This is a genomic window from Collinsella aerofaciens (genome assembly GCF_019131995.1).
Classification (GTDB): Bacteria; Actinomycetota; Coriobacteriia; order Coriobacteriales; family Coriobacteriaceae; genus Collinsella; species Collinsella aerofaciens_S.
In genome coordinates this window covers 1-87,823 of record NZ_JAHONA010000008.1, presented here as the reverse complement: position 1 = coordinate 87,823, position 87,823 = coordinate 1, and the positions used below count along the sequence as shown (strand labels likewise).

Below are 87,823 nucleotides of genomic sequence, written 5' to 3'. Positions count from 1 at the left end.
AAACGGAATAGACGGACCGGCCGTCCGGCTGAGTCTGGGAAGAGGTGCCGGGCGGCGGGCGGAGCATGGCCACCGGACCCATCGAAACACATCTCCACCGTTCCATCAACTGGGAAAACGGCGCCCCCGGACCCCAGGAGGGGCCGCGGGGGCGTTCGGCTAGCTGCGGGAATGGCCTATTTGCTCAATGTGTTCGGCTGAGATCGGAAATCAACCTGTTTACGCAGGTAAAGTGCGTGGATGTCTCCTGGGCACGGCGGAGGGTCGGAGAAATATATTAAGGTCCCTGCTCTACAGTCCTGCGCAAGACGGAGAGCACATTAAGTGCTCTCCTTTGCGTGCGGAACTCGCGATGACCTTAATATATTTCTCCGACCCTCCGCCGTGCTCGGGAGACGACACGTTGATGTCTGCTTAACTCTGCTCGCTCAGGCTAAAGACTTTGTTGGGGATCCACTATTTGTTGGAGGGTGAATTTGCTTTGAAGCGGTTTGCCTTCCGCTTGTGGCTTTTTTGAATTGGCGGCTGACGCTGCCGCGACTTATTGCCAAGAGGACTTCAACACCATCGGCGCTCATGAGACGAGCGGGACACGGCGACCTCCTCAAGGCAGAAGAGGAAGGCCCGCGCTCCAGCTCCATTATCGCGGCATCCCGTTTCGGGGCGAAGAACTAGAGCACCGAGAACCGGATGAAATTGTACGTGCAGATCACGATGATGAGCACGAGGGCGAACACGTAGAGCTTATCGACCGCCGCCGAGTCCATCCGGCGCAGCAGGCGGCGCCCCACGACCGACCCAAGCACCGCCATCGCCGCCATGCCCAGCAGGACCACGGAGAGGAACGCGGGCACGCTGCCCGTGGCCAGCGTGTAGATGAGGCTCGCCGTCTGCGAGAACGCGATGATGAACAGCGACGCCTGCGCGGCGGGCTTGCTCTCCATGGCGAAGAAGAAGACGAGGATGGCCAGGTTGAAGGGGCCGCCGCCGATGCCGAGGAAGGACCAGCACGCCCCGGCGCAGAACCCTATGAGCGCCTGCGCCCACGCATTCTCGAGCTTGAGGCCCTTGATGCGCGCCTTGTTGAGCGTGTAGGCCAGCACGAGGACGGCGAGCACGATGAGCACGGCGGCCTGGACCGCGCCGACGAGCTCGGCGTCGGGGAACACGGACCCCAGCCGGTTGAACAACATCTTGCCGATCACGCCGCCCACCGCGGAGCTGACGGCGATGGGCGACATCGCCCGCGCGTCGATATCAGACTGCCCGCTCGCCGCGTTCTGCGCGAGCGTGGAGAGCGACATGATGAGCACCGACATGCTCGAGAGGAAGCTCACCGTGCTCACGCTCATGACGTTCATCGCGTCGACCACGGGCTTGATGATCACGCCGCCGCCGATGCCACAGAGCGGCCCCAGAAGCGACGCCAGGAAGCATACCGCGAAGACCAAGATGTATTGAGGACCCATCCGAACAAGCTCCTATCGATCGAGCAACACCCTATGCAACGAATTGCAAGCGTTCGTATCATTCAAAACCGCAGCGTATGGTTGTGGACTTTTACATATCTCGAACGCTGCTGCGCGATATGTCCCTATTTACGCCGCTCATGCGGAGCACCGTTGCGCCAAGGGCTAGGCGTCCCCGCCAATCTGCCTGCCGAGTCCCTCAATGGCCCGCGCACCGTCTCGACACGCCGCTAGTAGTTAGCGAAGTAATCCTGGTTGAAGATGCACGCGTAGACGACGTCGAGCAGCAGCGCGGTGGAAACGCTCATGGCGAAGTGCCCGATGTTGTCCTCGCGGTGCATCCGGACAGGAAGTTGATGGTCGCCACGTCGGCGACACCCACGGCGTCCATCACGGGCTTAATGATGATGCCCCGCCGACACCGCAGATGGCACTGATGGTAGAGGCGAAAAACGCAATGGCGAATACGATTGCTAGCATATGAAGCGCCTAGACTCTTCCCTACTTGTCAGGCATGGCTGCTGCGAGCGTCCGCTCAGCGCGCTCGCAATAGGACGCGGCGCGCCCCTCGTCACCCTTGTTCTCGTACTGAACCGAGAGCATCTGGCAGAGCAGGGCCTCTTCCATGCCAGCCGCCTCCGACAACGCGCGCTCCATCTCGTCGATATAGGCATACGAGCCCTTGAGGAAGACGTCATAGGTGCGACGGTCGGCACGCGCAGCCTCGCGATCACCGTGCTCCTCGAGGTAGGAGAGCACCTCGCGTGCGTGGGGGTCATCCCCGATCTCCACGTAGAAGGAGAACGCCTTTGCCGCCAGCGCGAGTGTCTGCTCCTCGCTCATCTTGAGCGAACCCATCTCGCGGATGATGCGCTCGGATGCCTCGACGTCATCCATGGCAAGAGCTGCGTTCAAGCGCATGAAAAGCACGTTGTACTTGGGGTACAGCACGCTAGTGAGCGGGCGGTTCAGGACCTTGAGGTAGTTGTTGAGGTCGCCCTCGCGCAGGTACGCCTCGAGCTTGGCGAAGGTTGTGCGCTTTTGGACCTCCATGTAAATGGTGAACCCGACCGCAACCACTACGACCACAATGCCGATCGTCTTCATATCCATGGATAGGCCTTTCTCTTAACGTTGGAGGCGCGAGGGCCGGGGGCGCTCAAGCATAACGGCGGGCGCACGTCCCGCCACCAACTCGCCGTCACGAACATATCCCTCTTCGCGACCAGCGAGCTCCTCAATCAGGCAGGCACGGAGCACGGCGATGCGCGCGGCGCGCTCCGGAGCGTCGATGAGGTCGTGCTCCTCACGCGGATCGGCGTCCAGGTCGAAATACTGCTCCACCCCGGTCCGTGTGAACCAGATGTACTTGTCATGCGGGGTCACGATCCACTGGTTGGACTGCTCGCGGCTGCCGCTGTGCTCGCCGTGCAGGTATGCACGGTTCAGCGGCGCGGCGCCGGTAAGCTCGCCCATGAGCGAGGCGCCCTCCACGCCCTCGGGCACGGGCAGGTCGCACGCCTCGAGGATGGTGGGCATAAGGTCCATGAGTTCCACCGTGCTCTCGCTCACGCCGCGAACGCGCTCGCCGCCCGGCACATCGACGTTTTTGCCCACGTGCACGATGAAGGGGATGCGCGCGGAGCCCTCGTAGGGCAACACCTTGCGAAAGAGACTGTGGTCAAAGAGCATCTCGCCGTGGTCGGAGCAGAACACGATCACGGTGTCGTGGTAGGTCTCGTCGTTCTCGAGCGCCGTGATGAGCCGGCCGATCTGGTGGTCCATATGTGTGATGCAGGCATAATAGCCCGCCATGGCCTCGCGGCGCAGCTCGGCGTCGCGGCAGCCGTGCACGCTGTCCAAGATCATGCCATCGCGCTCGGTGGCATCGGCGTCATCCCAATCGCCAGCGGCAGGCGCGCGCAGCTCCATGTCGCGGTACAGATCGAAGTAGGTCTGCGGCGCGTCGAAGGGCGGGTGGGGCCGCACGAAGCTCGTCATGAGGAAGAACGGGCGCGTGCGATCGCGGGTCTCCAAAAAGCGGATGGACTCGTCCACCACCCAGTTGGTGGGGTGCAGGCGCTCCTCGTAGGCCCAGGGATGGGTGATCCAGGAGTTGTTCTCAACGCCCGAACCGTTCACGTCGGCGAATTCGCCCAGTTCATTTTTGAGGAAGCGCATGTAGTCGTCGGAGACGTTCTGGTGCATCCAGTACGGCAGGTTCGCCTTGCGGTAGTGGCCGATGTAGCCGTCATGCAGGCGCATGTGCTCGAAGCCGCAGCCCAAACGCGGCGGATGCACGTGCATCTTGCCTACCACGGCGGTCTGGTAGCCGCCGTCGCGCATCTCCTGCGCGAGCATATGGTCGTACTCCCACGCGATACCGTCCTGGTAACCCACGCGGCCCGTGCCCGCGGGCGTCTTGCCGCAAAAGAGGGCGGCGCGCGCCGGGATGCAACTCGGGCAGGCGGAGTAGGCGTTCTCGAACAGCATGCCGTCGGCGGCGAGCGTGTCCAAGTAGGGCGTCTGCACGTCCGGATGACCGTCGATACCCAGGCAGTCGCCGCGCATCTGGTCGCACATGATAAGGAGAACGTTGGTTTGCTGGGGCATAGGGAACTCCAAACTCACGGGAACGGGATGAAGATTGAGTGGTCAAGGCGGGAGGGGCGCAGAGCCCCACACAACTACGACGAGGCAAAACCCGGGCAGGATCAGCGCCGCGTGAACATGCGAGCCACGCGCTGCAGGCCGGGATAGGCGTACTCCAAAAACTCACGCAGCCCGCAGTAGCCCGCATCGTAATAGGCGATGTTCAGGCGCTTGCAGTTGCGATGGCAAATGCCCTCAAAGGGGCAATCGGCGCACCGCGCGCAATCGCGACGCGGCTCGTTCAAAAACATGCGCATGGTCTCACAGGTCGCCATTGCCTCAAGGGAATCGACGCGAATATCGCCCACGCGGTACTCATCCAGCGCATAGAAGTCGCACGGATACACCGAACCGTCGCTTTCCACCACGAACTGCGGAGCGCAGCGGCCGAGCATACCGCACTGCGACGGAAACTGCCCGAGCGCCATCTGCATGACGTTCTCGAACAGCCAGATGCTCACATAGCGCCCAGCACCGAGCTCGCGCCACCACAAGTCGAACAAGCGGCGGTAGAACGAGGAGAAGGCACGCGGGTCGAGCGAGAACGTGTCCCGCTCATCGTCGAGGCCCGGCAGGCACGGGATGAACTGGATATGGGTGATCTTCTCCTGCTTGATGAAGGAGAAGACGCGCTGTGGATGCGCCGCCATCTGCGAGGTGAGGACCGAGAGTATGTTGACGTCCACGCCGCGCTCGCGCAGCAGGCGAACGCCGCTCATGACGCGCGCGTACGTGGCGGCACCGTGCGCATCGGGACGCATCGAATCGTGCAGGTCGCGATAAGCGTCAACCGAGACTCCGATGAGGAACCCGTGCTCGCGGAAGAACTCGGCCCATTCCTCTTCGATCAGGTAGCCGTTGGTCTGCAACGCCCAGCTCACCCGCTGGTTCTCACGGCGCTCCTCCACCCGCGCGACGAACGAATGGAAGAAGTCAAGGCCGGCCAGGGTGGGCTCGCCGCCCTGGAAGGCGAAAGAAATGTGCGCATCACTCGCCACGGCGAATGCACGGTCGATGATGGCACTTGCCACGTCTTCGCCCATGACGCGGGCGCTCCGCTCCTCGCGATGAGCAGCGACATCGCAGTAAAAGCAGTACCTGCACCGCATGTTGCAAGCACTCGATGCCGGTTTTATCAAAAAGCCAATATGCTTCGCGCACATGGCACATACCCCCTTCGCACAGGCTAGCCCTCACTCATCGGGCCGGAAACCACCTCCTTACCCGAGGCGGCGCATCCGGCCCGCACAATCACCGCATGAATCTTAGGCCAAGCCCAGGCGCTCCTTTTGCTCGGCCGGGGACTCATGCTCCTCCAGGCCGCGCAGCAGCAGGTCAATCATGCGCTGTTCGGCGTGGTCGTCCTTGCCGGCGAGATTATTAACCTGGCCGTAGTCACTCTCAAGGTCGAACAGCATCGTCTGCTCGACCTCGGCGAGCGGCGTGGCTCCCTCGATCTGGGCCGGCTTCTTACAGGGGATCTTGAACAGCGGGTACTTGGTGCGTTTGAAGTAGCGGCCACACTCAATCTCCTCCGGGCAGTCCGAACCCATCTTTTTGCGGATGGTGTGCGGCAGTGCGGTGTACTCGAAGCACGGCTGGTTGCCGGCGACCGGCGCGCGGAAGTAGGTGTAGCGGCCGTCGGTGACGTTGACGGTCATGGCGTGCACGCCGTACAGGGCGTAGCCACGCGTGGGCGCGTCAGCATCCGTCATGAGCGGCACGAGGGAGGTGCCGCACACATCTGCGGGAATCTCGCAGCCGTGGGCCTCAAGCACCGTGGGCATGATGTCGATGGCCTGAGTGAGCTGGCGGGCATGCTCGCCGGCGCGGGCGTTACCCGGGAAGTGCACAATGAACGGCAGATGCGCGAGCTCGTTATACAGGTGCATGTAGTTTTTGCCCATGTAGTCGCGCTCGCCCAGGAAATAGCCGTGGTCGGTGGTGACCATGACCATGGTATCGTCCAGCATCCCGCGCTCCTCGAGCTTGTCGATGAGCCTACCAAACCAGCGGTCGGTCATGGTGACGAGGGCCTTGTAGCGGCGCTGCAGGTAGTCCTCCGCGCCCTTGTTGACGTCGGTGGCGGAGACGCGCTTGTACTCAGGAATCTCGAAGTAGTCGCGGTCGAGCTCGCCAGTGCCGCCGTACATCTCCATGTACTTGTCGGGCACATCGAAGGGCTCGTGCGGGTCGAAGGCCTCAACCATAAGGAAGAAGTCGTCGGCCCCAGCATTGCCGTCGATCCAGTCGCAGGCGGACTGGAAGGTCTTGGGGCTCGGCATGTCCTCTTCGTTGGGCCAGAGCTGACGGTTCTTCTGGTACTGCTCGCGCACGCGCCCGTAGAAGGTCTCGGGCATGTTATTCGGCTCATCGATGCGGCTGACCCACGGGTCGCCCTCCTGGCCGCGGTAGTAATCCCAGGTGTTGAACTCCTGGAGGTAGCCCTCGCCACCGGTGCGTAGGTAGTGGCAGTGGTCGGTGGTGATGTGGCAGAAGTTGCCGTTCGCGCGCAGGCAGGCCGGCAGCGTCACATCGAAGGGCTCGATGGGGCCCCAGGGGCGCTCGAGGAAGTTGTAGCGACCGGTGAGGATGTCGCGGCGGGCAGGCATGCAGGGAGCCGAGCCGATCCAGTGGTTGTCGAACACGCAGGAACGCTCGGCAAAGGCATCGAGATTGGGGGTCTGGACGTCGGTTGCGGGGTTGTAGCACGACAGGACGTCGCGACGCAGAGTATCCATGAGCACGAGGACGGTTCTCATTGGCATCCTTTCGATAGTTGGAATTGCCAGATGGCGATACGCCAAAGGCACATGGGCATAATGGAGCGCACCCCGATCGCGCACGATGGAGAGCACATGAGACAACGAGGCCCGCGCCCGGCATGCGGGGCGCGGGCATCAAACGATTTGCCTTTTGATAAGCTCGCGATTAGGCGAAGATCTTGAACGCCGGGAAGTAGAAACCGATAGCGGCGAACACAAGGGAGAACACAATCAGACCGATGATGATTTGGGCGGAGTTCTTGCCCTGGCCCTTCTTGAGCAGGCGATAGCAGATGAAAGTCAGAACGACAGGCAGCAGGAAGGGCAACACCTTGTCGAGCTGGTCCTGGAGCACCAGCGGGTCACCCTCACCGAAGGCGAACTGCACGGCAAGCTTGAGCTTAACGGTCGTGGCGATCAGGCCGCCGGTGACCATGACGCCCAGCACGTTGGCGAGGTTGCCCAGACGGTCGAAGACCTGGACGCCCGCCTTCTCGACGAGCTCCATGCCCATCTCGTAACCCTTGTGCAGGCCGAAGTACTTCAGCGGCCAGTACAGCAGGTTGATGAGCAAGAACATCACGAGCGGACCCACAATGGAGCCGTTGTCGACGCACATAGATGCGCCGATGGAGCCGGCGATCGGGAACCAGGTGAGGTTCAGCAGGGAGTCACCAAGGCCGGCGAAGGGACCCATGAGGGAGGTCTTGATGCCGACGACGGTGTCCTTCTGATCCTCATCCGTGGTCTCCTCCAGGGCGGCGGTGATGCCAAGGATGAAGGGGATCGCGAGCGGGTGGGTGTTGAAGTACTCGAGGTGGCGCTTCATGGCGTTAACGCGCTCCTCCTTGGGGGCGTCCTTGTAGAGCTCCTCGAGGACAGGGGCAAAGCAGTAGGTCAGGGACAGCGACTGCATGCGCTCGTAGTTGTGCGCGAATTGGCAACCCTGGGTGCGCAGCAGGACCTTGTTCAGGGTGGAGTTGGAGATCTTACCCATTAGAGATCGTACTCCTCGTCATCATCGGAGCCGGCGGCAGAGGCGGCGGCAGGGGCGGGTTGATTCTTCTGGCCCTCGGTAATGACGTCCCACACGCCGGCGGCGGCGCAAGCGGCGAGCGCGATGCCCACGGTCGGGACGTTGAGGAAGGCGGCCATGATAAAGCCGAGCAGCAGGAAGATCCACATGTTCTTCTTCATCATCATGGTGAGGAGCATGGCCAGGCCGACGGCGGGCATCATGCCACCGGCAGTGGAGAAGCCGGTGAGAACCCACGGAACCTGGTTCTGTAGGAAGGCCATGATGTCCTCGATCACGAAGGAGCCGATACCCGTGGCGATGAAGACGGGGACGGCGCGGGTCAGGAAGAAGCACAGAGCACCGGTCCAGAAGAACTTGTTGACAGCGTTGAACTTACCGGACTCGATGGCCTTGTCGGCACCGTGAACAAGCGAGACGTTGGTGGTCATGACCAGGATGTTCAGCTGCTGAACCAAGGTGGCGGTGGGGATGCCGATGGCGACTGCCAGGGCGATGGCGCTGGCGGTGTCGGTGGAACCCATAATGCCCAAGGCGGCACCGACGATGGTGCCGGAGATGACATCGGGCGGAACGTAGGCACCGATGTTATTGACGCCGAGCCACATGAGCTCCATGGTCGCGCCGATCATGATGGCGGTCGTCATGTCACCGAGGATGATGCCGACGCCGACGGATGCCAGCAGGGGCTTGCGGAAGCCCAGGTGGGGACCGAACTGGTCCCAAGTGCACAGACCCGCCCAGATGGCGAGCAGAAGTGCCTGAAGCATAAGCCTCTCCTTCCCTATTCGCCCATCGTTCCCTCCGATGGGCACGCCCCGGGCTCACATGCCCGGAGATGGTTACCTACTTAGTAGTTCTTGAGGAGCTCGGACACGGGCTCCTTGGAATCGCGCGTGGTGGTCTGCATCCAGCAGTCGACGCCGAGGCCAATGAGCTCCTCGAAGGCGGCCTTTTCCTCGGCGGTGACGGACATGTTCTTGTGCAGGCGATGACGCTGCTCGTTGAAGCGCATGCCGGAAACGTTCAGGTAGTCGAACGGCAAGCCGTTCTCGTGCAGCTTGAGGGCGTCGATGGGGTTGGTGAAGAGCACCATCGTGGCTTTCTTGAGCTCGGTCTTCTTGAGGACCTCGATAAACTTCTCGACGCCGAAGACGGAGACCTTGATGTCGGGGGCGGCGAGGCCGGCGACGGACTTCTGGACGGGGTCGTTGGCGACCTTATCCGAGACAATGATTGCCGATTCGATGCCGAAGTCGGGAATCCAGGTGGTGGCGACCTGACCGTGAATCAGGCGGTCATCGATGTCGACGAGTTTGAGTGCCATGTTGTTCTCCTTTTCGTTTGCACGTTCCTTCAGTACCGTTTACGAATGCTCTACTCGATCGAGACGCCCACTCGGGGGGATACGGGTGAGCGCCACTCGAATCGACGGGCTAACGAGCCTAGAGGTCCAAATCGTCCTCGTCTGCCTCCACGGCCGGAGCGGGAGCCTTGATCTCCTGCTGGGCCCCGGCGTGAGCGGCGGTGAGCTGGGCACGGACCGCGTCGGCGGAATCGAGGCCATCGCGGGTGAGCAGGAGCTCGACCGCAACGGGCATAGACAGGCCGGTGTAGGCGACCATGTTCATGCCGTTGAGCAGGCAGCGGGTGGTCACGTTGAATGGGGTGCCGCCGTAGATGTCGCATAGGGTGACGACGAGTTCGCACTCGGCGCTGAGGGTCTCGTAGGCCTCGCGCATCTCGGACTCGAAAGACTCCAGGCTCTTCTCGGCGGTGAGACCAAGAGCGATGACATCAGGCTGCTTGCCCGCAATCATCTCGACGGCGCCGAGGGCGGCCTGAGCGAACTCTCCGTGACTTGCAAGGATGACACCGATACGCATCTTCTGTCCTTTCATACTTATTAATTCTCTTCGTTCTGTTCGTTCTGTTCGTTCTGTTCGTTCTGTTCGTTCTGTTCGTTTATGTTCGTTCTGTTCGTTCTGTTCGTTTATGTTCGTCTATATTTGTTTATTGGTCAAGAGATGATTTTTGGAATGAGCTTTATTTACCTCCTATTTGATGGTTTTTTCCGTGAGCGTTATGTTTTGACCGGTGAAAGGTAATGTGCCTTCGTGAACGATTTGCGTTTATTAATGTTGTTCGTTTACATTGAAATAAGAACAAACGCTCGATGAGGGAGTCGGCACTCATGAAATCCGAACGCCAGCAGGCCATTCTCGACTTGCTCGACCAACATCATTCGGTATCGGTAAACGAGATATCTAATACCCTATCTGTTTCGGATATGACCATCAGGCGTGACCTGGCCGAGCTTGCCGACAAGGGCCTTCTTGTGCGCGTACACGGAGGGGCTCAGCTTCCACACTCCGCCCACGGAACAGCCCTTTCACGTTTGACCCCGCATGAGGAGAAACGTCGTTTTCAAGTTGATCAGAAACGTGCCGCCGCTATGGCCGCCGCCCAAACCGTCTCAGCCGGCGATACGATCTTTCTCGGTGGAGGCTCCACTCTCGAGCTCATGTGTTCGTATTTGCCCCAGGAGGACATACGCGTCGTCACCAACAGTCTTCCCGTGCTGAACCTGCTAGCCGACAATCCACATATAGATCTATTCTTTGTTGGTGGCATGATGCGTCACGACACGCGAGTTTTCACCATGCCATACAACGGCCGCGGCCCCTACGGTCTATCCGCTCCCAAGGCCTACGTCTCGGCAACCGGTATTTTTGGAAACGAGGTCTTTGGCTCTCGTCCCGATGCAGCCATGGTCCTCTCAGACGCTCTTTCTCGAGCTCAGGAGCGTTATCTTGTTGTAGATGCTGAAAAAGTCGGAAGGCGCGACTTCTGCCTTTTCACCACACTGGAGGATATGACCGCGGCATTCATTAACGAGGACGCAGACCCCCGGACCATCGAGGCCCTCCGCGCCTATACCTCCGTCATTACCGCATAATCCAATTGGCAAGCCATGCTTAAACCCGAACGTCACGAACAATTACTTGAGCTGTGCGCTCAGCGCGGAATGGTCACTGTTGCCCAAGCCGCAACAATCTTTGGTATATCTGAAATGACCGCTCGAAGAGACTTCGATGAGCTCTCGCGACGCGCTGGCGTCATCCGCGAGTACGGTGGCATCCGACTTTCAAGCGGCTCCCCCACTGCCGAAGAGGTCCCGTTTTTTGAAAAGCTCTCAATCCGCTCCCCTGAAAAAGAGCATATCGCACGCACCGCTGTCAACCTCATCAGAGAGCGCGACACCATCTTCCTCGGACCCGGTTCGACTTGCGCTCTCATCGCCCGTGCGCTGCCGCGCATGCGGCTGCGCGTCATCACAAACAGCATCATCGTGCTGAACATGCTCCAGACGCGAAACGATGTGGAGATCTGGGCCCTGGGAGGACAGTATCGCAAACGATCGGGTTCTTTCGTCGGGCCCATCGCCGAAGATGCTCTCGCCCCGCTCGGTATCGACACTTGCTTTATCGGCACCAACGGCGTACTTGCCCAATCCATCTCCTGTTCTAACCTTGAGGAAGGACGCTTACAGGCGCTCGCTTGCGATCGCGCCGCCAAGCGTTACCTTGTCTGCGATTCAAGCAAGATCGGACAGATGGACTTCTTCGGCTTCTACAATCTCGATCAAATGGACGCACTCATCACCGATGCAAATGTCAACGACAAACAGCGTTCCATGGTTCTCGAATCAACTCGCATCATCGTCGCAGAATAGGCCTGTTTTGATTTAGCTGGACACCACAGCAAAGACCCCGATTCGATAAAGCCGAATCGGGGTCTCATTATTCGCATCAAATCGCAAATAGGTCAGCAGCTACTTCTCAGTGTAGACGCTCCCGCCACCGAGATAGGTCTCGACGAGGGATAGGTCGGGGTTGAGGACGACAACCTCACCCACGTAATCGGAGGTGCCGGCACCGGTGAGCACCGCATTGAGGCGACCGTCGCCCATGGCGCGGGCGTCGGCCAGGAACGCCTCGACGGCCTCAAGGTTATTCTTGTAGATGTTCAGCGTGTCAAGCCAAAGCTCGGGAGACGACACGTTGATGTCTGCTTAACTTTGCTCGCTCAGGCTATAGACTTTGCTGGGGATCGATGATTTGCTGCAAGGTGAACTTACCTTGGGACGCGTCGCATTCTTCTTGCGAATCCTCAAAACCGAAGATCATGATGGCGCAGTTGGGGAGTTTTGCTGGGAGCTCAAAGCCCTCTGGAGTGGTGGCTTTGATGAATTGGCGGCTGGCGCTGCCGTGGCTTACTGCAAGAAGGGTTTTGACGCTATCAATGCCCATGAGATTGGTAAGGGTGCTTACCATGCGAGCTTGTAGAGCTTGGCTTCCCTCCCCTCCAAAGGGGACTAAATCCTCGCCGGGGTCCCAGACGTCGGTGGGTAGCGCGTCGTGGGGGCCTTCTTCGAAGGTGCCGTAGCAGCGCTCGATGATGCCTTCGCAGGGCTCGACTGCTGCGTCCGGGCCAAGGAGTTCGGTTGCGACGAGCTGAGCTGTGTCCATGGCTCGGCCTAAGGGCGAAGAGACCACTTTGTCGGGGACAACGTCGTGGCTCTTGAGCCATGCGGCAGCCATTCCCGCTTGTTTGCGGCCCAGGTCGGTGAGCGGTGAATCGCAGCGGCCCTGGACCAGCTTTTTGACGTTGAACTCCGTCTGACCGTGGCGGAGTAGATACAGCTTCTTCATGCTCTCCCCTTCTGCATAACCTGCTTTGCCGGCACAGCCTTACTCGTGGGTATGCCCTACGTAGTCTTCGTCGATCGTAATCTTGGCAATCGACTTGGGATATTCCGATTCGACCCGTTGTGCCAGCGCGTGCTTTACGTCTTCGGCACTCATCTGCAGATCCGAGGGACGCACGCAGTCAAAGATCACGTTGGTGTGCGTAGGACCCGGCACACAGCGTAGATCATGAATCGAGAGGCGGTTATCGATCTCCTGAGCCATTGCGTTGATACGCAGGCGCATGCTCGCCAGCTTGGGGTCATCGGTCACGATGGGGTCGTAGTGAAGTGTGACAATCATGCCGTCTTCGTTCCTAAACGACTGCTCGATGTTATCGAGCGTGTCGTGACTTTCCAGCGGGCTGGCCTCGGCCGCCATCTCGGCGTGCGCACTTGCAAACTTCCTGCCCGGGCCGTAGTCGTGAACCATCAAATCGTGAACGCCCAAAACGCCGGGATAGCTCATGATCTTGTCTCGAATGTGCTTGACCAGCTTAGGATCGGGTGACTGGCCCAAAAGCGGGCTTACCGTATCTTGAATAAGTTCAAGGCCGCTCCAGCCAATATAGGCGCCAACGGCAAGGCCAACCCATGCGTCAAGATTGATGTGCGTCACCTGCGAAACAATCGCACATGCCAGCACGGCGCCTGTGGCAAGGACATCGTTCTTGGAATCCTGCGCGGTCGCATGCAGCGTCTCGGACTCAATGCGATCGCCGAGCTTTTGGTTGAGGGCCGCCATCCACAGCTTTACAACCATCGAAAGTGCCAGGACTGCCACCAGGGCAAGCGAGAACTCGACAGGCTCCGGGTTGACAATACGCTCCACCGAGGACTTCACCAGTTCGATGCCAATAAGCAGCACGAGCGCCGCCACGACCAAACCCGAGAGATACTCGTAGCGACCGTGGCCGTAAGGATGCTCGGGGTCGGCCGGCTTGCTCGCCAGCTTAAAGCCCAGCACGCTCACGATATTCGAGCTGGCATCGGACAGGTTGTTCATGGCATCCGCCACAATCGAAACCGATCCCGACAGCACACCAATTGCGCCCTTCGCAGCACAAAGCGCAACATTAGCGAGAATACACACCATGCCCGTCAACGTGCCCACGCGCGCACGGTCGCCCTGCGCACGACGAACGATCCACTCGACCATCTTCATCAGCCCCCACGGTACTGCCTATATATATCTATTGCTCAAACGGATTGTAGTGTAGCCACTTTGTCCTTCAGATACAAAAAAGGCCACAACCCACACGGGCCACGGCCTTGGAATATGGCAAAGGAATCGTCCTTGTGTCGCACAGGTTTACGCGCTTACTTCGGCCACGCTCTTCGAGGTTTCGGGTGAATCGGCTCCGTCCCCCGTCGTCTGTCCCTTCGCCGGCACCACGCCAAAGCAGTAGCTCAGCGCCGCAGACACCGCAAATGCCACACCGCCGGCAGCGCAGCACCACAGCAGGTTCGAGATGCCGCCCGTGGCAAAGCCAATGACCATAAGGACATTCGTCATGCCGATGGTATAGGCCGTAACGTGGCCCACGGCCGCAACAAGGCCTCCGACGGCGCCGCCAATGGCCATGCACGTCAGGCACCTGCCATATTTAAAGCCGCAACCGTACAGCGCCGGCTCGCTTACGCCGCCAAGAACACCCGAGATTGAATAGCCCAGCATGAGCGCCTTCTCGTCCTTATCCGCAACGCGAAGCGACGCGCCAAAGGGCATGCCCCAAACGGCGAACGTTGCCATCGTCGCGGCGATCAGGATGCACGAATCCGTTCCCACACTCATAAACTGCGCATAGGCGAGCGATAGGACAACGTTGCTGACGCCGGCGATCTTTAGGAACTCCCAGCCCGCAGCAAGCCCCATGAGCGTGAGCAGCGACACGATGCCACCGGAATTGCCAAGCATAAACATAAGCTGGCCCAACAGCATGCCCAGATAGCTGCCCGCCGGTGCCGTAATACACAGCGAAACCGGAACCATGACAAGCATGGTCGCAAACGGAACAAACGAAAACGCCACGGCCTTAGGGATAACGCGCTGAAAGAAACACTCCACTCGCCATAGCACGGGCACCGAGATGAGAACTGGAATAACAGTCGTCGTGTAATCGTTGACCGGCGCGGGAAGCAGACCATACACGGAAGTCATCGATGCCCCCGTCGTCGATGCGGCATCGACGAGCTTGAGCAGATCGGGCGCAATCAATACGCCGCCCAGCATCATACCCAGCTGCTCCGAGCAACCGAGCTGGCGGGCGGCCGCCCAACCAAGATAGATGGGCAAAAAGTAGTAGCCGGCGTTATAGAGCCAACTGTAGAACAGGCGATAGATTTCGGAATCGGCAGACCACAGGCCCAGCATGCCTTCGCCCATAATGACGGCGACGGTGCGGAACAACGCCGCGCAGACAATAAACGGCAGCGCCGACATCATGCTTTTGGACAGATAATCGACCACGGCCATGGCGTTTGATGAAACCGACGTTGTAAACGAGGTGTTAGAAACTTGTAGCATGGAACGCCTTTCCCAATATGACATGCGGGCTGTCCCTTTGTCACATCGTGCGGTACTGACCGATTGCGCGGTACTTTTCGTAGCGGAGGTTTGTGAGGGTCGCGTCGTCGAGCTGCCCAAGCGCATCGAAGGCATCAAATGCCGAGGACATGACGGCACCGGCGATCTCCTCATGCGACAGGCCCTTATCGTCAACAATGCCGTCAATGATGCCGAGCGCCAGCAGATCGGGGGCCGTGAGCTTAAGCGCCTCGGCGGCCTCATTCGCGCGCTCGGTATCCTTCCACAGGATCGACGCACAGGCCTCGGGGCTCACGACCGAATAGGCCGAGCTCGAGAGCATCAGGATGCGGTCGGCCACGGACAGCGCCAGCGCGCCACCAGAGCCGCCCTCGCCTGTCACCACCGAGACAATCGGCGTCTTAAGGCCGCTCATCTCCATGAGGTTCTGGGCAATCGCCTCACCCTGGCCGCGTTCCTCGGCACCGATGCCGCAAAACGCGCCCGAAGTATCGACCAGGCACAGAACCGGTCGACCAAACTTTTCGGCCTGGCGCATCAGGCGACGCGCTTTGCGGTAGCCCTCGGGATGTGCCATACCAAAGTTGCGACGCATGCGCTCTTTGGTCGTGGTGCCGCGCTCGATGGCGATGACCGTTACGGGGCGTCCGTCTTTCCAGCCAATGCCAGCCACCACAGCAGCGTCGTCGCCAAAGTAGCGGTCGCCGTGCAGCTCCACAAATCCATCCAGGCCCAGCGAGATCATCTCGCCTGCCGTGGCGCGATCTGCCGAGCGGGTCTGCTTGACAATCTCGAGCGCGGTTTTTGGTGCGGCCGAGCGCTTGAACAAGTGTCCCAGCTTTTTGCCGCGGCGACCCGTATGCACGATCTCATGCGGTGCCCCCAGGCCGGGCGCGTGCCCTTCGTGCAGCGCCAGCAGCTCGCCTACCGTGAGCGCAATCTCGCCACGCGGAACAACGGCATCGCAAAAGCCGTGCTCCAGCAAAAACTCGGAGCGCTGGAATCCCTTGGGCAGGCGCTTGTGCATGTTCTGCTCGATCACGCGCGGGCCGGCAAATGCCGTCAGGGCATCGGGCTCGGCCAGGATAATATCGCCCTCCATGGCAAAGCTCGCGGTCACGCCACCGGTCGTAGGGTCGGTGAGCACCGTGATGTACAGACCGCCCGCCTCGCTGTGGCGCCTAACGGCTGCAGAGATCTTGGCCATCTGCATGAGCGAGGTCACGCCCTCCTGCATGCGGGCGCCGCCCGACACGGTAAAGCCAACGACCGGCAGTCCCAGCTCGATCGCGCGCTCAAACGTGCGGCAAATCTTCTCGCCCACCACGGAGCCCATCGAGCCCATCATAAAGTTGGCGTCCATAAAGAAGAGCGCGGTATCGCAACCGCAGATTTTGCCCCTGCCGCACACAACGGCATCGCGCTCGCCCGAACGCTCGCTCACGCTCTTGAGCTTGTCGGCATAGCCGGGAAACGAGAGGAAGTCTTCCGACGCCAGATTGGCATCCCATTCCTCAAACGTGCCCTCGTCGACCGTCATGCGCATGCGCGCGCGACCGCTCACGCGAAAATGTTTGCCGCAACGAGGGCAGACCTCGAGGTTGTCGTGCAGGCGCGCCTCATCGATCACACGGCGACACTCCGGGCACTTGATAAACACGTGGCGCGCGGGAAACTCGGCGCACGACTCGGTCATCGGCCCCTCGAGAACGTTGACCGTCTTCGCTTTTCTATTCATCAGCATAGAGATGCCCCATCAGATCGGTGTGATACATGCCCGACAAGAACTCGTCGTTTGCCAGCACGTCGAGCTGAAGCTCGCTGTTTTCGCTCACGCCCTCGATCACGAGCTCGCCCAGGGCCGAGCGCATCTTGCGAATGGCGCCGTCACGCGTGGGCGCACACACGATGAGCTTGCCGAGCATAGAGTCGTAGTACGGCGGAACTTTCGCACCGGTAAACATGGCGGAATCCCAGCGTACGCGCGGACCACCCGGCACACGCAACGCGGTGACCGTTCCGCATGACGGCAGAAAGTCCGGCGTTTCGGCATTAATGCGGCACTCCATGGCGTGGTTGCGGACCGGCATGTCCTCCCGCTCAAAAGGCAGAGGCTGGCCGGCAGCCACGCGCAGCTGCCACTTAACCAGGTCGGTATCGGTCACAAACTCCGTAACCGGATGCTCCACCTGCAAGCGCGTGTTCATTTCCATAAAGTAAAAATTGCCGTCATCTGAGTACAAAAACTCGATGGTACCGGCCCCTTCGTAGCCGACGGCACGAGCCAAGTCACGCGCTGCCTTGTGCATGCGAGCACGAATGTCGTCGTGTCCGTCGAGGCACGGCGCAGGGCTCTCCTCGATCAGCTTTTGATTGCGACGCTGCACCGAGCACTCGCGCTCGCCGAGCGAAAACACATGGCCCTGCTTATCGGCCATAATCTGCACCTCAACGTGGTGCGCCGGCGCGACGAACTTCTCCATGTAGCACTCGCCGTCGCCAAAGACGGCCTCGCCCTCGGCACGCGCCTCGATGAACGCCTTTGCCGCATCTTCCACGCGCTCGACCTTGCGAATACCGCGACCGCCGCCACCTGCACGCGCCTTGATGAGCACGGGGCAGCCAATGCGCTCGGCCTCGGCCGTCGCCTCCTCGGGACTTTTGAGCAAATCGCAGCCCGGCACGATGGGCACGCCCGCCGCGGCAGCCGTTCGACGTGCGGCGTCCTTGTCGCCCATGCTGTCGATCACCTCGGCCGAAGGACCGACAAACGCCAGGCCATACTTGTCGCAGTCGCGCACGAAGCTCGCCTTCTCGGAAAAGAAGCCATAGCCGGGATGAATTGCCTTAGCTCCCGACTTTACGGCACAGGTGAGCACGGCATCGTCGTTGAGGTAGCTCTCGGCAAGACGCGGGCCGCCGATGCAATACGCCTCGTCGGCAAGCTGCACGTGCAGCGCGTCCGCATCGGCCGTGGAATAAACGGCGACGGTCTTGATGCCCATATCGCGGCACGCGCGGATAACACGGACCGCAACTTCGCCGCGGTTGGCGATGAGCACTTTGTCGAACATGGAGCCTTCCTTAACTTTCGTGCATGAGTGCAAAAGACATATCAGCGCGGCAGCAAACCTCACCGTTGACGCTCGCGGTACCCGTCGCAAAGCGGAACGGCCCGCGCGCACGCGTGATGGAGCACACCAGATCCACCGTGTCGCCCGGGCGCACCGGACGCTTAAAGCGCACCTTGTCCAGACTCGTGTAGAACGGCGTCGCGCCGCGCGCCTCCTCATCGCCCATCAGCAGCACGCAGCAGTTTTGGGCGAGCATCTCGCACTGGATCACGCCGGGGACCACCGGGTTTTCCGGAAAATGCCCCTGCAAAAAGTATTCGTCGCCCGTAATCGTGATCTTGCCGTGGGCCTCGTCGCCCACCAGCTCGGCTTCGTCGAGCAAAAGCATCGGCTCGCGATGCGGCAACAGTTCTTTAAGCTCTTCTTTGTTCATGGATATCACCTATCCGATCCTCATGAGGCAGCTGCCGAACTCCACGAGGTCGCCGTCGGCCACGCAGATCTCGAGCACCTCGCCATCCGCCTCTGCCGTCACCTCGTTGAGAACCTTCATGGCCTCGATGATGCAAAGGGTCTCGCCAGCCTTGACCTTGGAGCCCACGTGCACAAATGGCTCGTCGCCCGGCGCCGGGGCAGCATAGAAAACGCCGACCATGGGAGCGGTCACCTCGGTGCCCTTGGGCTCCGGTGCGGCGGCAGGTGTCTGCGCGGCGGGCTCCGGTGCGGCAGGCGCGACTGTGGGGGCTGCAACTGGAGCGGCCATAGCGCTCGGCATGGGCATGGGCACGGCAACCGGCTGTGCGGCGCTCGCGCGCTCGAGTTCGACCGCGGTGCCATCGGGCTCCTCAACGCGCACGCGCGTGAGGCCGCGGTCCTCCATCACATCGGCTATCTCGGCAAGTCTTTTGGAATCCATGCTCTAGCTCCTCGTATATCTACGCAGCGCAATGGCGGCGTTGTGCCCGCCAAAGCCTAGGTTGGTCGAAAGCGCCCAGGTAAGGTCGGCGCGAACTGCGCGATTGGGCGTGTAGTCAAGATCGCAGGCGGGATCGGGCGTGCGGTAGTTAATGGTCGGCGGCACCACGCCCTGCTCGAGCGCCATGGCGCAGGCCATGACCTCGATGGCGCCCGTGGCACCGATCATGTGGCCGGTCATCGACTTAGTCGACGAGACGTGCGCGGCGCGCGCCGCGTCCTCGCCGAGCGCACGCTTAATGCCCGCCGTCTCGGACGAATCGTTGAGCTTGGTCGATGTGCCGTGGGCATTGATGTAGAGACCCTCGGATGGCTTGACGTCGCCCTCGGTCACCGCCAGCGATATCGCGCGGGCAATGCCGGCAGCCTCGGGATCAGGGCTCGTGATGTGATAGGCATCATCGGTGTTGCCGTAGCCCACGACCTCGGCATAAATGTGCGCGCCGCGCGTCTGCGCATGTTCCATGCTCTCGAGCACGAGCACGCAGGCGCCCTCGCCCATCACAAAGCCGTCGCGGTCTGCATCGAACGGGCGGCAGGCCGTCGCGGGATCGGGGTTGGTGGTCAATGCGCGGCAGGACGTAAAGCCCGCAACGGCATCGGGGATAATTGCAGCCTCGGCGCCGCCCGCGAGGATCGCGTCGGCATAGCCGTGCTTGATGGCGCGGAACGCCTCGCCCACCGCATGGGCCGAGGTGGCGCACGCGGTCACCACGGGCAGGGTCGGCCCCTTTGCTTTGTGACGGATTGCGATGTTGCCCGATGCCATGTTGGGGATCATCATCGCGATCATGTAAGGCGATGCGCGGCGGGGCCCACGGTCGGCAATCGTATGGACGTTATCGACGAGCGTCGTCATGCCGCCCACGCCCGAGCCCACGTAGACGCCCAGGCGCTCGCGATCGATGGCGCCTTCGACATCAAAGCCCGCATCGTGCATTGCCTCGTCCGAAGCCGCCATCGCAAACTGAACGCAGGGGTCCAGATGCTTGGCGTCACGCTTGCCAAAGTACTCGTTGCCGTCAAAGCCCTTGACCTCGGCCGCCACCTTGACGGCAAATGCATCGGTATCGAAGTGCGTAATCGGGCCGATGCCGCACGTGCCAGCGCACATTGCCGCCCAGGTGGCAAGCGCGGTGTTGCCGAGCGGCGACACGGCACCGATACCGGTGATTGCAACTCTCTGTTCCATCATGGTCTCCTCATCCAAGCCGTTCTTCGGCCCTGATTTCTACATCGCCATTCCGCCGTCAACGCGTACAACCTCGCCCGTAATGTAGGAAGCCGCATCGCTCGCCAAAAAGCGCACCACGCCGGCCACTTCCTCGGGGCGCGCCATGCGCTTAAGGGGAATCTGCTCCTCGGTTACCGTACGCATCTTCTCCGAGAGCTTTGCCGTCATATCTGTCTCGACAAACCCGGGGGCGACCGCGTTCACTCGTACACCGCGGGGCGCAAGCTCGCGCGCCACCGCCTTGGTCAGGCCGATCACGCCCGCCTTGGAGGCAGCGTAGTTGGCCTGCCCGGCATTGCCCATCAGGCCCACAACCGAGCTCATGTTGACGACGCAGCCGCCGCGCTGGCGCATAAAGGTCTTGGTGAGCGCGCGCGTCGTGTTAAACGTTCCTTTAAGGTTGACATCGAGCACGCGATCGAAGGCGTCATCGCCCATGCGCATGAGCAGGCCATCGCGGGTGATGCCAGCGTTGTTGACGAGCGCCCAAATGGAGTCAAAGTCGTTGAGGACCGCTTCCACGCACGCGTTGACGGCAGCGGGGTCGGCCACGTCGCATTGATATGAGCGCGCCGTGGCGCCAGCCGCCTCGCAGGCGTCGCACGTCTCGCGCGCCGCATCGACGCTGCCGGCATAGACGACGGCGATATCGTAGCCATCCTCCGCCAGACCGATAGCGCAGGCGCGGCCGATACCCCGCGAGCCGCCCGTGACCAGTGCCACGCGACGTGAGTCGTTGCGCTCGAGCGCGCCATTGTTCAAGTTGCCCATGTCATTCCTTTCGGGTTACAGCCCTGTGGACTATGCGAGCTCGTCGGCAATAGCTGCGACCTGCTCGGCCGTCTCGCACGAATACACGCGAACGTCGCTCAGCGTACGCTTGACCAGGCCGGACAGCGTTTTGCCGGGGCCGACCTCAATAAATGTGTCGATGCCTTGATCCTGCAGAGCATGCAGCGTATCGACCCAGCGTACGGCATGGCTCACCTGATTGGCCAAGACATCCGATGCCGTCTGGGGATCCGCCGGATAGGGCGCCGCTGTCATATTTGCCAAAACAGGAATGAGCAACGGGGACGGCGCGTGACCGGCCTCAATATATGCGGCAAGGCCACAGGTCGCCTCGGCCATATAGGGGCTATGAAATGCACCCGACACCGCGACCTTCATGGCGCGGCCGCCAGCCTCTTTTACTAGGACGTCGAGCTCCTGCAGCGCCTCGGGCGCTCCGGCCACAACCGTCTGCTGTGGGCTGTTGTAGTTGACTGACCAGCAGTCCTCGCCGGCCTGTTTTGCCAGGCCCTCGACTTGCGCCGCATCGAGCTTGATGACGGCGCGCATGCCGCCCGGATGGCGCTCGGCAGCCGCGGCCATCAGCGCCGCGCGCTCGCACACGAGCTCAAAGCCCGCTCGCGTATCGAACGCCCCCGCAAAGGTGAGCGCGGCGACCTCGCCCAGCGAGAATCCCGCACAGGCGGCAGGTACCACGCCGCGCTCACGCAGGGCGGCAGCCGCTGCCAGGTCGTGCACGAACACGCAAGGCTGCGTGTTCTCGGTCTGCGAGAGCTCCTCCTTGGAGGCGCTCCGGCACTGCTCGCTCGTCCCCGGGCGCACCTCATCGGCAATGGCGAACACCTCGGCAGCCGCCGGCGATGTCTCGATCAAGTCGACGCCCATCGCGGGGTGCTGGGCACCCTGGCCGGCAAACAAAAACGCTACGCCACCCATGCGCACGCACCCTTCAGGACGTGCTCGGCGCCATCGACCAGGTCGTCAACGATTTCGCGTGCGCTCTGGCGCTCGTTGACCATGCCGGCAATCTGTCCACACAAAAACGAACCCTCTTCGTAGTTGCCGTCCTTGGCGGCCTTACGCAGCGCACCGGTTCCCATAGCACCGAGCTCCTCGGCACTCGCGCCGGAACCCTCGCTCTTGGCATAGGCGTTGGTGAAGGGGCTCTTGAGGGCGCGCACTGGATGTCCCGTCGAGCGACCGGTCGCACGCGTCGAAGTGTCGTTGGCCTTCAGGACCATCTCCTTGTACTGCTCCGAGACGGTGCACTCGTCTGCGACCAGAAAGCGCGTACCCACTTGCACGCCTTCGGCGCCCAGCATAAAGGCGGCCGCCACGCCGCGGCCGTCGGCAATACCGCCGGCGGCCACAACGGGAATGTCGACCGCATCGACGACCTGCGGCACCAGTGCCATCGTCGAGGTCTCGCCAATATGGCCGCCCGATTCGGTACCCTCGGCAACAACCGCCGTGGCCCCGCGACGCGCCACGAGACGCGCCAGCGCCACCGAGGCAACGACCGGGATGACCTTGATGCCCGCCTCGTTCCACGCCTTCATGTACTTGGCGGGATTGCCGGCGCCCGTCACGACGACCGGCACTCGCTCGTCAATCACGACCTGCGCGACCTCGTCGGCAAACGGGCTCATGAGCATGACGTTGACGCCAAAGGGCTTATCCGTCTTGGCGCGCAGCTCATGAATCTGGTCGCGAAGCCAGTTGGCGTCGGCGTTCATGGCCGCGATGATGCCTAAGCCACCCGCCTCGGACACTGCGGACGCCAGCGAGGCATCGGCAATCCAGGCCATACCGCCCTGGAACACGGGCTTTTCGATGCCGAGCAGATCGCAGAGAGGAGTCTTGAGCATCTCTACTTCTCCAATGCCGCCTCGACCGTATCGGCGAACTCGCCGACCGTCTTGGGGTTCTCCTCGGTATCGAGCTGGATGCCAAACTCGTCCTCGACGGCGACGAGGATCTCGACGGTGCCCAGGCTGTCGAGACCAATCTCCTCGAGCGTGGACTCGGGCTTCATCTCGACATCGTCAAGACCGGCGGTCTCGCGGATAACGTCGCAAACGCGCTCGAAGGTCTTCTGATCTGCCATGGTAGTTCTCCTTTGTTTGTGCCCTAGGGGCGTTTTTTCCTATGTGCAACTACTTCCAACGAAGCAGATAGCCACCTATATCCAGGCCGGCGCCAAATCCAACGAGGGCGATGGTGTCGCCCGCATTCAGTGCGTCGGTGCGTGCCAGACGGTCAAGCGCAAAGGGAATGCAGGCGCTCGAAATGTTGCCGGTCTCGCGCAGCGTTCGAACCACGCGCTCATCTGGCACGCCGAGGCGCTTGACCGCCTGACTCAGGATTCGTTCGTTAGCCTGATGGAATACAAAATGGTCGATGTCTTCGACCGAAATGCCCGCATCGCCCGCAAGCTTATGGACCGTGTCGCAGATGGCGTTGACGCCGAACTTGAACACGCGGCGGCCATTCATGGACAGCACGCTCTTGCTATCTGCGGAAGCCTTAAACGGCGAGGTGCCGACCAGACCGGGAACGTGTAACGTCTCGACGTCGGGCGCCGTCGAAAGCTCAACGGCAAGGGGGCTGTCTCCCCCAGCCCCAATCACTGCGGCGCCTGCCCCATCGCCAAAGAGCACGCAGGTGGCGCGGTCGGTCCAGTCGAGCGCGCGCGTCATCTGCTCAGCAGCAACGATAAGCACGCGCTCGGCACGACCGCGCTCGATATAGCCCTCGGCGACATCGAGCGCAAACACGAAGCCGGCACAGGCCGCCGAGACATCGAAGGCAGGGCACGCCGCTCCTAGTCGCTCAGCAACGGCACACGCCTCAGCGGGAACAAGGTGGTCACCCGTCGTCGTCGAGCAGACGATCAGATCCAGCTGGCTCGCGTCGATTCCGGACACCTGGAGTGCCCGCTCGCTCGCCGCTACGGCAAGGTCGTCAAGTGACTCGGTGGTACAGACGTGGCGGCTCTTGATACCTGTGCGGGTAAAAATCCACTCATCCGAGGTATCGAGGAACTCAGACAGCTCGTCATTGGAAACACTGCGCTCAGGAACCGCCGAGCCTGTTCCAAGAATCGTGAAACCCATCACTAACCTCCTTTGAGTTGTTGACGTGTTTACATCGACCAAGAGAGGATAACGCATTTCAGTCGTTGTTGACGTGTTAACATTAAATTGTCCAAATGCGACAAAGGCTTCACATTGTGTCTATCTCTCGACACCATTGCGTCATTCACTTATTCAATAAGGAGGTAGCAGCCGCTATGGATGCCCAATTAACGATTGTCGACGTAACCGGATCGACCAACGATGACCTGCTCGAGGCAGGAAAACAGGGTGCGCCGCACGGCACAGGACTTGCCGCCCGCGCGCAAACGGCAGGACGCGGCCGGCGCGGCCACAAGTGGGATTCAACCGCCGGCAACCTATTGCTTTCGATTGTCCTGCGTCCATGCGTTAATCCCGCAAAGTACTCTGGTCTTGCCGCCGTCAGCGGCCTAGCGATGCTCGAAGCACTCGAAAAGCAGGGTCTTGCAAACGAGATTGGCCTCAAATGGCCCAACGACCTGGTCGCGCGAGGACGCAAGCTCGGCGGCATTCTGGTAGAGGCCGCACGCGATAACGAAGGCAACCCCTTTGCGGTCTGTGGCATCGGCGTTAACGTGAACTATGTGCCCGCGGAGGTTCCCGATGGCGGCCTGCCAGCAATCGGCCTGTCAGACCTCAACAAGAACGTTCCCGCCGTCGACATGCTCCTCGATGAGGTCTATCACGCAGTTATAGACGCTGTAGATGCCTGGGCAGAGCGCCTCAACGCCAAGGAAGAAGACGCCGGTCCGCTCGCGCCCGTCCACGACGAATATATCGCTCACCTCAATTGGATCGGGGAGCACGTTATCGCCCGCTCCCCCGCTGAGGACGAGCTGGCGCGTGGCATCTTTAAAACGGTCGATGGCTTTGGTCGCGCGTGCATCGAAACGGAAGACGGCTTTCGATCCTTCCATTTTGAGGAGGCATCGCTGCGTCCCTTGAGCGAATAAGGCGCCGCAACCACCTACTCGGCAGCATTACCCCGCAGTCCAAACCATCATTCAAAACAAAAGGACCCCGCTACCGTAACGGCAGCGGGGCCCTTTAAGCTATGAGCGATATCGCTTAGAGCTTGATGTCGATGTCGACGCCAGCGGGGAGGTCGAGACGCATGAGCGAATCAACGGTGCCCGAGGTGGGGTCGAGGATGTCGATGAGACGCTTGTGGGTGCGCATCTCGAACTGCTCACGGGAGTCCTTGTTCACGTGCGGCGAGCGGATAACCGTGTACAGGTTGCGCTCGGTGGGCAGGGGGACAGGACCGGAAACGCGAGCGCCGGTCTTCTGAGCGGTCTCGACGATGAGCTTCGCGGACTGATCGACGACCTCGTGATCATAGCCCTTGAGGCGAATGCGGATCTTCTGGGTAGCCAACTTAAACCTCCAAAGAGTGCGAGAGATGTTCTCGCGGATTACGTAACAGGGAGCTCGAACTTAGGCGTTCTTGCTCATGACCTCGTCCACGATGGACTTGGGCGCGGGCTCATAAGAGTCGAACTGCATCGTGTAGGATGCACGGCCCTGGGTCTGGGAGCGAAGGTCGGTAGCGTAACCGAACATCTCGCCCAGCGGCACCTTGGCACGGATGAGCTTGCTGTTCTTGCGATCCTCCATGCCCTCGATCTTGCCGCGACGACCGGAGAGGTTGCCCATAACGTCGCCCATGTACTGCTCGGGGGTCTCGACCTCGACAGCCATGATCGGCTCGAGCAGCTGCGGGTCGGACTTCTTGAGGGCGTCCTTGATAGCCATGGAACCGGCGATCTTGAAGGCGGCCTCGGAGGAGTCGACCTCGTGGTAAGAACCGTCGAACAGGGTGACCTTGACGTCGAGGACCGGGAAGCCGGCGATAACACCGGTGTTCAGGGCCTCCTGGATGCCCTTGTCGATGGACGGGATGTACTCCTTGGGCACGACGCCGCCGACGATAGCGTTGACGAACTCGTAGCCGAAGCCCTCCTCCATCTTCTCGAGCTTGATGACGGCATGGCCGTACTGACCGCGACCACCGGACTGACGAACGAACTTGCCCTCAGCCTTCTCAACGTCGTGACCAGCGGTCTCGCGGTAGGCAACCTGGGGCTTACCAACGTTAGCGTCAACCTTGAACTCACGGAGCAGACGGTCGACGATGATCTCGAGGTGCAGCTCACCCATGCCGGCGATGATGGTCTGGCCGGTCTCGTGGTTGGTGGACACCTGGAAGGTCGGGTCCTCCTCGGCGAGCTTGGTCAGAGCCAGGGACATCTTGTCCTGCTCGGCCTTGGTCTTGGGCTCGATGGCAACGTCGATAACGGGCTTAGCGAACTCGATCTTCTCGAGGACGATCTCCTTGCCCTCGGCGCACAGGGTGTCACCGGTGGTGGAGTTCTTGAAGCCGACGCAAGCGACGATGTCGCCGGCAGCGGCGTCGTCACGGTCGATACGCTCGGCAGCGTTCATCTCGAGGATGCGGCCGAGGCGCTCGCGCTGACCGTTGGAAGCATTGACAACGTAGGAGCCGGACTCGGCGCGGCCGGAGTAAACGCGGACGTAGGTGAGCTTACCGACGAACGGGTCGGTCATGATCTTGAAGACCAGGCCGGAGAAGGGCTCGTCGAAGGAAGGATGACGCTCGATCTCCTCGCCGGTGTCCGGATCGGTACCGGTAACGGCCTCGACGTCGAGCGGGCTGGGCAGGTAGTCGACGACAGCGTCGAGCAGCTCCTGGACGCCCTTGTTCTTGTAGGCGGAGCCCACGAAGACGAGGTTAAGCTCGTTGGCCAGAACGCCCTTGCGCAGAGCAGCCTTGAGCTCCTCGACGGTGAAGTCCTCCTCCATGAGGATCTTCTCCATGAGCTCGTCGTCAAAGCTGGCAGCAGCGTCGAGGAGCTCCTCGCGCTTGGTGGCAGCGATGTCGGCGAACTCAGCCGGGATCTCGTCCATCGGCTCGGGGTAGGTCATGCCCTTGTCGTCGGCCTTGAAGTCCCATGCGGTCATGGTGACGAGGTCGATGACGCCCCAGAAGTTGTCCTCGGCGCCCATCGGGACCTGAGCGGCCACGGCGTTAGCGTCGAGACGATCTTTCATGGTCTCGATAGCGTTGAAGAAGTCAGCGCCCACGCGGTCATATTTGTTGATGAAGGCGATACGGGGGACGTTGAAGGTAGAAGCCTGACGCCAAACGGTCTCAGACTGGGGCTGAACGCCGGCAACGGCGTCGAAGACGGCGACAGCGCCATCGAGGACGCGCAGGCAGCGCTCGACCTCAGCGGTGAAGTCAACGTGGCCCGGGGTGTCGATGATCTGGATGCGGTAGTCCTTACCGTCCTTGTTCCAGAAGCACGTGGTAGCAGCGGAGGTAATGGTTACGCCGCGCTCCTGCTCCTGAACCATCCAGTCCATGGTGGCAGCGCCCTCATGAACCTCACCGATCTTGTGGGTCTTACCGGTGTAGTAAAGAATACGCTCGGTCGTGGTGGTCTTACCGGCATCGATGTGAGCCATGATGCCGATGTTACGGGTATCGGAAAGCTTGTACTTAGGCTTAGCCATGTTAGTTCCTTACCTTAACTTACCAACGATAGTGAGAGAACGCGCGGTTGGCCTCGGCCATCTTGAAGACGTCCTCACGCTTCTTGACGGAAGCGCCCAGGCCGTTGGAGGCGTCGAGAATCTCGTTGGCGAGACGCTCGGCCATGGTCTTCTCCTTGCGAGCGCGGGAGAAGTTGACGATCCAGCGGATACCCAGAGCGGTGGAACGACGGGAGTTGACCTCCATCGGGACCTGATAGGTAGCGCCACCGACACGCTTGGGCTTAACCTCGAGCGTGGGCTTGACGTTGTCCATAGCCTTCTTGAAGGTGGCGAGAGCATCGCCGCCCTCGGACTTCTCGGCAACGATCTCGAAAGCGGTGTAAACGATGCGCTCAGCGGTGGCCTTCTTGCCGTCAAGAAGGACCTTGTTGATGAGCTGAGTCACCAGGCGGTTGTTGTAAACGGCGTCAGGCTGAACCTCACGACGATTAGCTGCTGCACGACGCGGCATGTGAAATCTCCTTAAGTGTCTACCGTGCGGCGCTTAGGCGGCACACGGCGAAAGTATCAAAACGTTATCTGGCTTATTTAGCCTTGGGGCGCTTAGCACCGTACTTGGAACGGGCCTGCATACGGTTCTGGACCGGAGCAGCGTCGTAGGCGCCACGGATGACGTGATAACGGACACCAGGGAGGTCACGGACACGACCGCCGCGGACGAGCACGATGGAGTGCTCCTGCAGGTTGTGGCCCTCACCCGGGATGTAAGCAGTAACTTCGATGCCGTTGACAAGGCGAACACGGGCAACCTTACGAAGAGCCGAGTTCGGCTTCTTGGGGCTCGTGGTGAAGACGCGGGTGCACACGCCGCGCTTCTGGGAGTTGTGCTGCAGAGCAGCGTTCTTGGACTTCTTGGGCACGGAACGACGGCCCTGGCGAACCAGCTGGTTAATAGTAGGCAAAGCGTACTCCTTCTCGAATGATTCCAGCTTTCTGTAAAGTGCAACGGCTTGAATCGAGGGGTCAGCATCCCCCTACGAAACACGCAGTTCGATAGGATACGTGGCGTTAGCTGTGCCGTCAACAGACCACGCCGCCGGGCGTATCCCAAAATGAGCATATTTCCGCAAAGCCTACACAAAAGGAATCCCCTTCTGTGCGCGGGGGCGGATTCCCGGTCCGGGCGGCCCGCTGTTTAAGTTTGCTGCTCTACAGTCCTGCGCAAGACGGAAAGCACATTAAGTGCTTTCCTTTGCGTGCGGAACTCGCGACAAACTTAAACAGCGGGCCGCCCGGACCGGGAATCCGATATGCTCGTCGGGGCAACGTTACCTGCCAAAAAGGGACAGGTTTATTTTGATCGGTTTTATCTGGGGAAACGTCGCGCTCCAGCGGTAATCTGCTCTCATCTGTCGCATGGAAATCGGCGGCGTTTCCATTTAACGCAAAAGAGGCCGCTTCCCCTAGTAGAAAGCGGCCTCAGACCTTACGAATAGACGATAGTAAAGGACTCTTCCGTTTCGGTCTCTCCTGTTGACGTGCACCTCGTGCCCTCAAGCGTTACTGAGACCACTTGGTCGACATCAATCAACTTCGTTGGCACCCAGATGTTCTCTCCGCTATTGCGCGTATAAGAAAAATATAAGTTGAACGCCCCTGCGTCGTCATCTTCGATAATCTGCTCCGATCCATCCTTGTAGGTAACGGTCAACTTTTTCGTGACTGCGTCAATGCCCAGATCGTCGATGTGCGTCTGGATGGAAAACGGGCTGATCTCGAGAGGCGAGTCATCGGAGCGGAGTTCCTTTGTATCGACGTACGCTCCAACGCTAAACTCGGGCGTCGATGCCTCGAACAGCTTCGCGTCCTCGCCTTCGCCCTCGGTCCACGAGATATTCCAGGTGACCGCATGTTGAAAACCTCGCTCGCGATCCATAGAAGCAAAGTACATCGTGCCATTAATGACAGTATCGCTTGATGTGTCCTTATCAATGGTGCAGCGTGTGTCAGCCCATTCCTCGCCGAAGTTCATGCCGGGCGTGCCGATGCCTTGTTCTTCTTCACCATAGAGAACAAGTTCGCCTGTCTCTGCTGCCGGCTTGTAGTAGTTAACACCATTTGGATTGGACAACGTAAACGTCACGGCACCGCAACCGTTTTTATCGATAGCCATATCATGAATGTCGAGTGTATAGCCGTTGCCCTCGACGGACAGATTGACCTTCTGGACTGTGCCCTCCAGGCTTTGGGGAGCGATGCCGTCACCAAACTCTCTGGTGTAGGTGTATTTAGTCCCCGATGAGCCACCGTTGGTCCAGGTAATGGAATCCCCATTGCCGTGATTTCCCCAGGCTAAGGCAAAATAGCTGGAATTGATAACGGCGTAGGCGACCCCTCCGGTCGCCAACACTCCGACAAGACATCCGATTACGGCAACATACAGAGGCTTCGCGTGGCCCTTTCGATGAAGCGGCTCACCCGCAGCGCTATTTAGGACGCGATCTGCAAGATCGCTATCGGCTTGGACGGACTCGAAGGCCTGCTTGATTTGGTTGGATTTCACGGTCGCCCTCCTCTAGGATGAACTTGAGTTTCGATCTGCCGCGAGCTAAACGCGTTCGAACTGTCGCGGCTGGTACGTGCAGCAACTCGGCAATCTCTGAAGTCGAGAAGCCCAGATAGTAAAAGAGCACGATGGGGATACGGAATCGTTCCGGAAGCCGCATGACATCTGACAGGACGGCCTTGGTCTCATCCTGCGCCGCCGAAAGCGAATCGGCCAGGTTCTCAATATCCTCCACACGCCTCCATGGCTTTCGAAAGAGCGATTTGCATTCATTGATCGTGACCCGGATAAGCCAGCGACGAAGATGTTCCCAGCTTTCAAATTGGGCATCGCTTTTGAGTAACTTCAGAAAGACGTCTTGAGCGACATCGTCGGCATCGGCACGATCGCGCAGGTACGTCAATGCGATCCGAAACACGACATCCCGGTGATCTTCGACCGCCTGTCTAAATGCTTGTTCTTCCATAATCACCTCCCGGTGACGTTAATGATTCTTTCTGAGGCCCTCACCATAGATACGCTCTGGCCGGACAAAATGTTTCAAATTCAAGCAGTAAAAACCTACCAAAATAAACCTGTCCCTTATTGACAGGTTTTCTTCAACAAAAAAGACCCGCTTCCCTGTTGGGAAGCGGGTCTTTGGAAGGGCGGTTAACGTACTAGGAAATTACTCCTCGTCGTTGTCCTTGGCCTCTTCGGCGTCGTCGGTGTCCACGAGCTGATTGAGCAGCTCGTCGAGGGAAGCCATGTCCTCGTTGATGGCACCGTTGGCGGGAGCCTTCTTGTCGTCGATCGGGGCGCCCAGGAGCTCCTCGTCGGCGTCAGCGTGATGCGTCGGCGCGGCGGAGGTGCCCAGTAGGATGTCGTCTGGACCGTCGGGGCTAAAGACCATCTGCAGCAGCTGCGAGAGGTCTTCCTCGTCGGCAACGTCATCGTTGTTCTCGAGGATGTAGAGCAGGTCGTGGGCCTCCAGGCCGTCACGGAGCTCCTCGATCGCCTTGGCACCAATACCATCGATGCGCAGCAGATCCTCCTCGGACTTGCCGACCAGGTCGCCGACCGTCTCGATGCCGACCTCGCTGAACTTGTTGGTCCAGCGCTGCGACACGCCCAGGTCGTCGAACAGGTACAGGCGAGCCTTCTCGGCGGAGATGGTGTGGCCGTTGCGGGTGAACGAACCGTCAGCACCACCAAACTCGTCGTAGCCGGCCCAGTCGAGCTGCTGCGGGAGCTGCTCGTCCAGGTCCTTGAGCTCCACCGGAGCCCACTCGGGCAGCGACTTGGCGTTGGGCGAAGCCGGACCGTCGATGTCAACATAGCCGTCGGCCGTACGATACGTCAGCTTGGCGTTGGCGTACGGCTTGAGGCCGGTACCGGCCGGGATCTTCTTACCGACGATGACGTTGGACTTAAGGTCGAGCAGGTGGTCGACCTTGCCCTCGATGGCAGCCTCGGTAAGGACGCCGGCGGTACGGATGAACGAAGCGCTCGACAGCCAGGAGTCGATGTTGGACGCGACCTTGAGCGTACCCAGGATGACGGGCTCGGCCACGGGAGCCTGACCGCCCAAACGGGCAACGCGCTCGACCTCGTCGGCGAACTCGTAGCGGTCGACGTACTGACCAAGCAGGTACTTGGAATCACCGGGGTTGGTGATCTGAACGCGACGCAGCATCTGACGTGCGAGCACCTCGATGTGCTTGTCGTTCAGGTCAACGCCCTGGCTGGTGTAGACGTCCTTGACGCTCTCGACGAAGGTGTGCATCGTCGACTCGATGTCGGTCAGCTTGCGCAGGTTGCGGAAGTTGACGAAGCCCTTGGTGATCTGGTCGCCGGCGCGAACCTCGCAGCCGTCCTCGATCTCGGGCATAAAGCGCACCGATGCGGGAACGCGACGCTCGTCGAGGACACGTGTGTGGTCCTCGGAGTCGGTGAGCGTCAGCACGTACTCGGACTTCTCGGGCTTAATCGAGAGGTGACCGGAGTACGGAGCCAGCTCGGCCTCGCGACCCAGAATCTTCTCGTTGACGTTGCCGACGATATCGAACATACGGCTGACCGTAGGCAGACCCTGCGTAATATCGTCGACGCCAGCGACGCCGCCGGAGTGAATGGTACGCATCGTAAGCTGCGTACCGGGCTCGCCGATGGACTGGGCGGCAATAATGCCGACCGCGGTACCGATGGCGACCGGACGACGGGTGGAAAGATCCCAGCCGTAGCACTTCTGGCACACGCCGTACTTGGAGCGGCAGGTGAGCAGCGCGCGAAGCTTGACCTTCTTAAGGCCCGCATCGACCATCTTCTGGATGTCGGCGACCTTCTCGATGTAGCCATCCTGCTCAAAGAGCACGGTGCCATCGGGAGCCACGACGTCCTCGATGAAGCAACGGCCGACGAGGTCGGTGTTGAGGTCGGTGGTGCCGGGGATGATGAGGTTGTAGGTGACGCCCTCGTGCGTACCGCAGTCCTCCTCGCGGACGATGACGTCCTGGGCCACGTCGACCAGACGACGGGTCAGGTAACCAGAGTCCGAAGTGTGGGATGCGGTATCGACCAGGCCCTTACGGGCGCCGTAGGTCGAAATGAAGTACTCGAGCGGCAGCAGACCCTCGCGGAAGTTCGCCTTAATGGGAAGGTCGATCGTCTCACCGGACATGTCTGCCATCAGGCCGCGCATGCCGCCGAGCTGACGCAGCTGGGTCTTAGAACCACGGGCGCCGGAGTCGGCCATCATGTACAGCGGGTTCTCCTCGTCGAACATGTCGAGCATGAGCGCTGCAACCTTATCGGTACAAGCGGTCCACTCGTTAACGACTTCGATGTGGCGCTCCGTCTCGTTGATGAAGCCCTCCTCGAAGTACTCGTTGATCTGGTCGACGTTGGCCTGGGCGCGGTCGAGCAGCTCCTGCTTCTCGGCAGGGATAAGAGCGTCCCACACCGAGATGGTGAGGCCGGCGCGGGTAGCGTAGTGGAAGCCGGAGTACTTGATGGCGTCGAGGATCGGGCCGACCTTGGCCTCGGGGTAACGATCGCAGCAGTCGGCAACCAGCTTGGCCACATCGCCCTTGACCATCTTGTAGTTCATGAACTCATAGTCTTCGGGCAGGCACTGGCGGTTGAAGATGATGCGGCCGATAGAGGTCTCGAAGCGCGCGGTCTTGTTGCCGGTGACGTCGTAGTCGACAAACTCGTTCTTGCCGTTCTTAACGCGGAAGATACGGGTGCCGTCCTCGTTGATGACGTTGGCATCGGCAGCGGACACGCGGACCTGGATCTTGGCCTGCATGTCGACCTCGGAGCGGCAGTCATAGGCGTGCAGCGCGTCATCGAAGCTCGAGAACACGTGGTTCTCGCCCGGCAGACCCTCGCGAACCTGGGTGAGGTAGTACACACCGATGATCATGTCCTGCGAAGGGATGTTGACCGGCTTGCCGGATGCCGGCGAGCGCAGGTTGTTCGCAGAGAGCATGAGCACGCGAGCCTCGGCCTGAGCCTGGCTGGACAGCGGCACGTGGACAGACATCTGGTCGCCGTCGAAGTCGGCGTTGAAGGGCGAGCAGACCAGCGGGTGCAGGTGGATAGCCTTGCCCTCGACCAGCACCGGCTCAAAGGCCTGGATGGACAGACGGTGCAGGGTCGGTGCACGGTTGAGCAGCACGACGCGGCCGTCGATGACCTCTTCGAGGATATCCCACACAAAGGTGGCACCGCGGTCGATAGCGCGCTTGGCGCCCTTGATGTTCTCGACCTTGCCAAGCTCGACCAGGCGCTTCATGACGAAGGGCTTGAAGAGCTCCAGCGCCATGGTCTTGGGCAGACCGCACTGGTGCAGCAGCAGCTTGGGGTCGGTCACGATGACCGAACGGCCGGAGTAGTCGACACGCTTGCCCAGCAGGTTCTGACGGAAACGGCCCTGCTTGCCCTTGAGGGCCTCGGCGAGCGACTTGAGCGGGCGACCGCCACGGCCAGAGACCGGGCGACCACGACGGCCGTTGTCGAACAGGGCGTCCACGGACTCCTGGAGCATGCGCTTCTCGTTGTTCACGATGATCGCAGGGGCGTCCAGGTCGAGCAGGCGCTTGAGTCGGTTGTTACGGTTGATCACGCGACGATACAGGTCGTTGAGGTCGGACGCGGCGAAGCGGCCGCCGTCGAGCTGGACCATCGGGCGCAGATCGGGCGGAATGACCGGGATGACATCCAGGATCATGTTCGCGGGGCTGTTGCCGCCCTTCAGGAAGGCGTCAACGACCTCGAGGCGCTTAACGGCCTTCTCGCGCTTCTGCTTCTGGGAGTCCTCGTCGGCGATGATGGCCTTGAGCTTCTCGGCCTCGGAGGGGAGGTCGATGGCAGCGAGCAGGTCGCGGACGGCCTCGGCACCCATGCCTCCCTTGAAGTACATGGAGTAGTAGCGAGTCATCTCGCGGAACAGCGGCTCATCGGAAATGAGGTCGCGCTCGCTGAGCTTCATGAAGGCGTTGAAGGCGTCCGTGCGGAGCTGCTTCTCGTCCTTGCACTCTTCCTCGATGTCGACGATGCCGGAGGCGATCTCCTCGGGGGTCAGCGGCTCCTCGTCGGAGAACTCGTCAAAGTTCTCGGGGTTGCCCTGCTCCTTGAGGGACTCGATCTGGCGGGCGCACTCGGCATCGATCTCTTCCAGATCGGCGGCGAGCTCCTCGCGCAGGTCGTCAGCGTCGGCCTCGCGAGCCTCGTAGTCGACCTCGGTGATGATGTAGCTGGCAAAGTACAGAACCTTCTCGAGGTCCTTGGACTTGATGTCGAGCATACGGCTCATCGGGAAGCTCGTGGGGCTCTTGAAGTACCAGATGTGGGACACGGGAGCGGCGAGCTCGATGTGGCCCATGCGGTCGCGACGCACCTTGGCCGAGGTGACCTCGACGCCGCAGCGCTCGCAGACGATGCCCTTAAAGCGGATGCCCTTGTACTTGCCGCAGGAGCACTCCCAGTCCTTGGCGGGACCGAAGATCTTCTCGCAGAACAGGCCGTCCTTCTCGGGCTTGAGGGTACGGTAATTGATGGTCTCCGGCTTCTTGACCTCACCGTGCGACCAGGAACGGATCTGGTCGGCGGAGGCAAGGGAGATCTTTACCGAGTCAAAATCAGTAGCTTCGAAATCTGCCACAGTCAACTACTCCTTATCAGTGGTCGTGGCGGCGACAGCCTCGGGTGCCTCGGCGGTCTCGGCATCCTGGGCCTCGACGTCGGCGTCAACGCCGGCGAGCGCAGCCAGGTCATCGAGGGCAGAGGTCTCCTCGGCGGTCACAGGGGCGGAGGCGTCCTCGTCGGCATCGTGCATGGGCTCGATGTCCAGCGCGAGGGAACGAATCTCCTTGACGAGAACCTTGAAGGACTCGGGGATACCCGGGACAGGAACGTTCTCGCCCTTGACGATGGACTCGTAGGTCTTGACGCGGCCCACGGTATCGTCGGACTTGACGGTCAGGATCTCCTGCAGGACGTTGGAAGCACCGTATGCGTACAGTGCCCAAACTTCCATCTCGCCGAAGCGCTGGCCGCCGAACTGGGCCTTGCCGCCCAGAGGCTGCTGGGTAACCAGGCTGTAGGGGCCAGTCGAACGGGCGTGGATCTTGTCGTCGACCATGTGGCCGAGCTTGAGGATGTAGGACGTACCCACGGTAATGGGCTCACGGAACTCCTCGCCGGTGCGGCCGTCGAACAGACGGGTCTTGCCGCGCTCGTCAAGCTGGGTGACGAACTCGGGGCGCATGTGATCGCCAAAGGCAGCGGTGGCCTTGTTGAGCATGTTCTTGTTAGCACGACGGATGACCTCGGCGATCTCGTCCTCCTTGGCGCCGTCGAAGACGGGCGTCGCGGTGAAGAACGGACCGGGGACGTACTTGTCGGAGTCGGCCTGCTCAGTATCCCAACCGCACGCAGCAGCCCAGCCAAGGTGGCACTCGAGCAGCTGGCCGACGTTCATACGCGAAGGAACGCCCAGCGGGTTGAGGATAACGTCGATCGGGGTACCGTCAGCCATGTAGGGCATGTCCTCGACCGGCAGAACGTTACAGATAACACCCTTGTTGCCGTGGCGGCCGGCGATCTTATCGCCCTGCTGGATCTTACGACGCTGGGCGACGTAGACGCGCACCTGCTCGTTGACGCCGGGGGCCAGGTCGTCGCCGTTCTCGCGGCTAAAGCGGACGACGTCGATGACACGGCCGTAAGCACCGTGAGGCATCTTAAGGGAGGTGTCGCGGACATCGTGGGCCTTGGCACCGAAGATGGCGCGCAGCAGGCGCTCCTCGGCGGTCAGAGCGCTCTCGCCCTTGGGGGTAACCTTGCCGACCAGGATGTCGCCAGGGCCGACCTCGGCGCCGATGCGGATGATGCCGTCCTCGTCGAGGTTGGCAAGCATGTCCTCGGAGAGGTTCGGGATCTCGCGGGTGATCTCCTCGGGGCCGAGCTTGGTGTCGCGGGCGTCGATCTCGTGACGGGTGATGTTGATGGTCGTCAGCAGGTCCTCGGCCACCAGGCGCTCGGACACGACGATACCGTCCTCGTAGTTAAAGCCTTCCCACGGCATGTAGGCCACGGTGAGGTTCTGGCCCAGTGCGAGCTCGCCGTGATCGGTCGAAGGACCGTCGGCCAGAGGCTCGCCCTGCTCAACGGTGTCACCGACGCGAACGAGCGGACGGTGGTTGATGCAGGTGGACTGGTTGGAGCGCTGGTACTTGGCCAGGTGATACTCGTCCATACCGCCGGCATGCTTGACGATGATCTTGGCGGCGTCGGCAAAGATGACCTCGCCGGCGTTCTTGGCCAGGGTGACCTCGCCGGAGTCCAGAGCGGCGCGACGCTCCATGCCGGTACCGACATAGGGAGCGGCGGGGTGAACCAGCGGCACGGCCTGACGCTGCATGTTAGCGCCCATCAGCGTACGCTTGGCGTCGTCGTGCTCAAGGAACGGGATCAGCGTGGCTGCGACGGAGAGCATCTGACGCGGCGAGACGTCCATGTAGTCGACGTCCTCGACAGGCACGTCGGCGGGGGCGCCGAAGGAGCCGTCGAAGTCGCGGGTACGAGCGATCACGGTGTGCGGACGGACGATCTTGCCCTCGGCATCGGTCGTGATGAACTCGTTGGTCTTGGGATCGAGCGGCGTGTTGGCCGGCGCGATGACGTGCTTCTCTTCCTCGTCAGCGGTCATCCAGTCGATCTGGTCGGTGGCAACGCCGTTCTCGACGCGGCGGAACGGAGCCTCGATGAAACCGTACTCGTTGACGCGAGCGTAGAGGGCGAGCGAGCCGATCAGGCCGATGTTGGGGCCTTCGGGGGTCTCGATCGGGCACATGCGGCTGTAGTGCGAGTTGTGAACGTCGCGGACGGCCGTCGGCACGTTGGTGCGGCGGCTGGAGCCGGACTTGTGGCCGGCAAGACCACCAGGGCCGAGTGCGGACAGACGGCGCTTGTGGGTCAGACCGGTCAGGGGGTTCGCCTGGTCCATGAACTGCGAGAGCTGCGAGGAGCCGAAGAACTCCTTGATGGAGGCCACGATCGGGCGGATGTTGATGAGCGACTGCGGGGTGATCTCGTCGATGTCCTGGGAGCTCATGCGCTCACGGACGACGCGCTCCATACGGCTCATGCCGATACGGAACTGGTTGGCGACGAGCTCGCCGACGGTACGGATGCGGCGGTTGCCGAAGTGGTCGATGTCGTCGACCTTGAAGCCCTGCTCGCCGGCAGCGAGGGACAGGAGGTAGCGCAGCGTCGCGACGATATCCTCGTCGGTGAGCACCGTGACCTCTTCCTCGGTGGTGAGGTTGAGCTTCTTGTTGACCTTGTAACGACCGACGCGGGCCAGATCGTAGCGCTGCGGGTTGAAGAGCAGGCCCTCAAGCAGGCTGCGGGAAGCGTCCACGGTGGGGGGCTCGCCCGGGCGCAGGCGACGGTAGATCTCGATGAGGGCGTCCTCGCGGGTGAGGGCGGTGTCGCGCTCCAGGGTGCGCTTGATCACATCGGAGTTGCCGAGCAGCTCGATGATGTCGTCGTTGGTGACGGCGATGCCAAGGGCGCGCAGGAACATCGTGGCGCTCTGCTTGCGCTTACGGTCGATGGAGACCATGAGCTGGTCGCGTTTGTCGACCTCAAACTCGAGCCAGGCACCGCGGGACGGGATGATCTGGGCCTTGTAGATCTGCTTGCCCGAATCCATCTCGGAGCTGTAGTACACACCCGGGGAACGGACGAGCTGCGAGACGACGATACGCTCGGTACCGTTGATGATGAAGGTGCCCTGATCGGTCATCATGGGGAAGTCGCCCATAAAGACGAGCTGCTCCTTGATCTCGCCGGTCTCCTTGTTGGTGAGACGGACGTCGGTCAGAAGCGGGGCCTGATAGGTCATGTCCTTCTCGCGGCACTCCTCGACGGTGTGCGCGGGGTCGCCGAACTGATGCTCGCCGAAGGTAACCTCGAGAACATGGTTCTGGCTCTGGATGGGGCTGGATTCCTTGAACGCCTCACGAAGGCCCTCGTCCTTAAAACGCTCAAAGGATTCCCTTTGAACAGAGATAAGGTTGGGGAGCTCCATGGCCTCCGGGATTTTCCCGAAGCTGACGCGCTTGCGCTCAGTGGCAGTGTATGCGTAGGTCACCAGGTTTTTCCTCCTTCACGGAAATGCTCGGTGGGTTGGCGAGGCATAGCTTCGCCAGTTATCGCAACCTAATAGTTTATCAGGTACCGACCGTTGGGCAAGAAAAGCCTTGACGCGATTGAGTTTTTGGAGTAGCAAAGTTTTTCGACAGAAAACACGCAGGTAGATGTATGTGTATCGAACATCTGTTCATATATTTTCTGTGAACAGAGAGCCGGCAATCGCAGCTCTTATAAAAAACGGGCGCGAACCGAGGTCCGCGCCCGTAAATGTCGATGCCCGAAGGCTTACTTGCGCATCAATCCGCCGCGCTCGTCGATGGCATCCCAGAAGGCATCGGCAAAGCGGGGGTCGCTTGCGGCCATGAGGGCGTTGGTGGCCATCCAGCCAGAGGGAGTGCCGGTGTCGTAGCCCGACAGCGGGTCAATGACGACGGCATACATGGCCTCGCGGTCGAGCGAACGGGCCATGGCGTCGGTGAGCTGGATCTCGCCGCCCTTGCCGGCCTGCTGATCTGCCAGCAGGTCCATGACCAGCGGGCTCAGCAGGTAGCGACCGACGATGTACAGATTGGACGGAGCCGCCTCGGGAGCGGGCTTCTCGACCAGACCGCCGATGCGCCAGACAGCGCCCGGCTCTGCATCGGCAACGTCCTCGGCACCCTCGAGCGAACCGACGCGCTCACCGGCGATAACGCCGTAGCGGCTGACTTCCTCGGGCGAGCAAGCAGCGACGGCGATAACCGAAGCGCCACCGTGCTCCTTGGAAACGGCGAGCATCTTGTCGCAGATGTCGCGGTTAGGCACAACGTAGTCGCCCAGAAGAACCAGGAAGTTCTCCCCTGCCACGGCGTCGGCAGCAGAGCGAATAGCATGGCCGAGGCCCTTGGGCTCGTACTGATAGCGGAAGTCGACCGGCATACCGCCAGCGTGGGCGACGGCATCGGCATAGGCGTTCTTGCCGCGCTCGCGCAGCAGGTTCTCGAGCGAGCGATCGGGCTGGAAGTAGTTCAGTAGCTCGGGCTTACCGGGAGAAGTAACGATGATGGCGTCGTCGACTTCCTCGGGGTCGAGCGCCTCCTCGACGACGTACTGAATGACGGGCTTGTCGAGCACCGGCAGCATCTCTTTGGGCGTGCACTTGGTGCCAGGCAGAAAACGCGTGCCAAGACCGGCGGCGGGGATGATTGCCTTCATGTTATTCAAAGATCCTTTCGCAGGCGCAAAAGCGCCCCATGCGTGCGGCACACAGCCGCAGACCAAATTGCGATACCTAAGCATCTTACCGCTGGAACTATATGTCGCTACAAGGCAGAGACAATTCTTCAGCAGGTCAACGCAAATTATTGCTCGAATGGTGCAATTTTATTGCCCAACGGCAGGGTGCCCGATACGACGCAAATCACAGAACATGGCAGTTTGAGCTACCGATGTCGAGGGACCGAAAAACAAAAAAGACGGGGCTCGCAATGCGAACCCCGTCTGCAAAGAAATCTGGCGAGAAAGCCTGATTACTTGAGGGTGACAGCAGCGCCAGCAGCCTCGAGCTTCTCCTTGGCAGCCTCGGCGTCCTCCTTCTTGGCACCCTCGAGAACAGCCTTGGGAGCGCCCTCGACGACCTCCTTGGCCTCCTTCAGGCCAAGGTTGGTGAGCTCACGGACGGCCTTGATGACCTGGATCTTGTTGTCGCCGAAGCCCTCGAGCACGACGTCAAACTCGGTCTTCTCCTCGGCCTCAGCAGCGCCAGCAGCGGGAGCGGCGACAACAGCGGCAGGAGCAGCGGCGGAAACGCCGAAGGTGTCCTCGATAGCCTTGACGAGCTCGGAAGCCTCGAGAAGGGTCATTTCCTTAAGAGCATCGATGATCTCATCGGTGGTAAGCTTAGCCATTTCTAAGTCCTTTCGGTTTCCGTGCGGATGCACGGAGATCAGTTAAAACACGACGCGAATGCGCCAGGGGTGCGGCGTTGCCGCCGCGGGTGAAAACAGCAACTAGGCTGCCTTCTGCTCGGAGACCTGCTGGATCGAACGAGCGAGACCAGAGGAAACGCCGTTGACGCAGACAGCGATGTCGCGAGCGAAACCGGAGATGAGACCGGCGATCTGGCCGAGAAGCTGATCCTTGGTGGGCAGCTCGGCGATAGCCTTAACATCATCAGCGGAAACGGCCTTGCCGTCGGAGATACCGCCCTTGATCTCAAGGACGCCCTTGTACTTAGCGGAGAAGTCCTTAAGGGCCTTAGCGGCCTCGACCGGCTCGGACTCGTAGAACACATAAGCGACGGGGCCGGCGAGGATCTCGTCGAGCTCGGGCTGCTCCTGGTTCTTGAGAGCGATCTTGACCAGGTTGTTCTTGTAGACCTTCATCTCGGCGCCGCACTCGCGAAGCTGATGACGCAGCTCCTGAGCCTGCTTAACCGTCAGACCGTTGTAGTTGACGACGAACAGACCGGCGTTCTCGGCGATACGGGACTCGATCTCTGCAACCTTGTCGATTTTGTACTGCTGGGGCATGAATTACACCTCCTCGAATTCTTTCCGGGCACGGTCCGCCACAAGGACGTGACGGGGGCATGTCCAAAAAGAAAGCCCCCGCGCTGCATGAGCGACGGGGGCGAGAAGACATATCTACTCGACCACCTCGGCTGGCGGGAAGTCCCATTAAGCTCGCGGGTAAGACCCGTTTGCGCCGGCTGTCTCTGGCAGCGGATTCGTGCGTGAACCGAAAGTATTATGGCGGGGACCCCGGCGTCGGTCAACGGAAAACCGGGCTGCACACAATTCCACCATCCGGCCGCGCCGCCGAAGGCCGGGCGCAAGGTTTTCGCTCGGTCAGGTCCTGGGCTCGCTCGGAAAGCACATTAAGTGCTTTCCGGCTCGTGCGGAATCTACGAAACCTTGCGCCCGGCCTTCGGCGGCGCGGCCTGCGGTGACTTTGGGGCAGCCCGGTTTTCCGTTGAGCGACGCCCCCACGCATAATCCTTATGTCGGTGGGCTGATGTGTTGCGTCCCTGATGGCTATAGGGTTGAGACGAAGGTGGACAGGCGGTGGAGGCCTTCGTCCAGGTTTTCGTCGGAGACGCAGTAGCTTAGGCGGATGTGGCCTTCGGTGCCGAAGCAGTTTCCAGGGACTAGGGCTACGTTTGCCTCTTTGATGGCTTTGATGCAGAAGTCCTCACTTGTTAGGCCGAACTTTTTGATGCTCGGGAAAGTGTAGAAGGCTCCTGCGGGCTCTACTACGTCGAGGCCCATGGCGTCTAAGGTTGCGAGTACGCGTTCGCGACGGGCTCGGTAGACTTCGAGCATGGGAGTTGGGTCGACGGTGAGGGCTCGGGCTGCGGCGTCCATTTCGAAGGAGACGGCGCTCGATACTAAGTATTGGTGGGCCTTTGCGATCTCGGCGATGACGGGGGCTGCGGCTGCGAGCCAGCCCAAACGCCAGCCGGTCATGGCCCAGGGTTTGGAGAAGCTCTCGATGACTACCGTCTGCTCGCGTAGCTCCGGGTGGCGCTGGGCAAAGCGCTCGTAGCCGTCCACGTAGACCAGGCGGTTGTATACATCGTCGCAGACCACGTAGATGCCCGCCTCCTCCGCCACGCGCGCCACGGCGTCGAGCGACGCCGTGTTGAGGATGCAACCCGTAGGATTGTTGGGCGAGCAGATGACGATGGCCTTGGTCGCCGGCGTCACGTAAGCACGAAGTGCGTCCTCGTCAATCTGGAATTGCGCAGGCTCCGTATCCAAAAAGACCGCCTTGGCGTGATTGGCCACGACGATGCTCTCGTACAGGCCAAAGGCCGGCGTGGGAATAATGACCTCGTCGCCTGGGTTGAGCATAGCCATGAATGCTGCCGACAGGGCCTCGGTCGCACCGTCGGTCAGAATGACCTCGTCCGCCGAAAACGTAAGGCCCGCATCCCCCATGTAGGCAGATAACGCCTCACGCAGGGCGGGGCGACCGTTGTTGGGCGGATAGTGCGTGTCGCCGCGGTCCAGTGCGGCGGTCACCTCGGCGCTAATCACATCGGGCGTGGGAAAATCGGGCTCGCCGAGCGCGAGCGCGATGCACCCCGGATGCTGGGCGGCGAGCGCGTTAATCCGACGGATGCCGGAGGGCTTGAGCGTGGCAAGCGAGGTATTCATGGGCAGACGCATGGCGTTCCTTTCGTAAGGGTTGCACTAGGATAGCGCGGCGGGGCGCCACCAGACGGTGTAACCTAAACGGAAACCAACCGGAAAGGAGGCAGCATGGAGACGACCGCACGCGGCGATGTACCAAAAACACTGCAAACCATTGCGTATATCAGCATTCCCAATAGCGACGATCTTGAGTTTTTGCTCTGGGACCTGCAGGATGCCATCACCGCCTATGCACAGCTTTCCGGCACCGCACTCCCCCACCCGGTCGACTTGAAGGCAAATGACGCCGGCAGCGTTGCCGATGGCATCGTGCTGGCCATTGAAGATGTGGCTGACGATAAGACGTTGACAGCCATCGAGCAGGCGCTTGAGCGCTTTGGCGGTACGGGAACGCGTGTCTATGCCGTGATTCGAGCCACACAAGAGGGCGCTGAGCAGGCGCACAGGACCGCCGTTCGTCTACACAAGGCATGCGAGCGCCGTGACCAATTGTGGTGCGGCGGCGTTGTCGTCTGTGCCGGCAGCGGTATTGCGGCGCTTCGTCACTCCCCGCGTATGGGCCTCTTGCGCCGGCCATTTTCCGAAGCGATGGATAAGCTTGTAGGCGCCGTGCGCATGGGCTGCTCCGTTGAGCATGCGCAGCTGCTTGGCGGTGGCAATGCCGGTAGCGTCGACGCCGACGGCATGGTGCGTGTCGAGCCCGCCGTGCCCGCACCAATCTGGCGCGTCATCATCAGACGCCTCGGCGCCTATGCTCAATCAAATATCTAAATTACAGAGCGACCCAGTCAACAGCTTCGTGCCAACGCTCAACAAGCCGCTCCAGGCGCCAGGCCGCATTGGCAGGACTTGTCGAGGGCAGGACGATGGCGGGCAGCCCGGTGCGTTCTTGTAGATAGCGCTTGTAGAGCCGGCCAGCTGTACCACCGTTGCATATCACCTGCTCAATGGGAGCCACGTCGGTAATGCACTCGATATGTGCCGGCACAACGTTGCGAATGCTCGCATCACTCGAGCCCTTAATGTCGCAGCTCTCGATCACATCCCACAGGGCCACGCCGCCGTTCAGCAGCATGGCCCGCTTGGCGGCAATGGAGGCATCGAGCGTCGCGGGCTCACCGTTTGCCAAAGGATCGCCCTCGTTGGACGGCACGGATACACCGAGGCACGCGGCCATCACACGCCAAAAGCGGTTCTGCGGATTGCCATAGTAGAAGGCATTGGCACGCGAGAGCACCGAGGGAAACGACCCCAGCACCAAAACGCGCGAGCGCTGGTCGAACACAGGCTCAAACCCATGCTCAATATGTTGATAGCCCTCGTTAGACACGGCCATGGGCTAGGCTCTCAACAGATAGCGCACCTCGTAGGGTGCAAGCTCAAGGGTACCCGTCAGCTCGACCGTGGGCGCATCGTCGGCAAGCAGGTCGACGAAGGAGCCGTTGAGCTCGCCGGCGCCAAAGGTGTAAGGCTCACCCACGGCATTCACCGCCACGAGTACCGTCGCGCCGTCACAGGCGCGCTCGAACAGCAGCTGCTTGTTCTGGATCACCACGTTGCGGTAGGCACCGTAGTTGAGAGCACGGGCAGCCGCGTCGTCGGCCGAGCGAAGGTACGCAAGCTGCGTGATGAACGCCGTCAGCTCGTTGGGCGCAGGCTCATTGAGCGCAGGTCGCAGTGCCCAGTCGCCATCGGGGCCGCCCTTTTCGCCGGCAATTCCCCACTCGCTGCCATAGTAGACGCACGGGATGCCCGGCATGCCAAAGAGCATGCCATAGGCGGGACGCAGGCACGACTTGTCGGTGAGGATGCTCGCCAGGCGCGGCACGTCGTGGTTGTCGACAAACGACAGCAGATGTTTGCCGCGGTAGATGCACCACGGATCGCCGCCAAACTGGCGGTGCAGCGAATGGGCGATCTCGAACATGTTGACCGAGTTAAAGCTGGAGTACAGGCCCTTGTAGCACTCGTAGTTGGTGCACGAGTCGAGCATCTCGTCGTTGACGATCTGATTGTAGTCGCCGTGGAGCGTCTCGCCGATTGGCACAAAGTCGGGCTTGAGCTCACGGGTAAAGGCGTGCAGGCGGCGCATGAAGTCGCGGTCGAGCATATAGGCAACGTCCAAGCGCAGGCCGTCGACGCCAAAGGCCTCGGCCCAGCGACGCACGGACTCAAGCAGGTAATCGACCACGGCGGGATTTTGCAGGTTGAGCTTCACAAGCTCAAAATGACCTTCCCAGCCCTCGTACCAAAAGCCGTCGCCATAGCAGGAGTCGCCGTCAAAGCTGATGTGAAACCAGTCCTTGTAGGGCGAGTCCCACTTGCGCTCCTGCACATCTCGGAAAGCCCAAAAGCCGCGACCGACGTGGTTGAAGACGGCATCGAGCACCACGCGAATGCCATGGGCATGCAGTGTCTCGCACACGGCGGCAAAGTCGGCATCCCCGCCCAGGCGACGGTCGAGATGGCGCAGGCTGCGCGTATCGTAGCCGTGGCTATCAGACTCGAGCGGCGGGTTGATGAGCACAGCGCCAATACCGAGTTCCTGCAGGTAATCGGCCCATTGGGCGATTTTCATGATGGGGGCATCGGGGTTGGGTGCAGTGCCGGCAGCTTGGGAGAGTTCGTCCTCGGCAACGGGCGCGGCGTTTTCGCGCGGAGCTCCGCAAAAGCCCAGCGGATAGATCTGATAGAACGTCGTCTCGTATGCCCACATAGCAACCTCCTGGTAAGCTCAACACAACGACATCCATTGTATGCCCGGCTTGTATCCTCTTCCCCAAAATAAGTTGCGGTGGAATAGTTCCTGCTTGGGCCTTCAGAGGCCTTAAACAGGAACTATTCCGCCGCAACTGATGAGGGGACGTGGTTAGGCGACAGGCTTTGCGCGGCGTATGGCTGGGAATAGCACCGTGATAGCGAGGATGACGCCCACGGCAGCGATCGCACCGCCCGCGTAGCCGATCAAGGCGATACCGGGGCCCGAAACCACGGCTCCGCCGATCGCGGTACCCGTGCCAATGCCCAGATTGAACAGGCCCGAAAAGATCGACATGGCGACGGCCGACGAGTCCGCCGGCGTGTACTTGATGAGCTCGGCCTGAAACGCCACGTTAAAGGCCGTGGCGCAGCAACCCCACAGTGCGCAAACAGCGAGAACCGCAGCGAGCGACGATGCGGCCGGACCCATGAGCAGCAGGGCCGCTGGCACGCCGGAAAGCGTGATAGCCAAGAACGAGAAGCGGTGCCCGTCGAACAGGCGGCCGAACAGCCAGCTTCCGAGCAGACCAGAGCAGCCAAACGCCGTCAGCGTCATGGTGATGGCGCCCGCGTCGACATGCGCGACCTGAGCCAGGAAAGGCTCGATATAGCTATAGCTCGCGTAATAGCCAGTTGCCATGAACACCGTGACCACATAGAGCGCGATGAGGAACGGGTTCTTGAGCAGCTCGGGCAGCTGCTTGAGCGTAAAACGCTCGCCCGCTGGCATGGCAGGGAACACCGTGGCCTGGTAGACGACCGCGACAGCAGACAGCGCTCCGACCACAGCAAACGTCATGCGCCAGCCCACGGCCAGGCCAATGGCGCGGCCGAGCGGCAGGCCGAAGATCTGTGCGATGGAAGAGCCCGTGGCGATCATGCTGATGGCGAGCGCCCCATGGCGCGTGTCAACCAGGCGCGAGGCCATGATCGAGGCGACCGACCAGAACACGGCATGCGCGCAGGCGACCACCAGGCGCGCGCAAACCAAAATGGGATAGGTGGGCGCCACGGCGGACAGGAACTGGCCGAGCGAGAACACGGCGAGCACGCCCAGCAGCATCCGCTTGAACTCAAAACGCGAGGCAAACACCATAAGCGGCAGCGACAGCAGCATGACGCCCCAGGCGTAGACCGAGATCATGATGCCAGCTTGGGCCTCGGTGAGCGAAAACGATGCGGCGATGTCGGTCAGCAGGCCGATGGGCATGAACTCCGACGTGTTGAACACGAACGCGCAGCAGGTGAGCCCGATGAGCGGGAGCCACTGCTTGAGCGTGATACCGTCTTGCCTTGCCTGACTCATATATAACGTCTCCAATCATTTTGAGCGGAGGCGATTATATAGCAACGGCCCCGCATCCGTCAGTAACAGATGCGGGGCCGAAAACAATTCGATACACAGAGGTTGCGCCGTCAATAAATAACTAAGCCAACCCCAGCAATATGCCCGCCGAATGCACGACAAACGCCACGATCCAGGCGACCGTCACTTGAAACGCGAACACGGCCACGGCATAGCGCGCGCCCAGCTCGCTCTTGACGGCGCCGATGGCTGCCACACAGGGCGGGTACAGCAGCGTAAAGACCAGGAACACATAGGCAGTGAACGGCGAAAACATGGTCGACAGTGCCGCGGGCGAGGTCGCGCCCAAAAGCACCGTGAGCGTCGAGATGACGCTCTCCTTGGCAATAAGTCCTGTGATGAGTGCCGTCGAGGCGCGCCAGTCGCCAAAACCGAGCGGGGCCAAAACCGGCGCGATGATGCTACCAAGACCGGCAAGCAGGCTTTGCGACTGGTCGGCGACCACGTTAAAGCGGATATCGAACGTCTGCAGGAACCAGATGACCACCGTAGCGGCAAAGATAATGGTAAAGGCCTTGGTGATGAAGTCCTTGGCCTTATCCCATGCCAGCATCACCGTCGTCTTGACGCTCGGCAGGCGGTAATTGGGGAGCTCCATGATAAACGGTACCGGGTCACCCTTAAATACCGTGCGGTTGAGCACCAGGGCGGCAATGCAACCAACCGCAATGCCAATCAGATAGAGCGAGACCATAGCGGGAACTGTCGCTTGCGGGAAAAACGCCCCGCACAACAGACCGTAGACCGGCAGCTTGGCCGAGCAGCTCATAAACGGCGTGAGCATGACCGTCATCTTGCGGTCGTGCTCGGATGGGAGCGTACGGGTCGACATGATAGCCGGCACGGTGCAGCCAAAACCGACGAGCATGGGCACGAAGCTACGGCCCGACAGGCCAAAACGACGCAGCACCTTATCCATGACAAAGGCAACGCGCGCCATGTAGCCCGAGTCTTCCAGAATGGAGAGGAACAAAAAGAGCACGACGATAATCGGCAGGAAGGTCAGCACGCTGCCCACGCCCGTAAGCACGCCGTCAACAGCCAGCGAGCGCACCACGTCGTTGGTGCCGAACGCCTTGAGACCCGCATCGGCCGAGGCGATGACGGCAGCGATGCCGTCCTCCATGAGCCCTTGCAACGCCGCGCCGATCACGCCAAACGTCAGCCAAAAGACGAGGCCCATGATCACCAGGAACGCCGGAATGGCTGTGTAACGACCTGTCAGGATGCGGTCAATCTTGACGGAGCGCACGTGCTCGCGGCTCTCGTGCGGCTTGACGACGCAACGCCCGCACACGTCGCCGATAAAGCTAAAACGCATATCGGCCAGCGCAGATAGGCGGTCGGTGCCGGCCTCGCCCTCCATCTGGGTAATGATGTGCTCGATAGCGTCGAGCTCATTGCGATCCAGGTGAAGCGCCTCGGTTACCAGCTCATCGCCCTCGACCAGTTTGGTCGCCGCAAAGCGCACCGGAATGTGCGCCGTCACGGCATGGTCCTCGATCAGGTTAGCAATACCGTGGATGCAGCGATGCAGCGCACCGCCGTCCGGACCGTCGGGCGCACAAAAGTCCAGGCGACCAGGGCGCTCGCGGAACCGTGCCACATGCAGGGCGTGGTCCACCAACTCGCCGATGCCCTCGTTGCGGGCAGCGCTAATGGGGACAACGGGCACGCCCAACAGGCTCTCGAGCAGGTTGACGTCCACGGCGCCGCCGTTGGCGGTCACCTCGTCCATCATGTTGAGCGCGATGACCATAGGACGGTCAAGCTCCATGAGCTGCAGTGTCAGGTACAGGTTACGCTCGATGTTGGTGGCGTCAATGATGTCGATGATGGCGTCCGGGCGCTCGTCAAGGATGAACTGACGGCTCACGACCTCTTCGCCTGTGTACGGCGACAGGGAGTAAATGCCAGGCAGGTCGGTAACGCTCGCCTCGGGATGGTTACGGATAGCGCCATCTTTGCGGTCGACCGTCACGCCGGGAAAGTTACCGACGTGCTGGTTGGAGCCCGTCAGCTGGTTGAATAACGTGGTCTTGCCGCAGTTTTGGTTGCCGGCGAGGGCAAAGTGCAGCGGTGCGCCCTCGGGCACGGCCGTCTTTGCCGCACGGGGCGAATACGTCCCCTCGCCCAGAGCCGGATGCTCCGTCGTGCCGATTGCGGCGTTAGCGCGCGGACCCGTATCGGTGTCGTGAATACCCACGAGCTCGATGCGAGCGGCATCGTCCTTGCGCAGTGTCAACTCGTAGCCACGCAGGCGGATCTCGAGCGGATCGCCCATGGGGGCGTACTTCATCATGGTGACTTCGGTGCCCGGCGTTAGACCCATGTCCAAAATATGCTGTCGGAGTGCCTGATCGTCCGATGCCACCGATGCGACAACGGCGTCCTTTCCAATCTCGAGTGTATCGAGCCTCACGTCCGTGTTCCTCCCCCGGCGCCCACAGGGCGTTGCATTTAGTTTACCTTGGCTAACCGTTTGCCACGGCTAACCAATTGTAACCATGCATGATAGCGCGAACATGCAACGATGTTCAATCAGCAAATTGGCGCAATGGGGACAGGCAGGAGAGTTCAGGGCCATAGTTTCCCGATGAGGCCTCTCGGGGAAACTACATCCCAGAATTCCGGCTCGAAACGGGATATGGTTTCCCAAACAGGCCTCTTACGGAAAATGCATCCCGGAATCCCCGCTCGAAACGGGACGCGCTTTCCCAGTCGAGGCCCTATAGGAAACTGCGTCCCACCTTGAAAGGCAAAACTGGGGCGCAGTTTCCGGGCGGGGCATCAAAAACGAAGTTGCGGTGGAATAGTTCCTGGATGGGCTGGTTGATGCCCCAGATAGGAACTATTTCACCGCAAGTTATTGAAGGGCTTGGATGCCGGGACTCTTACAGATGGCGCTCGAGGAAGCGGAAGGCCAGGCGGATCCAGGGACGGACGGAAACCTGCCTGTCCTCGTTGTCGACCGCGGTGTTGGCGTTGCCGAGCGAAAGGCCGTGACCACCCTGGTCGAAGACGTGCATCTCGCATGCAACGCCCTCCTCGGCCATGCGCTGCGCAAACGGGTAGACCTGCGCGATCGGCGCCGTCTTGTCGTCGGACACGCCCCACACAAAGGTCGGTGGCATCTGACGCGAAACATGCGTGGTGGGGCAGATGTCGGCCAGATGCTCGTCAGTTGCCTCGCCGCCCGTCACCATCGACAGGTAGTCGTTGAGCAAATCGCGCCCCGTCTTGCCGCCCGTCTTGGGCACACGCAAGTCAATGCGCGGATCGCGCGTCTGCATGTCGCGCACATAGGCAAAGTCGAGCAATGGATAGCCCAGCACCACGGCATCGGGACGAATGTCGTCCGGACGCGCCCCGGCAAGTGCCGCAAAGGGGCCGGTCTTCCACTGTGTTGCCAGCGAGGCGCAAATCATGCCGCCAGCAGAAAAGCCCACGACGCACACGCGCTTAGGATCGACATGCCACTCGTCGGCGTTGGCGCGCACCGTGGCGACCATCTTGGCAAGATCTGCCTGGGGGTGCGGAAAGCTCACGTCACCCGTAGAACTCGTGACATAGTTGAGCACAAAGGCCTGGTAGCCGTGATCCAAAAACGCAAACGCCACAGGATCCTGCTCATGCGGAGCGATATGCGTAAACGCACCTCCGCCACAGATAATCACCGCGGGGCGGCGGCCATTCGGTTTATCGGGCAACGGCTCGGCAACCAAATACGTAAACGTCGCCGGATAATCCTCGGTCGGCTCCTCGCCCCACAGCGCATGGTTCTCGACAATCATATGTGCTCCCTTCGCGCAAATTATGCGCCCTTATTTTTCGCCTTCAAGCGTACCCCACTTGAACCCGTGGCGCAGAAACACTCCGGCAATAAGTTTCCCTTCAACTGATATATCACATAATCCCAGTTCAGAGGTATCGTTGCGCAGCGTAGAATAGGGGCGTTGACCAAGCCGCGAAACACATGTGAAACGTTTCCGGCAAACCAAACGCGCGATATGCGCCTATTTAAGTTGGAGGCAACTATGGGTCTGCTCGATTCGCTTAAGTCCACCTTCACCTCGACCGGCGAGGCGTCCGTTCCGCCCGCAGCAAGCTTCGCTACCCGCGAAGGCGTCATCTATGCCCCCGTCAACGGCGTGCTCGTCAACCTGAACGAGGTTCCCGACGAGACGATCGCCTCGGGCATGCTTGGCCAGGGCTATGGCATCGAGCCCATTACCGGCACCATCTATGCACCCGCCAACGGCCGCATCGGTGCCACCACTGTCACCAACCACTCCATCGGCATGATCACCGAGGACGGCCTGCGCGTGTTCATCCATGTTGGCCTGGGCACCGTGGAAATGAACGGCAAGGGTTTTGCCCGCTTTGTCGAGATGGGTGATGTGGTCAAGGCAGGCCAGCCGCTCATCAGCTTCGACCGCGAGGCCATTAAGGCCGCTGGTCACGAGGACATCGTGACCGTCATCGTCTCCGAGCTCGATCGTCTTAAGAGCATCGACCATGTCGGCGAGTCTGGAACGCTTATCGGCGGCAACCCGCTCGTCAAGCTTGGCGACCCGCTGCTGGTTGCCAAGACCAAGTAGCCAGGCCCCGCGCCACACAGCCAAAAGGCACCTCGTCAAGCGCCCGCGACCATTTGGCCGCGGGCGCTTTTCGTTTGAAAAACCATCCCGCCAATGCTTTATCTGTATAGCCCAAATGAGCCGAGCTGCTAGAATATCGAACTGTATGGATAACTATCATTCAACCGTTATGGGAGGATACGTGAACCGCACCAAAATCGCGCAGCTCTATGCCGATGCCGAGTCGCTCGGCGGCCAGACCGTCACCGTCGCCGGCTGGGTCAAGTCCGTCCGCGACATGAAGAACTTTGGCTTTGTTACGCTCAACGACGGCAGCTGCTTCCGCGACCTGCAGGTCGTCATGAACCGCGAGGCACTCGACAACTACGACGAGATCGCCCATCAAAACGTCTCGGCCGCACTCATTTGCACCGGCACCGTCAAGCTGACCCCCGATGCGCCCCAGCCTTTCGAGCTTTCTGCCACCTCCATCGAGGTCGAGGGCGTCAGCGCCCCGGATTACCCACTGCAGAAGAAGCGCGCAACCGTCGAGTTCCTGCGCACCCAGCAGCACCTGCGTCCGCGCACCAACCTGTTCCGCGCCGTGTTCCGCATCCGCTCTGTCGCGGCTGCCGCCATCCACCGCTTCTTCCAGGAGCAGGGCTTTGTCTACGTCAACACCCCCATCATCACCACGAGTGACTGCGAGGGCGCCGGCGAGATGTTCCGCGTGACCACGCTCGACCCCAAAAATCCGCCCCTCACCGAGTCCGGCGAGGTCGACTGGAGCCAGGACTTCTTTGGCAAGCATGCAAGCCTCACCGTGTCCGGTCAGCTCAATGCCGAGAACTTTGCCATGGCCTTTGGCGACGTGTACACCTTTGGCCCCACCTTCCGTGCCGAGAACTCCAACACCACGCGCCACGCCGCCGAGTTTTGGATGATCGAGCCCGAGATGGCCTTTGCCGACCTTAACGACTACATGGATAACGCCGAGGCCATGCTCAAGTACGTCCTTAAGGACGTCATGGCCACCTGCCCCGACGAGCTCAATATGCTCAACAAGTTTGTGGACAAGGGTCTGCTCGAGCGCCTGGACCATGTCGCCAACTCCGACTTTGCCCGCGTTACCTACACCGAGGCCGTCGAGATCCTGGAGCAGGCAGTCGCTGCTGGCCACCAGTTTGATTACCCCGTCAGCTGGGGCATCGACCTGCAGACCGAGCACGAGCGCTTCCTGACCGAGGAGCACTTTAAGCGCCCGACCTTCGTGACCGACTACCCGGCCGAGATCAAGGCCTTCTACATGCGCATGAACGAGGACGGCAAGACCGTCGCCGCCGCCGACTGCCTGGTTCCCGGTATCGGCGAGATCATCGGTGGCTCCCAGCGCGAGGAGCGCCTGGATCTGCTCGAGGCCCGCATCAAGGACCTGGGAATGAATCCCGAGCAGTACAAGTACTACCTTGACCTGCGCCGCTACGGTTCCTGCAAGCACGCCGGCTACGGTCTGGGCTTCGAGCGCTTGGTCATGTATCTGACCGGCGTGGGCAACATCCGCGACGTCCTGCCGCACCCGCGCACCGTGGGCAACGCCGACTTCTAATTGTCGGACGCTAGCTCGCGTCGCCACACGCCAACGCTCATCGCATAAGCGTCTCTCGACATCGGTCGAGAGACGCTTTTTTCAACAGCATCCGTCAAGCTTTTGGCAAGTTTTTGGTCAGTTGACCAGGGCTGTTGAAAACTCGACCCGCCGTTTGCCGACGACTACCGACCGCCCAGAGCGCCCTGCACCCCTGGGAAAGCCCCACGTCCTAGGCTCCATACCGTCGCCACCCAAAACGGAAAGGACGTGGGTACGATGACCGAAGCCGCTGTTGAAACCTACGACACCACGACTAGAGGCGCCGCCTCGATGGCAGCCTATCGCGCCGTTCGCATCCTGCAACTATTAAGCGAAAACACCGGCGAGGACAAGGCCATGCTTTCCGATGAGTTGATCCGGCGCCTCGCCCATCCCGACGACCCCGCCCGCATGCCCATCTCGGCGGCGCGGCGCAGCATCTACACCGCCATCTCCGCGCTTCGCCATGCCGGATACGAAATTGAGTACAAACGCGGCGTGGGCTACAAACTTCTTACCCGCCCGCTCACCGATGAAGAGATCATCCGGCTCCACGGTATGGTCATGCGCAACCGCTCCACGCCTATCGCTATCCGCAAGAGCATGGCGCAGCACTTAGTTGCCATGGCGAGCGCCGACGTTCGCGGCTACCTCGATACACCCGAACCCGCTCCAAGCGCAGGCAGCAAGGCTACCAAGGCAACACGCACGCCCATCAAGCGCATCGACACGTGCGAGCTCGTCGAGCAGGCCATCGACCACGGAACCACGGTGAGTTTTGATATTTCGAGCGTCACGACACGCGGCGAAACCGAAGCAGCACGGATGACACTCCGTCCCTTTGCCATCAGGCAGCGCGATGGCATCTCGTATCTGCTGGGAACGGTCTACGACGCCCGAGGCACCGACGATACGCTGCGCACCGTCGAGATCGCCCGTATGAGAAACGTCAGCACGCGCCTGCTCGACGGCAAGAAGCTCTTCGCCGCCCTGGACGAGGACGACGCCTCCTCCGCCGCATAAGACCCTCCGCCGCCCATTCGACTACCCGTACCGCCCATCCGATTCTGTATTAAAAAACCCGCCAGGCTGTTGTAAAAATGGACATCAGCGCTACTATAGTCCCACTTGCACTTTGTCCCAGTGCAGTGTTTCCAGCCATTTTTATACTGGGGGTAATGATATGAAGGACATCACCATCAGCCGCAGGAGCCTTCTGGTCTCCGCCGGCCTGCTCGCGCTCGCCCCGCTCGCCGGATGCGGCGGCAACTCTGGTTCCGGCTCCGCTGCCGCCGGTTCCGACTACACCATCGGCGTTCTGCAGCTCACCGAGCACTCCGCGCTCGATGCCGCCAACGACGGCTTCGTCAAGGCCATCAAGAAGAGCGGCCTTAAGGTCAAGATCGACCAGAAGAACGCCCAGAACGACCAGTCCACGTGTAAGTCCATTGCCGACAAGTTTGTGGGCGACAACGTCAACCTGATTTATGCCATCGCCACGCCCGCCGCGCAGGCTGCCGCCGGCGCCACGGCCGATATCCCCATCGTGGGCTGCGCCATCACCGACTACGCCGCCTCCGGCCTGGTCCAGGACAACGACAAGCCCGGCACCAACGTCACGGGCGCTTCCGACCTCACCCCGGTCGCCGAGCAGCTCGAGATGATGCAGAAGGTCCTGCCCGACGTAAAGAAGGTCGGCCTGCTCTACTGCACCGCCGAGTCCAACTCCGACGTCCAAATCAAGGCCGCCAAGAAGGAGCTCGACAAGCTGGGCCTCGAGTACACTGACTTCACCGTCTCGAGCTCCAACGAGATTCAGTCCGTCGTCGAGTCTGCCGTGGGCAAGGTCGACGCGCTGTACTCCCCCACCGACAACACCATCGCCGCGGGTGCCTCGCAGGTCGGCCAGATCTGCAAGGAGAACAAGCTCCCCTTCGTGACTGGCGAGGAGGGCATGTGCAAGGCCGGCGGCCTGTTCACCCTCTCCATCAACTACGAGGATCTGGGCTACGCCGCAGGCGAGATGGCCGTCAAGATCCTGAAGGGCGAAGCCAAGCCCGAGGACATGGCGATCAAGCACCTCTCGAGCAAGGACCTGGTCGTCGTCAAGAACGACGAGATGGCCGAGGCTCTGGACATCGATCTTTCCGCTCTGGACGAGTAGCGCCATGCGCGGTAGCGCGTCTAGGGCACGCACTCGCGCCGTTGACGTGTTATTCAATATCTGAGCCACAGGGGCGAACGCCAAAGACCGGCGTTCGCCCTGCTTGTTTCGGATGAGTCAAAACATCCGGCCGCAGCTCTTTTATGCATTGTTACCGCTATCATGGTGACTCACGTGTCCACCCTATCCTAGGAGGTATGAAGCATGCTCATTGCATTGCAGGGCGCCGTTTCGCAGGGCGTCCTCTGGGGCATTATGGTGCTTGGCGTGTTTATCACGTTCCGCCTGCTCGACATTCCCGATATGACCTGCGACGGCAGCTTTGCCCTCGGCGGCTGCGTCTGCGCTGTGCTCATCGTCAATAACAACGTCGACCCGCTGCTCGCCGTGCTGGCCGGTATGTGCGCCGGCGCCATCGCGGGTGCCGTCACGGGCATTTTGACCACCGTCTTCGAGATTCCCGCGATCCTCGCCGGAATCCTCACCCAGATCAGCCTGTGGTCCATCAACCTGCGCATCATGGGCAAGTCCAATACGCCCATTCTTGCCAAGGGCACCGTGTTTTCGGCCGTCAGCAATATGACCGGCCTGCCGCAGTCCACCGTTGCCATCATCTTGGGCATCCTGCTCGCCGTGGCTATCGTTGCCATCCTGTATTGGTTCTTTGGCACCGAGATTGGCTCGGCGCTGCGCGCCACCGGCAACAACGAGTACATGATCCGCGCCCTGGGCGTCAACACCAACTCCACCAAGATGATCGCCCTCGTGCTCTCCAACGCCCTCATCGGCCTTTCGGGCGCGCTCATCTGCCAGAGCCAAAAGTATGCCGACATTGGTATGGGCACCGGTGCCATCGTTATCGGTCTTGCCGCCATTGTTATCGGTGAGGTGCTCGGCCGTCTGCTGCCCGGCGGCCTCACGCAGTTTAGCGTCCGTCTTGCCTCCGCCGTCTTTGGCTCCGTGGTGTACTTCCTTATCCGCGCCATCGTGCTGCAGTTGGGCATGGACGCCAACGACATGAAGCTGCTTTCCGCCGTAATTGTCGCTGTGGCCCTGTGCGTACCCGTGGTTTGGGAGCGCTATAAGCTCCGCAGCTCCTACACGAAGGGGGATGAGGCAGATGCTTAAGCTCTCGCACGTCAAGAAGACCTTTAACAAGGGCACCGTCACCGAGAAGCGCGCGCTCACCGGCGTCGACCTCACCCTGAATGACGGCGACTTTGTAACCGTGATCGGCGGCAACGGCGCCGGCAAGTCCACGCTGCTCAACATGATCGCCGGCGTGTACCCGCTCGATTCGGGCGTTATTGAGCTCGACGGCACCGACATCTCGCGCCTGAGCGAGTCGCAGCGCGCCAAGTACCTGGGCCGCGTGTTTCAGGACCCCATGCGCGGTACCGCTGCCGACATGCAAATCGCCGAGAACCTGGCCCTCGCCAAGCGTCGCGGCCAGCGTCGCGGCCTTTCGTGGGGCGTCACCAAGGCCGAGAAAGATGAGTACGTTGAGCTGCTCAAGCGCCTGGACCTTGGTCTGGACACGCGTCTCAACGCCAAGGTCGGCCTGCTCTCGGGCGGCCAGCGCCAGGCACTCACCCTGTTGATGGCCACGCTCACCAGGCCGCGCCTGCTGCTGCTCGACGAGCACACCGCGGCCCTCGACCCCAAGACGGCCTCTAAGGTGCTCAACCTGACCGAGGAGATCGTCGACGAGAACCACCTGACCACGCTCATGGTCACGCACAACATGAACGACGCCATCCGTCTGGGCAACCGTCTGATCATGATGCACGAGGGCCATGTGATCTACGACGTGGCTGGCGACGAGAAGAAGTCGCTCACCGTGGCCGACCTGCTGCAGAAGTTCGAGGAGGTCTCGGGCGGCGAGCTCGCCAACGACCGCATGCTGCTAAGCTAAAACCTGCCAAAAAGGGACAGGTTTATTTTGGTAGGTTTTATCTGCGCAAACGCCAAAACCGCCGCAAAGGGACAGAGGCCCTTGCGGCGGTTTTCGCATATTATGTCGATAATCCGATATTCAACCAGACATTCTGGCTAAGGACTAAGGAAACTGCCATGAAAAGACTCCCCCGCTTTGCGTTGGCCGCCGCGTTGTTTGCCGGCGCGCTCGCAGGCATCCCAAGCCTCGCTTTCGCGGGAAACCTGCCCGCCGCTATTGACGGCTCCGTGGCCGTCATGCACACCAACGATATCCACGGCAGCTACAAGTACAGCTACAACGCAAGCAAGGGCACCGGCACTGTGGGCTTTGACGGACTGGCGGTTTTCTATAGCGCCCAAAGCAGCGCCCCCGATCTTTTACTCGATGCGGGCGACACCTTCCACGGACAGTCCTTCGCCACCATGAGCGAGGGCAAGAGCATCGCCGAGCTCATGGACACCTTCTACGCCGACGGCTACGACGCAACCACGCCAGGCAACCACGACTGGAGCTACGGCGCGGACAAACTCCGCACCATGACCGGCTACAGCACCACCGGCACGCCCTTCGCCATGCTCTGCGCGAACGCGAAGTCCACGAGCGGCGTATGGAGCTCGAGCATCACGAAGACGCTCGATCGCACCTGGGAGGATACCGAGGATCACTCCACATTCGACTACAAAATCAAGGTCGGCGTCGTGGGTGCCATGGATGAGTCGCTAGGTTCCTCGCTGCGCGCGGACCTGGTCGCGGGCACCAGCTTCTCGAGTGCCGCGAACGCCATCAATACCGAGGCAGAGCAGCTGCGCAAGGAGGGCTGCGATGTTGTTGTGTGTATCGCGCACACGCTCGACGCCAAGACCTTTGCCACGCGACTCCGTGGCGTCGATGCCCTTATCGCAGGCCACGAGCACATCAACCTTAACGAGAAGGTGACGGGAGCCGACGGCAAGACGATCCACGTTGTCGAGGCAGGCAGCGCCTTTGCCGAGGTGGGGCTGCTTTCCATTCCGTACAAGTACAACACGAATGACACCGAGACGACCGACGATGACACGGTCACGGTCCCTGCAGACGGCAGCGACGAGAAGCTCTACACCGCCAAGAACGTCAACGACCTTTTGGCAGACCCCGACAAGGGCTCCGACTACCAAAGCCGCCTTGAAGCCGTCCGCAACAAGATCAAGCCGCTCGACGAGGACTTTGAAAACGAATCGAACAAGGTGCTCGGCACATCCACCACCAACTATTTCTACGGCGAGGACGCCGCAGGCACGCATGGTTGGGAAATGGTGCGCACCACCGATTTCCGCCCCAGCAAGGAGGGCGACACCACCAAGGCCCAGACCATCGGCCACGTGATTTGCGGCTCCTATCTTGCCCTGACGGGCGCGGACTTCGCTATCGAAAACGCTGGCGGCATCCGCGGCGGCATCGCGGCGGGCAACGTGACCGCCGGCAACGTCATCGCCATCTCGCCCTACGGCAACACCGTGGAGACCTGGACCATGACCGGCGCGGACTTCCTCGCAGCGCTCGAGCACTCGCTACAAATCAGCGACGATTGCAACGACAGCTACGAGCTTCAGCAGGCTTATGTGGCGGCCGGTCACACCGAGCAGGAGGCGCAAAACAAGTACAAGTGGCGCGATGACTCTGGCAGCGTTCTCTCCTTTGGCGGCATCAACGTGACGATTGATTGGACGCAGCCCGAAGGCAAGCGCATTGTGAGTGCCACACTCACCAAAGACGGCAGCACGTTCGATCCCACCAAGACCTATACCGTCGCCACCAACAACTACATCATTACCAACACGACCGACTTCCCCACCTTCGCAAACGCCACCAAGCACACCGAGTGGGGTACCTGCGAGTCAGCGCTAAGGGCGCTGATCGGGCAGAACGGCTGGGAGAGCAAGATGGCCGGGCTCGCCGGCACCATCGGCTTCGGCTCCGCAGCCGTGGACCCCACGCCCTCACCGGCCCCGACGCCTAAGCCCTCGCCTAAGACGGACACGGCGACCACGAAGGTCATCACCAAGAAGACGACCGGTAAGCTTGCCGCAACGGGAGACCGCACGCTGGCAGTAGTTGGCGCGTGCCTTATCGGCGGCATCATCGTCATCATGCTCGGCATTATCTGGAAGCGTCGACGCTAAGCTACACCGCCGGGCCTTACAGCCCCGCCGCGTAAACCTTATATCGAGCACAGAAGCCCGTCCGATGTGATCGGACGGGCTTCTTGGTGGGTATCATGGTTGGACGATCATTAGGAGGTTTTCCCTACATGGAATTGTTTGAGCCGATTCTTCATTTCTTTGAGCAACGGTGGGTCCACAACATCATCTGGGCCGTCATCTTGGCGATAGGCACCGCCGTCGCCGCCAAGGTCGTATCCAAGACCCTGAACCATCTGCTTAACCGAGACGATAACCCGCTTCCGGCATCGAGTATCTTCATCAACATCGCGCGCGCCGTCATCTGGATGATCGGCGGCAGCTTTATCCTCGACAACTGCTTTGGCATTAACGCAAACGCCCTCGTTGCCGCTCTTGGCGTCGGCGGCATCGCCATTTCGCTCGGCTTTCAGGACACGCTGTCAAACCTTATCGGCGGCATGCAGGTGACCTTTATGGGCATCATCAAGCCCGGCGACAATATCGAGGTCGGCGGCGTATCCGGCGTGGTCCAAGACATCACTTGGCGCCATACAACGATTGAGGATGCCTGTGGACAGACCATCATTGTGCCCAACTCCAACATTTCCAAGAACACACTCGTGCATTTGATGCCCTTTGGGCGCGTGGCTGTGCCCGTTGCCGTAAAGGACACGTCCAAGTGGGCCTCGCTCGACGCGCTGGCAGACGAGCTGACCAGCGCCACCAAGGCCGCCGTGCTTCCCATCTCGGGCTTTGACAAGGAGCCGTATGTGCTCTTTAGCGAGATCGGCGACTTTGGCATTAAGGGCAAGATCATCTTTATCGTCAGCGACGACAGCACCACTTTCACCGCTGCCGACGCCTGCATCCGCGCCATCGCCCCCATCATTGCCTAAACCACCACAAAGGGGACAGGCACCTTTGTTGTGGTTTTCATTCGTGGTACCATGGTTCATATAGTTGTTTAAACGACTAAGGGAGCAACATCATGGAAGAGGCCTACCGTCAAGCACGCAAGCGCGGCGAGCAAGGACGTCGACGCGCCATTAGTCAAAGCGAGTATCCGTACCTCACGGACCTCGATAGCTTGGTTGCCCAGCTCCCCTTAGGCCAGCGAGAGAATGTCGGCCTGAGAGACATTCCGCTCGAAATGGTCGTCGGTACGGTTACCAAGGGCCGTCAGTCCGCCTTTTCATGCAACTTTATGCCCCTGCTGCCGTTTGGCACCGAGTTCGCCCGCAAGTGGTCCAACCTCTACGACATCCAGGTAACCGAGGGTTATCGCGACCCCATCATCGTCACCGAGTTCATGCATCGGTTCTATGTCCAGGAAGGCAACAAACGCGTCAGTGTCCTCAAATTCCTGGACGCTCCGACGGTTTCGGCCAAGGTCACCCGTCTCTACCCCGGCACATGGGATTCCGTCGAAAGCCGCCTGTACGGCGAGTTCTGCGCGTTTTGGCGCGTCTGCCCCCTATACGAGATCGAGTTCTCGCGTGAGGGAAGCTACGAGACGCTCGCCAAGATGCTCGGTCAGAACCTTATCGAAAAATGGCCGCAGAAAAAGGTCGACTACCTGCGCCACACCTTCCTGCTCTTTAAGCGCGCCTACCTTCGCGCAGGCGGCGACCACCTGGACATTACGCCCGCCGACGCCATGCTCGTCTACCTCAATGTGTACAACCAGGACCGCCTGCTGGATACGCCGACGGATATCGTCGTAAACCGCCTGTGCAAGATCTGGCGCGAGCTGGTTATTGCCGGCAAAAATGACGAGGACAAGGTCGATCTTGTCGAAGCACCGAGCGTCGACGAGGAGGAGACGCCCGCCAAGTCCACCTCTGGCGTGCTCAACTTCTTTATGGGCAAGACCGTCTACTCGACGGCCAACCCCCTGCGCATCGCCTTTATCCATGAGTTCCCCTGTGCGACGTCGAGCTGGGACAGCCTGCACGACCAAGGGCGTCAGTATCTCGATGAGCACTTTGGCGGTATCGTGCGCACCGAGGCGTTCGAGGACTGTCACGATCCGGATGTGTTCTACGCCGCCGTGGAAACGGCTGTCAAACATGGAGCAAACGTCATCTTCTCGACCTCGCACCGCCTGATGGAATACACGCTCAGGGCTGCCGTTGAGTATCCCCGGGTTCGGTTCCTCAACTGCTCTATCGGCCTTCCCCATCAAAGCGTCCGTTCGTACTTTGGCAAGATGTACGAGGCCAAGTTTCTGCTGGGCGCCCTTGCGGCCAGCATGGCGGACAACCACCGCATCGGTTACCACGCGTCGGTCTTCGCCTCGGGCGCACTCAGCGAGATCAACGCCTTTGCGATTGGCGCCTCGCTGCTCGACCCGCGCGCGCAGGTCATCCTCACCTGGGGCGATGTTCCCGCCGGTGGTCTTGCCGAAGCCATGTGCCGCGAAGGCGTAAGCGTCATGACCGGCGCTGACATGTCAAAGTCGCTCGAAGACCCAACGGCCTACGGGCTTCACCGCTTGGTCGACGGCAAAGTCACCGGCATCGCCATGCCCGTATGGAACTGGGGCCGTTACTACGAGCTCATCGTTCGCAGCCTTCTTCACGGCACGTGGGACGAGACCAGCGACGACAACCAAGTGCGCGCTGTCAACTACTGGTATGGCATGAGCTCCGGCGTTATCGACATCCGTTACGCTCCGGGCCTACCCTACCAAACGCGCAAACTCGTGCAGTTGCTCCGCAACGGCATTGTTGTGGGATCCATCAACCCCTTTGGCGGCGAGCTCCACAGCCAGAACGGCGTGGTACAGATCGAAGGCTTCCCTCCGCTGCCGAGCACGCAGATTGTCGAGATGAATTGGCTGGCGGACAACGTGGTAGGCACCATTCCGCAGCCCGACGATGAGCCGAAAGTCCCTGCCCTATGAAAATCCTTGCCATAGCCGATACCGAAGAACGATGCCTTTGGGAGTGCTTTCGCAAGGAACGCTTTGAGGGAGTCGACCTGATTTTGTCCGCCGGCGATCTGGACCCGGACTATCTTGAGTTTTTGGTTACGGTCATCAACAAACCGCTCATCTACGTGCGCGGCAATCACGATGACCGCTACGCACGTCATGCACCGGGTGGATGTATCTGCGTAGAGGACAGCGTGTACACGTACCGAGGGATTCGCATTGCGGGCCTTGGCGGGTCCATGCGTTATCGCGACGGCGCCAACATGTACACCGAACGCGAGATGTCCAAGCGCATGCGTAAGCTGTCGCGTAAGGTTAGGATGGTCGGCGGGTGCGACATTCTGCTTACCCATGCACCCGCCGCCGGTATGGGTGATCTGGACGATCTGCCGCATCGAGGATTCGAGTGTTTTAACACAGCACTCGAATCCTGGAATCCCGACTACATGGTGCACGGGCATGTGCACCAAAGCTACGGTTGCGATTTTCAGCGCGAGCGTCAGCATGTGTGTGGAACGACGATCATCAACGCCTGCGGCTATACGCAGTTTGAGCTCGACCAGACGCACTACCCCATCCGCGGCTGGCAAGCAGCTTGGCTCAACTCACAAACCATGCGCCGCGAGCTCAAACGCCACGAAGCCATCGAGTCTTCAACAGCCAGAACACCCTGGTAACCACCATAAAGGGGACACTGTCCCCTTTATGGTGCTTTTGACGCGATAGCAAGAAACCCGGTCCTGTACGGGGCAGAACCGGGTTTCTTTAGCAATGCTTGCTTTGCTCAGGCAGTAACTGTTAGTTACTCAGCCAGGAAGTCACGCTGGACAGCGGGATCGACCTTGACGCCAGGGCCCATAGTGGAAGACACAGAGATGGACTTGACGTACTTGCCCTTAGCAGAAGAGGGCTTGACACGCAGGATCTCGGTGTACAGGGCAGCGTAGTTCTCGACGAGCTGCTGCTCGGAGAAGGACTTCTTGCCCAGGGGCACGTGGCAGATGCCGTAACGGTCGGCGCGATACTCAACGCGGCCGGCCTTGAGCTCGGAGACCATCTTGGCGACGTCCATGGTCACGGTGCCGAGCTTAGGGTTCGGCATGAGGCCACGGGGACCAAGGATCTTACCGATGCGGCCAACCTTGGCCATCATGTTCGGCGTAGCGATAGCGGCGTCGAAGTTGATCTCGCCCTTCTGGATCTGGGCGACGAGCTCGTCGGAACCGATGATGTCGGCGCCGGCAGCCTCGGCCTCGCGGGCCTTCTCGCCCTCGGCGAAGACGGCAACACGAACGGTCTTGCCGGTGCCGTGGGGCAGGGAGATGGAGCCACGGATGTTCTGGTCAGCCTTACGAGTATCGATGCCCAGACGGAAGTGGGCCTCGACGGTCTCGTCGAACTTGGCGGTGTCGAGCTCCTTGATGAGCTTGGCAGCCTGAAGGGGGGTGTAGAGCGTGGCGCGGTCGATCTTCTCGGCAGCGGCGTTATAGCTCTTACCATGCTTAGCCATGTGCATTACCTCCTGTGGTTAAACGGGCGTGAGCCCTCCCACATCGTATCGTGTGCCCTATTGCACACATATAACGGGCGCCCCGGTCGGGGCACCCGTCATTACCTAAAGAAATCGCTACTCAGCGATGGTGACGCCCATGGAGCGGGCGGTACCGGCGATGATCTTCTTGGCGGCGTCAATGTCGTTGGCATTGAGGTCCGGCATCTTGATCTCGGCGATCTTGGTGAGCTGCTCCTGGGAGAGCTGACCAACCTTGTCGGCCTGCGGCTTAGCGGAACCAGACTTGAGGTTCAGCTCCTTCTTGATGAGGTGAGCCGCCGGCGGGGTCTTGGTGATGAAGGAGAAGGACTTGTCCTCGTAGACAGAGATCTCAACGGGGATGATGTCGCCCTTCTTGTCCTGCGTCTCGGCGTTAAAGGCCTGGCAGAACTGCATGATGTTCACGCCAGCAGCGCCCAGGGCGGGGCCGACGGGAGGAGCGGGGTTAGCGGCACCAGCAGGAATCTGGAGCTTAATGACGTTGGCAACCTTCTTCTCAGCCATGGTCATTCCTTTCGAATCACGAGTGTGAAGACTTGCTATATCGTAAGCACGCACGTGTTAGAAGCACTCCTGAGATGAGCAGTCACAGAAGAAGCACGCTCGCGCGAACGGACGAAAACTTAAGCGATGACAGCGACCTGGTTAAAGTCGAGCTCGACCGGCGTCTCGCGGCCAAAGATCATCAGCGTGACCTTAAGCTTGCCAGCCTCGGTGTTAACCTCGGAGATCTTGCCATCAAAGTCGGTAAGCGGACCATCGGTGACGCGGACGGACGTGCCGACCTGAATATCAACCGAAGTGCGCTTGGGCGAATCGCCCTTACCGGGACGACGAGTCATCTTGTTGTACTCGTCGCGGGAAAGCGGAGCGGGCTTGCCGTTGCCGCCCAGGAAACCGGTGACGCCAGGCGTGTTACGAACACACGTCCAAGCATCGTCATCCATCTCCATGCGGACCAGGACATAACCCGGAAAGATCTTGGAATCCTTGGTCTCACGCTTGCCACCCTCTTTAATCTCGGTGACACGCTCCATAGGAATCTCGATATCAAAGATACGGTCCTGCATGCCCATAGTCTCGATGCGATGCTCGAGATCGGACTTAACGCGGTTCTCGTATCCAGAGTAAGTGTGAACGACGTACCAACGCTTAGACATGGTTTAGCCCCTCAATCCAGAGAACAGAGCAAGAGCCTCGCCAAAGCCAGCATCGAGCAGAGCGATGACGACGCCGACGACGATCAGAGAAGCGCAAACGACGACCGAGTAGTTCACGAGCTCCTTCTTATCGGGCCACGTGACACGCTTCATCTCGGACTTGACCGAAGCGAAATACTTCTTGGTGCGGGCGAAGAAACCAGGCTTCTCGTTCTTCTTGGACTTCGCAGCCTTCTCGTTCTTCTTGGCAACGGCCTTCTTGGCCTCAACCTTGGAGTTGGCGGCAGCGTTGTTGGCAGGCGCCTGCTGCTGAGCCTTCTTCTTGTTCTTCTTGTTGGCCATTTGGGTTACCTCCGCGCAATGCGCTTATACATGAGTAAACCGTAAGCCCCCAATTGGGAGCTTACGGAATAATGACTGGCACGCCAGGAAGGACTCGAACCCTCAACACTCGGTTTTGGAGACCGATGCTCTACCAATTGAACTACTGGCGTATGTGACTAGAGACTAGCGAGTCTCTTTGTGCAGCGTGTGGTGACGGCACCAGGGGCAATACTTCTTGATCTCCATACGATCAGGCATGGTCGACTTGTTCTTGGTGGTCGTATAGTTGCGGCGCTTGCACTCAGTGCACGCAAGAGTAACTAGAGTACGCATGTATCCTGAACCTTTCATTTCCGCCCCGTACGGGCACGAGTTGATACTTTATCAGCTCTACGTAAGTGCTGTCAACGAAAACCTCGAATCAATTGGTTCTCGGTGAACCCATTCATATTTGGAACACATCAATGGAGCCAACGAGATCTAATCGACGGTGCACCCAGGACCATTATCGATCCTCTCGACACCAGCAACGGCTCAATATCCATTGCAGAAAAGAACCCGGCACCCATATAAGTGCCGGGTTCTCTAAGTCAGCTATATCAAAGAGCTAATTTACTCAATGATCGTGGAGACGATGCCCGAACCGACGGTGTGGCCGCCCTCGCGGATAGCGAAGCGCAGGCCCTCCTCCATGGCGATCGGGTGGATGAGGTCGCCCTCGATGGTGATGTGGTCACCAGGCATAGCCATCTCGGTGCCCTCGGGGAGCTTGACCGTACCGGTAACGTCGGTGGTACGGAAGTAGAACTGAGGACGATAACCATCGAAGAACGGGGTGTGACGGCCGCCCTCCTCCTTGGTCAGAACGTAGATCTCGCCGGTGAACTTGGTGTGCGGGGTAACCGAACCGGGCTTGCAGAGAACCTGGCCGCGCTCGATGTCCTCGCGCTTGATGCCGCGGAGCAGCAGACCGACGTTGTCGCCAGCCTCGCAGAAGTCCATGGACTTACGGAACATCTCGATACCGGTAACGACGGTGTTCTGGGTATCCTTGATGCCGACGATCTCGACGGGCTCGTTGAGCTTGAGCTCACCGCGCTCGACACGGCCGGTAGCAACGGTACCACGGCCGGAGATGGTCATAACGTCCTCAACGGCCATCAGGAACGGGAGGTCGTTGTTACGAGCAGGCGTCGGGATGTACTCGTCGACAGCCTTCATGAGCTCGCGGATGGCGTCCATCCACTTGGCGTCGCCCTCGAGAGCGCCCAGAGCGGAACCACGGATGACGGGGATGTCGTCGCCGGGGAAATCGTACTCGGAGAGGAGCTCACGGGTCTCCATCTCGACGAGGTCGATGAGCTCGTCATCGTCGACCATGTCGCACTTGTTCAGGAAGACGACGATGTAAGGAACGCCGACCTGACGGGCGAGCAGGATGTGCTCTCGGGTCTGAGCCATGGGGCCGTCGGTAGCGGCGATGACCAGGATAGCGCCGTCCATCTGAGCAGCACCGGAGATCATGTTCTTGACGTAGTCAGCGTGGCCCGGGCAGTCAACGTGAGCGTAGTGACGGGCAGCAGTCTCGTACTCGACGTGGGAGACGGAGATCGTAATGCCGCGCTCGCGCTCCTCGGGAGCCTTGTCGATGTTCTCGAACGCAGTGAAGTCAGCCTTGCAGCCCTCGGTCTCGGAGAGAACCTTGGTGATGGCAGCGGTCAGCGTGGTCTTGCCGTGGTCGACGTGACCAATGGTGCCGATGTTAACATGCGGCTTAGTGCGCTCAAACTTCTCTTTGGCCATAAAGCCCTCCTCTTAACAGGTCGTCCCCGGACGGGACTTTGCCTTTATACCATAGTGGCCTCTCAACATACTATTGAGAAGCCACCGTGTTACCTATGGTAGCGGTGACTGGATTCGAACCAGTGACGCCACGGGTATGAACCGTGTGCTCTAACCAACTGAGCTACACCGCCGGATGGAGCCTGCAACCAGACTTGAACTGGTGACCTCTTCGTTACCAACGAAGTGCTCTACCGACTGAGCTATACAGGCACTTGACGGGTGGGAGCTATAGGATTCGAACCTATGTAGGCAGAGCCAACGGGTTTACAGCCCGTCCCCATTAACCACTCGGGCAAACTCCCAATCGTTCAAGTATCCGCAGGTCCTTTGGTCTTTTGGACCGCCGCCCCCGCGAACGAAAAAGATAATACGATGCAACCTTGGGGGCTGTCAACGAAAACCTCTAGATACACGGTGCCGGGCGTATCTATATAGCTGTGACCTGCGGTTTTGTTGAGTTTGGATATGAAGGACGGTGGATTTGGCTACGCTTGTGACATTTCACGAGGGAACACTTTGTCACGGTGGAGTACATCTGCAGCATCGACCTTCGATACCGACCCTCTTGCACTATTACATAGGTCACGATCGTGCTTCCACGGCACGTTCAAGCGTGGATAATCTCCCGCTTTTAGCGCGGCTCTAAGCCCAAAGCGGAGATTATCCACGCTCATTCTCCAGACGGGAGAACTATAGAGCCGCTACTGCTCGGGCCAGACCAAAGTAGACCCATAGAGCGGCTCCCCCTTGGTGCAGGGGTAGCGACTCAAGTAACACGACGATAGCAAGTCGAAGAAATAGGTCATGGCGTATTTCGAATAAACGCCGAGTCGGTCAATTCCGTTTCCCGCATTACCAAGACGATATACACGGTCAAAAGACCTCGATTTGTCATCGTTGCTAAACGCAGTAATTAGAATCTTCCTGCCCGAACGGCAATCAAGATACTCACGCGCCTGGGACGCAAATAGCCCGGAGACCGATACGAGAATTATCAATGACTGCGAAGCGTCTCCCATGTTTTTCAATTCCGCGACGTTAGCCCCAGCAACTATGCGAACTATCTTGCCCGCATAAAACATTTCCTGCTGAAATCGTACGAGATTGGCGCTCACATTATTGGTGCACCAGATTTCAACGTTTTTATGGCCATCAATTTCGTCGGCAAGGTGCTTAATAGCGATATCGGACACGCCGCTTTCAACCTCAGCGAACATCTCGATCATGCGAACGCCGAGCTCTGCCCTGTACTCCTCGTAGCCAAATTCCTCCTCTCGATGGCTTAAGTCGCTTGGAAAGACTGATTGAGTAAATGATTCTTTCAAATCGCTAAGAGACTGGTAGCCCAATCGATTGCAGAAACGACGAACAGCGGAACGGGTCACGAATGCATCGCGGGTTATTGTGGCAACATTGATTTCGCTCGAACGCCTAATGTGAGCGATGAGATATCGAGCGATGGCGGCATCGTTTGACCCAAACTCGCTGTTGATGATGGAGCTAATGCGATTGAGCACATCGAAGTCATTGATATTCACGTGATCCCTCTTTCCGCTCTCCTCGAAATCATAGTTCATTTATTGAATCAAACAGCTTTGGTCGTTCTCCTATGATTCAAATCAGTTGACGTCATCTTAATCGTAATTCCGCCACACGTATCCACCGTGTTGAATGATGGAAAGGGGATTCATGGGCAACGTGAACAACATCCCGTTTCTCTGGGGTTCCGCCACGGCGTCTTATCAGTGCGAGGGTGCCTGGAACGAAGACGGCAAAGGCCTTGGCGAGTGGGATTTCTTTAACCACACAAGCAATAAGAACATCAACCATGTTGACGGTGATGTATCTTGCGACTTCTACCATCGCTATGAAGAAGATATCCGCATGATGAAAGAAGGCGGACAAAACACCTATCGCTTCTCTCTTTCATGGAGTCGAATCATCCCCACGGGTATCGGTGAAGTGAATGAAAAGGGTATCGATTTTTATAATCGGGTCATTGATTGCTGCCTCGAAAATGGCATAGAGCCCAACGTTACGCTGTTCCATTACGATCTGCCATTCACGCTTGCTTGCAAAGGCGGATGGCTGAACAACGATATGGCAGAGTGGTTCTGCAAATACGCCAAGATTTGCTTTGAGCGCTTTGGAGACCGCGTCAAAATCTGGGCTACCGTTAACGAGCCGCATTTCTACAGCTACTGCGTAAACATGTTGGGCAACTATCCCCCCAATCGATCGCTCGACGTTCAGTCGTACATGCAGTTTCAGTACAACCTGATGCGCGCAAGCGCACTCGCAGTCCGAGCATATCGTCAAATGGGCTACGACGGCATCATCGGCGCCGTCCACGATGGCGGCGTTGTCGAACTCGACCCGGCAACCGAGCACCCCGATGACGTATTTCGATACGCAGACTTTTTCGCCAATCGCATGATTCTGGCACCAGCACTTCAGGGTCAACTGCCGCCAGAAATGGACGAAATCCTTGAAAAACTTGGCGTCTCGCTCTATCGATCCCCAAATGACGTAGAAGAATTCAGAGACGGTAAAGTGGATTTTATTGGACTCAACGTGTATTGCCGAGAGTATGTAACCGACTGGCACGGTGGAGAGCTTGCCGTTTCGGCGAACAATAAGGGCGGTTCGAGCAAAAAGGTCGAAGGAAAATGCATTGCGCCCTTGTTTGAAAGCGCCCGCGACAGCAATGTTCCCCGCAATAAATGGGGCCGCGAAATACTCCCAAGTTGCATGTATTCAACCATCATGGATGTCCACGAGCGCTATGACGCGCCCCGCATCTTTATTACGGAAAACGGACATGGCGCCTATGAGCAACCAGACGCAGACGGAATAATCCACGATGATGACCGCATCGAGCTTCTGGGCCAGTTCATCGAGCACATGATGAGGGCTAAGCGCGACGGCGCGCGCGTTGAGGGCTACTACCTCTGGTCGACGATGGATCTGTATAGCTGGATCAACGGCTACGAAAAACGATACGGACTTGTCCATATCGACTTCGAGAACAATCTGGAGCGCACCCCCAAAAAGAGCTGGTATTGGTACCGAGACCTTATCTCGAAGTATCAGGAGCAGGAAGGTTAGGAGAAAGAGATGAAATATCAGGCAATGTCCGAAACAGTCCTAAAGGCTGTTGGCGGCAAAGAGAACATTACATCGGTAACTCATTGTGCGACGCGCCTTCGCATCGACGCACGAGACACCTCGATCATCGATCTCCAGCTCGCCAAATCGGCTGACCAGGCGCTCGGGGCAGTAGTCAGCGGTGGCCAGCTTCAGGTGATCATCGGCCCCAACGTCACCGAGGCCTACAACGACTTCCTCGACTTCGCGGGAATCGAAGTCGGCGGTGGCACGGTTGCCGACGATGCCCAAACCGCCAAAGACCTTGCAGAAGGCATTAAAAGCGGTAACACCGCCATGGGCTTGATTGAGAAATTCGGGAACGTCTCTGCACAGGTATTCATGCCCATCGTCCCGGCGCTCATCGTTGGCGGACTCATTCTTTCGATCAAGAATCTCCTGGTCAATTATTGTGGATTGAGCACCGATAGCGGAACCGCCCAGGTTCTGCTGGCGATCTTCAGCGCCTCATTTAGCTTCCTGCCCGTTTACCTCGGCTATCAGCTCGCCGCCGTCATGAAAATGCAGCCTATCATGGGCGCACTGCTGGGCGCAATCATGATTAGCTCGTCTATTAGCGGTGCTGAGGGTCTCGACTTTCTTGGCATCCCCATCCCGACGAATGACTACTCGAGCACGGTGGTGCCAATCGTACTGGGCGTTGTGTTCATGTACTTTGTTGATCGCGGTCTTCAGAAAATCATCCCCGACATTACCAAACTGTTCTTGAAGCCGCTGCTCACCATGTTCATCGTCGTGCCTGTTGAGCTGATTATCCTCGGCCCCGCCGGCAGCATGATGGGCTACGCGCTGAGTGATGCCGCCACGTGGCTCATGGATAACGTGGCATTTATCGCTACTCCAATCCTTGCAGCCCTTAACCCCTATTTTGTCATGCTCGGTCTTGATAAGGCCTACATCGCGATCGAAGTTACGAGCTTGGCGCAGCTCGGCTGGGCGCCCATCATCTTTGGCTTCATCTCAAACCTCTGCATTGGCGGCACGAGTCTCGCCTTGGCAACTGCAATGAAAGGCAACAAGGAGAAGAGAGGTATGGTCACCACGGTTGCCGTCACCGCACTCTGTGGCGTAACTGAGCCCGCATTTTACGGCTGCCTCATCGAGCGTCCCCGCCTGCTTGTCGGCACAGCAATCGGCGCCCTCTGCGCGGGACTCCCTGCAGGCATCTTCGTCCTGAAGGAGTATGTTGCGGGAGCATGCCCCGGTCTTCTTTCTGCGCTGATCTTTATCGCTCCCGATGGATCCATGGGCAACTTCGTACTGGCGTGCGTTGTCGCCGTCATCGCCATCGTTGTCTCGTTCATCGCTGCACGCGTGATCATCAAGAAGAATCCCAACTATATTGAGTAGATGCCCGCTGCTTGCATTGGGGACATCCTCGGCAGACCATTAGCAAGAACCCAAGAAGTCCCTTAGGAGCTCGATTAATCCATTCGGATTCCTCAGGCACAAACGACCCCGATTCCACAATGAAATCGGGGTCGTTGTTTCTAAAGCCTTCGATAGACAATCGGTGTTTACCTTAGCTCCCTATCCAAGTTAATTATCCACGCTCGTTCTCCGGTCGGAAGATTTTCTTCTCTCGCGTGTCCAGAAATCCACGCTCGAGCAGAACATCCAGGTCCGCACCCGCCCTTGTCTCGATCTGTAACAGCAAGAGGCCTATTCCGCTTCTACATGTTACAGATCAAGATATTCCTAAAACACCCTAAGTTTCATCTCAATCTGTAACAGTTAGATGCCAAATATCGGTCTTGGTGTTACAGATTTAGACAAACTGGAGGACGAGACAAACCAAAAACGGGATGGGCGCTAACCCGATGGCGCACCACCTAAATAGAAACGGGCTCTGTCCCATATAGAGACAGAACCCGAAACTCTCATGGAGCCAGTGACAGGAATCGAACCTGCAACCCACTGATTACAAATCAGTTGCGCTACCGTTGCGCCACACTGGCACACTTGGCGCTTTCGCGCGAAGCCTGTTAAGGATAAAGGAATTACGGACGGGGCGCAACAGGCCACACGGCGTTATACAAATATGCAAAATCCAGCAACAACAGGTACCAGGCCCGTTCATTTCTGTCGGTTCGCCCTCAATCTCAAAACCATTCGTCAGAACGAATAGTTTTAATTACAATTGCTATATATAAAACTATTCGTTTTGACGAAGGGTTTCGTGATGCTTACTACCAAGGAAGCCGCCGAGCTGCTCGGCATCACTCCGCGCAGGGTGCAGGAGCTCATAAAAAACGGAGCACTTGATGCCCGCAAGGCTTCTGGTGTATGGCTCATCGACAAAGACAGCGTCGACACGCGACTCCGTTCCGTGACCAAAACGGGGGGACGTCCCCGCCGCGGCCACGGTAAGAGCGAGATCACGTTCACCCTCATGAATCGCACGCACGAAGTCGCTCAGCTGGTCTACAGCACATCGCGAAAAGACTTTACCCATATCGGCGCCGACATCGATTACGCCCACGCCCCTATTGGAGTATTTGGCCCTAATAGCCCCATATCGCTCGACTCTTTCCGCACTTGGTGGCGTGGCCGCGGTATCCCGCTCGCACGCATTGGGCTAGCCTCCCTGCTTGCAGAAGCCGCAGTTGATGTTCCCGATGAACTCGTACAGCGAAATCTTGGCCTCTCCTTATCCGACCAGTATTGGATTAGGCCCCAAGACTCCGGTCTCGCGTGGAAAGATATCAATTTCTTCAATAATGCTTTTGATGACGTCTCGCTAACCATTGCACCCTTCGCCCCAGAGGGCAAGGCAGCTGCTGCCAAGCCCGACAACACCTCGGACGGCAATCTTCAAAAGTACTGGACATGCGAGGGTGACCGTCGAATCCTCCACAAGGCAGGTGCGCATCTAAACCAGGAACCCTATAACGAGATGGTGGCGACCGCACTCCACCGTCGCATCCTAAACGCCTGCGATTATGTGCCTTACTCGCTCGAAGGCGCGGGTACTTCCGCCTTGAGCACATGCAATGTCTTCTTAACTGACGAAGAAGAATATGTCCCTGCGTTCTATGTAAACCAGCATGCAAATGCAGACGAGCGACTAACCGATTACGAACGGTATGTAGCAAACTGCGAAGAGCTTGGAGCGACAGATATAAAAGACGCCCTTGACCGCATGATCGTATGTGACGACATCATTGCCAACTACGATCGTCATTGGCGCAACTTCGGCCTCGTGCGAAACGTAAACACGCAAGCTTGCAGACCTGCCCCCATCTTCGATTCGGGCTCATCGCTCTGGTGCAACATATCACTAGAGGAGCTTAGGGCGGGAGAGCACAGTTTTACCAGCGCACAATTTCATTCAAGCCCCGCCAAACAAATGTTGCTCGTCGAGGACATGGGCTGGTTTGGCTGCGACAAACTCGAAGGCTTCGTTGACGAGGCAATCGAGATTCTTTCCAGAAACGACGCGCTCACGGCAAGGCTGCCATATCTAAAAGAGGCGCTAACGTGGCGCCTCGAAAGAATGATCGACATCGCTGAATGGAGTTAGCGAGGCAGCATTGCCCCGCCAACTTCCCTACCTCCCGCGCAGGGCCTTGAGCTTGGCCAGGGCATCGGGGCTCAGGCGACTGCCCAGAGTCATCTTGATTTGTGGAGCTTCCTCGGCCTCGTGCACGTCGTTGTCGATCTGTTTGATCTCGTCCACCAGCATACGGCTCGAGATGCGCGTAACGCCCTTGCCCATGACGACGGCCTGGATCGTGCCGTCGCTCGACACTACAGAACACGCGCGGCCTTCCTCGCGCGCCTCGATGCAGAGCTTCTGCACCACGGTATCGGCCGAAACACCCGTCGGCGAAAACTCAATGCGCACACCGCGGGCCGGTAGGTTGGGGCGCTCGCTGGAGATATTGCCCGCGCCGTCAAATACGATCACGGCCTCGTAGCGGCCCTGGGCAAACGCAGCTACGTCATTAATGAGCGCCGTGCGCGCCATATCGTGAACGTCGCTGGAATACGGATCGTCGGAATGGTCGTACACGAGCTTTTCGTAGCGCGGCGTGCAGTGGATCACGTTGTAACCGTCGACCACCAGCAGCTCGGGCTTGTTGGAGTGCACCGTCGAGACTGGGTCGGCGATAGCCTGCGCAAACGCATTGCCGCCCACGCCATAGGTCGCGGCCGAAACAATCGGCTTGGCCGAGCCCTCGCCAAAGCGCTTGGCCTTGGACTTGGCACGGTTCTTTTTGGACATGCGCTACTCCTCCCCCATCAGCTCGCCGGCGTTGCGGCGCAGCCACTCAAAGCACAGCGCCGTGGTCGCCTGGGCAACATTGAGGCTCTCGGTCATACCGCGCTGGGGAAGCTTGGTCAAAAAGTCGCATTTCTCGAGCACCAGACGCGAGATGCCGTCGCCCTCGGAGCCCATGACGAGCGCCACGCGGCCCTCGAAAGGAGCATCCCAGCAACTGCCTTCGGCGTGCTCGGAAGCACCGCCCACCCAAAAACCAGCGGCCTTAAAATCGTCGAGCGCACGGGCGATATTGGGAACCTGCGCGATAGGCAGATGCATGACGGCACCGGCTGAGGTCTTATAGCTGCCCACGGTCACGCCGGCGGCACGCTTATTGGCAATGACGACGCCCGCCGCGCCCACAACCTCGGCGGAGCGCACGATGGCGCCAAAGTTGCCGTCGTCAGTCACGTGGTCGAGCACCACGACAAGTGCCGGGCCCTCGCCTGCGCGGTCGAGAATATCGGCGACATCAGCATAGGGGAAGTTGCCAACCTCGAGTGCGATGCCCTGATGAGCGCCATGACTCGACAGCGCATCGAGCTGCGCGCGCGGCACATACTTAATGCGGACGCCTGCAGCGTTGAGGTCGTCGACCAGACGAGACAGGGCGGCATCGCGCTCCCCGCCCTCGGCGATGAGCGCGCACTTGATGGGAAAACCAGTGCGTAGCGCCTCGGCGGCAGCACGGCGACCTTCGATAAACTCGCCCTTGGGGACCTGAACGTTGTCGCGGTTGCGATCTCGCTGCGGACGCGCAGCCTGGGTTTGGGAGCGCTCGCGCTGGCCCTTGGGAGCGGCAGCGCGGTCGTTGCGGCGAATCGGACGCGAGCCAGAAGCAGCATGCTTGCCTCCACGCGATACACGCTTGCGATTGTCGGCCATAAAGCGACCTCCTAAATACAACTATCAAACGAAACAAATAGACCGACCGCCCGAGGTGCGGCAGATTGCCTTGAAAGAGGAGGGCATAGACCTTGAGGTCATGCCCGACGATTGAAAGGCAAGGTGCCGTGGCTCGGGCGGTCGGGTGCTTGGGAAACCCGCGGGGATTAGAGAGATTTGATACGGGTGCCGGCGGCGGTATCCTCAATGGTGAGGCCCAGGTCCTTGAGCTGGTCACGGATGGCGTCAGCCAGGTCCCAGTTCTTGGCGGCACGGGCCTCGGCGCGGGCCTCGAGAATCTTGGCAGCGGCCTCGTCCACGTCGTCACCCGTGTAGGCAACCAGGCCGGCGGCAACGCCCAGCAGGCCCAGCGGCAGCTCGACCTTGGGCTCGGGGAGCTCAACGCCAAGCGTATCGAGCAGCTCGGCCAGCGTGTCGGCGGCGGCAAGCGCGGCGGCCTTGTCGGCAGCATCGCCCGCCTGCTCCAGGTACTGGTTGCACTCGGTCACAAAGCCAAAGACGGCACCCATGGCACCAGCGGTGTTAAAGTCGTCGTCCATGCACTCCTTAAAGGTGGCACGGGTATCGGCGGCCTTGGCGGCAAACGCCTCAGATGCTGCCTCATCGGCATCGGCCGTCGCATGGTTCGCGGCCCAGCGCAGGTTCTCGACCGTACCGGCGATACGCGTGAGCGAGTTCTCGGCACCCTCCAGGCGCTCCCAAGAAAAGTCGAGCGGCGAGCGATAGCTCGTCTGCAACATCAGCAGACGCAGGGCCGCGGCAGAGTGCTGCTCGAGGACCTCGGCCAGCGTAAAGAAGTTGCCGAGCGACTTGGACATCTTCTCGCCGTCTACCAGCAGCATGCCCGTGTGCATCCAGGTGTTGGAGAAGCCCTGGTGCCAGGCGCAGGTGGCCTGGGCGCACTCGTTCTCATGATGCGGGAAGGCAAGGTCGGAGCCGCCGCCGTGGATGTCGATCGGAGTGCCCAGGTAGCGATGCACCATGGCGGCGCACTCGGTGTGCCAACCGGGACGGCCCTCGCCCCAGGGGCTCGGCCAGCTGGGCTCGCCGGGCTTGGCGGCCTTCCACAGGGCAAAGTCGAGCGGGTCGTTCTTGTCCTCGTTCTCCTCGATGCGCGCACCCACCATAAGGTCGTCGATGTTGCGGCCCGAGACTTGGCCGTAGTTGGGATCGCTGCGCACGGCAAAGTACACGTCGCCGTTATCGGCGGCATAGGCATGGCCCTGCTCGATGAGCGTCTTGATCATGGCGATCATGGGGCCGATCTCCTTGGTGGCGCGAGGACGCACATCGGGATCGAGCACGTTGGCGGCGCGCATAACGCCGATAAACTTGTCGGAGAACTCCGTCGCAACCTCGGCGGCGGTACGGCCCTGCTCGTTGGCGCGCTTGATGATCTTGTCATCGACATCGGTGAGGTTCTGGGCGAATGTGACCTCGTAGCCGCTCGCGATGAGCCAGCGACGAATCACGTCAAAGCTGATGAACGTGCGGGCGTTGCCGATGTGGATGTTGTCGTAGACCGTGGGGCCGCACACGTACATGCGGACCTTTCCGGACTCGATGGGCTGGAACTCTTCCTTTTTATGGGTAGCGCTGTTGTAGATACGCATTCGTTACTCCTTAACGGTTTTCTGTAGCAGGCAGACGGCCCAGGCGCCGATTCCCTCGCCCTGGCCTTCCCAACCGAGCTTTTCGGTCGTAGTGGCGGCGACGCCCACGTTTTCGACGTCAACACCCAGGGCATGGGCAAGGTTGGCGCGCATGGCATCGCGGTGCGGGGTGATCTTAGGCTGCTGGCAGGCAATGGTGCAATCGGCATCGACAAACTCGAAGCCCAGCTCGCGCGCATAGTCCATCACGCGAGCGAGCAGCACCATCGAATCGGCACCCTCATAGGCGGGGTCGGTATCGGGGAATAGCTTGCCGATGTCTCCCCCGCGGCAGGCGCCCAGAATGGCGTCGGCCAAGGCGTGCGCGAGCACATCGGCATCCGAGTGGCCCAGCAGGCCGCGCTCGTAGGGAATGTCGACACCGCCGATGATACATCGACGCCCCTCCACCAGACGGTGAACGTCGTAGCCATGGCCAATGCGCAGGTTACTGAACATGGGGAAGGTCCTCTCCCTCGGCCATGCGACCGAGCAGAATCGCGGTTACGGGACGCAGGTCCTCGGGCACCGTCACCTTAAGGTTGTCGCGTGGGCTCTGGACGCAGCGGACGCGCCCACCCATGCGCTCGACCAGCGATGAATCGTCGGTACCGATAAAACCCTCGGCGATAGCAGCGGCGTGAGCGCGCTTCATGGCGTCGACGCTAAAAATCTGCGGCGTCTGCGCAGCCCAGTACAGCTCGCGCGGCGGCGTCTCGACGATGTTGTCGCCGTCGACGATCTTGAGTGTGTCGATCGCGGGCTGACCGCACACGACACCGTCGAGCGAGCGGTCGCCCATGAGCACGTCGATAGCGTGGTCGATGGCCTCGGTCGTAATGAGCGGACGAGCACCATCGTGGATGGCGACATATTCGAAACCCGCCGGAACCGCATGCACGCCGGCACGGGTGGAATCCTGACGGGTCGCGCCGGCATCGGCAAAGCTGATGGGCGTGTCATAGTCAAACGGGTCGATGGCCAGGCGGCGCATCTCGGCACGGCGCTCGGCAGGACACACCACCACGATGTGGCCGACCTTGTCGCTCCGGTCGAACGCGCGGATGGACCAGCTCATGAGCGGACGGCCCGCCACGTTAACGAGCTGCTTGCCGCCGGGATTTCCAAAGCGCTGGCCGCTGCCACCGGCAACGACCACGGCGCATACGGGCGCCATTATGCGTTCCCCTGTTTGGTACCCTTCATGCGGTACAGCGAGTCCGCAAGAATGGCAGGGTTGTTGACGCCAAAGTCGCCTAGGCGCTCCGGATCCTCGCTGATGTCGTCCATGAGCTCCTGCAGCGAGCCGTACTCGTCGACGATCTTCTCGGCCACGCCGTCGCGCACGACGGACACACGCGAAAGCGTGCGCAGGCCCAGCGGCGTCATGACGGAGTCCTCGTCCAGATCGTCGTAACCCAGAACTGCCGCCACGTGCTGCGGGTCGGACAGGTCCTTAGGCGTCATGCGAGCGAGCTCTGCACGAATCTTCTCGGCATTAGCCTCGGAAGAATCACTTGCATAGTCGCGAATCATCAGGTCGTACTCGGTATCCATGCTGGAGCCGGCGAGCTGCTCGAGCTGCATCTGCACGAGCTTGCCCTGGTTGCCCAGCTTGACGATGCAATCCTTAAGCTCGGTCTTTGCCTGCTGCATGATCTCGAAGCTCGAGAAGATGCCAGTGATGTCGGCGAGCGTGACGTAGTCGTCCAGCTCGAGTGCCGTCAGGCGCAGCAGGGAGCGATCGAGCGACTGACGGGTAGTCTGGAGCGTGGCGACGAGCTGGTTGACCGAGCTCATGATGGTGGTGACGGGCTGGATCTCGTAGCTCTTGCCGTGAACGTACACGTTGACGACGGCACGACGGGCCGAAACCGAGATCACGATGGCATCGGTGAGCACCGACATGCGAGCGGCGGTGCGGTGACGCATGCCCGTCTCGCTCGTGGCAAGCGAGGGATCGGGATTGAGGTGGAAGTTGGCGCGCAGGATCTGGGTGAGGTCGCCGTCGATGACGATGGCACCGTCCATCTTGGAGAGCTCGAACAGACGGTTCGAGGTGAACGAAATGTTGAGCGGGAAGCCGTCGTTACCGGCAGCGAGCACGTTTTCGGTGTCGCCGACGCAGATAAGGGCGCCCAGGTGACCGGCGATGATCATGTCGAGGGCGGTGCGGATCGGCTGGCCGGGGGCAGTCAGGCGAATGGCCTGTTCCATACGCTTTTGCAGCTCGTTCTTATCCAAGGCATCGCTCCCATCGTATACGCTCCATAAACGCTAAATAGTTTCTCACGGTTTGTCCCTGCGGCGCTTGCGAAATCCGATGCTTACAGAATGAGCGAACACAGCTTAGGTAGCTCATTTGGGACGGGGCTCCTTTGACTGCTCATGTGGTAGCATCGGGTCTCATATAAATGAGGGAGTAGTCGCGTAATCGGGCTCGCCCGCAGAGAGGGAGCCAGACTATGGGACTCGCAGAGCTCGTGCTGCTCGCCGTTGGCCTTTCGATGGACGCCTTTGCCGTTTCCATCTGCAAGGGCCTTGGCATGAAGAAAATCAACCTTAAAGTCGCCGTAGTGCTCGGCCTGTTCTTTGGCGGCTTTCAGGCCGGCATGCCCGAAATAGGATGGGCGCTCGGCAGTCAATTCATGGGCATCATCGGACCCATCGACCATTGGATCGCCTTTATCCTGCTCGCCTTCATCGGCGGCAAAATGCTGTGGGAAGCCTTTACCGAGGACGAGGATGAAGGCGACGACAAGGATGCCGAAAAAATCGACCTGGGCGAGTACCTGATCCTCGCCATCGCCACCTCAATCGACGCCCTAGCCGTGGGCATCTCGTTTGCGGCGCTCTCGGTTGACATCGTTCCCGCTGTATCGCTTATCGGCATCACAACGTTTATCTTCTCCGTCGCCGGCGTAGCGATCGGCCACACCTTTGGCGCGCGCTACGAAAAACCCGCCACCATCGTGGGTGGCGTCGTGCTCATCCTCATCGGGCTTAAGATCTTGCTTGAGCATCTGGGGATTTTGGCGCTGTAACGCCAAGCACAATCGCTCAAAACTCAACGCCAGCACAAGGCCTTATGCAGAGTTTTGCATGAGGCCTTTTCGTGCAGACTTTTGCATGTCATACTAATATGCAAAAGTCTGCACGTTAGGAGATCGCCGTGGACACCCTTCCCATCACCACACCGCGCCAAGCTGGCGTCTACGTGCGCCAGGCACGCGAGGCGCAAGGGATCACCCGTGCGACCCTCGCTAAAAAAGCCGGTGTTTCGGAACGCCTGCTCGCATCGCTCGAGCTGGGAGATGCCACGGGCATTCGGCTCGACAAGCTGCTGGCAGTTTTCGGTGCTCTTGGACTGGCGCTCGCCGCTCAAGGGGATATAGGCGAAACGAAAAATGAGCAACCAGTCGACGCCCCGCATGCTGATCAACCTTGCAGCACCTCCAGACGCCATCACGCCCAACGTCTTCATCATCGCAACCGTCGCAGCACAACCATTCCGGCTCTTGCAGATGCCCCCTTTACATCCGCACTCTACGACGAGGTCTTCGCCGATTTCGCCATGTCCAATCTCGGAGTCTCGATTGCCACAAACGCATCTAGCCAAGCCATGCCCGAAGGGAAATAGCCAATGGCCAGAACATCACTTCGGACCATTATTTGCGGCGTGCCTGCTGGAACGCTCACGCAAGATGAGAACGGTCTTATCAGCTTTACCTACGATCATGACTATGACGGGCCAGCCCTATCGACCAACATACCCGTATCGAATCGCACATACGGACAACAGGTCATGAATCCGTACCTGTTTGGCCTTCTACCCGACAGCGAGGACCAACGAAAAGCGATTGCCGCCGAATTCGACGTTAGGCCCAACAATCCCGTTGCGTTGCTCAGCCATATCGGACTCGACTGTCCGGGCGGCGTGCAGTTTTGTGCCGAAGAAGATACCGACGCCGTCCTGCATCGCGCTGGCGAATACCGCCCTATAGACAACCACGAAATTGCTCTTCGTCTCAAGTCGATCAGAGATGACCGCGATGCATCGTGGATGGGTCTAGATGAAAGTTGGTCACTTGGAGGCAACCAGGGCAAGTTCGCGCTCGCGTTCATAAACGGCCGCTGGTGCGAATGCATGGGCTCCTCGCCCACGACGCATATTTTCAAAAATGGCGTTATCGGATTTAAACTCGAGGCTCTCAATGAGTTTGTCTGCATGAAAAGCGCCCAGCGCGCCGGCATCGCAACGGCAAACGTCGAATATCGTATGTTTGAGGACGAACCTGCCCTCATTGTTGAGCGCTATGACCGCGTGAAAGTCAAAGACGGAACGATCAGGCGCCTACATCAAGAAGACCTCTGTCAGGCACTTGGGGTGATGCCCGCCCAAAAGTACACGGCAGACGGCGGCCCGACCACCCGCGACATTCAAGAGCTCCTCGTAAATACGAGCCACCATCAACTTAACCTGTATCTGTTTACGCAGATACTTTTCTTTAACGCCATCATCGGCGCACCGGATGCGCACGCGAAAAACTATTCCCTGCTCCTTGGAAACGACGGCGCAGCCATGATGGCTCGAATGTACGATGTCGCGTCGGGCTTGGCGTACGAGCGCATGCGCCGCCGGGCGCGCCTTGCCATGAGCGTTGGCGGCGAAAACCGTGTGGGACGCATCGGTCCAGGCGCTATCCGCCGATATCACGGTATGGGCGACCCCGCGCTGGAGGCGGCGCTCACCGACGCCGGGCTATCCGAGAAGTTTTGCTTTGCGACCATGATGGACCTCGCCTACGAGGTGCCCATTTGCATGGAAGAGATCATGGATGAATATGCCGACCTGCCCGGCATGGCGGACCTACGCGAGCATATGCTCGGCCCCGTCCGCGAAAACTGCAAGCGCACCCTCAACCTCATCAAGGCGGATATGGGCTAGACGTTCGCAATTTCCCATTTCTTAAAAGAAAGGAGGGGGCACCCGTCGCAAAAGCTCGGATGTCCCCTCTCGTAATGTCATTTGCAATCCGCTAGCACGTGGCTCGGACTGCTGCTAGCGCAACCTTTACGCAGCGAGGCGCTTGAGGACGTCGATGAGCAGCTCGTAGAAGCGCTCGGCAGAGGCGAGCTCCATGCTCTCGTCCGGGGTGTGGACATCGGAGAGCGTCGGGCCCACGGCGATGGCGTCCAGGCCGTGCAGGGCCTCGGCAAACAGGCCGCACTCAAGGCCGGCGTGAATGGACTCGATGCGCAGCTCGGAACCAAAGAGCTCGCGATAGCTCTCGACAAAGACGTCGCGGACCGGCGAATGCTCGGCATAGCTCCAGCCGGGATACTCGAACTCGAACTTGGCGTCGAAGCCCAAGACATCGGCCAGCGTCTGGAGGCGATCCTTGAACTCGTTCTGCAGCGAAGTGATCGAGGAGCGCGGGGACAGCATGATCTTGACCTCGTCGTCAGAAGTGGCAACCACGCCGATGTTGGAGGAAACCTCGACGGAGCCGTCGGTGGCGACGTTGCGGCGAATCACGCCGTTAGGGGCAAGACGCAGGGCGCGGATGAGGGCAAGCGCGGACTTCTGGTCCATGGCCTCGACCTCGGCGTCGTCGGCAATCTCGACGGTGCAGGTAAAGCCGGGGTCGAAGACCTCGAGCTCGGCAGTGACGTCGGCGATGATGTCCTTTGCAATCTGGGCCGCGGCCTCGGCGGCAGCGTGGTCGGCGTAAACCAGCTCGGCCTTGCACTCACGGTTGATGGCGTTGTCCTTGGTGCCGCCGTTAAAACTGACGATGGCGGGCTCGCCGGCGACCATCAGGCGGTCGATGATACGGGCCATGATGAGGTTGCCGTTGCCGCGCTCCAGGTTGATATCGGAGCCGGAGTGACCACCCAGCAGGCCGGAGATGTCGAGCGTGAGAGCGCTGCCGGTCTTGCGCTCGCGCGCGATCGGGCAGGTGTAGGTAACGACGACGCCGCCGGCGCAGCTGACGGTGGCAACGCCCTCTTCCTCGGAGTCGAGGTTGATCATGGTGCGGGCGCTAATCTGGGACTTGTCGAGCGTCTCGGCGCCGACCAGGCCAGTCTCCTCGTCGGTGGTGAATACGCACTCGAGGGCGGGGTGAACGATCGAATCGTCATCGAGAACAGTGAGCATCAGAGCGACGGCGATACCGTTGTCGGCGCCCAGGGTGGTGCCGTTAGCGGTGAGGACGCCGTCCTTGACGACCAGGTCGATACCGTCGGTCGTAAAGTCGTGCTCAACGGAGCCCAACTTGTCGCACACCATATCGATGTGGCCCTGCAGCATCACGGTCGGGGCATTCTCGGCGCCGGCAGAAGCGGGCTTGCGAATGATGACGTTGTAGACCTCGTCCTGGTACACATCGAGGCCGCGCTCCTTGGCAAACGCAACCAGGAAATCGCTGATGCCCTTCTCGTTGCGAGACCCACGGGGGATCGCGCTGACCTCCTCAAAGAAATGGAACAGTTGGGCGGGCTCGTAGCCGGTGATCTTGTAATCCATGGTGCCTCCTTGGCGCAACTGGTTAGACAGTAAGACATGCGACTTGTATATTCCCAGACTTTGCGTGCATAAACCAGTCGAAAACGCCGAGCGCCCTTGCATCATCGGCTAACGGCGGGGAAACGCCACTTTATTAAGATAAAGCAGGTTAGACGGGCCTCGCCGAAGGGACGTTGGACCCTTCAACCAACCTCAACGCTTGATCAACGTTTATGCATACGCCATTGGTATGTTTAATGAGATTCTTGTCCTCCGTCACGACGTAATCGGCATCGATGCGATTGGCGACGCCCAGCATCAGGTCGTCCTCAAAGTCGTTGTGATGATACTTGAACACAAAGGAGTCGAAGACCTCGTCTGCACCGACCGGGGTGATGAGGGCTAGCTCGCGCATCTGTCGAACGCATGCCCAGGCCGTTTCATCTGCCGCCGCAATGGCGTTATCACTCAGTGAGCCAGTCTTTCTTCGGCACTCCTGCTTGATTGCCGCCGAGACAAGATATGAAACGTCTTTGACCGAAAGCGACGAGGCAAACAGGGCAATCCGCTCCGAGGCGTCGGCAATCTCGATCAGATGGACGACATTTGCCGTACGGTCGGACCTGCCAGAAAAGTAATCCATCCATACGTTGGTATCGATTAACAGCTTGAGGACGCCTTCTGTGCTCATAGTTCCACCCACTCGGGATAGCGCTCCGCCATGGCCTCCTCATAGAGGTCGTCATAGTCTCCCGAGAACTCAGGGATGGGGATGCCGTATTTGAGGCACGAATCGCGAACGATATGGCTGCCTTGCGCGGCCCTTGATTCCATGCGCCGGGGCTCCACTCCGTCAGAAACCGGAGCCGCCGCGTCTCCCTTCGAGGGCATGCGTCCGTTAACGACCAGATACTCCCAAAGTGTCCGAACGGCTTTTGACGGCGTCATGCCAATATGCGCCAGAACGGCATCTCCGGCTTCTTTGAGCTGGCGATCTATGCGCACGTTCATCTGAATAGATTTTTTATCGAGCAATTCGGCTTCCATGCCTCATCCTTCAGGTTGCTATACATCATCCTGGACTTAGTATAGCATCCATAAGAGCGCAGCAATGCCTTACCGGGAGGTGTAGTGGCTTACATTTTCCGGTAAGCACCAACCTCGAACAGCTTTCCACCATGGCAGAAATTAAGACTCAAATGGGCTAACCTTCCGGCGTCTACAGCTCAATCACTTCGTCGCAAGCCTCAAGCAACTCGGGATCATGCGAGACAACAACCACTATATGATCCTCTTTCTTCTGTTGCAGAATATCAATGAACGCTGACCTACTCGCTCCGTCAAGAGCCGACGTCGGTTCATCGAATAACATGACGGGTGAGTCCTTAAGCAAAACACGAATAATCGCAATCTTCTGCTTCTCACCACCCGATATATTATGGTTTTGCTCGTCCAGCACCCCATCAAGACCATTGGGAAGTGTTGAGACCAGTTTGGTCAGACCAAACTGGTCTACAAGTCGCCCGACTTCAAAAATTGGACAATTATCGCCCGCGAGTAGCGTCAGATTCTCTCTGAGTGTTCCGTTAACGATATCAGGTTCTTGCTCGGCAATACCAACGACATACGAGCGTAGATTTATAGAATCAATCTGACTCAAATCAACCTCGTCATAAGCAATAGTCCCAACGCAATCATCGGGATATAGACCAGCTATGCCATCGAGAAGCGTGCTTTTCCCGCTTCCGTTTGCGCCCGACACGCCGTATAAGACCCCTCGATTAAGCGAGATGAGCTCTGGATAATCTATGATTCGATCGGTATCAGGGCGACAAATCGACAGGCCCTTGCACACAAGTGAAACAGGAGAGCCAATGCGGACAGAACCGTTCACCTCTTCATCCATTGCCCAAAGGCGCTTAAGGCGTTGGGCGCTCACCTTGCTCGCCTGGTAGCTTTTGCCCCAAGAAAGCAAGTTCACCAGAGCAGAATTGGCGCTCGAATAATAGCTCAATGCCGTCAGCAGAAAACCAACCGGCATTTTGCCTGCGACAATCTCACAGCCTCCAATCGCGAGCAAACAGAACTGCGCAAAGGAAAAAATCAACTGATTCGCAAGTTCGAACCGTGATCCGGCTTTTTGGTTAGCCAATATAGCTGGATAAAGACCATCGAAAGCCTTCTGCAGCCTCAAGGAATAGAAATCGAATAATGAATGGCGACGAAGAAAGGAGACGCTCTCCAGCTGGCTCTGGAGAGTCCCATAGAAAGCAGCGGTCTTTTCTTGAAACTCAAAGCCTCGATTGAACAGCAGCCCGCTAAACAATCGATAAACTACTGCCCCCGTAACGATGCAGGCTAGACAGGCAATCGCCATCGCAATGTTTATATTCATCAACATAATCAAGGAACAAACAATCGTTGCAACACCGCCAATGATATTTGACGCCGATGTTATTCCGAATATTATGAGATCGTTTGAATCGTGATTGATTTGCTGATTATAATAGCCCGCATCAAATCCGATGAAAAACTTCCGGGGCAAACGCTTGACGTGTTCAAGTGTGTCAGCGTTAAGTTGATATCCCGCATGCGCTTGAAGGTCGACATAGATTAGGGAAGTCCAATAGGCCAACACCGACCCCACAATGGCGACCACGCCAATCGCGAAAATACATAAGACTAGCGTCCGCAAACTAATTCCGAGGACATTTTTTGCCGCCAGCACATTTACAGTCAGTCCCAACAAATATGGTTCAGCAAGGCTGCACAGTTGAGACAAGACATCGAGAAGCAGATAGACATAAAGCCTTGGCTTATGGAGGAGATATATCTTCCAAAATCTAAACATCGTGATTTGCCTCATGCGAATACTGATAATTACAAGCCAACCGCATTCTCTGCCTTGCATTGAATTTAACGCTCGCGCATTTTCTCTGACCCTCCATCGCGGCGTGGGGACATCCGCCCATACAAGCCGGAAACATTACACACTCGCCACATACCGGGTCGTTTGGTAAATACTCCATCCATTTCAAATAGATCGAATTAGCTTTCACACCTTCTCGAACATTTCCAACGGCGCACTCGCCCTTGCCAACCTCATCCCAACATTTAAAAAGTCTACCAAGCGGATCGATGACAAACGAATTAAGGGAAACCGCACAGCAGACACCTGGTTCATACGGCGTAAACGGAATAACGTTGAATCCGCGCTCGCTAGCTTTATCCATAAAGAACGTTTCAACTTGAGAGAACCCACGCTGAGAAAAACAATGAATGTCATTTGCGCAAGTATCGTTAACATTGTCGACCGCAGCAAGATAAATCGCGACTTTACCGCGAAGCCCTTTAGCGTCAAGCTCGTCAATCAACGCATCGACCTCTTTGCTATTGGACTCATCGACATTCACGGGTTGATTTCCGATCTCAGCCGAACACATTGAGCAAATAGGCCATTCCCGCAGTTAGCTGAACGCCCCCGCGGCCCCTCCTGGGGTCCGGGGGCGCCGTTTTCCCAGTTGAAGGAACGGTGGAGATGTGTTTCGATGGGTCCGGTGGCCATGCTCCGCCCTCCGCCCGGCACCTCTTCCCAGACTCAGCCGGACGGCCGGTCCGTCTATTCCGTTT

At 59.6% G+C, this 87,823-nt stretch carries 78 protein-coding genes and 5 tRNA genes; 20 read left to right on the top strand and 63 right to left on the bottom strand.

Annotation, left to right across the window (positions count from 1 at the left end):
• Positions 1 to 671: 671 nt before the first annotated feature.
• The 9 genes from KSY82_RS04225 to KSY82_RS04185 all read right to left on the bottom strand — a co-directional run bounded on the left by KSY82_RS04225 (position 672) and on the right by KSY82_RS04185 (position 9,823).
• Positions 672 to 1,469, bottom strand: a complete 798-nt coding sequence (locus tag KSY82_RS04225) for a sulfite exporter TauE/SafE family protein (protein ID WP_217750318.1) — start codon at positions 1,467 to 1,469, stop codon at positions 672 to 674.
• Between the two features lie 501 nt (positions 1,470 to 1,970).
• Positions 1,971 to 2,582: a hypothetical protein gene (locus KSY82_RS04220; protein ID WP_217750317.1), complete on the bottom strand. Its 612-nt coding sequence runs from the start codon at positions 2,580 to 2,582 to the stop codon at positions 1,971 to 1,973.
• Between the two features lie 15 nt (positions 2,583 to 2,597).
• Positions 2,598 to 4,082, bottom strand: coding sequence for an arylsulfatase (locus tag KSY82_RS04215; RefSeq protein ID WP_217750316.1), 1,485 nt, complete (start codon positions 4,080 to 4,082; stop codon positions 2,598 to 2,600).
• Positions 4,083 to 4,183: 101 nt separating this feature from the next.
• On the bottom strand, positions 4,184 to 5,284 hold the full coding sequence (locus KSY82_RS04210) for a radical SAM/SPASM domain-containing protein (protein WP_217750315.1): 1,101 nt from the start codon (positions 5,282 to 5,284) through the stop codon (positions 4,184 to 4,186).
• Positions 5,285 to 5,386: 102 nt separating this feature from the next.
• Positions 5,387 to 6,883 carry a sulfatase gene (locus KSY82_RS04205; RefSeq protein ID WP_117647582.1) on the bottom strand — a complete coding sequence of 499 codons (1,497 nt, stop codon included), beginning with the start codon at positions 6,881 to 6,883 and terminating at the stop codon, positions 5,387 to 5,389.
• 169 nt (positions 6,884 to 7,052) lie between these two features.
• Complete coding sequence (locus KSY82_RS04200; protein ID WP_117862213.1) at positions 7,053 to 7,883, bottom strand: PTS system mannose/fructose/sorbose family transporter subunit IID; 831 nt, start codon at positions 7,881 to 7,883, stop codon at positions 7,053 to 7,055.
• Positions 7,883 to 8,692 (bottom strand): PTS mannose/fructose/sorbose/N-acetylgalactosamine transporter subunit IIC, encoded by an 810-nt coding sequence (locus KSY82_RS04195; RefSeq protein ID WP_117647586.1) that lies wholly within the window; start codon positions 8,690 to 8,692, stop codon positions 7,883 to 7,885. Before KSY82_RS04195 ends, KSY82_RS04200 begins: the two co-directional genes overlap by 1 nt.
• A gap of 80 nt (positions 8,693 to 8,772) precedes the next feature.
• Positions 8,773 to 9,249, bottom strand: coding sequence for a PTS sugar transporter subunit IIB (locus tag KSY82_RS04190; protein WP_117647588.1), 477 nt, complete (start codon positions 9,247 to 9,249; stop codon positions 8,773 to 8,775).
• A gap of 118 nt (positions 9,250 to 9,367) precedes the next feature.
• The gene (locus KSY82_RS04185; RefSeq protein WP_233543591.1) at positions 9,368 to 9,823 is read right to left on the bottom strand and encodes a PTS sugar transporter subunit IIA; all 456 of its coding nucleotides are present in this window, start codon (positions 9,821 to 9,823) and stop codon (positions 9,368 to 9,370) included.
• A gap of 293 nt (positions 9,824 to 10,116) precedes the next feature.
• Between KSY82_RS04185 and KSY82_RS04180 the strand changes: the two genes are divergently transcribed.
• Positions 10,117 to 10,881, top strand: coding sequence for a DeoR/GlpR family DNA-binding transcription regulator (locus tag KSY82_RS04180; protein ID WP_254881718.1), 765 nt, complete (start codon positions 10,117 to 10,119; stop codon positions 10,879 to 10,881).
• Between the two features lie 15 nt (positions 10,882 to 10,896).
• Positions 10,897 to 11,658: a DeoR/GlpR family DNA-binding transcription regulator gene (locus KSY82_RS04175; RefSeq protein ID WP_217750313.1), complete on the top strand. Its 762-nt coding sequence runs from the start codon at positions 10,897 to 10,899 to the stop codon at positions 11,656 to 11,658.
• 99 nt (positions 11,659 to 11,757) lie between these two features.
• On the opposite strand, the gene KSY82_RS10360 is transcribed toward KSY82_RS04175, so the two are convergent.
• From KSY82_RS10360 to KSY82_RS04105, 14 genes are all read right to left on the bottom strand, one after another.
• Positions 11,758 to 11,985: a hypothetical protein gene (locus KSY82_RS10360; RefSeq protein WP_254881717.1), complete on the bottom strand. Its 228-nt coding sequence runs from the start codon at positions 11,983 to 11,985 to the stop codon at positions 11,758 to 11,760.
• A 31-nt stretch (positions 11,986 to 12,016) separates the two neighbouring features.
• The gene (locus tag KSY82_RS04165; RefSeq protein ID WP_217750312.1) at positions 12,017 to 12,637 is read right to left on the bottom strand and encodes a histidine phosphatase family protein; all 621 of its coding nucleotides are present in this window, start codon (positions 12,635 to 12,637) and stop codon (positions 12,017 to 12,019) included.
• Between the two features lie 39 nt (positions 12,638 to 12,676).
• A complete protein-coding gene (locus tag KSY82_RS04160) occupies positions 12,677 to 13,837 on the bottom strand; it encodes a cation diffusion facilitator family transporter (RefSeq protein WP_217750311.1) in 1,161 nt (386 codons plus the stop codon).
• Between the two features lie 147 nt (positions 13,838 to 13,984).
• The gene (locus KSY82_RS04155) at positions 13,985 to 15,199 is read right to left on the bottom strand and encodes a PTS sugar transporter subunit IIC (protein ID WP_217750310.1); all 1,215 of its coding nucleotides are present in this window, start codon (positions 15,197 to 15,199) and stop codon (positions 13,985 to 13,987) included.
• 40 nt (positions 15,200 to 15,239) lie between these two features.
• Positions 15,240 to 16,964 (bottom strand): acetyl-CoA carboxylase, carboxyltransferase subunit beta, encoded by a 1,725-nt coding sequence (accD, locus tag KSY82_RS04150; RefSeq protein WP_254881716.1) that lies wholly within the window; start codon positions 16,962 to 16,964, stop codon positions 15,240 to 15,242.
• Entirely contained in the window at positions 16,951 to 18,294 is a 1,344-nt protein-coding gene (locus KSY82_RS04145) for an acetyl-CoA carboxylase biotin carboxylase subunit (RefSeq protein ID WP_217750309.1), read from the bottom strand. Before KSY82_RS04145 ends, accD begins: the two co-directional genes overlap by 14 nt.
• 10 nt (positions 18,295 to 18,304) lie before the next feature.
• The gene (gene fabZ, locus KSY82_RS04140; RefSeq protein ID WP_217750308.1) at positions 18,305 to 18,727 is read right to left on the bottom strand and encodes a 3-hydroxyacyl-ACP dehydratase FabZ; all 423 of its coding nucleotides are present in this window, start codon (positions 18,725 to 18,727) and stop codon (positions 18,305 to 18,307) included.
• 9 nt (positions 18,728 to 18,736) lie between these two features.
• The gene (gene accB / locus KSY82_RS04135; protein ID WP_022094191.1) at positions 18,737 to 19,210 is read right to left on the bottom strand and encodes an acetyl-CoA carboxylase biotin carboxyl carrier protein; all 474 of its coding nucleotides are present in this window, start codon (positions 19,208 to 19,210) and stop codon (positions 18,737 to 18,739) included.
• 3 nt (positions 19,211 to 19,213) lie between these two features.
• Entirely contained in the window at positions 19,214 to 20,461 is a 1,248-nt protein-coding gene (gene fabF / locus KSY82_RS04130) for a beta-ketoacyl-ACP synthase II (protein WP_055309395.1), read from the bottom strand.
• Between the two features lie 39 nt (positions 20,462 to 20,500).
• Complete coding sequence (gene fabG, locus KSY82_RS04125; RefSeq protein WP_217750307.1) at positions 20,501 to 21,274, bottom strand: 3-oxoacyl-[acyl-carrier-protein] reductase; 774 nt, start codon at positions 21,272 to 21,274, stop codon at positions 20,501 to 20,503.
• A 30-nt stretch (positions 21,275 to 21,304) separates the two neighbouring features.
• Positions 21,305 to 22,231 (bottom strand): ACP S-malonyltransferase, encoded by a 927-nt coding sequence (locus tag KSY82_RS04120; RefSeq protein WP_217750306.1) that lies wholly within the window; start codon positions 22,229 to 22,231, stop codon positions 21,305 to 21,307.
• Complete coding sequence (gene fabK / locus KSY82_RS04115) at positions 22,219 to 23,163, bottom strand: enoyl-[acyl-carrier-protein] reductase FabK (protein ID WP_006235020.1); 945 nt, start codon at positions 23,161 to 23,163, stop codon at positions 22,219 to 22,221. The genes KSY82_RS04120 and fabK overlap by 13 nt, the downstream gene beginning before the upstream one ends.
• A gap of 2 nt (positions 23,164 to 23,165) precedes the next feature.
• Entirely contained in the window at positions 23,166 to 23,402 is a 237-nt protein-coding gene (locus KSY82_RS04110; RefSeq protein ID WP_006235019.1) for an acyl carrier protein, read from the bottom strand.
• A gap of 49 nt (positions 23,403 to 23,451) precedes the next feature.
• On the bottom strand, positions 23,452 to 24,411 hold the full coding sequence (locus KSY82_RS04105) for a 3-oxoacyl-ACP synthase III family protein (protein WP_217750305.1): 960 nt from the start codon (positions 24,409 to 24,411) through the stop codon (positions 23,452 to 23,454).
• A 176-nt stretch (positions 24,412 to 24,587) separates the two neighbouring features.
• Here KSY82_RS04105 and KSY82_RS04100 point away from each other — a divergent pair, with 176 nt between their 5' ends.
• The gene (locus KSY82_RS04100; protein WP_217750304.1) at positions 24,588 to 25,364 is read left to right on the top strand and encodes a biotin--[acetyl-CoA-carboxylase] ligase; all 777 of its coding nucleotides are present in this window, start codon (positions 24,588 to 24,590) and stop codon (positions 25,362 to 25,364) included.
• Between the two features lie 115 nt (positions 25,365 to 25,479).
• Here the strand turns inward: KSY82_RS04100 and rpsJ are convergent, their stop codons facing one another.
• From rpsJ to KSY82_RS04040, 12 genes are all read right to left on the bottom strand, one after another.
• Positions 25,480 to 25,788: a 30S ribosomal protein S10 gene (gene rpsJ, locus KSY82_RS04095; protein WP_022094184.1), complete on the bottom strand. Its 309-nt coding sequence runs from the start codon at positions 25,786 to 25,788 to the stop codon at positions 25,480 to 25,482.
• Between the two features lie 60 nt (positions 25,789 to 25,848).
• Complete coding sequence (gene fusA, locus KSY82_RS04090) at positions 25,849 to 27,948, bottom strand: elongation factor G (RefSeq protein WP_117854517.1); 2,100 nt, start codon at positions 27,946 to 27,948, stop codon at positions 25,849 to 25,851.
• A 19-nt stretch (positions 27,949 to 27,967) separates the two neighbouring features.
• Positions 27,968 to 28,441: a 30S ribosomal protein S7 gene (gene rpsG / locus KSY82_RS04085; protein WP_006235013.1), complete on the bottom strand. Its 474-nt coding sequence runs from the start codon at positions 28,439 to 28,441 to the stop codon at positions 27,968 to 27,970.
• 73 nt (positions 28,442 to 28,514) lie between these two features.
• Positions 28,515 to 28,892 (bottom strand): 30S ribosomal protein S12, encoded by a 378-nt coding sequence (gene rpsL / locus KSY82_RS04080; RefSeq protein WP_006235012.1) that lies wholly within the window; start codon positions 28,890 to 28,892, stop codon positions 28,515 to 28,517.
• Between the two features lie 524 nt (positions 28,893 to 29,416).
• A complete protein-coding gene (locus KSY82_RS04075) occupies positions 29,417 to 30,493 on the bottom strand; it encodes a DUF4179 domain-containing protein (RefSeq protein WP_217750303.1) in 1,077 nt (358 codons plus the stop codon).
• On the bottom strand, positions 30,444 to 30,962 hold the full coding sequence (locus KSY82_RS04070) for an RNA polymerase sigma factor (protein WP_254881715.1): 519 nt from the start codon (positions 30,960 to 30,962) through the stop codon (positions 30,444 to 30,446). The genes KSY82_RS04075 and KSY82_RS04070 overlap by 50 nt, the downstream gene beginning before the upstream one ends.
• Before the next feature lie 201 nt (positions 30,963 to 31,163).
• Positions 31,164 to 35,642, bottom strand: coding sequence for a DNA-directed RNA polymerase subunit beta' (locus KSY82_RS04065; RefSeq protein WP_175406066.1), 4,479 nt, complete (start codon positions 35,640 to 35,642; stop codon positions 31,164 to 31,166).
• A gap of 6 nt (positions 35,643 to 35,648) precedes the next feature.
• Positions 35,649 to 39,140, bottom strand: a complete 3,492-nt coding sequence (gene rpoB / locus KSY82_RS04060) for a DNA-directed RNA polymerase subunit beta (RefSeq protein ID WP_199408647.1) — start codon at positions 39,138 to 39,140, stop codon at positions 35,649 to 35,651.
• A gap of 287 nt (positions 39,141 to 39,427) precedes the next feature.
• Positions 39,428 to 40,336 carry a UTP--glucose-1-phosphate uridylyltransferase gene (locus KSY82_RS04055; protein ID WP_055250255.1) on the bottom strand — a complete coding sequence of 303 codons (909 nt, stop codon included), beginning with the start codon at positions 40,334 to 40,336 and terminating at the stop codon, positions 39,428 to 39,430.
• A 314-nt stretch (positions 40,337 to 40,650) separates the two neighbouring features.
• The gene (rplL, locus tag KSY82_RS04050; protein ID WP_006235005.1) at positions 40,651 to 41,028 is read right to left on the bottom strand and encodes a 50S ribosomal protein L7/L12; all 378 of its coding nucleotides are present in this window, start codon (positions 41,026 to 41,028) and stop codon (positions 40,651 to 40,653) included.
• Positions 41,029 to 41,130: 102 nt separating this feature from the next.
• Entirely contained in the window at positions 41,131 to 41,652 is a 522-nt protein-coding gene (rplJ, locus tag KSY82_RS04045) for a 50S ribosomal protein L10 (RefSeq protein WP_217750302.1), read from the bottom strand.
• A gap of 504 nt (positions 41,653 to 42,156) precedes the next feature.
• Positions 42,157 to 43,293, bottom strand: coding sequence for a pyridoxal phosphate-dependent aminotransferase (locus tag KSY82_RS04040; protein ID WP_217750301.1), 1,137 nt, complete (start codon positions 43,291 to 43,293; stop codon positions 42,157 to 42,159).
• A 93-nt stretch (positions 43,294 to 43,386) separates the two neighbouring features.
• Here KSY82_RS04040 and KSY82_RS04035 point away from each other — a divergent pair, with 93 nt between their 5' ends.
• Positions 43,387 to 44,049 (top strand): hypothetical protein, encoded by a 663-nt coding sequence (locus KSY82_RS04035; protein ID WP_217750300.1) that lies wholly within the window; start codon positions 43,387 to 43,389, stop codon positions 44,047 to 44,049.
• A gap of 1 nt (position 44,050) precedes the next feature.
• On the opposite strand, the gene KSY82_RS04030 is transcribed toward KSY82_RS04035, so the two are convergent.
• The 5 genes from KSY82_RS04030 to KSY82_RS04010 form a co-directional block, all read right to left on the bottom strand.
• The gene (locus KSY82_RS04030; protein ID WP_217750299.1) at positions 44,051 to 44,614 is read right to left on the bottom strand and encodes a uracil-DNA glycosylase family protein; all 564 of its coding nucleotides are present in this window, start codon (positions 44,612 to 44,614) and stop codon (positions 44,051 to 44,053) included.
• A gap of 3 nt (positions 44,615 to 44,617) precedes the next feature.
• Positions 44,618 to 45,994, bottom strand: coding sequence for an alpha-amylase family glycosyl hydrolase (locus tag KSY82_RS04025; RefSeq protein ID WP_217750298.1), 1,377 nt, complete (start codon positions 45,992 to 45,994; stop codon positions 44,618 to 44,620).
• Between the two features lie 153 nt (positions 45,995 to 46,147).
• Positions 46,148 to 47,344 (bottom strand): MFS transporter, encoded by a 1,197-nt coding sequence (locus KSY82_RS04020; RefSeq protein WP_217750297.1) that lies wholly within the window; start codon positions 47,342 to 47,344, stop codon positions 46,148 to 46,150.
• Positions 47,345 to 47,465: 121 nt separating this feature from the next.
• Complete coding sequence (gene feoB, locus KSY82_RS04015; RefSeq protein WP_217750296.1) at positions 47,466 to 49,826, bottom strand: ferrous iron transport protein B; 2,361 nt, start codon at positions 49,824 to 49,826, stop codon at positions 47,466 to 47,468.
• A 472-nt stretch (positions 49,827 to 50,298) separates the two neighbouring features.
• Positions 50,299 to 51,198, bottom strand: a complete 900-nt coding sequence (locus KSY82_RS04010; RefSeq protein WP_217750295.1) for an alpha/beta hydrolase — start codon at positions 51,196 to 51,198, stop codon at positions 50,299 to 50,301.
• A gap of 243 nt (positions 51,199 to 51,441) precedes the next feature.
• On the opposite strand from KSY82_RS04010, the gene KSY82_RS04005 reads away from it, so the two are divergent.
• From KSY82_RS04005 to KSY82_RS03960, 10 genes are all read left to right on the top strand, one after another.
• Positions 51,442 to 52,005 (top strand): PTS sugar transporter subunit IIA, encoded by a 564-nt coding sequence (locus KSY82_RS04005; RefSeq protein ID WP_040359007.1) that lies wholly within the window; start codon positions 51,442 to 51,444, stop codon positions 52,003 to 52,005.
• Between the two features lie 181 nt (positions 52,006 to 52,186).
• Entirely contained in the window at positions 52,187 to 53,590 is a 1,404-nt protein-coding gene (gene asnS / locus KSY82_RS04000; protein WP_368042030.1) for an asparagine--tRNA ligase, read from the top strand.
• A gap of 249 nt (positions 53,591 to 53,839) precedes the next feature.
• Positions 53,840 to 54,634 carry a hypothetical protein gene (locus tag KSY82_RS03995; protein ID WP_217750294.1) on the top strand — a complete coding sequence of 265 codons (795 nt, stop codon included), beginning with the start codon at positions 53,840 to 53,842 and terminating at the stop codon, positions 54,632 to 54,634.
• 160 nt (positions 54,635 to 54,794) lie between these two features.
• Entirely contained in the window at positions 54,795 to 55,775 is a 981-nt protein-coding gene (locus tag KSY82_RS03990) for an ABC transporter substrate-binding protein (protein ID WP_217750293.1), read from the top strand.
• Positions 55,776 to 55,979: 204 nt separating this feature from the next.
• Complete coding sequence (locus KSY82_RS03985) at positions 55,980 to 56,903, top strand: ABC transporter permease (RefSeq protein WP_006234992.1); 924 nt, start codon at positions 55,980 to 55,982, stop codon at positions 56,901 to 56,903.
• Positions 56,896 to 57,690: an ABC transporter ATP-binding protein gene (locus KSY82_RS03980; RefSeq protein ID WP_055250279.1), complete on the top strand. Its 795-nt coding sequence runs from the start codon at positions 56,896 to 56,898 to the stop codon at positions 57,688 to 57,690. The genes KSY82_RS03985 and KSY82_RS03980 overlap by 8 nt, the downstream gene beginning before the upstream one ends.
• Before the next feature lie 158 nt (positions 57,691 to 57,848).
• Positions 57,849 to 59,873 (top strand): bifunctional metallophosphatase/5'-nucleotidase, encoded by a 2,025-nt coding sequence (locus tag KSY82_RS03975; protein WP_217750292.1) that lies wholly within the window; start codon positions 57,849 to 57,851, stop codon positions 59,871 to 59,873.
• Between the two features lie 128 nt (positions 59,874 to 60,001).
• On the top strand, positions 60,002 to 60,769 hold the full coding sequence (locus KSY82_RS03970; protein ID WP_195544454.1) for a mechanosensitive ion channel family protein: 768 nt from the start codon (positions 60,002 to 60,004) through the stop codon (positions 60,767 to 60,769).
• 92 nt (positions 60,770 to 60,861) lie between these two features.
• Positions 60,862 to 62,778: a BMP family ABC transporter substrate-binding protein gene (locus KSY82_RS03965; RefSeq protein ID WP_217750291.1), complete on the top strand. Its 1,917-nt coding sequence runs from the start codon at positions 60,862 to 60,864 to the stop codon at positions 62,776 to 62,778.
• On the top strand, positions 62,775 to 63,485 hold the full coding sequence (locus KSY82_RS03960; RefSeq protein WP_117799696.1) for a metallophosphoesterase family protein: 711 nt from the start codon (positions 62,775 to 62,777) through the stop codon (positions 63,483 to 63,485). The genes KSY82_RS03965 and KSY82_RS03960 overlap by 4 nt, the downstream gene beginning before the upstream one ends.
• A 125-nt stretch (positions 63,486 to 63,610) precedes the next feature.
• On the opposite strand, the gene rplA is transcribed toward KSY82_RS03960, so the two are convergent.
• The 11 genes from rplA to KSY82_RS03905 form a co-directional block, all read right to left on the bottom strand.
• Positions 63,611 to 64,318, bottom strand: coding sequence for a 50S ribosomal protein L1 (rplA, locus tag KSY82_RS03955; protein WP_022093892.1), 708 nt, complete (start codon positions 64,316 to 64,318; stop codon positions 63,611 to 63,613).
• Between the two features lie 117 nt (positions 64,319 to 64,435).
• On the bottom strand, positions 64,436 to 64,864 hold the full coding sequence (gene rplK, locus KSY82_RS03950; RefSeq protein WP_022093893.1) for a 50S ribosomal protein L11: 429 nt from the start codon (positions 64,862 to 64,864) through the stop codon (positions 64,436 to 64,438).
• A 119-nt stretch (positions 64,865 to 64,983) separates the two neighbouring features.
• Positions 64,984 to 65,520 (bottom strand): transcription termination/antitermination protein NusG, encoded by a 537-nt coding sequence (nusG, locus tag KSY82_RS03945; protein WP_217750290.1) that lies wholly within the window; start codon positions 65,518 to 65,520, stop codon positions 64,984 to 64,986.
• A gap of 3 nt (positions 65,521 to 65,523) precedes the next feature.
• The gene (gene secE / locus KSY82_RS03940) at positions 65,524 to 65,862 is read right to left on the bottom strand and encodes a preprotein translocase subunit SecE (RefSeq protein ID WP_006234983.1); all 339 of its coding nucleotides are present in this window, start codon (positions 65,860 to 65,862) and stop codon (positions 65,524 to 65,526) included.
• Positions 65,863 to 65,938: 76 nt separating this feature from the next.
• Positions 65,939 to 66,014: transfer RNA gene (locus KSY82_RS03935), tRNA-Trp, on the bottom strand.
• Between the two features lie 13 nt (positions 66,015 to 66,027).
• Positions 66,028 to 66,177 (bottom strand): 50S ribosomal protein L33, encoded by a 150-nt coding sequence (rpmG, locus tag KSY82_RS03930; protein WP_022093895.1) that lies wholly within the window; start codon positions 66,175 to 66,177, stop codon positions 66,028 to 66,030.
• Between the two features lie 279 nt (positions 66,178 to 66,456).
• Positions 66,457 to 67,647, bottom strand: a complete 1,191-nt coding sequence (gene tuf, locus KSY82_RS03925; RefSeq protein ID WP_035137538.1) for an elongation factor Tu — start codon at positions 67,645 to 67,647, stop codon at positions 66,457 to 66,459.
• 96 nt (positions 67,648 to 67,743) lie between these two features.
• A tRNA-Met gene (locus tag KSY82_RS03920) sits at positions 67,744 to 67,820 on the bottom strand.
• A 3-nt stretch (positions 67,821 to 67,823) separates the two neighbouring features.
• Positions 67,824 to 67,899: transfer RNA gene (locus KSY82_RS03915), tRNA-Thr, on the bottom strand.
• A 10-nt stretch (positions 67,900 to 67,909) separates the two neighbouring features.
• Positions 67,910 to 67,991 (bottom strand) — tRNA-Tyr (locus KSY82_RS03910).
• A 399-nt stretch (positions 67,992 to 68,390) separates the two neighbouring features.
• A complete protein-coding gene (locus tag KSY82_RS03905; protein WP_217750289.1) occupies positions 68,391 to 69,227 on the bottom strand; it encodes a MurR/RpiR family transcriptional regulator in 837 nt (278 codons plus the stop codon).
• 151 nt (positions 69,228 to 69,378) lie between these two features.
• Between KSY82_RS03905 and KSY82_RS03900 the strand changes: the two genes are divergently transcribed.
• Together KSY82_RS03900 and KSY82_RS03895 are read left to right on the top strand one after the other, a co-directional pair.
• Positions 69,379 to 70,797, top strand: a complete 1,419-nt coding sequence (locus KSY82_RS03900) for a glycoside hydrolase family 1 protein (protein WP_195444114.1) — start codon at positions 69,379 to 69,381, stop codon at positions 70,795 to 70,797.
• Positions 70,798 to 70,806: 9 nt separating this feature from the next.
• Entirely contained in the window at positions 70,807 to 72,207 is a 1,401-nt protein-coding gene (locus tag KSY82_RS03895; protein ID WP_138339596.1) for a PTS transporter subunit EIIC, read from the top strand.
• A 533-nt stretch (positions 72,208 to 72,740) separates the two neighbouring features.
• Here the strand turns inward: KSY82_RS03895 and KSY82_RS03890 are convergent.
• Positions 72,741 to 72,815: transfer RNA gene (locus KSY82_RS03890), tRNA-Thr, on the bottom strand.
• A gap of 224 nt (positions 72,816 to 73,039) precedes the next feature.
• On the opposite strand from KSY82_RS03890, the gene KSY82_RS03885 reads away from it, so the two are divergent.
• Positions 73,040 to 74,380, top strand: a complete 1,341-nt coding sequence (locus tag KSY82_RS03885; RefSeq protein WP_217750288.1) for a DNA-binding protein — start codon at positions 73,040 to 73,042, stop codon at positions 74,378 to 74,380.
• A gap of 27 nt (positions 74,381 to 74,407) precedes the next feature.
• Here the strand turns inward: KSY82_RS03885 and KSY82_RS03880 are convergent, their stop codons facing one another.
• The 6 genes from KSY82_RS03880 to disA form a co-directional block, all read right to left on the bottom strand.
• A complete protein-coding gene (locus tag KSY82_RS03880) occupies positions 74,408 to 75,085 on the bottom strand; it encodes an NYN domain-containing protein (RefSeq protein WP_006234978.1) in 678 nt (225 codons plus the stop codon).
• A 3-nt stretch (positions 75,086 to 75,088) separates the two neighbouring features.
• On the bottom strand, positions 75,089 to 76,009 hold the full coding sequence (rlmB, locus tag KSY82_RS03875) for a 23S rRNA (guanosine(2251)-2'-O)-methyltransferase RlmB (RefSeq protein ID WP_217750287.1): 921 nt from the start codon (positions 76,007 to 76,009) through the stop codon (positions 75,089 to 75,091).
• A gap of 167 nt (positions 76,010 to 76,176) precedes the next feature.
• Complete coding sequence (gene cysS, locus KSY82_RS03870; protein ID WP_217750286.1) at positions 76,177 to 77,643, bottom strand: cysteine--tRNA ligase; 1,467 nt, start codon at positions 77,641 to 77,643, stop codon at positions 76,177 to 76,179.
• 3 nt (positions 77,644 to 77,646) lie between these two features.
• Positions 77,647 to 78,141, bottom strand: a complete 495-nt coding sequence (gene ispF, locus KSY82_RS03865) for a 2-C-methyl-D-erythritol 2,4-cyclodiphosphate synthase (protein ID WP_006234975.1) — start codon at positions 78,139 to 78,141, stop codon at positions 77,647 to 77,649.
• Positions 78,131 to 78,859: a 2-C-methyl-D-erythritol 4-phosphate cytidylyltransferase gene (ispD, locus tag KSY82_RS03860; RefSeq protein ID WP_217750285.1), complete on the bottom strand. Its 729-nt coding sequence runs from the start codon at positions 78,857 to 78,859 to the stop codon at positions 78,131 to 78,133. The genes ispF and ispD overlap by 11 nt, the downstream gene beginning before the upstream one ends.
• The gene (gene disA, locus KSY82_RS03855; RefSeq protein ID WP_040359001.1) at positions 78,859 to 79,926 is read right to left on the bottom strand and encodes a DNA integrity scanning diadenylate cyclase DisA; all 1,068 of its coding nucleotides are present in this window, start codon (positions 79,924 to 79,926) and stop codon (positions 78,859 to 78,861) included. The genes ispD and disA overlap by 1 nt, the downstream gene beginning before the upstream one ends.
• Before the next feature lie 221 nt (positions 79,927 to 80,147).
• Here disA and KSY82_RS03850 point away from each other — a divergent pair, with 221 nt between their 5' ends.
• From KSY82_RS03850 to KSY82_RS03840, 3 genes are all read left to right on the top strand, one after another.
• The gene (locus tag KSY82_RS03850) at positions 80,148 to 80,726 is read left to right on the top strand and encodes a manganese efflux pump MntP (RefSeq protein ID WP_217750284.1); all 579 of its coding nucleotides are present in this window, start codon (positions 80,148 to 80,150) and stop codon (positions 80,724 to 80,726) included.
• 128 nt (positions 80,727 to 80,854) lie between these two features.
• On the top strand, positions 80,855 to 81,322 hold the full coding sequence (locus KSY82_RS03845) for a helix-turn-helix domain-containing protein (RefSeq protein ID WP_217750283.1): 468 nt from the start codon (positions 80,855 to 80,857) through the stop codon (positions 81,320 to 81,322).
• 3 nt (positions 81,323 to 81,325) lie between these two features.
• On the top strand, positions 81,326 to 82,630 hold the full coding sequence (locus KSY82_RS03840) for a type II toxin-antitoxin system HipA family toxin (RefSeq protein ID WP_217750282.1): 1,305 nt from the start codon (positions 81,326 to 81,328) through the stop codon (positions 82,628 to 82,630).
• A 126-nt stretch (positions 82,631 to 82,756) separates the two neighbouring features.
• Here KSY82_RS03840 and KSY82_RS03835 read toward each other — a convergent pair whose 3' ends face one another.
• The 5 genes from KSY82_RS03835 to KSY82_RS03815 all read right to left on the bottom strand — a co-directional run bounded on the left by KSY82_RS03835 (position 82,757) and on the right by KSY82_RS03815 (position 87,606).
• Positions 82,757 to 84,214: an aminoacyl-histidine dipeptidase gene (locus KSY82_RS03835; protein WP_217750281.1), complete on the bottom strand. Its 1,458-nt coding sequence runs from the start codon at positions 84,212 to 84,214 to the stop codon at positions 82,757 to 82,759.
• A gap of 148 nt (positions 84,215 to 84,362) precedes the next feature.
• A complete protein-coding gene (locus tag KSY82_RS03830) occupies positions 84,363 to 84,884 on the bottom strand; it encodes a PIN domain-containing protein (RefSeq protein ID WP_217750280.1) in 522 nt (173 codons plus the stop codon).
• Positions 84,881 to 85,240 carry a type II toxin-antitoxin system RelB/DinJ family antitoxin gene (locus tag KSY82_RS03825; protein WP_195535780.1) on the bottom strand — a complete coding sequence of 120 codons (360 nt, stop codon included), beginning with the start codon at positions 85,238 to 85,240 and terminating at the stop codon, positions 84,881 to 84,883. Before KSY82_RS03825 ends, KSY82_RS03830 begins: the two co-directional genes overlap by 4 nt.
• A 172-nt stretch (positions 85,241 to 85,412) precedes the next feature.
• On the bottom strand, positions 85,413 to 87,044 hold the full coding sequence (locus tag KSY82_RS03820; protein ID WP_217750279.1) for an ATP-binding cassette domain-containing protein: 1,632 nt from the start codon (positions 87,042 to 87,044) through the stop codon (positions 85,413 to 85,415).
• A complete protein-coding gene (locus tag KSY82_RS03815; RefSeq protein ID WP_217750278.1) occupies positions 87,037 to 87,606 on the bottom strand; it encodes an SPASM domain-containing protein in 570 nt (189 codons plus the stop codon). Before KSY82_RS03815 ends, KSY82_RS03820 begins: the two co-directional genes overlap by 8 nt.
• Between the last annotated feature and the right edge of the window lie 217 nt (positions 87,607 to 87,823).

Coding starts and splice junctions, on each gene's coding strand:
- KSY82_RS04225 (WP_217750318.1), bottom strand. CDS start 1,469: ATGGGTCCTCAATACATCTTGGTCTTCGCGGTATGCTTCCTGGCGTCG.
- KSY82_RS04220 (WP_217750317.1), bottom strand. CDS start 2,582: ATGGATATGAAGACGATCGGCATTGTGGTCGTAGTGGTTGCGGTCGGG.
- KSY82_RS04215 (WP_217750316.1), bottom strand. CDS start 4,082: ATGCCCCAGCAAACCAACGTTCTCCTTATCATGTGCGACCAGATGCGC.
- KSY82_RS04210 (WP_217750315.1), bottom strand. CDS start 5,284: ATGTGCGCGAAGCATATTGGCTTTTTGATAAAACCGGCATCGAGTGCT.
- KSY82_RS04205 (WP_117647582.1), bottom strand. CDS start 6,883: ATGAGAACCGTCCTCGTGCTCATGGATACTCTGCGTCGCGACGTCCTG.
- KSY82_RS04200 (WP_117862213.1), bottom strand. CDS start 7,883: ATGGGTAAGATCTCCAACTCCACCCTGAACAAGGTCCTGCTGCGCACC.
- KSY82_RS04195 (WP_117647586.1), bottom strand. CDS start 8,692: ATGCTTCAGGCACTTCTGCTCGCCATCTGGGCGGGTCTGTGCACTTGG.
- KSY82_RS04190 (WP_117647588.1), bottom strand. CDS start 9,249: ATGGCACTCAAACTCGTCGACATCGATGACCGCCTGATTCACGGTCAG.
- KSY82_RS04185 (WP_233543591.1), bottom strand. CDS start 9,823: ATGAAAGGACAGAAGATGCGTATCGGTGTCATCCTTGCAAGTCACGGA.
- KSY82_RS04180 (WP_254881718.1), top strand. CDS start 10,117: ATGAAATCCGAACGCCAGCAGGCCATTCTCGACTTGCTCGACCAACAT.
- KSY82_RS04175 (WP_217750313.1), top strand. CDS start 10,897: ATGCTTAAACCCGAACGTCACGAACAATTACTTGAGCTGTGCGCTCAG.
- KSY82_RS04165 (WP_217750312.1), bottom strand. CDS start 12,637: ATGAAGAAGCTGTATCTACTCCGCCACGGTCAGACGGAGTTCAACGTC.
- KSY82_RS04160 (WP_217750311.1), bottom strand. CDS start 13,837: ATGAAGATGGTCGAGTGGATCGTTCGTCGTGCGCAGGGCGACCGTGCG.
- KSY82_RS04155 (WP_217750310.1), bottom strand. CDS start 15,199: ATGCTACAAGTTTCTAACACCTCGTTTACAACGTCGGTTTCATCAAAC.
- accD (WP_254881716.1), bottom strand. CDS start 16,964: ATGCTGATGAATAGAAAAGCGAAGACGGTCAACGTTCTCGAGGGGCCG.
- KSY82_RS04145 (WP_217750309.1), bottom strand. CDS start 18,294: ATGTTCGACAAAGTGCTCATCGCCAACCGCGGCGAAGTTGCGGTCCGT.
- fabZ (WP_217750308.1), bottom strand. CDS start 18,727: ATGAACAAAGAAGAGCTTAAAGAACTGTTGCCGCATCGCGAGCCGATG.
- accB (WP_022094191.1), bottom strand. CDS start 19,210: ATGGATTCCAAAAGACTTGCCGAGATAGCCGATGTGATGGAGGACCGC.
- fabF (WP_055309395.1), bottom strand. CDS start 20,461: ATGGAACAGAGAGTTGCAATCACCGGTATCGGTGCCGTGTCGCCGCTC.
- fabG (WP_217750307.1), bottom strand. CDS start 21,274: ATGGGCAACTTGAACAATGGCGCGCTCGAGCGCAACGACTCACGTCGC.
- KSY82_RS04120 (WP_217750306.1), bottom strand. CDS start 22,231: ATGGGTGGCGTAGCGTTTTTGTTTGCCGGCCAGGGTGCCCAGCACCCC.
- fabK (WP_006235020.1), bottom strand. CDS start 23,163: ATGCTCAAGACTCCTCTCTGCGATCTGCTCGGCATCGAAAAGCCCGTG.
- KSY82_RS04110 (WP_006235019.1), bottom strand. CDS start 23,402: ATGGCAGATCAGAAGACCTTCGAGCGCGTTTGCGACGTTATCCGCGAG.
- KSY82_RS04105 (WP_217750305.1), bottom strand. CDS start 24,411: ATGGGTTTCACGATTCTTGGAACAGGCTCGGCGGTTCCTGAGCGCAGT.
- KSY82_RS04100 (WP_217750304.1), top strand. CDS start 24,588: ATGGATGCCCAATTAACGATTGTCGACGTAACCGGATCGACCAACGAT.
- fusA (WP_117854517.1), bottom strand. CDS start 27,948: ATGGCTAAGCCTAAGTACAAGCTTTCCGATACCCGTAACATCGGCATC.
- rpsG (WP_006235013.1), bottom strand. CDS start 28,441: ATGCCGCGTCGTGCAGCAGCTAATCGTCGTGAGGTTCAGCCTGACGCC.
- KSY82_RS04070 (WP_254881715.1), bottom strand. CDS start 30,962: ATGGAAGAACAAGCATTTAGACAGGCGGTCGAAGATCACCGGGATGTC.
- KSY82_RS04055 (WP_055250255.1), bottom strand. CDS start 40,336: ATGAAGGCAATCATCCCCGCCGCCGGTCTTGGCACGCGTTTTCTGCCT.
- rplL (WP_006235005.1), bottom strand. CDS start 41,028: ATGGCTAAGCTTACCACCGATGAGATCATCGATGCTCTTAAGGAAATG.
- rplJ (WP_217750302.1), bottom strand. CDS start 41,652: ATGCCCCAGCAGTACAAAATCGACAAGGTTGCAGAGATCGAGTCCCGT.
- KSY82_RS04040 (WP_217750301.1), bottom strand. CDS start 43,293: ATGCGTCTGCCCATGAATACCTCGCTTGCCACGCTCAAGCCCTCCGGC.
- KSY82_RS04035 (WP_217750300.1), top strand. CDS start 43,387: ATGGAGACGACCGCACGCGGCGATGTACCAAAAACACTGCAAACCATT.
- KSY82_RS04030 (WP_217750299.1), bottom strand. CDS start 44,614: ATGGCCGTGTCTAACGAGGGCTATCAACATATTGAGCATGGGTTTGAG.
- KSY82_RS04025 (WP_217750298.1), bottom strand. CDS start 45,994: ATGTGGGCATACGAGACGACGTTCTATCAGATCTATCCGCTGGGCTTT.
- KSY82_RS04020 (WP_217750297.1), bottom strand. CDS start 47,344: ATGAGTCAGGCAAGGCAAGACGGTATCACGCTCAAGCAGTGGCTCCCG.
- KSY82_RS04010 (WP_217750295.1), bottom strand. CDS start 51,198: ATGATTGTCGAGAACCATGCGCTGTGGGGCGAGGAGCCGACCGAGGAT.
- KSY82_RS04005 (WP_040359007.1), top strand. CDS start 51,442: ATGGGTCTGCTCGATTCGCTTAAGTCCACCTTCACCTCGACCGGCGAG.
- KSY82_RS03990 (WP_217750293.1), top strand. CDS start 54,795: ATGAAGGACATCACCATCAGCCGCAGGAGCCTTCTGGTCTCCGCCGGC.
- KSY82_RS03985 (WP_006234992.1), top strand. CDS start 55,980: ATGCTCATTGCATTGCAGGGCGCCGTTTCGCAGGGCGTCCTCTGGGGC.
- KSY82_RS03980 (WP_055250279.1), top strand. CDS start 56,896: ATGCTTAAGCTCTCGCACGTCAAGAAGACCTTTAACAAGGGCACCGTC.
- KSY82_RS03975 (WP_217750292.1), top strand. CDS start 57,849: ATGAAAAGACTCCCCCGCTTTGCGTTGGCCGCCGCGTTGTTTGCCGGC.
- KSY82_RS03970 (WP_195544454.1), top strand. CDS start 60,002: ATGGAATTGTTTGAGCCGATTCTTCATTTCTTTGAGCAACGGTGGGTC.
- KSY82_RS03965 (WP_217750291.1), top strand. CDS start 60,862: ATGGAAGAGGCCTACCGTCAAGCACGCAAGCGCGGCGAGCAAGGACGT.
- KSY82_RS03960 (WP_117799696.1), top strand. CDS start 62,775: ATGAAAATCCTTGCCATAGCCGATACCGAAGAACGATGCCTTTGGGAG.
- rplA (WP_022093892.1), bottom strand. CDS start 64,318: ATGGCTAAGCATGGTAAGAGCTATAACGCCGCTGCCGAGAAGATCGAC.
- rplK (WP_022093893.1), bottom strand. CDS start 64,864: ATGGCTGAGAAGAAGGTTGCCAACGTCATTAAGCTCCAGATTCCTGCT.
- nusG (WP_217750290.1), bottom strand. CDS start 65,520: ATGTCTAAGCGTTGGTACGTCGTTCACACTTACTCTGGATACGAGAAC.
- secE (WP_006234983.1), bottom strand. CDS start 65,862: ATGGCCAACAAGAAGAACAAGAAGAAGGCTCAGCAGCAGGCGCCTGCC.
- rpmG (WP_022093895.1), bottom strand. CDS start 66,177: ATGCGTACTCTAGTTACTCTTGCGTGCACTGAGTGCAAGCGCCGCAAC.
- tuf (WP_035137538.1), bottom strand. CDS start 67,647: ATGGCCAAAGAGAAGTTTGAGCGCACTAAGCCGCATGTTAACATCGGC.
- KSY82_RS03900 (WP_195444114.1), top strand. CDS start 69,379: ATGGGCAACGTGAACAACATCCCGTTTCTCTGGGGTTCCGCCACGGCG.
- KSY82_RS03895 (WP_138339596.1), top strand. CDS start 70,807: ATGAAATATCAGGCAATGTCCGAAACAGTCCTAAAGGCTGTTGGCGGC.
- KSY82_RS03885 (WP_217750288.1), top strand. CDS start 73,040: ATGCTTACTACCAAGGAAGCCGCCGAGCTGCTCGGCATCACTCCGCGC.
- KSY82_RS03880 (WP_006234978.1), bottom strand. CDS start 75,085: ATGTCCAAAAAGAACCGTGCCAAGTCCAAGGCCAAGCGCTTTGGCGAG.
- rlmB (WP_217750287.1), bottom strand. CDS start 76,009: ATGGCCGACAATCGCAAGCGTGTATCGCGTGGAGGCAAGCATGCTGCT.
- cysS (WP_217750286.1), bottom strand. CDS start 77,643: ATGCGTATCTACAACAGCGCTACCCATAAAAAGGAAGAGTTCCAGCCC.
- ispF (WP_006234975.1), bottom strand. CDS start 78,141: ATGTTCAGTAACCTGCGCATTGGCCATGGCTACGACGTTCACCGTCTG.
- ispD (WP_217750285.1), bottom strand. CDS start 78,859: ATGGCGCCCGTATGCGCCGTGGTCGTTGCCGGTGGCAGCGGCCAGCGC.
- KSY82_RS03850 (WP_217750284.1), top strand. CDS start 80,148: ATGGGACTCGCAGAGCTCGTGCTGCTCGCCGTTGGCCTTTCGATGGAC.
- KSY82_RS03840 (WP_217750282.1), top strand. CDS start 81,326: ATGGCCAGAACATCACTTCGGACCATTATTTGCGGCGTGCCTGCTGGA.
- KSY82_RS03835 (WP_217750281.1), bottom strand. CDS start 84,214: ATGGATTACAAGATCACCGGCTACGAGCCCGCCCAACTGTTCCATTTC.
- KSY82_RS03830 (WP_217750280.1), bottom strand. CDS start 84,884: ATGAGCACAGAAGGCGTCCTCAAGCTGTTAATCGATACCAACGTATGG.
- KSY82_RS03825 (WP_195535780.1), bottom strand. CDS start 85,240: ATGGAAGCCGAATTGCTCGATAAAAAATCTATTCAGATGAACGTGCGC.
- KSY82_RS03820 (WP_217750279.1), bottom strand. CDS start 87,044: ATGTTTAGATTTTGGAAGATATATCTCCTCCATAAGCCAAGGCTTTAT.